The sequence below is a fragment of the Brachybacterium aquaticum genome, assembly GCF_014204755.1.
GTDB lineage: Bacteria > Actinomycetota > Actinomycetes > Actinomycetales > Dermabacteraceae > Brachybacterium > Brachybacterium aquaticum.
The window spans coordinates 2,332,429-2,445,369 of record NZ_JACHLZ010000001.1 but is presented as its reverse complement, the minus strand read 5'-3'; the positions used below and the strand labels follow the sequence as shown (position 1 = coordinate 2,445,369).

Annotated in this window: 97 protein-coding genes and 2 tRNA genes (2 of these 99 cut by a window edge); 47 read left to right on the top strand and 52 right to left on the bottom strand. The window is 72.7% G+C overall.

Translation table 11 applies throughout. From position 1 onward, the window contains the following. A protein-coding gene (gene ehuA / locus HNR70_RS10945) for an ectoine/hydroxyectoine ABC transporter ATP-binding protein EhuA (protein ID WP_184325693.1) crosses the window boundary here: on the top strand, positions 1-406 show its 3' portion. It extends 395 nt beyond the left edge of the window; 406 of the gene's 801 nt are visible here — the last part of the coding sequence; the start codon falls outside the window, past its left edge; its stop codon occupies positions 404-406. A gap of 145 nt (positions 407-551) precedes the next feature. Next, positions 552-3,383 carry a phosphoenolpyruvate carboxylase gene (gene ppc, locus HNR70_RS10940; RefSeq protein WP_184325692.1) on the top strand — a complete coding sequence of 944 codons (2,832 nt, stop codon included), beginning with the start codon at positions 552-554 and terminating at the stop codon, positions 3,381-3,383. A gap of 112 nt (positions 3,384-3,495) precedes the next feature. Here the strand turns inward: ppc and HNR70_RS10935 are convergent, their stop codons facing one another. The 4 genes from HNR70_RS10935 to HNR70_RS10920 all read right to left on the bottom strand — a co-directional run bounded on the left by HNR70_RS10935 (position 3,496) and on the right by HNR70_RS10920 (position 6,830). Further along, positions 3,496-4,515 (bottom strand): aldo/keto reductase, encoded by a 1,020-nt coding sequence (locus tag HNR70_RS10935; RefSeq protein ID WP_184325691.1) that lies wholly within the window; start codon positions 4,513-4,515, stop codon positions 3,496-3,498. 151 nt (positions 4,516-4,666) lie between these two features. Then, on the bottom strand, positions 4,667-5,239 hold the full coding sequence (locus HNR70_RS10930; RefSeq protein WP_184325690.1) for a GNAT family N-acetyltransferase: 573 nt from the start codon (positions 5,237-5,239) through the stop codon (positions 4,667-4,669). After that, complete coding sequence (locus HNR70_RS10925; protein WP_184325689.1) at positions 5,236-6,339, bottom strand: App1 family protein phosphatidate phosphatase; 1,104 nt, start codon at positions 6,337-6,339, stop codon at positions 5,236-5,238. The genes HNR70_RS10930 and HNR70_RS10925 overlap by 4 nt, the downstream gene beginning before the upstream one ends. A 5-nt stretch (positions 6,340-6,344) precedes the next feature. Further along, positions 6,345-6,830, bottom strand: coding sequence for a GNAT family N-acetyltransferase (locus HNR70_RS10920; RefSeq protein ID WP_184325688.1), 486 nt, complete (start codon positions 6,828-6,830; stop codon positions 6,345-6,347). Between the two features lie 186 nt (positions 6,831-7,016). Here HNR70_RS10920 and HNR70_RS10915 point away from each other — a divergent pair, with 186 nt between their 5' ends. Continuing rightward, on the top strand, positions 7,017-7,532 hold the full coding sequence (locus tag HNR70_RS10915; protein ID WP_184325687.1) for an arsenate reductase/protein-tyrosine-phosphatase family protein: 516 nt from the start codon (positions 7,017-7,019) through the stop codon (positions 7,530-7,532). A gap of 10 nt (positions 7,533-7,542) precedes the next feature. Here HNR70_RS10915 and HNR70_RS10910 read toward each other — a convergent pair whose 3' ends face one another. From HNR70_RS10910 to HNR70_RS10885, 6 genes are all read right to left on the bottom strand, one after another. Beyond that, positions 7,543-8,976: a hypothetical protein gene (locus HNR70_RS10910; RefSeq protein ID WP_184325686.1), complete on the bottom strand. Its 1,434-nt coding sequence runs from the start codon at positions 8,974-8,976 to the stop codon at positions 7,543-7,545. 434 nt (positions 8,977-9,410) lie between these two features. Then, positions 9,411-11,048 carry a phosphoglucomutase (alpha-D-glucose-1,6-bisphosphate-dependent) gene (gene pgm, locus HNR70_RS10905; RefSeq protein ID WP_184325685.1) on the bottom strand — a complete coding sequence of 546 codons (1,638 nt, stop codon included), beginning with the start codon at positions 11,046-11,048 and terminating at the stop codon, positions 9,411-9,413. A 166-nt stretch (positions 11,049-11,214) separates the two neighbouring features. Continuing rightward, positions 11,215-12,084: a hypothetical protein gene (locus tag HNR70_RS10900; RefSeq protein ID WP_184325684.1), complete on the bottom strand. Its 870-nt coding sequence runs from the start codon at positions 12,082-12,084 to the stop codon at positions 11,215-11,217. A gap of 57 nt (positions 12,085-12,141) precedes the next feature. Further along, positions 12,142-13,164 (bottom strand): inorganic phosphate transporter, encoded by a 1,023-nt coding sequence (locus tag HNR70_RS10895; RefSeq protein ID WP_184325683.1) that lies wholly within the window; start codon positions 13,162-13,164, stop codon positions 12,142-12,144. Next, the gene (locus HNR70_RS10890; protein WP_184325682.1) at positions 13,165-13,803 is read right to left on the bottom strand and encodes a DUF47 domain-containing protein; all 639 of its coding nucleotides are present in this window, start codon (positions 13,801-13,803) and stop codon (positions 13,165-13,167) included. It abuts the gene before it with no gap. A gap of 296 nt (positions 13,804-14,099) precedes the next feature. Further along, positions 14,100-14,726 (bottom strand): hypothetical protein, encoded by a 627-nt coding sequence (locus tag HNR70_RS10885; protein WP_184325681.1) that lies wholly within the window; start codon positions 14,724-14,726, stop codon positions 14,100-14,102. A 23-nt stretch (positions 14,727-14,749) separates the two neighbouring features. Here HNR70_RS10885 and HNR70_RS10880 point away from each other — a divergent pair, with 23 nt between their 5' ends. Together HNR70_RS10880 and HNR70_RS10875 are read left to right on the top strand one after the other, a co-directional pair. Further along, positions 14,750-15,475: a PH domain-containing protein gene (locus HNR70_RS10880; RefSeq protein WP_184325680.1), complete on the top strand. Its 726-nt coding sequence runs from the start codon at positions 14,750-14,752 to the stop codon at positions 15,473-15,475. A gap of 102 nt (positions 15,476-15,577) precedes the next feature. Continuing rightward, entirely contained in the window at positions 15,578-16,186 is a 609-nt protein-coding gene (locus tag HNR70_RS10875) for a DUF4126 domain-containing protein (RefSeq protein WP_246375201.1), read from the top strand. Between the two features lie 43 nt (positions 16,187-16,229). On the opposite strand, the gene HNR70_RS10870 is transcribed toward HNR70_RS10875, so the two are convergent. Continuing rightward, a complete protein-coding gene (locus HNR70_RS10870) occupies positions 16,230-16,928 on the bottom strand; it encodes a hypothetical protein (RefSeq protein ID WP_184325679.1) in 699 nt (232 codons plus the stop codon). 154 nt (positions 16,929-17,082) lie between these two features. On the opposite strand from HNR70_RS10870, the gene HNR70_RS10865 reads away from it, so the two are divergent. From HNR70_RS10865 to HNR70_RS10855, 3 genes are all read left to right on the top strand, one after another. Next, positions 17,083-18,111 carry a LacI family DNA-binding transcriptional regulator gene (locus HNR70_RS10865; RefSeq protein ID WP_184325678.1) on the top strand — a complete coding sequence of 343 codons (1,029 nt, stop codon included), beginning with the start codon at positions 17,083-17,085 and terminating at the stop codon, positions 18,109-18,111. Beyond that, positions 18,108-19,289: an ROK family protein gene (locus tag HNR70_RS10860; protein ID WP_184325677.1), complete on the top strand. Its 1,182-nt coding sequence runs from the start codon at positions 18,108-18,110 to the stop codon at positions 19,287-19,289. The genes HNR70_RS10865 and HNR70_RS10860 overlap by 4 nt, the downstream gene beginning before the upstream one ends. 105 nt (positions 19,290-19,394) lie before the next feature. Then, the gene (locus tag HNR70_RS10855; RefSeq protein WP_184325676.1) at positions 19,395-20,606 is read left to right on the top strand and encodes a pyridoxal phosphate-dependent aminotransferase; all 1,212 of its coding nucleotides are present in this window, start codon (positions 19,395-19,397) and stop codon (positions 20,604-20,606) included. Between the two features lie 206 nt (positions 20,607-20,812). Here the strand turns inward: HNR70_RS10855 and HNR70_RS10850 are convergent, their stop codons facing one another. From HNR70_RS10850 to HNR70_RS10830, 5 genes are all read right to left on the bottom strand, one after another. Continuing rightward, complete coding sequence (locus HNR70_RS10850; RefSeq protein WP_184325675.1) at positions 20,813-22,279, bottom strand: FAD-dependent oxidoreductase; 1,467 nt, start codon at positions 22,277-22,279, stop codon at positions 20,813-20,815. A gap of 252 nt (positions 22,280-22,531) precedes the next feature. Then, positions 22,532-23,449 (bottom strand): formate transporter FocA, encoded by a 918-nt coding sequence (locus tag HNR70_RS10845; RefSeq protein WP_184325674.1) that lies wholly within the window; start codon positions 23,447-23,449, stop codon positions 22,532-22,534. Positions 23,450-23,645: 196 nt separating this feature from the next. Then, complete coding sequence (locus HNR70_RS10840; protein WP_184325673.1) at positions 23,646-24,665, bottom strand: transglutaminase family protein; 1,020 nt, start codon at positions 24,663-24,665, stop codon at positions 23,646-23,648. A gap of 10 nt (positions 24,666-24,675) precedes the next feature. Beyond that, positions 24,676-26,946, bottom strand: a complete 2,271-nt coding sequence (locus HNR70_RS10835; protein WP_184325672.1) for a circularly permuted type 2 ATP-grasp protein — start codon at positions 26,944-26,946, stop codon at positions 24,676-24,678. A gap of 46 nt (positions 26,947-26,992) precedes the next feature. Then, the gene (locus tag HNR70_RS10830) at positions 26,993-27,670 is read right to left on the bottom strand and encodes an AIM24 family protein (RefSeq protein ID WP_184325671.1); all 678 of its coding nucleotides are present in this window, start codon (positions 27,668-27,670) and stop codon (positions 26,993-26,995) included. Between the two features lie 205 nt (positions 27,671-27,875). Between HNR70_RS10830 and HNR70_RS10825 the strand changes: the two genes are divergently transcribed. From HNR70_RS10825 to HNR70_RS10815, 3 genes are all read left to right on the top strand, one after another. Further along, a complete protein-coding gene (locus tag HNR70_RS10825; RefSeq protein WP_184325670.1) occupies positions 27,876-30,212 on the top strand; it encodes a serine/threonine-protein kinase in 2,337 nt (778 codons plus the stop codon). Positions 30,213-30,333: 121 nt separating this feature from the next. After that, the gene (locus tag HNR70_RS10820) at positions 30,334-31,149 is read left to right on the top strand and encodes a DsbA family protein (RefSeq protein ID WP_184325669.1); all 816 of its coding nucleotides are present in this window, start codon (positions 30,334-30,336) and stop codon (positions 31,147-31,149) included. Between the two features lie 75 nt (positions 31,150-31,224). Next, positions 31,225-31,296: transfer RNA gene (locus HNR70_RS10815), tRNA-Thr, on the top strand. Positions 31,297-31,375: 79 nt separating this feature from the next. On the opposite strand, the gene HNR70_RS10810 is transcribed toward HNR70_RS10815, so the two are convergent. The 3 genes from HNR70_RS10810 to treS form a co-directional block, all read right to left on the bottom strand. Then, positions 31,376-32,881, bottom strand: coding sequence for a variant leucine-rich repeat-containing protein (locus HNR70_RS10810; protein WP_184325668.1), 1,506 nt, complete (start codon positions 32,879-32,881; stop codon positions 31,376-31,378). Between the two features lie 335 nt (positions 32,882-33,216). Beyond that, on the bottom strand, positions 33,217-34,827 hold the full coding sequence (locus HNR70_RS10805; RefSeq protein WP_184325667.1) for an MFS transporter: 1,611 nt from the start codon (positions 34,825-34,827) through the stop codon (positions 33,217-33,219). 33 nt (positions 34,828-34,860) lie between these two features. Beyond that, positions 34,861-36,645 (bottom strand): maltose alpha-D-glucosyltransferase, encoded by a 1,785-nt coding sequence (treS, locus tag HNR70_RS10800; protein WP_184325666.1) that lies wholly within the window; start codon positions 36,643-36,645, stop codon positions 34,861-34,863. 184 nt (positions 36,646-36,829) lie between these two features. Here treS and HNR70_RS10795 point away from each other — a divergent pair, with 184 nt between their 5' ends. Next, positions 36,830-37,510: a hypothetical protein gene (locus HNR70_RS10795; RefSeq protein ID WP_184325665.1), complete on the top strand. Its 681-nt coding sequence runs from the start codon at positions 36,830-36,832 to the stop codon at positions 37,508-37,510. Further along, positions 37,503-38,159 (top strand): hypothetical protein, encoded by a 657-nt coding sequence (locus HNR70_RS10790; RefSeq protein ID WP_184325664.1) that lies wholly within the window; start codon positions 37,503-37,505, stop codon positions 38,157-38,159. The genes HNR70_RS10795 and HNR70_RS10790 overlap by 8 nt, the downstream gene beginning before the upstream one ends. A gap of 31 nt (positions 38,160-38,190) precedes the next feature. Here HNR70_RS10790 and HNR70_RS10785 read toward each other — a convergent pair whose 3' ends face one another. Then, a complete protein-coding gene (locus tag HNR70_RS10785; protein ID WP_184325663.1) occupies positions 38,191-38,868 on the bottom strand; it encodes a uracil-DNA glycosylase in 678 nt (225 codons plus the stop codon). A 200-nt stretch (positions 38,869-39,068) separates the two neighbouring features. On the opposite strand from HNR70_RS10785, the gene HNR70_RS10780 reads away from it, so the two are divergent. The 7 genes from HNR70_RS10780 to HNR70_RS16235 all read left to right on the top strand — a co-directional run bounded on the left by HNR70_RS10780 (position 39,069) and on the right by HNR70_RS16235 (position 44,678). Continuing rightward, positions 39,069-39,350 carry a DUF3263 domain-containing protein gene (locus HNR70_RS10780; protein ID WP_184325662.1) on the top strand — a complete coding sequence of 94 codons (282 nt, stop codon included), beginning with the start codon at positions 39,069-39,071 and terminating at the stop codon, positions 39,348-39,350. A 62-nt stretch (positions 39,351-39,412) separates the two neighbouring features. Then, positions 39,413-40,009: a LytR C-terminal domain-containing protein gene (locus HNR70_RS10775; protein ID WP_184325661.1), complete on the top strand. Its 597-nt coding sequence runs from the start codon at positions 39,413-39,415 to the stop codon at positions 40,007-40,009. 348 nt (positions 40,010-40,357) lie between these two features. Next, a complete protein-coding gene (gene groL / locus HNR70_RS10770) occupies positions 40,358-41,995 on the top strand; it encodes a chaperonin GroEL (RefSeq protein ID WP_184325660.1) in 1,638 nt (545 codons plus the stop codon). A 252-nt stretch (positions 41,996-42,247) separates the two neighbouring features. Next, positions 42,248-42,901, top strand: coding sequence for a type 2 periplasmic-binding domain-containing protein (locus HNR70_RS10765; RefSeq protein ID WP_184325659.1), 654 nt, complete (start codon positions 42,248-42,250; stop codon positions 42,899-42,901). After that, the gene (locus tag HNR70_RS10760) at positions 42,898-43,431 is read left to right on the top strand and encodes a TRAP transporter small permease (RefSeq protein WP_184325658.1); all 534 of its coding nucleotides are present in this window, start codon (positions 42,898-42,900) and stop codon (positions 43,429-43,431) included. Before HNR70_RS10765 ends, HNR70_RS10760 begins: the two co-directional genes overlap by 4 nt. A gap of 3 nt (positions 43,432-43,434) precedes the next feature. Further along, positions 43,435-43,833: a TRAP transporter large permease subunit gene (locus HNR70_RS16240; protein WP_281383216.1), complete on the top strand. Its 399-nt coding sequence runs from the start codon at positions 43,435-43,437 to the stop codon at positions 43,831-43,833. A gap of 62 nt (positions 43,834-43,895) precedes the next feature. Next, positions 43,896-44,678, top strand: a complete 783-nt coding sequence (locus tag HNR70_RS16235; RefSeq protein ID WP_281383215.1) for a TRAP transporter large permease subunit — start codon at positions 43,896-43,898, stop codon at positions 44,676-44,678. 113 nt (positions 44,679-44,791) lie between these two features. Here HNR70_RS16235 and HNR70_RS10750 read toward each other — a convergent pair whose 3' ends face one another. The 3 genes from HNR70_RS10750 to HNR70_RS10740 form a co-directional block, all read right to left on the bottom strand. After that, positions 44,792-45,616, bottom strand: coding sequence for a CPBP family intramembrane glutamic endopeptidase (locus tag HNR70_RS10750; RefSeq protein WP_184325657.1), 825 nt, complete (start codon positions 45,614-45,616; stop codon positions 44,792-44,794). A 39-nt stretch (positions 45,617-45,655) separates the two neighbouring features. Next, the gene (locus HNR70_RS10745) at positions 45,656-46,231 is read right to left on the bottom strand and encodes a hypothetical protein (RefSeq protein ID WP_184325656.1); all 576 of its coding nucleotides are present in this window, start codon (positions 46,229-46,231) and stop codon (positions 45,656-45,658) included. A gap of 108 nt (positions 46,232-46,339) precedes the next feature. Next, positions 46,340-47,344: an LLM class flavin-dependent oxidoreductase gene (locus HNR70_RS10740; protein ID WP_184325655.1), complete on the bottom strand. Its 1,005-nt coding sequence runs from the start codon at positions 47,342-47,344 to the stop codon at positions 46,340-46,342. A gap of 107 nt (positions 47,345-47,451) precedes the next feature. Here HNR70_RS10740 and HNR70_RS10735 point away from each other — a divergent pair, with 107 nt between their 5' ends. Further along, the gene (locus HNR70_RS10735) at positions 47,452-48,420 is read left to right on the top strand and encodes an MsnO8 family LLM class oxidoreductase (RefSeq protein ID WP_184325654.1); all 969 of its coding nucleotides are present in this window, start codon (positions 47,452-47,454) and stop codon (positions 48,418-48,420) included. A 19-nt stretch (positions 48,421-48,439) separates the two neighbouring features. Here the strand turns inward: HNR70_RS10735 and HNR70_RS10730 are convergent, their stop codons facing one another. From HNR70_RS10730 to HNR70_RS10685, 10 genes are all read right to left on the bottom strand, one after another. Continuing rightward, the gene (locus HNR70_RS10730) at positions 48,440-48,910 is read right to left on the bottom strand and encodes a hypothetical protein (RefSeq protein ID WP_246375200.1); all 471 of its coding nucleotides are present in this window, start codon (positions 48,908-48,910) and stop codon (positions 48,440-48,442) included. A gap of 263 nt (positions 48,911-49,173) precedes the next feature. Then, positions 49,174-49,728 carry a GNAT family N-acetyltransferase gene (locus HNR70_RS10725; RefSeq protein ID WP_312857639.1) on the bottom strand — a complete coding sequence of 185 codons (555 nt, stop codon included), beginning with the start codon at positions 49,726-49,728 and terminating at the stop codon, positions 49,174-49,176. Then, complete coding sequence (locus HNR70_RS10720) at positions 49,725-51,437, bottom strand: dipeptide ABC transporter ATP-binding protein (protein WP_184325653.1); 1,713 nt, start codon at positions 51,435-51,437, stop codon at positions 49,725-49,727. The genes HNR70_RS10725 and HNR70_RS10720 overlap by 4 nt, the downstream gene beginning before the upstream one ends. Then, positions 51,434-52,297, bottom strand: coding sequence for an ABC transporter permease (locus HNR70_RS10715; protein ID WP_184325652.1), 864 nt, complete (start codon positions 52,295-52,297; stop codon positions 51,434-51,436). The genes HNR70_RS10720 and HNR70_RS10715 overlap by 4 nt, the downstream gene beginning before the upstream one ends. Further along, a complete protein-coding gene (locus HNR70_RS10710) occupies positions 52,297-53,328 on the bottom strand; it encodes an ABC transporter permease (protein ID WP_184325651.1) in 1,032 nt (343 codons plus the stop codon). The genes HNR70_RS10715 and HNR70_RS10710 overlap by 1 nt, the downstream gene beginning before the upstream one ends. Then, positions 53,325-54,983, bottom strand: coding sequence for an ABC transporter substrate-binding protein (locus tag HNR70_RS10705; RefSeq protein ID WP_184325650.1), 1,659 nt, complete (start codon positions 54,981-54,983; stop codon positions 53,325-53,327). The genes HNR70_RS10710 and HNR70_RS10705 overlap by 4 nt, the downstream gene beginning before the upstream one ends. Continuing rightward, positions 54,980-56,305, bottom strand: coding sequence for an aminotransferase-like domain-containing protein (locus HNR70_RS10700; protein ID WP_184325649.1), 1,326 nt, complete (start codon positions 56,303-56,305; stop codon positions 54,980-54,982). Before HNR70_RS10700 ends, HNR70_RS10705 begins: the two co-directional genes overlap by 4 nt. Then, on the bottom strand, positions 56,305-57,705 hold the full coding sequence (locus HNR70_RS10695; protein WP_184325648.1) for an FAD-binding oxidoreductase: 1,401 nt from the start codon (positions 57,703-57,705) through the stop codon (positions 56,305-56,307). Before HNR70_RS10695 ends, HNR70_RS10700 begins: the two co-directional genes overlap by 1 nt. Positions 57,706-57,907: 202 nt before the next feature. Continuing rightward, positions 57,908-58,921 carry a cation diffusion facilitator family transporter gene (locus HNR70_RS10690; RefSeq protein WP_221421124.1) on the bottom strand — a complete coding sequence of 338 codons (1,014 nt, stop codon included), beginning with the start codon at positions 58,919-58,921 and terminating at the stop codon, positions 57,908-57,910. After that, positions 58,921-59,265: an ArsR/SmtB family transcription factor gene (locus tag HNR70_RS10685; RefSeq protein WP_184325647.1), complete on the bottom strand. Its 345-nt coding sequence runs from the start codon at positions 59,263-59,265 to the stop codon at positions 58,921-58,923. Before HNR70_RS10685 ends, HNR70_RS10690 begins: the two co-directional genes overlap by 1 nt. A gap of 125 nt (positions 59,266-59,390) precedes the next feature. Here HNR70_RS10685 and HNR70_RS10680 point away from each other — a divergent pair, with 125 nt between their 5' ends. Beyond that, positions 59,391-60,944 (top strand): long-chain-fatty-acid--CoA ligase, encoded by a 1,554-nt coding sequence (locus HNR70_RS10680; RefSeq protein ID WP_184325646.1) that lies wholly within the window; start codon positions 59,391-59,393, stop codon positions 60,942-60,944. 81 nt (positions 60,945-61,025) lie between these two features. Here HNR70_RS10680 and HNR70_RS10675 read toward each other — a convergent pair whose 3' ends face one another. Both HNR70_RS10675 and HNR70_RS10670 read right to left on the bottom strand, forming a co-directional pair. After that, positions 61,026-61,487, bottom strand: a complete 462-nt coding sequence (locus HNR70_RS10675) for a rhodanese-like domain-containing protein (protein ID WP_184325645.1) — start codon at positions 61,485-61,487, stop codon at positions 61,026-61,028. Further along, positions 61,487-63,046 (bottom strand): DEAD/DEAH box helicase, encoded by a 1,560-nt coding sequence (locus tag HNR70_RS10670; protein ID WP_184325644.1) that lies wholly within the window; start codon positions 63,044-63,046, stop codon positions 61,487-61,489. The genes HNR70_RS10675 and HNR70_RS10670 overlap by 1 nt, the downstream gene beginning before the upstream one ends. Positions 63,047-63,491: 445 nt before the next feature. Here HNR70_RS10670 and HNR70_RS10665 point away from each other — a divergent pair, with 445 nt between their 5' ends. From HNR70_RS10665 to HNR70_RS10645, 5 genes are all read left to right on the top strand, one after another. Next, entirely contained in the window at positions 63,492-65,447 is a 1,956-nt protein-coding gene (locus HNR70_RS10665) for a glycoside hydrolase family 2 protein (protein WP_184325643.1), read from the top strand. 67 nt (positions 65,448-65,514) lie between these two features. Beyond that, positions 65,515-66,495: a GNAT family N-acetyltransferase gene (locus HNR70_RS10660; RefSeq protein WP_184325642.1), complete on the top strand. Its 981-nt coding sequence runs from the start codon at positions 65,515-65,517 to the stop codon at positions 66,493-66,495. Between the two features lie 114 nt (positions 66,496-66,609). Then, the gene (locus HNR70_RS10655; protein ID WP_184325641.1) at positions 66,610-66,990 is read left to right on the top strand and encodes a GntR family transcriptional regulator; all 381 of its coding nucleotides are present in this window, start codon (positions 66,610-66,612) and stop codon (positions 66,988-66,990) included. After that, complete coding sequence (locus HNR70_RS10650) at positions 66,987-67,883, top strand: ATP-binding cassette domain-containing protein (RefSeq protein ID WP_184325640.1); 897 nt, start codon at positions 66,987-66,989, stop codon at positions 67,881-67,883. Before HNR70_RS10655 ends, HNR70_RS10650 begins: the two co-directional genes overlap by 4 nt. Continuing rightward, positions 67,880-68,539: a hypothetical protein gene (locus HNR70_RS10645; protein ID WP_184325639.1), complete on the top strand. Its 660-nt coding sequence runs from the start codon at positions 67,880-67,882 to the stop codon at positions 68,537-68,539. Before HNR70_RS10650 ends, HNR70_RS10645 begins: the two co-directional genes overlap by 4 nt. Positions 68,540-68,551: 12 nt before the next feature. On the opposite strand, the gene HNR70_RS10640 is transcribed toward HNR70_RS10645, so the two are convergent. Further along, entirely contained in the window at positions 68,552-68,968 is a 417-nt protein-coding gene (locus HNR70_RS10640; protein WP_184325638.1) for a DUF1345 domain-containing protein, read from the bottom strand. A 37-nt stretch (positions 68,969-69,005) separates the two neighbouring features. On the opposite strand from HNR70_RS10640, the gene HNR70_RS10635 reads away from it, so the two are divergent. From HNR70_RS10635 to HNR70_RS10625, 3 genes are read left to right on the top strand one after another with little or no spacing between them, the layout of a single operon-like run. After that, positions 69,006-70,016 carry a ribonuclease HI family protein gene (locus tag HNR70_RS10635; protein ID WP_184325637.1) on the top strand — a complete coding sequence of 337 codons (1,011 nt, stop codon included), beginning with the start codon at positions 69,006-69,008 and terminating at the stop codon, positions 70,014-70,016. After that, positions 70,016-71,272 (top strand): DUF418 domain-containing protein, encoded by a 1,257-nt coding sequence (locus HNR70_RS10630; RefSeq protein WP_184325636.1) that lies wholly within the window; start codon positions 70,016-70,018, stop codon positions 71,270-71,272. The genes HNR70_RS10635 and HNR70_RS10630 overlap by 1 nt, the downstream gene beginning before the upstream one ends. Further along, the gene (locus HNR70_RS10625) at positions 71,269-71,814 is read left to right on the top strand and encodes a DUF4031 domain-containing protein (RefSeq protein ID WP_184325635.1); all 546 of its coding nucleotides are present in this window, start codon (positions 71,269-71,271) and stop codon (positions 71,812-71,814) included. Before HNR70_RS10630 ends, HNR70_RS10625 begins: the two co-directional genes overlap by 4 nt. Before the next feature lie 105 nt (positions 71,815-71,919). On the opposite strand, the gene HNR70_RS10620 is transcribed toward HNR70_RS10625, so the two are convergent. From HNR70_RS10620 to HNR70_RS10600, 5 genes are all read right to left on the bottom strand, one after another. Beyond that, the gene (locus HNR70_RS10620) at positions 71,920-74,049 is read right to left on the bottom strand and encodes a PhoX family protein (protein ID WP_184325634.1); all 2,130 of its coding nucleotides are present in this window, start codon (positions 74,047-74,049) and stop codon (positions 71,920-71,922) included. A gap of 195 nt (positions 74,050-74,244) precedes the next feature. Continuing rightward, positions 74,245-75,825 carry a sensor histidine kinase gene (locus HNR70_RS10615; protein ID WP_184325633.1) on the bottom strand — a complete coding sequence of 527 codons (1,581 nt, stop codon included), beginning with the start codon at positions 75,823-75,825 and terminating at the stop codon, positions 74,245-74,247. Positions 75,826-75,869: 44 nt separating this feature from the next. Then, positions 75,870-76,595 carry a response regulator transcription factor gene (locus HNR70_RS10610; RefSeq protein ID WP_184325632.1) on the bottom strand — a complete coding sequence of 242 codons (726 nt, stop codon included), beginning with the start codon at positions 76,593-76,595 and terminating at the stop codon, positions 75,870-75,872. 54 nt (positions 76,596-76,649) lie between these two features. Then, positions 76,650-77,150 carry a LapA family protein gene (locus tag HNR70_RS10605; protein WP_184325631.1) on the bottom strand — a complete coding sequence of 167 codons (501 nt, stop codon included), beginning with the start codon at positions 77,148-77,150 and terminating at the stop codon, positions 76,650-76,652. 184 nt (positions 77,151-77,334) lie between these two features. After that, complete coding sequence (locus HNR70_RS10600; RefSeq protein WP_184325630.1) at positions 77,335-78,990, bottom strand: DNA repair helicase XPB; 1,656 nt, start codon at positions 78,988-78,990, stop codon at positions 77,335-77,337. 235 nt (positions 78,991-79,225) lie between these two features. Here HNR70_RS10600 and gnd point away from each other — a divergent pair, with 235 nt between their 5' ends. Further along, entirely contained in the window at positions 79,226-80,686 is a 1,461-nt protein-coding gene (gnd, locus tag HNR70_RS10595) for an NADP-dependent phosphogluconate dehydrogenase (RefSeq protein WP_184325629.1), read from the top strand. Between the two features lie 135 nt (positions 80,687-80,821). On the opposite strand, the gene HNR70_RS15920 is transcribed toward gnd, so the two are convergent. Next, positions 80,822-81,199 carry a hypothetical protein gene (locus HNR70_RS15920; protein WP_246375199.1) on the bottom strand — a complete coding sequence of 126 codons (378 nt, stop codon included), beginning with the start codon at positions 81,197-81,199 and terminating at the stop codon, positions 80,822-80,824. Positions 81,200-81,438: 239 nt separating this feature from the next. After that, on the bottom strand, positions 81,439-83,598 hold the full coding sequence (locus tag HNR70_RS10585) for a helicase-associated domain-containing protein (RefSeq protein WP_184325628.1): 2,160 nt from the start codon (positions 83,596-83,598) through the stop codon (positions 81,439-81,441). Positions 83,599-83,645: 47 nt separating this feature from the next. Here HNR70_RS10585 and HNR70_RS10580 point away from each other — a divergent pair. Together HNR70_RS10580 and HNR70_RS10575 are read left to right on the top strand one after the other, a co-directional pair. Further along, positions 83,646-83,719, top strand: a tRNA-Leu gene (locus HNR70_RS10580). A gap of 81 nt (positions 83,720-83,800) precedes the next feature. Beyond that, entirely contained in the window at positions 83,801-84,532 is a 732-nt protein-coding gene (locus HNR70_RS10575; RefSeq protein ID WP_184325627.1) for a YggS family pyridoxal phosphate-dependent enzyme, read from the top strand. A gap of 54 nt (positions 84,533-84,586) precedes the next feature. On the opposite strand, the gene HNR70_RS10570 is transcribed toward HNR70_RS10575, so the two are convergent. Next, positions 84,587-85,687 carry an ROK family transcriptional regulator gene (locus tag HNR70_RS10570; RefSeq protein ID WP_184325626.1) on the bottom strand — a complete coding sequence of 367 codons (1,101 nt, stop codon included), beginning with the start codon at positions 85,685-85,687 and terminating at the stop codon, positions 84,587-84,589. 188 nt (positions 85,688-85,875) lie between these two features. Between HNR70_RS10570 and HNR70_RS10565 the strand changes: the two genes are divergently transcribed. The 7 genes from HNR70_RS10565 (at position 85,876) to cls (ending at position 93,837) form a co-directional block, all read left to right on the top strand. Further along, positions 85,876-87,186, top strand: a complete 1,311-nt coding sequence (locus HNR70_RS10565) for an MFS transporter (protein ID WP_184325625.1) — start codon at positions 85,876-85,878, stop codon at positions 87,184-87,186. Positions 87,187-87,464: 278 nt separating this feature from the next. After that, on the top strand, positions 87,465-88,598 hold the full coding sequence (locus HNR70_RS10560; protein WP_184325624.1) for a trans-sulfuration enzyme family protein: 1,134 nt from the start codon (positions 87,465-87,467) through the stop codon (positions 88,596-88,598). 108 nt (positions 88,599-88,706) lie between these two features. Then, entirely contained in the window at positions 88,707-89,552 is an 846-nt protein-coding gene (locus HNR70_RS10555; RefSeq protein ID WP_184325623.1) for a transporter substrate-binding domain-containing protein, read from the top strand. A gap of 6 nt (positions 89,553-89,558) precedes the next feature. Continuing rightward, positions 89,559-90,224 carry an amino acid ABC transporter permease gene (locus HNR70_RS10550; RefSeq protein WP_184325622.1) on the top strand — a complete coding sequence of 222 codons (666 nt, stop codon included), beginning with the start codon at positions 89,559-89,561 and terminating at the stop codon, positions 90,222-90,224. Beyond that, positions 90,211-90,993: an amino acid ABC transporter ATP-binding protein gene (locus HNR70_RS10545; RefSeq protein WP_184325621.1), complete on the top strand. Its 783-nt coding sequence runs from the start codon at positions 90,211-90,213 to the stop codon at positions 90,991-90,993. The genes HNR70_RS10550 and HNR70_RS10545 overlap by 14 nt, the downstream gene beginning before the upstream one ends. Before the next feature lie 238 nt (positions 90,994-91,231). Continuing rightward, positions 91,232-92,131 (top strand): Bax inhibitor-1/YccA family protein, encoded by a 900-nt coding sequence (locus HNR70_RS10540; RefSeq protein WP_184325620.1) that lies wholly within the window; start codon positions 91,232-91,234, stop codon positions 92,129-92,131. A 221-nt stretch (positions 92,132-92,352) separates the two neighbouring features. Continuing rightward, on the top strand, positions 92,353-93,837 hold the full coding sequence (gene cls / locus HNR70_RS10535; RefSeq protein ID WP_184325619.1) for a cardiolipin synthase: 1,485 nt from the start codon (positions 92,353-92,355) through the stop codon (positions 93,835-93,837). A gap of 6 nt (positions 93,838-93,843) precedes the next feature. Here the strand turns inward: cls and HNR70_RS10530 are convergent, their stop codons facing one another. Next, the gene (locus tag HNR70_RS10530) at positions 93,844-94,659 is read right to left on the bottom strand and encodes a hypothetical protein (RefSeq protein ID WP_184325618.1); all 816 of its coding nucleotides are present in this window, start codon (positions 94,657-94,659) and stop codon (positions 93,844-93,846) included. 63 nt (positions 94,660-94,722) lie between these two features. Continuing rightward, positions 94,723-95,661 (bottom strand): hypothetical protein, encoded by a 939-nt coding sequence (locus HNR70_RS10525; protein ID WP_184325617.1) that lies wholly within the window; start codon positions 95,659-95,661, stop codon positions 94,723-94,725. Between the two features lie 189 nt (positions 95,662-95,850). Between HNR70_RS10525 and thiD the strand changes: the two genes are divergently transcribed. Beyond that, positions 95,851-96,726, top strand: a complete 876-nt coding sequence (gene thiD / locus HNR70_RS10520) for a bifunctional hydroxymethylpyrimidine kinase/phosphomethylpyrimidine kinase (RefSeq protein WP_184325616.1) — start codon at positions 95,851-95,853, stop codon at positions 96,724-96,726. Between the two features lie 217 nt (positions 96,727-96,943). Here the strand turns inward: thiD and HNR70_RS10515 are convergent, their stop codons facing one another. Then, complete coding sequence (locus HNR70_RS10515; RefSeq protein ID WP_184325615.1) at positions 96,944-98,161, bottom strand: glycoside hydrolase family 3 N-terminal domain-containing protein; 1,218 nt, start codon at positions 98,159-98,161, stop codon at positions 96,944-96,946. Between the two features lie 77 nt (positions 98,162-98,238). Between HNR70_RS10515 and HNR70_RS10510 the strand changes: the two genes are divergently transcribed. The 4 genes from HNR70_RS10510 (at position 98,239) to HNR70_RS10495 (ending at position 103,577) form a co-directional block, all read left to right on the top strand. Continuing rightward, positions 98,239-98,826, top strand: coding sequence for a hypothetical protein (locus tag HNR70_RS10510; RefSeq protein ID WP_184325614.1), 588 nt, complete (start codon positions 98,239-98,241; stop codon positions 98,824-98,826). Then, the gene (locus HNR70_RS10505) at positions 98,823-101,159 is read left to right on the top strand and encodes a prolyl oligopeptidase family serine peptidase (RefSeq protein WP_184325613.1); all 2,337 of its coding nucleotides are present in this window, start codon (positions 98,823-98,825) and stop codon (positions 101,157-101,159) included. Before HNR70_RS10510 ends, HNR70_RS10505 begins: the two co-directional genes overlap by 4 nt. Beyond that, positions 101,156-102,589, top strand: a complete 1,434-nt coding sequence (locus HNR70_RS10500) for an alpha/beta fold hydrolase (protein WP_184325612.1) — start codon at positions 101,156-101,158, stop codon at positions 102,587-102,589. The genes HNR70_RS10505 and HNR70_RS10500 overlap by 4 nt, the downstream gene beginning before the upstream one ends. Positions 102,590-102,671: 82 nt before the next feature. Beyond that, on the top strand, positions 102,672-103,577 hold the full coding sequence (locus tag HNR70_RS10495) for a hypothetical protein (RefSeq protein ID WP_184325611.1): 906 nt from the start codon (positions 102,672-102,674) through the stop codon (positions 103,575-103,577). Positions 103,578-103,633: 56 nt separating this feature from the next. Here the strand turns inward: HNR70_RS10495 and HNR70_RS10490 are convergent, their stop codons facing one another. Both HNR70_RS10490 and HNR70_RS10485 read right to left on the bottom strand, forming a co-directional pair. Further along, positions 103,634-105,100 (bottom strand): DUF2079 domain-containing protein, encoded by a 1,467-nt coding sequence (locus tag HNR70_RS10490; RefSeq protein WP_312857638.1) that lies wholly within the window; start codon positions 105,098-105,100, stop codon positions 103,634-103,636. 28 nt (positions 105,101-105,128) lie between these two features. Beyond that, a complete protein-coding gene (locus tag HNR70_RS10485; RefSeq protein ID WP_184325610.1) occupies positions 105,129-106,718 on the bottom strand; it encodes an aspartate-alanine antiporter-like transporter in 1,590 nt (529 codons plus the stop codon). Between the two features lie 189 nt (positions 106,719-106,907). On the opposite strand from HNR70_RS10485, the gene HNR70_RS10480 reads away from it, so the two are divergent. Both HNR70_RS10480 and HNR70_RS16230 read left to right on the top strand, forming a co-directional pair. Further along, positions 106,908-107,741 (top strand): hypothetical protein, encoded by an 834-nt coding sequence (locus HNR70_RS10480; RefSeq protein ID WP_184325609.1) that lies wholly within the window; start codon positions 106,908-106,910, stop codon positions 107,739-107,741. A gap of 233 nt (positions 107,742-107,974) precedes the next feature. Then, positions 107,975-110,659: a S8 family serine peptidase gene (locus HNR70_RS16230; protein ID WP_221421123.1), complete on the top strand. Its 2,685-nt coding sequence runs from the start codon at positions 107,975-107,977 to the stop codon at positions 110,657-110,659. Positions 110,660-110,869: 210 nt separating this feature from the next. Here the strand turns inward: HNR70_RS16230 and msrA are convergent, their stop codons facing one another. The 3 genes in view from msrA to HNR70_RS10460 are tightly spaced (at most 53 nt apart) and all read right to left on the bottom strand, a layout consistent with a single transcriptional unit that may run on beyond the window. Then, positions 110,870-111,565 (bottom strand): peptide-methionine (S)-S-oxide reductase MsrA, encoded by a 696-nt coding sequence (gene msrA, locus HNR70_RS10470; protein ID WP_184325607.1) that lies wholly within the window; start codon positions 111,563-111,565, stop codon positions 110,870-110,872. 53 nt (positions 111,566-111,618) lie between these two features. After that, positions 111,619-112,188: a hypothetical protein gene (locus HNR70_RS10465; protein ID WP_184325606.1), complete on the bottom strand. Its 570-nt coding sequence runs from the start codon at positions 112,186-112,188 to the stop codon at positions 111,619-111,621. After that, positions 112,188-112,941 carry the 3' portion of a DUF58 domain-containing protein gene (locus HNR70_RS10460; RefSeq protein ID WP_184325605.1) on the bottom strand. The gene runs 626 nt beyond the window's last position, so only the last 754 of its 1,380 coding nucleotides appear in the window; the start codon falls outside the window, past its right edge; it ends in the stop codon at positions 112,188-112,190. Before HNR70_RS10460 ends, HNR70_RS10465 begins: the two co-directional genes overlap by 1 nt.

Genomic DNA, 112,941 nt, shown 5'->3' with positions numbered 1-112,941 from the left:
GCTCGGCAAGGACGAGGCGGCCGAGCGGGCCGAGGCGCTGCTGGAGAAGGTGGGCATGGCGTGGAAGAAGGACGCCCGCCCGTCCCAGCTCTCCGGCGGCCAGCAGCAGCGCGTGGCGATCGCCCGCGCGCTCGCGATGGACCCGGAGGTGCTGCTGCTGGACGAGGTCACCTCCGCGCTGGATCCGGAGCTGGTGGGGGAGGTGCTCGGCGTGCTCAAGGACATCGCCGCCGAGACCGACATCTCCATGCTCATCGTCACCCACGAGATGCAGTTCGCCCGCGACGTCTCCGATCGCGTGATGATGTTCGACCAGGGCTCTGTGGTGGAGCAGGGGGTGCCGGACAAGATCTTCAGCGCACCGGAGCATCAGCGCACCCAGGACTTCCTGCGCGCCGTGCTCTGAGCTGTCCACGACAGTCCGCGGACTGTCGACCCGAGGGCGCCGACGCCCACCCGCTGTAGTCTGTGCCCGTTCGTTCCGCGCCGTGGCGGTCGCCCCTGCATGTCGGCGGCGGCCGCACCGCGGCGTGCCGACCCCAGGAGGCCCAGTGCCAGATTCCGACGCCCTCGTCGTCCCGACCCTGACGAGCGAGTTCCCCGTCGTGGGCGACGACCCCCACATCGATGCCCCGCTGCGGGCGACCGTCCGCCGGCTGTCGACGCTGCTCGGTCGCACCCTCGCCGACCAGCACGGCCAGGAGCTGCTCGACCTCGTCGAGCAGGTGCGCACCACCACCAAGGAGGCCAAGTCCCAGGACTCCGAGGCCAGCGCCCAGGACGTGCAGTCCTTCCTCGCCGCCCTGCCGCTCGAGCAGGCGACCGCGCTGACCCGCGCCTTCACCCAGTACTTCCTGCTCGCGAACGCCGCCGAGCAGGTCTACCGCGTGCGCGCCCTGGATGAGCGCTCCTCCGAGGACTCCTGGGTGCCGCGCACCGTCCGGGCCGTCGCCGAGGAGCTCGGCCCCGAGGGGCTGCAGAAGGCGGTGGACTCGCTGGACGTGCGCCTGGTCTTCACCGCCCACCCCACCGAGGCCTCGCGCCGCGCCGTGCTGACCAAGCTGCGCCGCATCTCCGACATCCTCGCCGAGGAGACGGAGGAGGGCACGGCCGAGCGCCGCCGCCAGGACCGCGACCTCGCCGAGCTCATCGAGACGCTGTGGCAGACCGACGAGCTGCGTCGCTCGCGCCCCACCCCGCAGGACGAGGCTCGCAACGCCCTGTACTACCTGCGCCAGATCTTCCGCCAGACCATGCCGGGGATGCTCGACGACCTGCGCGACGAGCTGCGCGCCCACGGCGCCGACCTCCGCGAGGGCCAGGTCCCGCTGCGCTTCGGCTCGTGGATCGGCGGCGACCGCGACGGCAACCCGTACGTGACCGCCGAGGTCACCCGGGACGTGCTGAAGCTGCAGGCCGAGACCGCGATCGACGTGGCCCTCGAGGCCGTCTCCGAGCTGATCCTGGAGCTGTCCGTCTCCAGCGAGCTCACCGGCGACGACGAGGAGCTGCGTGCCAGCCTCGCCGACGACCTCGAGCATGACCCCCGCGACCTCGACCCGGTCCAGCAGGAGCTGTACCACGAGGAGCCCTACCGCCTGAAGCTCGGTGCCATGCGCGCCAAGCTCCACGCCACCCGCGAGCGGATCCGCACCGGCGCCCCCCACGAGCACGGCCGCGACTACGCCTCCGGCGAGGAGGTCCAGGAGGACTTCCACCTCCTGCGCGAGACGCTGCGCCGCCATGGCGGCGTCCGCGCGGCCGACGGGGCGCTCGCCATCGCCCAGCAGGTCCTGTCCGCCTCCGGGCTGAACCTCGCCACCCTCGACGTCCGCGAGCACTCCGAGAAGCACCACGAGGTGCTGGCGCGGCTGTTCGACCGCGTGGGCGAGCTGGACCGCCCCTACGGCGAGCTCAGCCGCGAGGAGCGCACCACGGTGCTGGGCCGGGAGCTCGGCAGCCGTCGGCCCCTGGTCGGCTCGGCGATCACCGAGGATCCCTCGATCCTCGACGACGCCACCCGCGTCACCTACAACGTGTTCCGCGAGATCCGCGACGCGCACCGCCTGTACGGCACCTCCGTCATCGAGAGCTACATCATCTCGATGACCCACGGGGCCGACGACGTGCTCGCCGCCGCGCTGCTTGCCCGCGAGGCGGGGCTGCTCAGCCTCACCGGCGGCGAGGAGAAGCGGGCCGACATCGGCTTCGTGCCGCTGCTGGAGGAGGTCTCGGAGCTGCGCCACGCCGGCGAGATCCTCGACCAGCTGCTCAGCGACCCCTCCTACCGCGAGATCGTGCGCCTGCGCGGCGACCGCCAGGAGGTCATGCTCGGCTACTCCGACGGCAACAAGGACGCCGGCGTGATCACGAGCCAGTGGGAGATCCACCAGGCCCAGCGCGCGCTGCGCGACGTGGCGGCCCGCCACGGCGTGACCCTGCGCCTGTTCCACGGCCGCGGCGGCTCCGTCGGCCGCGGCGGCGGCCCCACCTACGACGCGATCCTCGCCCAGCCCTACGGCGTCCTCGAGGGCGAGATCAAGTTCACCGAGCAGGGCGAGGTCATCTCCGACAAGTACATGCTCCCCTCGCTCGCGCGGGAGAACCTGGACCTGTCGCTGGCCGCGGTGCTCGAGGGCTCGGCCCTGCACACCGCCCCGCGCACCCCGGAGAAGACCCTGGAGCGATTCGGCGAGGTCATGCAGTCGGTCTCCGACGCGGCGTTCACCCGCTACCGCACACTGGTGGACGACGAGAACCTGCCGGAGTACTTCGTCTCCTCCACCCCGGTGGAGCAGCTGGGCAACCTGAACATCGGCTCGCGCCCCTCCAAGCGCACCACCTCGGACAAGGGCCTGGACGGCCTGCGCGCCATCCCGTGGGTGTTCGGCTGGACCCAGTCCCGCCAGATCGTGCCGGGCTGGTTCGGCGCCGGCTCCGGGCTGAAGGCCGCCCGCGAGGCGGGCCTCGAGCCCGACCTCCACGAGATGTACCGCTGCTGGCACTTCTTCCGCACCGTGATCAGCAACGTCGAGATGACGCTGGCGAAGACGGACATGCAGATCGCGGCGCACTACGTGCACTCGCTGGTGCCCGAGCACCTGTGGTACCTCTTCGACCGCATCCGCGAGGAGTATGAGCTGTCGGTCGCCGAGATCGAGCGGCTCACCGGGGTGCTGGACCTGCTGGACAACCAGCCGATCCTCAAGCGCACCCTCGCCGTGCGCGACCGCTACCTCGATCCGATCTCCTACATGCAGGTGGCGATGCTGCAGCGCGCCCGCGCCGCTGCGGAGGCGGGCGAGGAGCTCTCCCCGGAGCTGCAGCGCGCCCTGCTGACCACCATCAACGGCGTCGCCGCGGGCTTGAAGAACACCGGCTGATCCCCGCCCGCACCGACGAGTGCGCCCTCACGGTCGATGCGACTGGTCGCATCGACCGGGAGGGCGCACTTCCGGTTCCGGCGGCTCCCGGGACAGCAGCTCCCGGGACGGCTCAGCGCTTCGCGGTGCCGTCGATCGCGAACTCGTCGATGCGGCGCAGCTCCTCGTCGGTGAACGAGAGCTTCTTCAGAGTGTCCACGTTCTGCTCGAGCTGGTGCACCGAGGAGGCGCCCACCAGGGCGGTGCTGACCTGCGGGTGGCGCAGCGCCCAGGCGAGGGCGAGCTGGGCGAGGCTCTGGCCGCGCTCATGGGCGATGTCGTTCAGCCCCCGCACGCGCGCCTGGTAGTCGCGGTCCTTCACCTGGCGCTCGGTGAGGGTCCTCGAGTCGCCGCCGGCGCGGGAGCTCTGCGGCACCCCGGACATGTACCGGTTTGTGAGCAGGCCCTGCTGCAGCGGGGAGAAGGCCGCCAGGCCCACGCCGAGCTCGTCGACGACGTCCAGCAGCCCGTCCTCGATGTGTCGGTTGAACATCGAGTAGGAGGGCTGGTGGATCAGCAGCGGCGTGCCGAGGTCGGCGAGGATCCGCGCGGCCTGACGGGTGCGCTCGGGGGAGTAGTTCGAGATGCCGACGTACAGCGCCTTGCCGCTGCGCACCGCCTGGGCGAGGGCGCCCATGGTCTCCTCGAGCGGGGTCTCGGAGTCCTCGCGGTGGTGGTAGAAGATGTCCACATGGTCCAGGCCGAGGCGGGTCAGGGACTGGTCCAGCGAGTTCAGCAGGTACTTGCGGGAGCCGCCGTCCCCGAACGGGCCGTCCCACATCCGGTACCCGGCCTTGGTGGAGATGACCAGCTCGTCGCGGTGAAGCCGGAAGTCCTGCTCGAGGATCCGGCCCACGTGGGTCTCGGCCGAGCCGGGCGGGGGGCCGTAGTTGTTGGCCAGGTCGAAGTGGAAGATGCCGAGGTCGAAGGCGCGGCGCACGATGGCGCGCAGGGTGTGCGGGTCGCGGTTCTCGCCGAAGTTCTGCCAGAAGCCCAGGGAGATCGGGGGCAGCTGGACTCCGGACCGTCCGACGCGGCGGTAGGGGGTGCGGTCGTAGCGGGAGGGGGAGGGGGACCAGGCGTCGATGCTCATGCCCCGAGCGTATCGGGGATCACGCGCGCGGGGGCGGGACCATCGCAGGTCGGCGGGTCTTTTCGTCGGCCGACGGGCCCTGCGGGCCTGGCCCGCGGGCGACCCCCGGCCGACCCACGTCCGGCCCCCGTAGAACCCTGTCCGACGTGTCTCAGACGAGCGGCAGCGGGCGCTCCATGACGTCCATCCCGAGCCCGGGGACCTTCAGCAGCGAGGGATCCACCGGGAAGGGGTTCGTGCGACCGGTGCGCACGAAGCCGCGCCGCTCGTACCAGGCGTGCAGCTCCGGGCGCGACTGGAGCACCTGGATCATGAGCACGTCCACGCCGCGCGCGGCGAGCTGCTCCGCCTGCGCCTCGAGCAGGCGGCGGCCGAGGCCGGCGCCTTGCAGCGAGGGGTCCACGGCGAACAGCCCGAGCTCGGCGACCACGCGGCCGTCCGCCTCCGGCGCCGCACGGCGGGTGTAGCAGCAGCCGCGCACCGCGCCCGCTTCGTCGGCCGCGACCAGGAGCACGACCGCGGGGTCGGCGAGCATGGCGCTCACCCCGTCGTCATCGGTGCGGTGGCCGTCCACGAGGTCCGCCTCGGTCGTCCATCCGCCCTCGCCGCGGTAGGCGGCCTGGGTCACCTCGACGATCGCCGGGACGTCCTCCTCGCGGGCCTCGCGCAGGGTGAGGGCAGGGGTGGGGGCGGGAGCTCGATGGGTCGAGTGCTCCGCGGTCACGGCAGCATCCCCTCGCGCTGCAGCGCGGCGAGCAGGCCGTGACCGTCCGGGGCGCTGAGGGTGGGCGGCCCGTCGGGCCCGGAGCGGGAGCTCTCCAGCGGGCGGCGCGAGCCGTGGGCGAGGACCTGCTCGGACTCGGTGAGCTGCCGGATCAGCACCGCCTCGACGTTGTCGGGGTGGCGCTGGGCGAAGGCCGCGTACAGGGACGGGTCGTGCTGGCCGTCGTCGCCCACCAGGATCCAGCGCAGGTCGGGGTAGGCGGCGGCCAGCCGGTCCAGGGAGCGGGTCTTGTGCTCGGGCCCGGAGCGGAAGAAGCCGGTGTTTGTGGGGCCCCAGTCGGTCAGCAGCAGCGGACCGTCGGGGTAGCCGTTGCGGTAAAGGAACCGCTTGAGCACCGGGAACACGTTCCACGCGCCGGTGGACAGGTACACCACCGGCATCTGCGGGTGCTCGCGCATGAGGCGCTGGTAGAGCATCGGCATGCCGGGGACGACCTGCCGGGAGGACTGGTGGATGACGAACGCGTTCCAGAAGGCGAGCAGCGGGCGCGGCAGCCAGGTGACCATGACGGTGTCGTCGATGTCGCTGACCAGGCCGATCCGCTCCTCGGGCGGCACGACCGTGATGTCGGCCGTGACCTCGTTGCCCGGCTTCGTCCACAGCACCGCCTGATGGCGGCCGGCCGGGAGCGACACCTGGAGCGTGGCGTCGACGATGCCGGAGCGGTCTGCGCGCACCGTGAACTGCTCGCCGCCGAGCAGGATGTGCACGGTCCGGTTCGGGGCGACCTGCCCGGCGAAGTTGCGCCAGCCGCGCACCGCCATCGTCCGCATGTCGTGGACGGGCTGGTCGTGGAAGTCCGCCGGGGTGCGCGGGGAGGCATACAGGACCTTCGCGAGGACCCGCACGCCGCGCCCCGAGCCGTAGCCGTGGAAGGGCTGCAGGCGCAGATCCCAGTTCAGGCCGCGCAGCACACCGCCGACGACCGCGTTCTTCACGTCCTCCACGCGGGCCGCCAGGTGCGGCCGATCCGAGTCCGTGCGCGCCCCGGGGGAGCGCAGCGCGGACAGGGCGGAGGAGAGGGGCGAGGGGATGCCCACGGGCCTCAGAGGCCGCGGGCCATCTTCAGCCAGGCACCGTCGGGGTCGTCCTCGACGACCTCCCAGCGGTCCCCCGTGTCCACGAAGCCCAGGCTCTCGTAGAGCGCGCGGGCGCCGGTGTTCTTGGGCCCGACGTACAGGGTGATGGTGTCCGCCCCGTCCTCGCGGGACCAGTCGAAGACCGCCTCGGCGAGCTTCGCGGCGATGCCGCTGTGGCGGGAGGTGGGGGTGACCCACATGGCCTGGAGCTCGCGCTCGTTGGCAGGGGAGTCGTCCTCGTGGCGCACCGCGACCACGGCGACGGGCTGGCCCTTCTCGACCGCCAGGAACCAGGCGGCATCGCTCACGCGCTGCTGCCACACCGAGTCCTCGTACGTGGACTCCTTCTCCCAGCTCTGCCCGAAGGCCGAGGGATCCGTGCTGAGGGACCGCAGTCGGATCTCGCGAACGAGCGGCCAGTCGTCCTCGTGAGCGCGGATGATGTCGGCCATGGGTGTCCTCCTGAGCCGTCGTGGCGTGGTGGGCGGGCTGTGGCGCCCAGACGTTCGTGGTGGCGTGGTCGTGCGTGCAGTGTCGTACGTGCATTCAGGCCCGCGAGACGCAGGCGCTCCCCCCGACAGTGTACGTTCCACCGCCGACCGGTGCCCACAGCGTCCCGACGTTGACACAATAGGGGGATGTCGCCTCTACGTCTGCTGACAGTGTGCACCGGCAACGTGTGCCGCTCCCCGGCCGCTGCCGTGATCCTGCGCCGCGCCATCGAGCTGGAGGGCCTGAGCGCGCAGGTCGAGGTCGGGTCGGCCGGCACCACCTGGGAGGTGGAGGGGATGCCGATGGACGAGCGCATCGAGCTCTCCCTCGAGCGGGCCGGGTACCCGCGGCCCTTCGAGCACACCGCGCGCACCATCCACCTCACCGAGCTGATGACGTGGGACCTCGTGCTGGCGATGACGCCGGAGCACGCGCAGATCATCCGCCGGATGGCCGATCAGGTGCCACGGGAGCAGGGCGTGCCCGAGATCGAGATGTGGCGGCGGTTCGAGCCGGGCGTGGAGGCGCTGCCCGAGATCGAGCTGGCGGTGGAGGATCCCTGGTACGAGGGGCAGGCCGCCTTCGACCGGACCGTGCATCAGATGGAGCAGGCCGTGCCCGGGATCATCGCGCACGTGCGCGAGGTGCTCGCGGCGCGCTGACCCGCTCGGCTCAGCGCTTGCCTTCGGTGGTGCGGTGGGAGTGCCAGGTCGCGCCGACGAAGCCGGCGGTGGTGAGGAAGCCGATCCCCAGCGCCGCGATGAGCACCTGGCGCATCTGGGAGAAGGCGGAGCCGGACTCGTCGGTGATCGCGGTGAACAGCCGCACGATCGGACCGCCCTCCTCCTCGGTGGAGGCGGCCGCCTGCGGGCTGCCGCTGCCCGACGCGCTCGGCTCGTCGGTCTCGATGCCCGCGATCTCGGTCCCCTCGGAGGAGTCCTCCTCCGTGGTGGGCTGGGCGTCCTCGGTCGGCTCGGTCGTCTCCGCCGGGTCGGTGGGGGTCGCCGGCTCCTCGGCGGCCGAGGGGGCGGGCGGCTCGACGGGTGCCGAGGTCGGGTCCGTCGGGGCAGGGGCTGCGGTCGCCTCGGCAGGCTCCGGCTCCGTCTCGAGATCGGCCGACGGGGTCGCGGGCGTTGACGGGGCGGGAGCGGCCTGCTCCTCGGGCGTGGTCGACGGCGAGGCGGTCGGGGCCGCGGACGGGGTGGAGGTGCCGGGCGTGGCCGTGCCGGTGGGCGTCTGAGTCGGCGTCGACGGGGAGGTGGTGGTCCCTTCCCCGCCCGGGGCGGGGGTGCCCGGTGACGGGGCGCTCTCGCCGTCCGTCTCCTCCTCGTCGCAGCCGCACGGGCAGGCGCTGTCCGTGGTGTCCCCGGTGGGGGTGGAGGCCTCGGTGCTGCTGCGCGGGCTCGTGGGGGCCGGGGCGCTGTAGGTCAGGAGGCGGGGGACCAGCTCGTCGTCGGCGGTGTCCTGGCCGGCGGTGGTCGCATCGGTGGCGTTGTCCTCGACGTCCGTGCCGCAGGTGCCGCCCTCGCCCTCGGCGGGCTCGGTGGCGGGGTCCGTGGTGATGCCCTTGGTGGGGGTCTCGCTGGTCGGGACCTCGCTTGTGGGGGCTTCCGAGGTCGGAGCCTCGCTCGTGGGCTCCTCTGTCGGCTCCTCGGTACCGGGCTCTTCTGTGCCGGGCTTCTCGGTGCCGGGCTCTTCTGTGCCGGGCTCCTCGCTCTCGGTGGGGGGCGTGGACTCCGTGTCCTCCACAGGGTCCCCGGCCGGTTCCTCCGTCGGCGTGCTCGACTCGGGCGGGTCCTCGGGGGGCTCCTCGACGGGATCGGTGCTCGCCTCGGGATCGCTCGTGGCGGGATCGCTCGCTGCGGGGAGGTCGGTGCCGTCGGCCTCGGAGCTGCCCGACTCGTCGCCCTCAGTACTCTCGTCGCCCGCGGCGCTCTCGGCGCCGGAGGTCTCTGCGGGGGTGGTCTCCGCGGGCTCGGTGACTGCGGTGGTCGACTGCGCGTCCTGGGTGCTCGTGCCGTCCGCGAGGGCGGGGGCGACGGCGAAGGGGAGGGCCGAGAGGCTGAAGGCGGCGGAGGCCGCACAGACTCGCGTACGCAGTCGCATCGGCATAGCCCCCTTCCTGTCTCTTCCTCATATTCCGCACATGGCAACGGCGGGCGGCATCGTCTCCGGTGGGTCCGACGAAGCACACTACCCTACCGAGTCTTTACTTCGGCTCCCCATGGTTGCCCGGCCCGTGACGGCGCGCAAGGGGTGTGTGCACGGCGCCACGGGGACGTGACCGACCTCCCCTTGGGGTCGCCTTGACCATTGCTTTACTCGCGAATGTCGGGAGGATGTCAGGGGGTGCGGACGAAACGGCAGGTCGGAGCGTGAAAGTTACCGACCGGTCGACGCCGGGATAAGCGCTCTCCGAACGCTCCGAGCGGTGGTGCGAGGAGTTCGCACCACCGCTCGGATCGTTCCGGGAAAGTTACTTCCGGTGAATCATCGGGCCCCGCGCAGGGCCTGGTTCGGGGCCTCGCCCAGGGAGTGGCTCAGGCGCCCAGCACCCCGTCGACCAGCTCCTTGGCGGACTGCAGCACCTGGTCCAGGTGCTCCTCGCCCTTGAAGGACTCGGCGTAGATCTTGTAGATGTCCTCGGTGCCGGAGGGGCGGGCCGCGAACCAGGCGTTCTGGGTGGAGACCTTCACGCCGCCGATCGCCCCGCCCGCGGGCGCCTCGGTGATCGCCGAGACGATCTCCTCGCCCGCCAGCTCGGTCGCCGTGACCTGCGAGGGGTTCAGCGCCTTGAGCGTCGCCTTCTGCTCGCGGTTCGCGGGCGCGTCGATGCGGGAGTACGCACTGGCGCCGAACTGCTCCACGAGCTCGCCGTGCAGCGTCGAGGGGGAGCGGCCGGTGACCGCGAGGATCTCCGAGGCCAGCAGCGCGAGGATGATGCCGTCCTTGTCGGTGGTCCACACCGAGCCGTCCTGACGCAGGAAGGACGCACCGGCGCTCTCCTCGCCGCCGAAGCCGACGGAGGAGTCGATCAGGCCCGGGACGAACCACTTGAAGCCCACCGGCACCTCGTACAGCTCCCGGCCGAGCGAGGCGACGACCCGGTCGATCAGGCTCGAGGACACGACCGTCTTGCCCACCTTCGCGCCGGCCGGCCAGCCCGGGCGGTGCGCGAAGAGGTACTGGATGGCGGTGGCGAGGTAGTGGTTGGGGTTCATCAGCCCGCCGTCGGGGGTGACGATCCCGTGGCGGTCCGAGTCCGCGTCGTTGCCGGTGGCGATGTCGTACTGGTCGCGCTTCTCGAGCAGCGAGGCCATCGCCCACGGGCTCGAGCAGTCCATGCGGATCTTGCCGTCGCGGTCCAGGGTCATGAAGGACCACTGCGGGTCCACCTCGGGGTTCACGACGGTGAGGTCGAGGTCGTGCATCTCGCCGATCTCGGCCCAGTAGTCCACCGCGGCGCCGCCCAGCGGGTCCGCGCCGATGCGCACGCCGGCGCGGCGGATCGCCTCGATGTCGACGACGCTGGGGAGGTCCTTCACGTAGGTGTGGAGGTAGTCGTAGCGGTCGGCGTCCTGCAGGGCCTTCTGGCGGCCGTGGCGGCGCACGCCGTTCAGGCCCGCGCGCAGCAGCTCGTTGGCGCGCTCGGCGATCCAGCCGGTCGCGTCGGTGTCCGCGGGGCCGCCGTGGGGCGGGTTGTACTTGAAGCCGCCGTCGCGGGGCGGGTTGTGGCTGGGGGTGACCACGATCCCGTCGGCCCGGCTGGGGTCGTTCGCGGCCTTGCCGCGGTTGTGGACGAGGATCGCGTGGGACACCGCCGGGGTGGGGGTGTAGCCGTCCAGCGAGTCGACCTGCACGGCCACGTCATTGCCGGCCAGCACCTCGAGCGCGGTGTCGAAGGCGGGGCGGGAGAGGGCGTGGGTGTCGCGGCCGATGAACAGGGGACCGCGGATGCCCTGGGCGGCGCGGTACTCCACGATCGCCTGCGTGGTCGCGGCGATGTGGTCCTCGTTGAACGCGGTGTCCAGCGAGGAGCCGCGGTGCCCGGAGGTGCCGAAGGAGACCGCCTGGTCGGGGTCGTTCGCGTCCGGGTGGAGATCGTAGTAAGCGTCGAGGAGCGCGTCGACGTCGACGAGATCCTCCGGCTGTGCCTTCTGGCCTGCGCGAGGGTGCATGATCACCGCTCCATCCTCGAGTTAGGGTGTCATCGCCACTCTAGGACAGCGCACCGGGCGAGGAGGAGGAACGGACCGAATGTGAGACGGTGCCCGGAACGGGCCCTGGACCGCACGCCGGGACGGCCCCCGAGAGAGAGGACCGTGCCGGCGCAGGGGCGAGGGATCAGGCGCGGCGCGAGCGCACCAGCAGCACGATCCCCACGATCGTGAGGACCAGGCCCGTCAGGCCCGCGACCAGGCCGATGATCGGACCGATCACCAGCGGCGCCATCATCCCCAGCAGGCTGTACGGGCCGAGGTAGGCCGGGGCGTCGGTGCCGGTGCAGCTGATGGTGACCTGCGTGTCCTGGAGCGACGCCACGCCGAGGAGCTGCGTGTACTCCTCGCCGTTGCCGAAGGTGGTGGTCGTCGGCGTGCTGGGCACGGTCGTGATCGCGCCGGGGTCGGCACCCTCGGCGGTGCACTGGGCGGAGCCGGTGTCCGCCTCCGGGACGTAGACGATCACCATCTCGTTGGCCGGCAGCTCCATCGTCACCGAGGTGCCGTCCATCGGCGTCGGCCCGGAGGTCGCATCGCCCACCAGCGAGCTCACCGACCACACGATCCCGATGATCGTCGCCGCGGGCGCCACGATCAGCAGCAGCACCAGGCCGATGACGAGCGGCAGGACGCCGCGCCGGCGGCGCGTCCCGGTCGATCCGGGGCCGCTCGCGGGCAGGGGGCCGGTCTGCGGGTAGCCCGCGCCGGCCGGCGCGGGATGGGAGCCGAAGGGCTGGGCGTCGTGGGGCTGGGAGCCGTATCCCTGCGTGCCGTAGTTCGGGGAGCCGTAACCCTGGTTCGGGGAGCCGTAGCCCTGCGTGCCGTAGCTCTGACCGCCGTAGCCCTGCGGCTCGCCGTAGGCGGGGGAGGGCTGGCCGTACGTCGGCCGGCCGTTCGCGGCGCCGTCCGTGCCCGGGGCGGGGGAGGTCGGTCCCGGCAGCCCGAAGCGCGGCCGCTGGCGCGGGGCGGGCGTGGTGGACTCACCGTCGGACATCAGGGCTCCTTCGCGGATCGGGTGCGGCCAGGATAGTGGTCGCTCCTGCGCGCGGGCTCAGGCTCCGACCGCCTCCAGCAGCACGCCGAGGATCGCGGCGCCGAGGACCGCGCTCGAGATCGGGGTGGCCAGCCAGGTGAGCAGGACGTCCCGGGCCACCTTCCAGCGCACGGTCCGCGGACCGCGGGCGACGCCCGCGCCGACCACGCTGGAGGCGAGCGCCTGGCTGGTGGACACCGGGGTCTCGAGCCCGAACAGGGCCAGGCTCATCGTCACCGCCGCGGAGGTCTCCGCGGCCAGGCCCTGGGTTGCGGTGAGGTCGGTGAGGCGCCGACCGATGGTGCGGATGATGCGATGGCCGCCCATCAGGGTGCCGGCAGCGACCGCGATCGCGATCGGGAGCATCAGCGCGAGCGAGGCCTCCCCGCTGAACGGCAGCCCCGACGCCCCGACCGCGATGACGACCACGGCCAGCGGCAGCAGGGAGTCGTTCAGCCCGTGCCCGGTCGCGACCGCGCCGGCGGAGAGGGTCTGCGCGAAGCGGAGATGCCCGGGACGCACCCGCTCCGTGCGGGTCAGGCGCCGGATCAGCACCATCAGCACGAAGGCGAAGGACGCCGAGAGGATCGGGCCGACCACCGAGATCGCCAGCAGCAGACCCAGCCGCTCCCAGGCGGCGGTGGAGCCCACCACGAGCGAGACGCCGAGCGTCGCGCCGAAGAAGGCGTGCCAGGTCGAGGCCGGCATGCCCACCCACCAGGTGGACAGGTCCCACAGGAAGGTCGCGAGCATCAGCGACAGCAGTGCGAGCCCCAGGGCGTCGGGGCGGTCGGTGAGCTGGGAGACCACCGGTCCGAGGCCCAGCATCGTGACCGCCCAGGAGGTGGTCACGGCGATCACCGCCATGCCCAGCATCGCCCCGAGCAGGTTCAGCACCGCCGCCATCCCCAGCGCCGTGGACTCCTTCAGGGAACGGGTGGTGATCGTGGTGGAGACGGCGTTGGAGGCGTCGTGGAAGCCGTTCATGTAGGCCATCGCCAGCGCCATGACGACGATGAGGGCGAACAGCAGCGGGGTCACTCAGGCGTCCTTGACCCGCAGCAGATCCGTGATCCGCGCGCTGCGCTCCTGCAGGGTGATGGTCTCGCGGACGGACTCGGACACGTCGTGCAGCGGCAGCATCTCCTGCGCCGCGCCGCCCTTCTTGTACAGCTCGCCGAGGGCCTGGCGCACCAGGCGGTCACCTTGGCGCTTGAGCTTGCGGACCTGCGCGTAGTAGTCCCCGAGGTCCTGGGTGTCCGAGAGCTTCCAGGTCGCCGCGACCGTCAGCTCGGAGGCGCGCTCGATGCCCTTGGCGGCGTCCAGCAGCGGGGTGGGCAGGGTGCCGATCCGGGAGACGACCAGCAGCTCGGCGGTGTGCTCCATCGCGTCGACCGCGTCGGCGAGGGTGAGCGCGAAGTCGTACAGCAGCTCCGCCTCGTAGGGCGTGATCAGCGACTGGACCAGGCGCTGGGCGATGCGGCGGCACAGCTCCTCGGCGACCGTGGACTGCTCGTGCAGCTTCGGGGCGATGCGGGTGCGCTCGCGGTAGGTGTGGCCCAGCAGCTTCGAGTGGGTGTCCGCGGCCTGAACCTGCAGCTCGGCGAGCTCGGCGAACAGGTCGTACATCGGTCGCTCGGTCCGCTGGGGGAACAGGCGGCTCAGGAACTTCTGCACCATCTCGCGCGCCTCCTCGCGCCCGTCGGCGCCTGACCGTCGTGGACCGGGTGCGCCGGTCGCGACCTGCTTCGTGATGCTCCAGCCGTGAAGTTCATGCGCCGGACCGGGATGCGCCTGTCGGCGCGAAGGCCGCTCGAAGCGGCAGATGTTGGAGCCCGGGGCAACCGCGGCCCGACGCGGGATACATCGTAGAACACCGCCGGACCGGCCGCGCAACCGCAGCTCCCGGCATCTCACAGGGGATATGGCGAAGCCCACGGGCCCCCGGAGGGGGCGCCGAGGGAGCGTGCAGCGGGTCAGTCCAGCTGTCCGGCCTCCGCATGCCGCCCGGCGGCGGTGAGGTCCTCGCCCATGCTCAGCAGGCGCTCCGCCTGGCGGGTGCGCTCGGGGCCGTTGTGCTCGTCGGCCAGATGCGCGGTGCCGTGGGCGACGATCGTGGCGACCGCCCCGGCACGGCGCAGCGCCATGCCCAGATCTCCGGTGAAGGCGCCGCGCAGGATGTCGTCCATCGTGCGCTGCACCTGCGCCACCTCCGGGGGCTCGGCGAACCCGGCGAGATAGCGCAGCCCCGGCACGGTGCGCGAGCCCGCTCGGTAGCGTCGGGCGACCTCGTCGCCGCTGCGCTGGGTCCAGGTGTGCAGCACGTACAGCCGCCACAGGGCGCCCGGCAGCGAGGTCGCGGGCGCCCCGGACCACATCGCGGCCAGGTCGGTCAGCCCGTCCTCCGCGGCAAGCGACACCACCCGCTCCACGACCTCGGGGTCCGAGCTGTGGAACACCCCGTCCAACAGGGCCCGGGCCGAGTCGTGCGCGAGGTCGCTCGAGGTCGCGGGGTCCGGCGCGCCGGGGATCGCCTCGGCCACGGAGGAGTACAGCGAGGCGGGGCGGCGGAAGCGTGGTGCGGAGGAGTCGTGCGGGGCCATGGAGGGAACCCTACGCTTGCTCCATGACCATCCCCCGACGGCTGGATCCCGAGACCGCCGAGCGCGCCGCCCTGCCCGACTACTCCCGCAGCAGCGCGACGGTGGAGCGGATGATCTCGGCGCTCGAGGCGCCGGGCGGTCCAGGCGCCCGACATGCGTCGGGTTGGGCCGGGGTGCGCGGGGATGCGGCTCGCGGGGGTGCGGCCGACGGGGGCTCGGCCGACGGGGGCTCCGTGCGAGCCCTCTTCCCGGCCCATGCCACTCGGGACACGGCCGTGCGCTCGGCGGTCGCCGCCTGCCTGCTCGGCACGGCGCTGGTCGCGGTGCTGCTCGTCGTGCTGCTCGGGGCCTCGCCGGCCGACGGCCGCTCCCCGGGGGCGGGGCTGCTCGTGGTGATGCTCGCTCTCGGCACTCTCGCGCTGCTGCTCGGCGCGCTGGGGCTGCGCTTCGCCCTCGCCGCGCTCGGCACCGCTCGCACCCGGGTCGAGATCTCCGAGCGCGGGCTGCGAGTGGTCGGCGCGCTCGGCCGACGGGACGTGGCCTGGGACGACGTCGTCGCGATCGAGTCCCGCGTCGTGCATCCGGTGCACTGGCTCACCGCGGCGCTGCGCCTCCGTGACGGCTCGCGCGTGGTGATGCCGGCCTTCGATCGGGCTGTGTGGACCTACACTCGCCCCACCGGGCAGGACGTGCGGGCGCTGCGCATCGAGCTGCACCGGCACCAGAAGGCGTCGCGCCGCCCCGTCTGAGACGGGGCGCGAGGACATAGTCGACGGAACACTGCCGACGGAGCACGGTCGACGGAGCACTGCACTCCGCACGCGCGGGTGAGCACGAGGAGACGGGGAGCGATGGAAGCACTGCTGATGACCCTGGGGTCCGGCTGGGTCAGCGGGATCCGGCCCTACTTCATGATCTTCCTGCTGGGACTCGGCGGGCGGATCTTCGAGCTCGGGCAGGTCCCGGCCGTGCTGCAGCGCACCGACGTGCTGGTCATCACCGGGATCCTGCTCCTGGTGGACCTCGCGGCGGACAAGATCGCTTTCCTCGACTCCTTCTGGGACCAGCTGCACACGATCGTGCGCCCTATCGCCGGCGGCGCCATCGGGTTCCTGCTGGGCGGGGAGACGGACACGACCAATGCCATCGTCATGGCGGTGCTCGGTGCCGCAGCGGCCTTCGGCTCCCACGCCGCGAAGTCCACCACCCGCGCCGCTGTGAACGTGTCCCCGGAGCCGGTCTCCAACGTGCTCGTCTCGACCGGCGAGGACGTCGCCGCGGTGGTGATGGGCGTGCTCGTGCTCGTTCTGCCCGTGGCCGCCGCGATCCTGGCGCTGATCCTGCTCGCCCTCGGGATCTGGGCCATCATCAGGATCCACCGCGCTTACCGGGATCTGAGGGCGCGGCTGCAGGAGGCGAGGGCGCGCCGGGCCCAGGGGGAGCCGGGCCGACCCGTCTGAGCCGGCGGAAGCCCCCGTCGACCGGGCCGGGGACGAGCGCCTCTCAGACGCCCGGCGCGGCGCTGAGCCCGTCCTCCCACAGGGCCCGCACCGTGCCCGGGACCTGCGCGGCGGTGATGTCGGAGACCCCGAGGACCCCGTCGGCGTCGAGCGGGAGGTGACCGAGGCGCCAGGACCCGTCGGCCTCGACGTGGAACATCATGGGCACCTGCTCCTGCGGGGCGGCGATGTCCGTGCGGCGCAGGGAGACGGTGCGCTCGTTGCCGCCGTCGAGGAAGGCCAGCACGATGTCGGAGACCGAGGCGGGCACGTGCGCAGAGTCGGGCAGCGCCGAGACCACGAACGAGTCCAGCTCGTCCTGGGTGAGCATGAGGATCGCGTCCTCCGCCTTGATCACGAAGGCCATCCGCATCGCATCGCCCTCGGTCAGGGCGATGCCGAGCCAGCGGTCCGCCGCGGTGAGCGCGGTCGCGACGACCTGGCCCTCCTCGCCCAGCAGCCACTGCCCGTCCCCGGAGCGCTCCACCTTCCCGCGGGCGCGCAGGCCCGAGGTGACGGCGGCGGTGACGAACTCCTGCGCCTCCGCCGGGGCCCTGCGCAGACCCACCTGCTCACGGGTCAGGCGCGCGTTCTCGGTGTCCCGCAGCGAGAGCATGAAGTCGATCTCGTAGGCGGTGTAGATCGTGACGGGCGCGTCCGCGTCGGAACGGTCGGCGGCGTGGTCGGCGGTGCTCTCGCTCATCGGTCCCCCTGGGCGTCGTGGACCCCGGCGCCGGGCGGGCAGCCGGGAAGGATGTCGCGACCATCCTGGCAGACGGCACCGGCAGACGGCACTGGTGAGGCTCCACCGCCGCGCGTCCCTGCCCAGGAGCTGGTGGGCTGGGTATCCTCCGAACATGGCAGTGACGCTCAAGGACGTGGCGCAGCGCGCGGGTGTCTCCGTCCCGACCGCCTCCCGCGTCCTCTCCGGCAGCACCTACCCGGTGCTCGAGGAGCTGAAGGAGCGCGTCCGCGCCGCCGCGCTCGAGCTGGACTACGTGCCCAACGCCCAGGCGCAGGCGATGCTGCGCGGCAACTCCGGGGCGATCGGGGTGCTCGTCGGGAACATCGGCGACCCCTACGCCGCCGAGATCCTCCACGGCATCCACGAGCGCGCCTCCGCCGCGAACCTGCTGGTCACCATCTGCCACACCGACCGGGACCCCGAGCGGGAGCTCGGCTACTTCCGGATGCTGCAGTCCCACCGCGCGCACTCGGTGATCCTCGCCGGCTCCGGCCTCACCGACCCGGGGTACTGCTCCGCGATCAGCGCCCGGGTCGCCTCGTTCCGCGCCGCTGGCGGGCGGGTGGTCGGGATCGGCACGCCCGTCGTGGACATCGACCGGGTGCTCGTGGACAACCGCGAGGGCTCCCGCCTCATCGCCCGCCACCTCCTCGAGCTCGGGCATCGCGAGATCGGGGTGATCAGCGGTCCCGACACGCTGCTGGCCAGCCACGAGCGGGTGGAGGGCATGGCCGAGGAGTTCGCCGCCGCCGGTGCGCACGTCGAGGTCCATCACGGACCTGCCGAGCGCGACGAGGGTTACCGCGCCGCAGGCGCGCTGCTCGCCGCCCGGCCGGGCATCACCGCGCTGGTCGGCGTCTCCGACCAGATGGCCATCGGGGCCCTCGCCCGCCTGCGGGAGGAGGGACGCTCCGTGCCGGCCGACGTGTCCGTGGTCGGGTTCAACGACATCACCGTCGCCCGCGACGTCGCCCCGCCGCTGACCACCGTGCACCTGCCGATGCGCGAGATGGGACGGGCTGCGCTGGACCTCGCGCTGCGGCCGGATGCCGGGGAGGGGTCCACCGTGGAGCGGTGGCTGGGGATCCATCTGGAGGTGCGAGGGTCCACCGGGCCCGTCCGCACGGTGCACGGCGCATGAGCGGGGCGGAGGAGAGCGCTTTGGGGGAGAGCACCTCGGTGGGGAGCGCCGTCCCTGATCTCGGCGGCGCCACAGCCCGCGCCGTGTACCGCGATCTGCTGCGCTTCGGACCGCGCTCGCGCCGTGACCTCGGTGAACGGCTGGGCCTGTCCGCGCCCACCGTCACCCGTGCCACCCGCGAGCTGCTCGAGGCCGGGCATCTGCGGCCGCTCGACACGGTCTCCCCCGCCCGCGGCCGCCCCCAGCAGCCGCTGGACGTCGAGGTCGAGCACGGCCCGCGGTTCGTGGGCGCGAAGGTCACTGCCGACGCGGTCCACGCCGTGGTCACCACCGTGCATGGGGAACCGATCGAGGACCTCGTGGTGCCGCTCGAGGGCACCACGCCCGAGGCCGTCGCCGACGGCGTCGCGGCACCCGTGCGCGAGCTGCTGGGCCGTCACGAGCGCGTGGCCGGGGTCGGGGCGAGCATCGGCGGCGTCGTCGGCGAGCGTCGACGCGTGGACAGCTCCTGGATCCTCGGCTGGGAGGAGCCGGTGCCGCTGGCGGACCTGCTCGAGCAGCGGCTCGATCTCCCGGTCGCCGTCGACAACGACATCGCCGCGATGGTCCACGGCCTGAACTGGGGCGGGATCGGCCGCGCCCACCGCACCTTCGCCGTGCTCACCATCGGCGTGGGCGTTGCGATCGCGACCGTCGTCGAGGGCAGGCTGCTCGAGGGCCGCTCCCACCTCGCCGGGCTCACCGGCCGGCTACCCGTCGGCACCACGGCCGACGGCGAGCCGCTGCTGTTCTGGCAGGCCGCACGGACCGCGGCAGTCGTGGAGCGGGCCCGTGAGCACGGGGTGCTCGGCGCCGGGGAGGGCATCGACCGGCTCCGCGAGCTCGTGGTCCGGGACCGGGAACCGGGGGCGCTCGCCGAGGCGGAGGAGCTCGCCCGCCTCCTCGCACGCGCCGCCTCCGCCGTGGTCGCGGTCGTGGATCCTGAGGCGGTCGTGCTGGGCGGGGAGACCATGGACCTCGTGCGCGCCGCCGGCGGCGTCTTCGAGGACACCCTGCGCGCCGCCCTGCCCGCCGCCCAGCGCGACCTCGTTCTCCGCGAGCTGGGCGAGGACTTCGATCAATGGGCCCGCGGTGCCGCAGTGATCGCGATCCAGGAGTACGTGGGCGGGGAGTGGTGAGGGCGGGGTGCCGGGGTGCCGCCGCGCGTCCGGCGAGACCTGCGCGCACTCACCGTCGATGCGGGACTACCCTGGCCGCCTACCCGAGAAGGCCAGGAGCCCCGCATGATCCTCACCCAGTCCTCCAAGCTGCGCGACGTCTGCTACGAGATCCGAGGACCGGTCCCCGCAGAGGCAGCCCGCATGGAGGCCGAGGGGCACAAGGTCATCAAGCTCAACATCGGCAACCCCGCCCCCTTCGGGTTCGAGGCGCCGGACGAGATCCTCGTGGACATGATCCGGAACCTGCCCACCGCGCAGGGCTACTCCGACTCCAAGGGCATCCCGTCGGCCCGCCGTGCGGTCGCGCAGTATTACCAGACCCGCAACATGCCCGGCATCGGGCTGGACGACGTGTACCTCGGCAACGGGGTCTCCGAGCTGATCCAGATGGTGTGCCAGGCCCTCGTGGACGACGGCGACGAGGTGCTCGTGCCGCAGCCCGACTACCCGCTGTGGACCGCGTCCGTGTCCCTCGCGGGCGGCCGCGCCGTGCACTACCGCTGCGACGAGGAGCAGAACTGGTGGCCCGACGTCACCGACATCGCGGACAAGGTCACCCCGCGCACGAAGGCGATCGTCATCATCAACCCCAACAACCCCACCGGCGCGGTCTACCCTGAGCACGTCCTGAAGGACATTGTCGCGGTGGCGCGCAAGCACGGGCTGCTGATCCTCGCCGACGAGATCTACGACAAGATCCTCTACGACGACGCGGTGCACACCCCGATCGCCTCGCTCGCCCCCGATCTTCTGTCCATCACCTTCAACGGCCTGTCCAAGGCCTACCGGGTGGCCGGCTTCCGCGCCGGGTGGATGGCGCTGTACGGGCCGAAGGACCATGCCGACAGCTTCATCGAGGGCCTGGACGTGCTCTCCAACATGCGCCTGTGCCCGAACGTCCCCGCCCAGCACGTGGTCGCCACCGCCCTCGGCGGGCACCAGTCCATCAACCAGCTGATCCTGCCCGGCGGACGCCTGCGCGAGCAGCGCGACGTCGCCTACGAGGGACTGTCCGCCATCGACGGCGTCAGCGTCGTCAAGGCTTCCGGTGCGCTGTACATGTTCCCGCGCCTGGATCCCGAGATGTACCCCATCCAGGATGACGAGCAGTTCGCCTATGACCTGCTGCGCTCGAAGAAGCTCCTGGTCACCCAGGGCACCGGCTTCAACCTCGACACCCCGGACCACTTCCGCCTGGTGACGCTGCCGTCCGTGGACCTGCTCGCCTACGCGGTGGACCGCATCGGCGACTACCTCACCTCCATCCGGCGCTGAGGCTCGAGCAGGGTGCCTGACGTGTCGCCAAAACGCAGCCAGGGTGCTTGACGCGTCGCTATCGCGCTTGGGTAGCGACAGTTCAGGCACCGTGGCCGGGGGAGTGGGGCTGGCGCGTCGCCAATCTGCAGCCACGGTGCCTGACGCGTCGCCACCACGCATGGGTAGCGACGCCTCAGGCACCGTGGCCGGGAGGAAGAACCCGCTCAGGCGTTGGCGGGGGAGTTCACGCCCTCGCGGGAGACGCGCACCATCTCCTCACGGTCCACGACCTTGATACGGGCACGGGGCTCGCCGTCGGCGTCCACCGCGGCGGCGCCGAGCGCCTTCTCGTGGGCGTCCAGGGCCATCCATCCGTCCCAGGTCGTGTACTGCACGCCGCGCTCGTCGAGGACGCGCAGGATCGCGTCGTCGTCGCGCTCGGGGGCGGAGGCCAGGGTGCCGGACTCGATGTCCTCGAGCAGGCAGGTGATGGTTTCGATCGCGTCGGACTTGGTCGCGCCGATCAGGCCCACGGGGCCGCGCTTGATCCAGCCGTTGGCGTAGACGCCGGGGATGACGGTGCCGTCGGCCTCGGTGACGCGCCCGGCGGTGTTGATGATGACGCCGCGGCGGGCGTCGTAGGGCACGCCCGGCAGCTCGGAGCCGTGGTAGCCCACGGCACGGTAGACGGCGCCGAGCTCGTAGTCGACCATCTCGCCGGTGCCCTCGAGGTTGCCCTCTGCATCCAGACGGGTGCGCTCGAAGCGCATGCCGGTGACGGTCCCGTCCTCGCCGAGGACCTCGACGGGGCGGTGCCAGAAGTGCATGTGCAGGCGGCGCTCGACGGGGTTGCCCTCGCGGTCGGTGGGCTCCTCGCCGGCGGCCTCGCGGCGCTGCTGCTCCTCGAGCCAGCCCACGAAGGTCTGCACGACCTGGTCGGTGCGTTTGTCGGCCTTGATGGTCTCCCATTCGGCCTCGGTGATCTGCTCGAGGTCGCGGGGGTCCATGACGACCTGCAGGCCCTTGGGGTGGGCGAGCTCGCGTGCCTCGAGGGGGGAGAACTTGGTCTGCGCGGGGCCGCGGCGGCCGAAGACGTGCACGTCGGTGGTGGAGGCGGCCTTCAGCCCCTCGTAGACGTTGGCGGGGATCTCGGTGCGTAGCAGCTCGTCGGCGCTCTTGGCGAGCACGCGGGCGACGTCCAGGGCGACGTTGCCGTTGCCGATCACGGCGACCTGCTCGGCGTCGAGGTCCCAGGTGCGGGGGTAGTCGGGGTTGCCGTCGTACCAGGCGACGAAGTCGGCGGCGCCGTGGGAGCCCTCGAGCTCGATGCCGGGCACGTCCAGGTCCGCGTCCTTGAGGGCGCCGGTGGCGAGGATGACCGCGTCGTAGTGGGTGCGCAGGTCCTCGATGGTGAGGTCGGTGCCGAACTCGACGTCGCCGAGGAAGCGGATGTCGCCGCGGCCCAGGATGCGGTGCAGGGCGGTGATGATGCCCTTGATGCGCGGGTGGTCGGGGGCCACGCCGTAGCGGATGAGCCCGAACGGCGCCGGGAACCGGTCGAACAGGTCGATGCTCACCTCGAGCTCGCCGCTCTTGACCGGCGCGGAGCGCAGCAGGGTCTCTGCGGCGTAGACGCCGGCGGGGCCGGAGCCGATCACTGCCAGGCGGAAGGGCTGCTGGGAGGAGGACATCTCACCTCGGTCTCGTGGCGCGGTGGCGCCGGGTCGCACGGATTTCCGCACCACTCTATACGCGGAATTCCCCGGCCCCCGGGACAGTGTGAGCGGGCCGACGCCGCAGGGTGCGGCGCGGCCCGCTCAGGGGGCGTGCTCGGGTGGCGGGGCCGGGGCGGGCCCGTCGGCCGACGGTTCGGCCGCAGTGCCGCCGGGCCCGTCCGACGGCGGCGATCAGCCCTTCGCTCAGCCCTTCGCTCAGCCCTTCGCTCAGCCCTTCGCGAGGTCTGCGTCGCCGCGGCGGTAGACCGACCAGAAGTAGGCGCCGACCAGCACCGCGCCGCCCACGATGTTGCCCAGCAGCACCGGGATCAGGTTGTCCCACAGCGCGGAGCCCACGGTGATCGAGGCGTAGTCCTCGACGCTCTTCCCGGCGGCGCGCATGGCCTCGCCCTGCCAGAAGGCGTCACCGGCGGTGTACTTGATCAGCAGGCCCATGGGGAGCATGAACATGTTGGCGACCGAGTGCTCGAAGCCGGTGGAGACGAACAGGGCCACGGGGCCGGCGACGGCGAGGATCTTGTCGGCGACGGTCTTGCCGGCCGTCGCGGCCCACACCGCCAGGCAGACCGCGAAGTTCGCGAGGATGCCGAGGAAGAAGGCCTGGTGCCAGTCGTAGGAGAGCTTTGCCTGAGTGGAGTTCAGGACCACCAGGCCCCAGGCGGAGCCGTTGGTGGCGTGGGTGCCCGCGAACAGGATCAGCAGCGCCACACCCAAGGCGCCGAGGAAGTTGCCGCCGGCGGAGATGCCCCAGTGCTTGAGCATCTGGCCGGTGGTGATGCGCTTGGACAGGCGCGGCACGAGGGTCATGGTGGTGCCGGTGAACAGGTCCGAGCCGCTGATGACCACGAGGCCGAGGCCCACGGAGAAGACCGCGCCGCCGAGCAGCTTCGCGATGCCGATCGGCCAGTCGCCCATGCCCTGCTGCGAGGTCACCATGAACACGAAGCCCAGGGCGATGAACGCGCCGCCGGAGAGGGTCTGGAGGAACATCCGTCCCAGCGGGGCGGTGGCCTTCGCGTACATGCCGTCCTCGAGCGTCTGGGCCAGCTGCTTGGGTGCGAGGGCGACGGTGGAGGGCGGGGTCGCGGCGGCGGCCGTCTTCGGATCGGGGGAGGAGGCGTTCATCGCTGATCCTGTTCTGCGTGCGGGGGGGGGCGCGGGCGGCGGCGCCGGCACAGGAGCGCGCTGCGCGTGCCGACGTTTCCGACCGGTAGTCGGGGCTCAGGCTACGCTCGCCCGCACCGGATCAATGAGGATTCCGTCCCGTCGGTCGGCCCGCACGGGCCTACCGACCGGCCCGCCCGACCCCGTCGGCCGATCCTCAGGCGGGGGACTCGCCGAGCGGCGGCTCGGGCGCTTCGGGGACCACGCCGACGGCGACCTTCAGGGTGCTGGTCGCGCCGGGCGGACCGACCACGATGCCCTTCAGCGGCGGCACGTCCGCGTAGTCCCGTCCCCAGGCGGTGGTGACGAAGCGCTGGTCCACGAAGGTGCGGTTGGTGGGGTCGATGTCGACCCAGCCCGTGCCGGGCACGAGCACGCTGAGCCACGCGTGGGACGCGGCGGAGCCGATCATCTCGCCGGCCGGCTCGGTGCCGAGCGCACCCCCGGCCGACGGGGCCGTGCGCAGGTAGCCCGAGACGTACCGCGCGGCCAGACCCGCAGCGCGCGCCGCCGCCACGCCCACGTGGGAGAAGTCCTGGCAGACGCCGTGCCGGGCGGCGAGGACCTCGTCGAGGGTCGAGGTGACGGTGGTGGCGCCGGAGTCGTAGGTGAAGTCGTGGTGGATCAGCGCCGTGAGGTCCGCGAGGCACTCGCCGATCGCGCGGCCGGGCGTGAACACCTCCGCGGAGATCTCCCGCGCCGCGGTGCCCTCGGGGATCCGCGGGGAGGGGTGGACGAAGTCCAGGCTCGATCCCGGCATCAGCGGGCCCCAGTGCTCGGGGGTGCACAGCTCCCACGGGCGGGACATCGGCTCGAGCGGGTAGCGGCGCTCGGCCACCGAGACCCGGGCGTGCGAGTGCACCTCCAGCTGGTCGTGCGCGGTGTCGACCAGCAGGTAGGTCGAGGAGTTCCCGTAGAAGTCGGTGTGCGCGGTCAGGCGCGCGGGCGCCGGATCGACGACGACCTCGTGAGAGAGGACCCGCTGGTGCGGAGTGGCGCGCGGTTCGACGTGCGCGCGGCCGTAGTTGCGCGAGACGGGCTTCGCGTAGCGGTACGAGGTGAGGTGGTGGACCCGGTAGTGGACCGGCTCCACGGCGGGCACGTCCTCGCTGCGCAGCGGGATCAGGGGGCGGCGCCGGTCGGCCGACGGGGCGGGCGCGGGGGACGGCTCGGGCATCGGAGGCTGCTCAGACATCGTCCACCCCCCAGCGGCTGGTCGCCTCGGAGGGGCGGAAGTAGCGGTTCTCGAGCGCGGTGGCGAGCTCGCGCAGGGACTCCATGGCGGCGTCGGCCTCCTGAAGCAGCGGGGTGGGCACGCCGGCCCCGGGCCCGGGGAGGGCGGTGGCGCCCTCGAGCGGGCGCAGCAGCGCCTGCGGCTCCCAGGAGGCGATGCGGCTACGCAGCTCGGACAGCGGGGCGCGCAGCTCGGGGGACGGGGTCAGCTCGGGCAGGCGGTCCAGCGCCTGGCCGAGACGGTCCAGCTGGAAGGCGATCGAGCGCGGCAGGGTGGCGTCGCTGAGCAGCAGCTCGACCAGCAGCTCCGACTGCATCCCGGCGAGGAAGGTGCGCCGGTAGGCGGCGCTGGACTCGGTGATCTGCGCGACCGCGCCGCCGATCCGCACCTCGGCGGCGCCGGTGCGGCGGTGGCCGAGGGTGGCGCGCAGCAGGGCGATCAGGCTCATGGTCCGCTCGATCTTGCGGCCGATCTCCGTGAGATCCCAGCCCAGGTCGCGGGGCATCGCATCGGCCACCGCGCCGGACAGGGTCAGGCAGCCGTCGATCAGCTCGGTCAGCCCCTGCTCGAGCGGGTGGTGGTCGGTCGAGGCGAGGGTGACCACGCGGGTGCGCATCCTCGTGATGATCGGCCAGACGTCGTCGGAGATCAGCTCGCGCAGCGTGCGGGTGGTGTGGGCGAGCGCGGCGTAGGACTGCGCGAGGGAGCCGGGGCGGCTCAGGTCCGTCAGCAGCGAGAGGATCTCGGTGCCCACCGACTCGGGGTCCTGCAGGTCCATGTCGTGGAAGCCGGGATAGGTGGTGGTCACCTCGGTCACCGTGCGCAGAAGCACGGTGCGGGCAGTGCGGGCGCTGCGGCCCCGCTCGGAGCCCAGGTCGTTGGAGGTGTCCAGGATCGTGCGCAGCAGGCGCGCGGTGGAGTCGACCCGCTCGAGATAGCGACCGAACCAGAACAGGTCCGAGCCGACCGACCTCGTCATCGCCGGGAACGAGGAGACGACCGCGCGGGAGGGATCCGGCAGGTCCGCGGCCCGCGGTGGCACCGGCTCCTCGTCGGGCACGGCGGCGCTCTCGGCGACGGTCACCCACACGTCCTTGAGCGTCTCGGGGTGCTCGTCGGCGGTGCGGGCGATGCCGCCGGGCAGCACCTCGTAACCGTCCTCGGTGGCCATGACCAGCAGGGTCAGGCGCGCCGGCCGCTCCACGAGCTCGTCGCCGCCGGCGGGGTCGGTGCAGAGCCAGCCGGCGGGCTCCGCGCCGCCCGCGGGGCGCAGCAGCAGGTCCTCGTGGAGCATCTGCCGGCACAGGTCCGGCAGCGCCTCGCGCAGCTGCGCATTCTCCAGCAGGCCCGCCCCCAGCGGGTTCAGAAGCTCGACGTCCCCGCAGCGGGCCGCCTCCACAAGTCCCGTCACCCCGCCGAGCGGGGTGGGGCCGAGGTCCAGCGGGTCCAGCAGCTGCGAGGGGATCAGGCGCAGCACCGCGTCGACGGAGTCGCCCGGATCGGAGGCCAGGCCCGACAGGCGCAGGGTCAGGGTGCCCGAGCCGGTGCGCAGGTCGCCGACGGAGATCATCGGGGCGCCCAGCAGGTTCGCCAGCCAGCTGTGGTCGAAGGCGGTCAGCGGCTCCGCGGAGTCGTCGGCGAGCACCACGGTGCGCCCGGGCCGGCCGTCGGCGCGGGTGCGGTGGTGCAGGGACGTGCGCAGCATGTCGAAGTAGGGGTGCAGTCGGCGCACCGGGGTGGAGCGGTACAGCGTCGGCGCGGAGCGGGAGAGCACCCGCCGCAGCTCGAGCGCGATCCCCGCGCCGCGGGGCACGTCGGTGGTGTCCTCGTGGACCACCCAGGCGCCGTCGGCCGTGCGGGAGACGGTCGTGGTGACCGCGAAGAGGTGGTGGGCGCCGCGGGCCGGCATCCCCACCGCGGGGCGCAGGTAGGCGGGGTCGCTCAGCAGGGCGCCGACGGGGGCGATGTCACCGGCGAGCACGGTGCGCGGACCGTACAGGTCCTTGTACAGGGCGTCCAGCAAGCGCACGCGCTGGAGCAGTCCGGCGGACAGCTCCGACCAGGACTCGGCGTCCAGCACGACGGGGACGGGGTCGATGACGGGCGCGGCGGTGGAGACGTCGGCCGCGAACATGGCGGCGGCCGACGTCGCCGCCCGCCGTCGGCCCGAGGGGCCGAGGGCGGTGAGCTCCTCGACCAGGGCCGGCGGGGGTGAGATGGTCACCGGGCCATGGTAGACGCGACCGGACGGACCGGTGCTGGACGAGCGCTCAGGCGGACGCGGCGACGACCGGGCCCTCGGAGGGCTGGACGACCACGAAGCCGGGGCCGTGGAAGCCCAGCTGGAAGGACTCCCCGGAGCCGCGACCGATGAGCGAGCCCATCTTGAAGTCGTTCTTGATCTGCGGCTGCAGGTTCGCCGACCAGCACACCGCCGCCTGCGGGTCCACGAAGGTGGGCTGCTGGGAGCAGTCCAGCAGCAGCGGCGGGCCGTCGCTCGTGACCGCGACCATGCCGTGGCCCTGCAGGAACAGGTTGAACAGTCCTCCGGCCATGATCCCCGCCCCGCCGACCGAGCGGATGTCCCACTGGATGGAGCTGTCGAAGGCGAGCATGTTGCGCGTGTTCAGGGTCAGCGCATCGCCCTCGAGCTGGAGCAGGAAGATCTCGTTGTTGCTGCGGGCGAAGAAGATCTCGCCCTGCCCGCGGGTGCGCATCATGTTCCCGCCCTCGCCGGTGGCCATCTTCTTCAGCAGCTTCATGCCGCCGCCGGAGCCCTGGTAGGCGAAGTCCATCTGGCCTTGGTAGGCGACCATCGCCCCGGCCGACGAGATGATCTCCGGCGACTGCGGACCCAGCGCGCAGCGCAGCATCTTGGAGGACTGCAGCGCCCACCTCTCGTTGGTCTGGCGCTCATGGTTGGCGGCGTCGAACAGGGTGGAGCGCATGGCGCCTCTTTCCTCGTGGTGCCCTCGTGGCATGCGGGCCGGGACGGAGCCCCGGGGCGGCGCCCACCGCGCCGCGCTCGGATCGTCTCACGCCGGAGCCCGGTGCGGGGAGGGGGTTTCCCACCCGGAGGGAGCTGGAGGGGAGCCTGTGCGGGAGCCGTGAAGGCAGCGCGGCTCCCGGGCGGGGCCTCGTAGCATGGCGGACATGTCCGAGTCCCGCACGCCCCGACGCTCGCCGGTCACCACCGACCCGCGCCTGCGCGCGCTCGCCGAGGAGTCCGGCTACCAGATCCTGGGCCGGATCGGCGCGGGCGGGATGGGGATCGTCTACCGGGCGCAGGACGCCGACGGGAACGACGTGGCCATCAAGCTGCTGCGCCACGAGATCGCCGACGACCCCCGCGCCCGCGAGCGGCTCTCGCGCGAGGTGACCGCCCAGCGGATGGTCCGCAACGACTCGATCGTGCGGATCCTGGATGCGGAGCTCGACTCGCCCGACGCCTTCGTGGTCACCGAGTTCATCCCCGGCCCCACCCTCGAGGACGCGGTGTGCGACCACGGCGGGCTGCACCCCGAGGCGGTGCGGGAGATCGGCCTGGCGATGGGGGAGTCCCTGCGCGACATCCACGCCGCCGGGGTGATCCACCGCGACCTCAAACCCAGCAACGTCCTGCTGCGCGGCGCGCGGGACGCGGACCTCGTGGGCTTCGACCCCGACGGGGACCGGCTGGACCCCGTGATCATCGACTTCGGCATCGCGATCGCCGCGGAGGAGTCGCGCCTGACCTCGACCGGGCTCGTGATGGGCACCGCCGCCTATCTCGACCCCGAGGTGGTCAGCACGAACCGCGCCGGCGTGGAGGGCGACTGGTGGTCCTGGGCGGCGCTGCTCTCCTTCGCCGCGACCGGCCGCGAGCCCTTCGGCTCGGGGCGCGCGGACCTGGTGTTCCTGCGCGCCGAGCGCGGGGAGCTGGACGTCGAGGGGCTGCCCACCGAGCTCGCCGACTGGCTGCGCTCCGCGCTGCGCGCCGACCCGGCCGAGCGCCCCGAGCCCGAGGAGATGCTGGTCCGACTCGCAGAGCTGGACCTCACCCGCTACGACGATCCCGGAGTCACCGAGGCGCTGGGCGCGGACGGCCGCACGGCGGACCTCGCCGGTGGGGCCGGGGTCGCGGGTGGGGCCGGGGTCGCGAGCGGGGCCGGGCTCGCGGGTGTGACGGCTGCCGGCTCGGCCGACGAGGCCGACGAGGCGTGGGTTGACGAGGCGTGGGCCGACGATGTGCGGGCCGACGAGGCGCGTGCCGCACACGCCGCGGGTGATGCGGGGCCCGTGCCCGAGGGGGCGACCGAGATGCTCCCCGTGATCGACGACGGCGAGGAGCCCACCGAGATGCTGCCCCGCATCTCCACCCCGGACGTGCCCGTCACCGAGGTGATCCCGGTGGTGCAGAACCCCACGCGGGCGATGCCGGCCGTGCCGCCCCCGCACGGCCCTGTCGGCCGACGGGACACCCCCCAGGAGCCGCCGACGGAGCAGCTGCCCCCGCAGCGCCCGGTATACGGGCAGCCCGCCGCCTCCCACCACGGCACTGCACAGAACGGAGGGGTGCAGCACGGCGAGTCACAGTTCCCGGCCGCGCCGCAGCGCAGCAGCCGCTTCCCGACCCGGCAGATCCCCGTGCAGCAGGCCCCCGTGCAGCAGGGCCCCGTCCAGCGGGCCCAGCCCGCGCCCCGCCCGGCGGCGCAGCCGGCCTGGCCGCGGGCGCAGGCCCCGCAGTCGCCGGTGCAGCATGCCCCCGTCCAGCAGGCGCCCGTCCAGCAGGCGCCCGTCCAGCACACCCCCCAGCAGTGGCCGGGGCAGGGCATCGCACCGCAGCAGATGCCGGGACAGCACCCCGGTCAGCACCCCGGCCAGATGATCGCGCCCGGAGTGTGGGGCGCGCCGCCACCGCCCCGTCGGCCGCTGCTGGTGTGGCTCGGGCACGTGCTGATCGTGGCGCTCGCGGCGCTCGCCCCGTACGTGGCGCTCGCGATGATGCTGCTGCTCGGCGCGGTGGCCCGCGCCTGGGAGCGCACGCACCGTGCCGTCTCCGCGCAGCGGATGCGCGGTGCGACCGGCTCCGGGCCCACCGCGGCCGCCGCGCTCGCCAGCCCCTTCCGCTTCCTGCTCGGCCTCCTCGAGATCGCGCTGCAGGCCGTGCTGCCCCTCGTGCTCGGACTGCTGGTGGGGGTCGCCCTCGACGCCGGCTGGACGCTGCTCCAGGGCACACCTCCGCCCGACGGGGTCGCGTTCGCGGTCGCGATGGCCATCACCCTGCTGATCACCTGGGTGGGGCTCGGCAGCCGGACCACCCGCAACGGCGCGCATCGGATGATGGATGCCGCCGCCCCGGACATGATGTGGGGCGCGATCGTGCTGGTGCTGCTCCTGCTGCTGCTCGGCGCGATCGTCTTCGCCCTCGTGGCCCGGGAGGGGATGGTCGACTACTTCCCGTTCCCGGACGGCCCGCGGCTGGCCGACATCGCCGTGTGGAGGCGCTGAGCCCGATCGCGGACTTCACGCGTGAGGTGCGCCATGCGCCCCGGGCCCGCTCAGGTCGGGACCGATAAACTCCCCTCGACCCCATCATCGACAGCTGCCCCTCGCGGGGCGAGGAGATCCCATGGCCGCGTCCGGTCCCTCCATGTCGGCGCAGGAGCGCCGCGAAGCCCAGCGCGAGGCCCTGCGCAAGCAGCGGCAGGCGGAGCTCAAGCGTCAGCGCACCGTCCGCACCGTCGTCATCGCCGCGGTCACCGTGGTCGCGCTCGTGCTCGTCGCCGGCGCGGGCGTGTTCATCTACCGCTCGCTGCAGCCCGCCGGCCCCGTGGCCACCCCGGCCGGTGTCGCCGAGGACCAGCCCTACCTTGTGCTCGGCGCCCCCGAGGACTCCGGGAAGCCCGTGGTGGAGCTCCACCTCGACTTCATGTGCCCCTACTGCGGCCAGTTCGAGCAGATCAACGGTGCCGACCTCGAGACCATGGTCAACGACCAGGAGGCCACGATCCACCTCGTGCCGCGCCGCTTCCTGGACACCCAGTCCACCTCCGGCGACTACTCCTCCCGCGCCGCCAACGCCCTGGTGTGCGTGTACGAGGACAACCCCGAGAACGTCCTCCCCTTCCAGCAGCTGATGTTCGCCAACCAGCCCGCCGAGGGCACCGCGGGTCTCACCGACGACGAGATCTGGGGCTACGCCCAGGAGGCCGGCGCCTCGGACTCCGTGCAGTCCTGCATGAGCGCGAAGACCTACCAGCCGTGGGTGCGCCAGGTCGCGGACCCGTACGGCGAGGAGAACGGCGGCGGCACCCCGTACATCGAGATCGACGGCACCCAGTTCGAGCAGTGGAGCACCGAGGGGGCGCTGCGCGAGGCCGTGCTCGCCGCGGGCGGGTCCGCCGCCTCCGACGCGGGCGGCGCCTCGGGCAGCGGCCAGGGCTGATCGCCTGAGCGGGCCCGCTCGGGCCTCAGCCTCTACACTCATGGGGACCGGTCGCCTCGGCGGCCGGTCCCTCCCGCTGGAGTGGCGCAACGGTAGCGCACCTGTCTTGTAAACAGGTGGTTGCGAGTTCGAATCTCGTCTCCAGCTCGATAGGGAACAGGCCGCCATGGATGCCCATGGCGGCCTGTTCGTCGTTCGGGAGCCTCGAGGCCCGACGGAGCGTGGGTCAGAACGTCTCGTATCCCGAGCGGTTCACGCTGAAGCCCTTGCCGGTCATGACGTTCCAGCAGGTCATACCCTCGGAGCTGCTGGTGCAGGCGCTGTCGCCCACGGTGGTGCTGCTGCCGTAGGAGAGGGTCTGCGCCTCGCCGCTGAGGAACGAGGAGCCGCAGGCCATGGCCGCATCGCCGTCCGCGACCTGGATCGAGAAGGGGCCGCTGTCGCAGTCCTGGAGGTCGCCGGCGAAGCTGCGCTCCACGACCGAGCAGCCCACCCCGTCCTCGCCCAGCACGCAGCTGATGTTCCCGGTGGGGGAGACGACCTGCGCGAGGTCCTGAGCGTCCTCCGGGGCGGGGGAGACGGGGTCCTGGGACGGGGTCTCCTCCTCGGTGGTGGCCTCCTCGGAGGTGGGGCCCTCGGTGGTGGTGGCCTCGGCAGCGGTGGTGGTGCTGTCGCGCTCGTACTCCTCCTCGCCCGAGGTGAACAGCGCACGCCCGGCCAGAGCGATCACGAGCAGCAGCACGAGCCCCAGCACGAGGCAGCCGCCGGCGGCGAGCAGCAGCTTCTTCGTGCTGGAGGAGGAGTCGCCCTCCTGCACCGGCTGCTGGGGTGCGGTGGTGGAGGGCGCGCCGGCGCCCGCGGCACCTGCGCCCGCGGACCCCACCCGCTGGGGCGCGGTGACGGGGGCTCCCGTGCTCGCGGTGGCGGTGCCGGCCGCAGGGCCGCCCGCGGCTCCGACCCGCTGAGGCGCGGTGACGGGGGTGCCCGCACTGGCGGCGGAGGCGCCGAGCGGGACGACCCCGCTCTGCGGGGACACCCGGACGACGGGGGACCCGGCCCGGTGCTCGTCCGGGACCGCGGGGGAGGTCCCGGACCCCAGGGGCGCGGCCGGCGGGGGCGTCGTGGCCGAGGGCCGGGCGATGGTCGGGGAGTCGTCCGGCCTGCTCGGCGCGGCCCCTGCGCCGGCCGCTGCGGCGGTGGCTGCGGCGGAGCCGCCCCACAGCAGGTCGTCGGGGTAGTCGCCCCAGACCGTGGGGCTGTCGGGGTCCGCGTCGGCCGACGGGTCAGGGCGGCCAGCCGGCTCCCCAGCCGATCCGGCGTTGTCATCGTCGACGACCACGGCGTGTGCCTGCGTCGGTTCGCCCTCCTCCGGGTCCTCGTCGACCACGGCCGGCTGGGCCTGCGTGGGCTCGCCCTCGTCGGCCTCCGAGGGATCCTCGTCGAACACCACGGCGTGGGCCTGGGTGGGCTCGCCCTCGTCGGCCTCCTCGCTCGCACCGGCATCGCCTGTCCCGCGGGTCACCTCGGGCTCCGCGGTGCCGGTGCTCTGCTCGTAGGCCTTCTTCGCCCAGGGGTTCGTCGCGAGGATCCACTGCCGGGCGACGTCCGGGGTCGATGGGTTCAGCGCGAGCAGCCGGTGCAGCTGAGGGTGCTTCTCGGTGAGCTCGAGGAGCCGCTCCGGGCTCGTGCCCGGGTCCTCCGCCTCCTGCGCCGTCGAACGGTGCTCTGCCACCGTGCTCTCCCTTCCTCGCGGGTCCGCCCGGCCCTTCCACACGGGACGCGGGGTCGTGGCACGCACCGGGACGCGCGATGCCGAGGCACGAGAATGACACACGCCCCTTGGAGTCCCCATGCCCTGCGTCACAGAGGACAGGCGGCGCGGGGCCCTGGACGCCTCGGCCGACGGCCCCCGTCGGCCGCCCGCACCCCCGATCGACCTGCGCGAACGGCCACCGCCCGCGTGCGCAGGAGGCAGGGGGAGCCGCCGCGGGCGGATCCCCCTGCCTCCGTGACGCATCAGACGCCCGTGCGCATCAGACGACTGTGCGCCTCGGGGGCCGGCGCCCCTCAGGCATCCACGAGCTCGGCGCGCGCCTCGAGATGGCGCGAGAGCGCCAGGCGGGTGATCGCCGAGCGGTTCACGATCTCGACCATCCGGCCGTCCTCGCCCGCCACCACCGGCACCTTCTTCAGGTGCTGGTCGGAGAGCAGTGCGACCGCCTCGGCGATCGACGCGTCGGCATCGACCGTGACCACCTCGCGGGCGGCCAGGCGCATCACCGGCAGCGACACGAGGTCGCGCAGCGCCTCGTCGAGGTCCTCGGACTCCCCGGTCGCGAACGACCAGATGTTCGTGGAGCTCGGGTGCTCGGCGGCGAGATAGCGCATGACGTCGCCGTCGGAGAGGAAGCCGGAGGTCGCGGCGGCGTCCTGCTCCGCCCCGCTCTCGAGGCCGAGCGCGGTCACCGCGCCGTAGACGCCCACGCCGAGCGAGGTGCCCAGGCAGCCGGCGATCTGGAAGCTGGTCGAGACGATAGTGGCGCCGTGGGGGCTCTCCTCACGGCCGAGGTGCGACAGACCGAAGGTCTGCGAGGGGCCGATGACGAGCGAGGTCGCGAGCACCGCGGGGATGTACAGCGCGCCGAGCAGCAGCACCGACTCGTTCCCGGCGGCGACGCCCACCACCAGCGTGAACACGGCCATGATCGTGAAGCCGGCCGGGATCATCACCCGCCCGCCGTGGCGCTCGAACAGGCGACCCGCGATCGGGCCGAGCACGACGGTGAGCAGGATGCCGGGGACGAGGGTGAGGGAGGCGCCCATCGGGGTCTGCCCCTTTGCGGACTGCAGGAACAGCGGGATGACCACGTTCATCGCGAACACGAACAGCAGCCCCAGCATGGTCATGCAGACGCCCAGCACGAACGGCGCCGAGCGGAAGGGGCGCAGGTCCAGCAGGGAATGGGCGGCCCGGCGCTGGCGCAGGACGAAGCCGGCCAGGGCGAGCACCCCCGCGAGCGCGCTGAGGGCGGGGACCAGGCCGCTGCCGCTGAAAGCGGTGGATATGCCGTAGAGCAGACCCACCAGACCGACCGCGACCAGCACGAAGGACGGCACGTCGAGCACGGGACGGCCGAGCTCGGCGACCGTGCGCAGCAGCAGCGCCCCGGCGAGGAGCACCGCGAGCGCGAGCCCGCCGAACACCCACATCAGGGTGGTCCACGGCGCGACGGACAGCAGCGCGCCGGAGACGACGATCGCCATCGAGGGGCCGAGGGTGGTCATCGCGGCCATGATCCCCATCGCCAGGCCCAGCTTCTCCCGCGGGGCGACGGCGAGGGTGATGTTCATGCCGATCGGGGTGAGCAGTCCCGTGCCGACCGCCTGGAGCAGACGCCCCAGCAGCAGCACCGTGAAGGTCGGGGCGAGCGCCCCGACCACGGAGCCGGCCACCATCAGCGCGACCACCGCGACGAACAGCGGCCGCGTCGGGATGCGGTGGTAGAGGACACCCGCGACCGGCACGAACACGGCCGCGACCAGCAGATACCCGGTGGTCAGCCACTGCACCGAGGCGACGTCCACCCTGAAGGTCCCCATGATCGGGGTGAGGGCGACGTTCAGGAACGTCTCGTCGAAGGTGGCGAGGAACGCGGCCGCGGCGGCGACGGCGATCATCCCGATCGCGGCGCGCGGGGGTGTGTGCGGCGCTCAGTCGTCGTCGGACGAGATGACCGGAAAGGCGGTCGTGACCGTCATCGGCTCGCCGTCGGGGTGCAGAGGGCGCACCTTCAACCAGTAGTAGCCGTGCGCGCCGAGGGTCAGGGTCAGCGATCCGTCCTCGCCGATCGCCGGGAACTCGTGCCCGCCGAACAGGTCCCGCACCGTGCGCCGGGCGAGGCCGCCGAGCTCCAGGGACGCGGTGACCGGCTGGCCGGACAGGTTGAACACGCACAGCAGCGTCTCCGCGTGCTGCTCCGCCTCCTCGCCGTGCTCGGAGCCGTCGTAGGTGCGGGTGAAGGCCAGCACCCGGTCCGAGTCCGCCGGGACGTTGCGGTAGACGCCCAGCCCGAAGGCGTCGTGCTCCTTGCGCACCGCCAGCATCCAGCGCACGAAGTGCAGCAGGGAGCTGGAGTGCGCCATGTGCGCCTCCACGTTGGTGGTCGTGTAGTGGTAGACGAGCGACTGGATCACCGGCAGGTACAGCTTGCCGGGGTCGGTGATCTCGCTGAACCCGGCGTTGCGGTCCGGGGTCCACTGCATCGGGGTGCGCACCGCGTCGCGGTCCTCGAGCCAGATGTTGTCGCCCATCGCGATCTCGTCCCCGTAGTAGAGGAACGGCGACCCCGGCAGGGACAGCAGCAGCGCGTGGATCAGCTCCAGCTCGGAGCGGGAGTTGTCCAGCAGCGGCGCCAGGCGCCGACGGATGCCCACGTTCGCGCGCATCCGCGAGTCCGGCGCGTACCAGCCCAGCATCGCCGAGCGGTCCTCGCCGCTGACCATCTCCAGGGTCAGCTCGTCGTGGTTGCGCAGGAAGGTGCCCCACTGGGCGCCGGCGGGGATCTCCGGGGTGTCCTCGAGGATGTCGATGATCTGGCGGGCGCTGCCCTCGCGCAGGGCGTAGAACAGCCGCGGCATCACCGGGAAGTGGAAGCACATGTGGCACTCGGGCCGCTCCTCGGAGCCGAAGTACTCCACCACGTCCTCGGGCCACTGGTTCGCCTCGGCGATGATCACGCGGCCGGGCCAGTGCGCGTCCACGTACTGGCGCAGGTCGGCGAGGAACTCGTGGGTGGCCGGGAGGTTCTCCCCGTCGGTCCCCTCCTCCTCGTAGAGGTACGGGATCGCGTCGGCGCGGAAGCCGTCGATCCCCTTGTCCAGCCAGAACTTCACCACGTCGAACATGGCCTTCCGCACGGCCGGGTTCTCGAAGTTCAGGTCGGGCTGGTGGGAGAAGAAGCGGTGCCAGAAGAACTGGCGGCGCACCGGGTCGAAGGTCCAGTTCGACTCCTCGGTGTCCACGAAGATGATGCGCGCCTCCTGGTACTTCTCGTCCGTGTCGGACCAGACGTAGAAGTCGCCGTAGGGGCCGTCGGGGTCCGAGCGGGACTCGAGGAACCAGGGGTGCTTGTCGCTGGTGTGGTTCATCGGCAGGTCGATGATCACGCGGATCCCGCGCCGGTGCGCCTCGGAGACCAGACGCTCGAAGTCGGTGATCGAGCCGAACTCGGGCAGCACCGCCTCGTAGTCGGAGATGTCGTAGCCTCCGTCGCGCAGCGGGGAGGCGAAGAAGGGCGGCAGCCACAGGCAGTCGATGCCGAGCCACTGCAGGTAGTCCAGACGATCGATGAGTCCGGAGAAGTCGCCGGTGCCGTCACCGTTGCCGTCGGCGAAGGCGCGCACCAGCACCTCGTAGAACACGGCCTTGCGATACCAGTGGGGGTCGTAGTCCACTCCCGGGCCCTGCGGCGTGAACTGGGCGGCGTTAAGGGGCATCGGTTCCTCCAGGCGTCGTGCGGGGTCGCGTCGTTCGCGGTCGTCCGGCGAAGCACCACACTAGTGGGCGCGCCGCCGACGGTGGGCCCGCGCGGCCGACGGGCTCCGTACGATGGCGCGTGACCCGGCCGCGCCGCGGCCGGGTGCGGGGGCACGACGGGGCGACCAACGGGAGGGGGAGGCGATGGGACAGCCGATGCAGGGCGGAGTGCAGGGGCAGAGCGGGCCGCAGGTGCAGGGCACCAGGCGGCCGGGCCCGCTGCTGTGGTTCCTCGGCGCCTGCCTGCTCACCCTGGTGGTGCTCGTGGTCCTCGGCGTCGGCGGCGGTGCGATGTACGTGATCGGCAGCCGCTCCGGGGCCGTGGCTTCCGACGAGCCCGCGGATCCGACGACTCCGCCGCCCGTCACGTTCTCCCACGAGGCCTTCTCCTTCTCCTATCCGGCGGAGTGGGCGGATCTCACCGAGCGCGCGAACGAGTCCGGCGCAGGCGTGGTCGCACAGATCGCGAGCGCGGACGTGGACCCCACCGACCTCGACGAGAACGCCGCGGACAGCATCACCGTCTACCTCTTCGCCTCCGAGTTCCATGCCGTGATGACCTGCCGCACCCAGGCGATCTGGACGGGCTTCGGATGGGACGAGAGCGGGGACCCGGAGGAGCTCGAGCCGGTCGAGCTCGGAGGGCGGGAGCTTCCCGCCCACCGCACGCTCGGCACCCACGAGGGGCAGGACGTGGTGGGGGAGATGTACTGCGCAGACGTCGGCGACGAGGTGGTGCAGATCGTGGTCGAGAGCCATGGCGGCACCGAGCTGTCACCGCGGATGCGCGAGGTCCTGGACAGCTGGAGGTGGGCGGATGCCTGAGAACATGCCTGTGAACATGCCCGGGAGCCCGTCTCCCTCAGGGACCTCGCGCACGCCGTGGATGCTCCTCGGCGCTTGCTGTGTGCTCCTGCTCCTGCTCTCCGTGCTGGCGGGCGTGATCGGGGTGGTGCTGTGGCGGGACCGTGCCGGCGGCGGCGCGGCGCCGGGGCCGACGACGCCCGCGGTCGAGCTCGCGACGCATTCCAACGAGGTGTTCTCGCTCGAGCATCCCGTGGGGTGGATCGTCGACGCCCCCGGTTCCGTGCCTTCGGCCTCCGGGCAGTACGTGACCGTCCGCGACGAGGAGCCGGCCGACGAGCTCTCGTCGGCGCCACGCGAGCTCGCGGTGTTCCAGGGCTCCCTCCCGGGCGTGCATGCGCTGGTGACGTGCGAGATGGAGTCGGACCGGATGGGCTTCGGCTTCGACGAGCAGAGCGATCCCGCCGAGCTGCCCTCCCGCACCGTCGACGGGATCGAGCTGGTGGGCTGGGAGATCACCGGCACCGCCGACGGTCAGGACGCGGTCGAGCAGCTCTACTGCGGCGACGTCGGCGACGACGTGCTGATGTTCCACCTGCGCACCGTCGGCACCACGGCCATGGATCCCGAGGTCGAGGCGATCCTGGACAGCGTCGACGTCGCCGACTGACCAGTGGGATCCGGCGCGCTGGTGAGTGCGGTCATGCGGGGATCCTCCAGTCGATCGGGGTCGCGCCCTGCTGCTCCAGCAGGGCGTTGGTGCGGGAGAAGGGGCGGGAGCCGAAGAAGCCGCGCGAGGCGGACAGCGGGCTCGGATGGGGGCTCGCCACGTGGGGCACCTCGCCGAGCAGCGGGATCAGCGACTGCGCATCGCGCCCCCACAGGATCGCGACCAAGGGGCCGCCCCGTGCGACCAGGGCGCGGATCGCCTGCTCGGTGACCTCCTCCCAGCCGCGACGGCGGTGCGAGGCGGCCCCGCCCGGGGTCACGGTGAGCACCCGGTTCAGCAGCAGCACCCCCTGTTCCTGCCAGGCGCCCAGATCGCCGTGCGGCGCCGGGGCGATCCCCAGGTCCGTCTCCAGCTCGCGGTAGATGTTCGCGAGCGAGCGGGGCAGCGGTCGCACGTCACGCTCGACCGCGAAGCTCAGCCCGATGGGATGGCCGGGCGTGGGGTAGGGGTCCTGGCCCACGATCAGCACCCGCACCTCGGACATCGGCCGGGTGAAGGCTCGCAGCACCCGGTCCCCGGGGGGTAGGTACCCGCGGCCGGAGGCCACCTCCTCGCGCAGGAAGTCACCGAGGGCATGGATGCACGACTCGACAGGGGCGAGGGCTTCGGCCCAGTCGCCGGCGATGGTCTCGTTGAGCGCAGCGGGCATGCGGCCAGTCAATCATCTCGACAGGTCGCGGCCGCCCCGGTTCCGGAGAGCCCGGCACCGGGCCGCGCGCTGAGCGGTGCCTCACCTCGCGGTGCCCGACGGCGAGCCTGGGGGGCGGCGGCGCAGCCTCCGCGTACCCTCGCTCCATGCCCTCCGCCCCCGCTTCGCGTCCTCGTGGCGCCGCCGACGCACCGGAAACGATGTCCGATGCGTCACTGCCGGGACCGCAGGGCGGCCTCAGCGATCGCGACCGGCGGATCCTCGCGCTCGAGAGCCGCGCCTTCCGCTACGTCGGCGCCAAGGAGCGGGCGATCCGCGAGGAGATCGGCATGTCCAAGGTCGCCTATTACGTGCGGCTGAACGCCCTGCTCGACGAGCCCGCGGCCCTGCGCGCCGCCCCCGCCGTCGTCAACCGCCTGCGCGGCCGGCGCACCTCCGAGGACGGCGACACCGCCGCCGGCGACGACCACCGCGTGGCCTGAGACGCTCCGCCACCAGGCGTGTGCTCCGTGCCCGTGAGTCCCGGAGCTGGTCTAATGGGTCCGTGGCTGATTCCCAGTATCCCTACCCGCCGGACCGATTCGACGACGAGGCGGACGCCGTCACCTTCCACGGCGCCCATCGCGCCGAGCTGCCCTTCTGGCGGGAGAACCTGCTGTACATCATCATCATCGGCGCTGCCGCGGTGATGCTCGTGGTGCTCCTGTTCGTGATCGGCGGCGTCGGAGGCGACGGCGACGAGCGCGCCGAGGACCCGACCGTCGCGGCCGAGAGCGAGCAGAGCGAGTCCGCCGCCGCGGAGGAGTCCAGCGCTGCCGAGGAGCCCGCCGCGGAGCCGGACCTGTCCGTCCCCGTCCAGGTGGTCAACGCCGGCGGCATCAACGGCCTGGCCGGCACCTGGCAGTCCACCCTCGAGGAGCAGGGCTGGGAGGACGTCAGCATCGCCACCGCGCAGAACGCCCAGCAGGAGCCGGTCGTCTTCTACCGCGACGAGGCCAACGCCGACACCGCGCAGGCCCTCGCCGACCAGGTCGGTGCCGGGGACGCGGTCCAGAGCGACGAGTACGAGGCGCCCATCACCTTCGTCGCCGTCGCCGAGCCCGGTGACGGCGACCAGGAAGAGGGCGACGGGGAGGGCTGATCCTCCCGGCCGACGGCGCCACCCCGTCGGCCGCCCGCAGCATCCGGCGCGCCGCCCCTCGATCACGAGGGGCGGCGCGCTGCTCTTCCGCCCCGCGCTGTTCCGGTCCCGGCCCGGCCGTCCGCTCCCAGCGGACGGTTAGCACTCTCAGGGGCAGAGTGCTTATGATGATCTGGCACTCGGTGCTCGGGAGTGACAGCCTCCGCGCTCGCAGCCTCCGCGCACCGGGACCTGAACATTCCGGCCCCGTGAGGGCGTCGGCGCCGTGGGACATGAACACGGAGTCGGCACCCGTCCGTCGCGGGCACTGGGCCGGGTGGACATCACAGACACGGGAGAGATTCCACAATGGCCAAGCTCATCTCTTACGACGAGGAGGCCCGGCGCGGCCTCGAGCGGGGTATGAACCAGCTCGCCGACGCCGTCAAGGTCACCCTCGGCCCCAAGGGTCGCAACGTCGTGCTCGAGAAGTCCTGGGGCGCCCCCACCATCACCAACGACGGCGTGTCGATCGCCAAGGAGATCGAACTCGACGATCCCTACGAGAAGATCGGCGCCGAGCTGGTGAAGGAGGTCGCCAAGAAGACCGACGACATCGCGGGCGACGGCACCACCACCGCCACCGTCCTCGCCCAGGCCCTGGTCAAGGAGGGCCTGCGCAACGTCGCCGCCGGCGCCAACCCGATCGCGCTCAAGCGCGGCATCGACAAGGCCGTCGCCTCCGTCTCCGAGACCCTGCTCGCGCAGGCCAAGGAGATCGAGACCAAGGAGCAGATCGCCTCCACCGCCGCCATCTCCGCGGCCGACCCGGCCATCGGCGAGCTCATCGCCGAGGCCCTCGACAAGGTCGGCAAGGAGGGCGTGATCACGGTCGAGGAGTCCAACACCATGGGCCTCGAACTGGAGCTCACCGAGGGCATGCGGTTCGACAAGGGCTACATCTCGCCCTACTTCGTCACCGACGCCGATCGCCAGGAGACCGTCCTCGAGGATCCCTACATCCTCCTGATCTCCTCCAAGATCTCGTCCGTCAAGGACCTGCTGCCGCTGCTGGAGAAGGTCATCCAGTCCGGCAAGCCGCTCGCGATCATCGCCGAGGACGTCGAGGGCGAGGCCCTCGCGGTGCTCGTGGTCAACAAGCTGCGCGGCTCCTTCAAGTCCGTGGCCGTCAAGGCCCCCGGCTTCGGCGACCGCCGCAAGGCGATGCTCGAGGACATGGCCATCCTCACCGGCGGCCAGGTCATCTCCGAGGAGGTCGGCCTCAAGCTGGAGACCGCCGGTCTCGAGCTGCTCGGCCAGGCCCGCAAGGTCGTCGTGACCAAGGACGAGACCACCATCGTCGAGGGCGCCGGCGACGGCGACCGCATCGCCGGTCGCGTCTCCCAGATCCGCACCGAGATCTCCAACTCCGACTCGGACTACGACCGCGAGAAGCTCCAGGAGCGCCTCGCGAAGCTGGCCGGCGGCGTGGCCGTCATCAAGGCCGGCGCCGCCACCGAGGTGGAGCTCAAGGAGCGCAAGCACCGCATCGAGGACGCGGTGCGCAACGCGAAGGCCGCCGTGGACGAGGGTGTCGTCGCCGGTGGCGGCGTGGCCCTGCTCCAGGCCGGCGCGGACACCTTCGGCAAGCTCGAGCTCGAGGGCGACGAGGCCACCGGTGCCGCCATCGTCAAGGTGGCCATCGAGGCCCCGCTCAAGCAGATCGCGGTCAACGCCGGTCTCGAGGGCGGCGTCGTTGCGGAGAAGGTCAAGAACCTCCCCGTCGGCCAGGGTCTGAACGCCGCGACCGGCGAGTACGAGGACCTGGTCGCCGCCGGGATCATCGACCCGGTCAAGGTCACCCGCTCCGCGCTGCAGAACGCCGCGTCCATCGCCGGCCTGTTCCTCACCACCGAGGCCGTTGTGGCCGACAAGCCGGAGCCGGTCAAGGCTCCCGCCGGTGGCGACGACATGGGCGGCATGGGGGGCATGGGCGGCATGATGTGATCCAGCCTCACGGCTGATCACCTGCCGCTCCACCCGAGCGCTCGACGGGCCCCGATCCTCTGCGGAGGGTCGGGGCCCCGTCATGTCCGGGGGGCGGGGAGGGGCGAGGCAGACGAGCAGACGCCTCTGCGGGAGAAGTCAGGAAACCTTCGGCGACGGCAGGTGCCGGATCGTCGGACACGACAGGATGGCGGCGCACCGCCGAGGACGTCGAGATGCGCCGCTCCTCGGCGTCCCCGAGGAGGAGGACCCATGAGGTCGACGACGACCGCACGCCCACCAGGGCCACGACCAGGACGCAGAGCGCTGCTCACCGGCATCCCCGTGCTCGGCGCGGGAGCGCTCGCGATGGCGGGCTGCGCGCCCACCGACGCCGGTGCCGCCACGGATGTCGAGAACATCCTCACCGTCTCCCTGAACCAGACCGAGACCCACCCCAGCTATCTGGCGCTGACCTATTGCGGCGAGCGGCTCGCCGAGGCGACCGAGGGCCGCTGTGGCGCCCGCATCTACGCCAACGAAGCGCTCGGCGCGCAGCAGGAGGTCGTCCAGCTCGTCTCCGACGGCAGCGTCGCCATGGCGGTCATCTCCGCCCCGCAGGTGGAGAACCTCTCCATGGCCTTCCGACCACTGAACCTTCCCGGCGCGTTCGTGGACATCGCGCACCAGACCGCCGTGCTCGGCGACGAGTCGATCGTGGGTGAGCTGTTCTCCTCCCTCGAGGACGAGCGGCGCCTGCGCGTGCTCGGCGGCTTCACCCAGGGCTCCCGCCACGTCTACACCGACCGCGAGGCCTTCGGGCCGGCGATCGAGGAGGTGGGGCGGTCGTTCCTGGCCACCCCGGAGGACGAGGACCTGTACGAGCGCGTGCGCGCGCTCGCCGAGGACATGGGGGCGGAGCGATGAGCGAGCCGCGCAGGAAGCTCGTCACGGGACTGACCTGGATCAGCATCGTGCTGTTCGTGGTGCTGGTGGTCGTGGTGATGTGGCAGGTGTTCACCCGGCAGGTGCTGCAGGCCCCGAGCGCCTGGACCACCACCTTCTCCCAGTACCTGTTCATCTGGCTGGTGCTCTTCGCCGTCGCGATGGTGTTCGGGGAGCGCGGCCACGTGGCGGTGGACTTCTTCGCCCGCCTGATGCCGCGTCCCGCCCAGCGCATCACCAACATCCGCGCGCAGGTCTCGGTGCTGGCTTTCGCGCTGCTGGGCCTGACCTGGGGCGGCCTCCGCGGCATGGCGATCTCCTGGGACCAGGCGATCCCCGGCCTGCCCGTCACCGTGGGGCAGATGTACCTCGCCCTGCCGATCGCGGGTGTGCTCATGGCCCTGTTCGCCCTCGAGGACCTGGTGCGCGCCGCGCGCGGCGAGGACATGCTCGCCGGCGACGACGCCCAGACCGAGGCCGCCATCGACGCGGCCGAGCAGAAGGGGGCCTGAGCCATGGATCCCGCAACCCTCGCCGCGATCATCCTGATCGCCGGAGTCGTCGTCCTCATCGGCATCGGTGCACCGATCGCGATCGCCATCGGCCTGCCCTCGATCCTCGCGCTTGCCGCGGTGGTCGGCACCGAGCAGGCCGTGTTCGTCGCCTCCCAGCGCATGTTCACCGGCGCCAGCTCCTTCACGCTGCTGGCGATCCCGTTCTTCGTCCTCGCCGGATCGCTCATGAACACCGGCGGCATCGCCGAACGGCTCATCGACGCCGCGAAGGTGCTCGTGGGCCGGATGCCCGGCTCCCTCGCGCAGACCAACGTGGTCGGCAACGCCCTGTTCAGCTCCGTCTCCGGGGCGGCCATGCCTCCGCCGCCGCGATGGGCTCCGCCCTCGGTCCGCGCATGAAGCGCGAGGGCTAGGACCCGGCGCTGTCCGCCGCGGTCAACGCGTCCTCCGCCCCGGCGGGCATGATGATCCCGCCCTCGAACACCCTCATCGTGTACTCGCTGGTCTCCTCGACCTCCGTGGCCACGCTGTTCATGGCCGGCTACGGGCCGGGGCTGGTGTGGGTGCTGGCCTGCATCGTGGTGGTGGCGATCATCTCCCGGCGCCGCCCGGAGATGCGCGCCGGCGGCGAGAGGATCCTGCTGGGGCTCGCCCTGAAGACCCTCGCCAAGGCGCTGCCGGCGATCTTCATGATCGTCGTCGTCATCGGCGGTCTGCTGGTCGGCTTCTTCACCGCCACCGCATCGGCGGTCATCGCGGTCGCGTACTCGCTGATCCTGGGCCTGATCTACCGACAGCTCACCCTGAAGAACCTGCCGTCGGTGATCGCGGGCTCGGCCCGCACCACCGCCGTGGTGATGCTGCTGGCGCTCGCGGACTCGAAGACCGTCATCCTGCTGCTGATGATGCTGATCCTGCTGATCGTGGGCGCCTTCATGGATCCCACCCCGGCGATCCTCATCTTCACGCCGATCTTCCTGCCGATCGCGCTGGAACTCGGGGTGGATCCGATCCACTTCGGCATGATGATCACCTTCAACCTGTCGCTGGGCACGATCACCCCACCGGTGGGGAACATCCTGTTCATCAGCGCGAAGGTGGGCGGCGTCCGGGTCGAACCCGTGATCCGGCAGATGCTGCCGTTCTTCGCGGCGCTGCTCATCGGCCTGGTGCTGGTCGTGTTCATCCCGCAGATCTCGATGTTCCTGCCGAACATCCTGGGGATGACCGGCGCCGCCGGCTGACCCGAACCCTCCTCGGCGCCGCCGGCGCTTCGGGAAGCTGCCCGTCGGGTGCTTCCCGAAGCGCCGGCGGCGCTGTGCTGTGCGCGGGCGGAGTGCGGGCCGGCGCAGCGACCTCACACCAGGAAGATCGGGATCATGCCGGGGTTGTGAGCGTGGACGATCGCGAGGAACACGACCACGTCGAACAGCAGGTGCACGATCAGCACGTACAGCAGAGAGCCGGTGCGGGAGAAGAGCCAACCCTGCAGGAGCGCGAAGGGGAAGGTCAGCAGCGGACCCCACGCCTGGTAGCCGAGCTCCCACAGGAACGACACGAAGATCGTCGCCTGGAGCAGGTTCGCGATCCGCACCGGGAAGTGGCGGCGCAGCAGCGCGAAGCAGGTGCAGATGAAGAACAGCTCGTCCCAGGTGCCCACGAAGTTCACGCCCACGAAGAAGCGCGCGAGCTCCCCGCCGTCGGAGATCTGCGGCCAGTTGCGGTACACGCCCGAGGTGATGAAGTAGAAGGGCAGGATCAGCCAGCCCAGGAACGGCACGGCGACCATGTACGCCCGCTCCGCCCGCGACCAGGGCTCCCCGGTGCGCAGCGGGAAGCGGATCGCGCGCCGACGCAGCACCAGCCGGTCCAGCAGCAGCGGCACCGTCACGGCGGCGATCAGCACGGTGCCGATGGTGAGGAAGCGGTCCCATTCGACCGACGCGACCACCGACGTGGTCGAGACGATCGTGATCCCGATGCCGATGAGGGCCAGGTCCTTGGCCAGTTCGCGGGAGAGCGCGAGCGCACCGAGCAGGCTGAGCACGAGCAGCGCATGCCCCCAGCCGCCCAGCTGCAGGCCGAACAGCAGCAGCGCGGAGGCGGACACCCCGGCGGCGGGCAGCAGCGCGAGCCGCGGCGTGGCGGGCGGGGCCTCGGCGTCAAGGTCCGGGGACGTCATGGGGACAGCATGACAGGCCGAGAACCGCCGCGGCCGCCCTCACATGTCGGCGAGGGAGGTGACCAGGCGGCCGTCGTCCGTGCAGAGGGCGGCGAGCTCGATGAGGTCACCGGCCTCGCTGACATTCGCGTGGCCCTTCCCGGTGAGTGCCGGGGTCACGTCCACCCAGCCGCTCCCGCAGTCCGCGAAGTCCGTTTCGAGAGTGGGGACGAGCAGACCTCGCACCTCGTCCTCGGTAACCGGCTCCGGGCCGTCGGGACCGGTGACGAGCTGCTCGCTGACCTCGGGGCCGATCTCGATCACGGCCTGCCACCAGTAGTCGTCCGGTCCGGGAAGCGGTGCTCGACCGTGCGGGTCGGTGAACCGGCCCTCGGTCATCGTCACCGAGTCGGGGTCGCCGAGCGCGGGGAAGTGTTCACGCACCTGGTCCTCCGACTGGGAGAGCAGGTCGCGCGGGTAGTAGCGCTCGCTCTGCGCGTCGTGCGCCCAGTCCTCGTCCGCGGAGCGGTCGCCGCCGAGCAGGCCGCAGCCCGCGAGCACGGTCGCGGTCAGCGCTCCGCCTGCCAGTGTGCGCAGCACTGTGCTCCGGCCGTGTCCCGAGTTGGTGATCCTCATGGTGGTCCCCCTTCTCCCCGCCGCCAGTTCTACCAGTCGGCGGGGAGGGGCGGAGGAGCCGACCCAGAACCCTCCGGCCCAGAACTCTCCGGCTCAGAACTTTCCGGCTCAGAGCCCCCAGGCCTCGGCGAGCAGCTCGAGGCCCTTCAGGCGGTCTGCCGGGTCGTAGTAGTAGGCGGTGAGGATGAGCTCGTCGGCCTTCGTCGCGGCGACGATCTCCTCGAGCTGGGCGACGACGGTGGCGGGGGAGCCGACGGCCTTGATCGACAGGGTCTGGTCGACCTGCGAGAGCAGGTGCGGGGCGGCGACGTCCTCGATGTCCTTGGGCGGCTGGATCTTCTGGCGCTGCCCGGTGACCACGCCGAGGAACATCTGCTGCAGCGTCGTGTACTGGCGCTGCGCCTCCTCGTCGGTCTCCGCGATCACGAGGTTCGCGCCCACCATGGTGTGGGGGGCCTCGATCTGGGCGGAGTCGGCCGACGGGTCGAAGTGGGCGCGGTAGGTCTCCAGCGCCTGCAGGTACTGGAACGGTGCGAAGTGCGAGGCGACGGCGAAGGGTAGGCCCAGCTGCGCGGCCAGGCGCGCGCCGTTGGCAGTGGAGCCGAGGATCCACATCGGCACGTCCGTGCCGCGGGCGACGTCCGCGTGGATCGGCAGGCCGCCGGTGTACTCCTCGCGGGACCAGTCGCGCATCTGCTCGACGGCGGTGATGAACGCCGACGGCTCCGCGGAGGTGCGGGCCAGCAGCTGCGCGGTGAGCTGGTCGGTGCCCGGCGCCCGGCCGAGGCCCAGGTCGATGCGGTCGCCGTGGAACTGCACGAGGGTGCCGAACTGCTCGATCACGGACAGCGGCGAGTGGTTCGGCAGCATGATCCCGCCGGAGCCGACGCGGATCCGCTCGGTCATCGAGGCGGCGCGATCGATCAGCAGCGAGGTCGCCGAGGAGGCGAGGGAGTTGGTGTTGTGGTGCTCGGCGAACCAGTAGCGCTCGTAGCCCAGCCGGTCTGCGGCCTGTGCGCCCTCCATGGAGGCGGCGATCGCCTCACGGGTGCTCTGGCCTTCGGAGATGGAGACGAGATCGAGGATCGACAGGGGCACATGAGGCGCATTCATACTGTTCAGGCTATCCACGCGCGCCCGGACGCGGGCGGGGCGGCGGTGAGAGGTTCTCGACCCCGGATCCGGGAAGATTTCGGGCCCGGCCGACGTTGCCCGCAGGCATGAGGTACTCCCTGCTCGACCGCTCCCGCACGCGCGCGGACCATTCCGAGCAGGCCGCCCTCGGCCACAGCCTCGAGCGGGCGGTCCTCGCGGAGCAGCTCGGGTACCACCGCTTCTGGGTGGCCGAGCACCACACCGTGCCGGGCATCGCGTCGGGCTCCCCGGCCGTGCTGCTGGCCGCGATCGGGCAGCGCACCTCCCGCATCCGGCTCGGCTCCGGCGGGGTCATGCTCCCCAACCACCGTCCCCTCGTCGTCGCCGAGCAGTTCCTCATGCTCGAGGCGCTGACGCCCGGGAGGGTGGATCTCGGGCTCGGCCGCTCCCTCGGCTTCACCGCCCCGGTGCGGGAGGCCCTCGGCCGCACCGAGGCGACCCACGAGCAGTTCGCGGCCGAGGTCGCCGAGGTGCGGGAATACCTCGAGGGCACGGCGGCGCTCACCTCCCGGCCCGTCGCCGCGACCCCGCCGCCCCTGCACCTGCTCGCCACCGGCGCGGGCCTCGCAACCGCCGCCTCGCTCGGGCTCGGGGTGGTGCTCGGCGGGCCGGCGCTGCTCGGCGACCGGATCGGCGAGCGACTCGCCGAGTACCGTCGCGCGTTCCGGCCCCACCACGGCAGCACCCCGCGCGTCATGCTCGCGCTGGACCTGCTGGTCGCCGACACCGACGCCGAGGCCCGCGAGCTCGCGCTGCCCGAGGTATGGGCGATGGTCCGCTCCCGCGAGACGGGCGCGTTCCCACCGCTGGAGAGTGCGGAGGCCATCCATGCTCGCGTCCTCTCCGCGCGCGAGCGCGCGCGGATCGAGCGGGGGCTCGCGGCGAGCTGGGCCGGCTCCGAGGCCACGCTGCGGGAGCGCGTCGGCCGCCTCGTCGAGACGACGGGGGCCGACGAGATCCTCGCCTCCGGCTCGACCACCGACCGCGACGCACTCGCCGAGTCCGATCGCCGGGTGGCTGCGCTGCTCGGGTGAGCCGCGCGAGCCCGTCGGCTCACCCCACCCGCACCCCGAGGCTCAGCGCGATGTTGCCGAGGACCAGGAGCACCAGGACTACGAGGGCGAGGAACGGAACCCGCGGCAGGCGCAGCGGTTCGAGCTCCACGTCCTGCACGGCGCGGGCGAAGATGTGCGCCATCGGCGCGAACACGAGCACCGCGGTGCCGGCGGCGACGATCGCGATCCGGCTGCCGGGCGGGACGTCCGCGGGGCTCACCGCGAGGTACAGCAGGCTGAGACCCATGGGGACGCCCATACCGAACAGCCACATGTACAGCGTCATCGCCTGACGGTGGGGGTTGCTGTCCCCGGTGTGACGGGCCATCTGGGTGGCGAAAGCGCGGGCGTTGGCGAACATGCCCGCCACCCCGATCAGCAGCGCGAGGACCTGCCCGGCGACCGGGATCTCCAGCAGCTGCGCCGCGAGGCCGGTGATCAGGTGCGCCAGCTCGTGCACGGACACCATCAGGATGCTCGCGATCAGCGCGAGGGTGACTTTGACCAGTAGGAACGAACGGGCGCTCGAGGGTGGGACGTCGCCCGGCAGGGCATCGGGGCTGCGGCCGGGGCGTACAGTGCGCGCAGCGACGGGATCGGTGATGCGGTCGGCGGCGGTGGGGTGGACGACAGGCGGTCGTCGGTGGACATACCGGGCATACTGCCACCGCGGTCGGACTCTGCACAGGCCCCGGCGGGTCCGTTCAGCCGTCCCGGCTCACTGCTCCCGGGTCAGAGCTCCTTCCAGAAGCAGACGCTGATCCCGTCGGTCGGATCGTAGGGGGCGTAGACGTCGGTGTGCTGCCAGCGGGTCCGCTCGTAGAGCGCGATCGCCTCGGGCTGGCGGTTGCCGGTCTGGAGGAACAGCTCGGCCGCGCCGCGATCGCGGGCCTCCTCCTCGAGGGCGGTGAGGACGCGGCTCGCGAGACCCGCCCGGCGATGGTCGGGGTCGATGAACAGGCGCTTGACCTCGAGACGATCCGGGAGGCGGCGCAGGGTCCCGGTCGCTGCGGGCTCCCCGTCCACGAGCGCGAGGACCACAGTCTCGACGTCGTCGGCCGACGGGGGAGCGGGCGGCGGAGCGGCGGCCCGCAGCGCGGCGTAGCGCGGGGCGATCTCCGCATCCATCGCCGCCCGCAGCGCGACCGCGCGCGGATCGTCCCAGCCGGTGCGCGCGAGAGTGAGGAGGCGACCGTCGCGCAGCGTCGTCGAGCCCGCGGTGGCGGTCTCGGACGTGGCGGTCCCGGTCGGGACGGTTTCGGTCGCGGCGGTGTCGGTGCTGGTCACGTGCCCACCCCCGCGGCGAGCTGCTCGCCCGCGGCAGCGGGCCCGTCGACCGTCCCCGACTCGCCCTCCCGGCCGCCCGACCCGACGGGGATCGAGGCGAGCAGGGCGCGGGTGTAGTCCTCGCGCGGGGCGGAGAGCACCTCGGCGACGGTCCCGGACTCGACCACCTCGCCGCGGCGCAGCACGGTGAGGGTGTCGGCGAACTGGCGCACCACGCCGAGGTCGTGGGAGATGAACAGGTAGGTCAGGCCCAGGTCCCGCTGCAGGCTGGTGAGGACCTCGAGGATCCCGGCCTGCACCGTGACGTCCAGGGCGCTGGTCGGCTCGTCCAGCACCAGCACGTCCGGGCGCAGGGCGAGGGCGCGGGCGATCGCGACGCGCTGGCGCTGCCCGCCGGAGAGGGCACCCGGGCGGCGGCCGCGCAGGGACTCGGGCAGACGCACTGCGTCCAGCGCCCAGGCCGCGGCGGCGGCGCGCTCGGCACGGTCGCCGACCTTGTACCGCTCGAGCGGCTCGCGCACGATCCGCTCCACGGTCCAGCGCGGGTCCAGGGACGTGAAGGGGTTCTGGTGGACGATCTGCAGGTGGCGGCGCAGCTCGCGCAGCCCTGCGCGGTCGGTGGGGTCGACGGTGCGGCCGCCGACGGTGAGGGTCCCGGCGTCCAGCGTCTCCAGGCCGAGCAGGGCCCGCGCGGCGGTGGACTTGCCGGAGCCGGACTCGCCGACCAGGGCGTGGGTTCGGCCGCGGGGGATCGCGAAGGACACCCCGTCCAGGGCGCGAACCTCGCGGTCCCGGGAGCGGAAGGTGCGGGTGATCGCGTCGGCCGCGACCTGGACCGTGCGGTCGAGGGGATGGCGGGCGTCGCGCTCGGCGCGCAGGGGTGCGAAGCGGTCCGGGTTCAGGCCCGGCACGTCGGCCTGCAGGGCGCGGGTGTACTCCGAGCGGGGCGCGGTGAACACCGACGCGGTGGGGCCGGCCTCCTGGAGGGTGCCGTCCTGGAGGACCACGACCTCGTCGGCGCGGGCGGCGGCGATCGCGAGGTCGTGGGTGATCAGCAGGATGCCGATGCCGAGCTCGCGGCGCAGGTCGTCCAGCAGGTCCAGGATCTGCTTCTGCACCGTGACGTCGAGGGCCGAGGTCGGCTCGTCGGCGACCAGCAGCCGCGGCCCGGGCAGGATCGCGAGGGCGATGAGCACGCGCTGCAGCTGCCCGCCGGAGAGCTGGTGGGGGTAGGAGTCCGCGATGCGCTGCGGCTCGGGCAGCCCCACCCGCTCGAGCGCGGCGAGCAGGAGGGCGTCGCGCTCGGCGCGGGTGCGGGCGCCGGGCACGAGCGCCGCCGCCTCCAGGGCCTGGGAGCCGATGGTGCGCACCGGGTTCAGGGACGAGCCCGGATCCTGCGGGACGAAGCCGAGCACACGGCCGCGCAGCGGCAGGAACTCGCGATCGCGCAGCCCGGTCACCTCCCGGCCCTCGACGGCGATGGAGCCGTCCACACGGGCGCGGCGGGCGCCGAGCAGGCGCAGCACCGCGCGGGCGATGGTGGACTTGCCGGAGCCGGACTCGCCGATCAGGGCCAGGGCCCGCCCGGCGCCGACGGCGAAGGACACGCCGTGGACCACCTCGGTGTCCCCGTAGGCGACGGTGAGGTCCTGGACCTGGAGCAGCGGGGCGGTGGGGTCCTGGGCGGTGGAGCTGCGGGGAGTGCTCATCGGGCGTTCCTTCCCTGGTCGAGCCAGCGGCTGAGCCGGCTCACGGACAGCACGACGACGGCGATGACGATGCCCGGGGCGATCACGAGCCACGGGGCGTGGATGAGGTGCTCACGGCCGTCGGAGACGAGCAGACCCCAGTCGGAGGCGGGCGGCGGATCGCCGTAGCCGAGGAAGGCGAGCCCGGCGATCACGAGGATCGCGATGCCGAACTGCAGCACGGCCAGCGACAGCACCGGGCGCAGGGCGTTGGGCAGCACGTGGCGGAAGAGCACGTAGGCGCTCGAGCCGCCGTTCACGCGGGCCGCCTCGATGAACACGCTGGTGCGCACGCGCAGCACCTCGGCGCGCATGAGCCGGGCGAACACCGCCACGGCGGAGACGCCGGTGGCGATCGCGGCGTTGCGGGTGTCGTAGCCGAGGGCGGTGACGACCACGACGGCCAGCAGGAACCCGGGGATCGCCAGCAGCACCTCGACCACGCGGCTCACCACCGCGTCGACGATCCCGCCGAGGTACCCGGCCAGCAGGCCCAGCAGACCGCCGAGCACCAGGCCGATCGCGACCGCGATCAGGGCGGAGGTCATCGAGGAGGCGGAGCCGTGGATGATGCGGGTGAGCAGGTCACGGCCAAGGTGGTCGGTGCCGAGCCAGTAGGCGGCGCCGGGGGCGATGAACTTGTCGTCCGGGATGCCGATGGCGGGGTCGTGCCCGGTCAGCAGCCCCGGGGCGAGCGACCAGGCGAGCACCACCAGCAGCACCGCGGCGGAGAGCAGCACGGACAGCGGCGGGCGGGTGCCGGTCGCGGCACGGGAGCGGGCGGCGGCGCGGACGCCGGGGGTGAGAACGGCGGCGCTCATCAGCGGGCCTCCTTCGCGGTGCGCAGGCGCGGGTCCAGCAGCGGGTAGAGCAGGTCGATCACGAGGTTCACCACCACGAACACGGCGGCGGAGAGCACCACGGCGATCAGCAGCACGGGCACGTCCTGGGCGGCCACGGCCTTCTGCACCACGGTGCCCACGCCGGTGCGGCCGAAGATCGTCTCGGTGATCAGGGAGCCGCCGAGCACCTCGCCGAGCACGAGGCCGATCACGGTCACGGTCGGCAGGAGGGAGGGGCGCAGCAGGTGGCGGACCACGACCTGCGCGGGCGGCAGGCCGCGGGCGAGCGCGACCTCGGCGTAGTCCTGGCCGGCGGCCTCGTCCAGCGCCGTGATGAACACCTGCGCGATCTGGGCGGAGACCGGGATCGCGAGGGTGAGCGCCGCGGCGAGGGTGGAGCCGGGGCTCTCGGAGTCCACCAGGCTGAACAGGCCCAGGTTCACCGCGAGCACCTGGATCAGCACGAGGCCGATGAGGAAGTTCGGGGTGGACAGGAACAGGGTCGGCACGGAGCGGACCAGCGAGTTCGCCCGCCCCTCGGGCAGGACCCGGGAGAGCAGGCCCAGCACCGCGGCGATCGCCACGGCGAGCACGAGGGCGGTGGAGGCCAGCGCCAGGGTGGAGGGGATCGCGGCGCCGAGCATCGCGGTGACCGGCTGCGAGGTCGCCAGCGACGTGCCCAGATCGCCCTGGAGGGCATGGACCAGCGAGACGACGAGCTGGACGAGCACCGGCTGGTCCAGGCCGTGGTAGGCCCGGATCTGCGCCTTCTCCTCCTCGGTGTACCCGGCCTGCGGGTTGTCGAGCTGGGCCGAGATCGGGTCGCCCGGGATCGCGGCGAGCACGAGGAAGACCAGCACGTAGGCGAGGAGGATGACGATCAGCGCCTGGCCGGTGCGGCGCGCGGCGAAGCCGGCGTAGCGCCGGGCCGTGCGCGCGGCGGCCGACGGGGCCGCGGGGGCGAGGGCCCCGGTCGGACCGTCCGGGGCGGTGGGGGAGAGGGTGCTCATGACGGCTCCTTGGTGGCGGCGTGGTATGAGGGGATCGCCACCGCGTTGAAGGTGATGCCCTTCAGGTCCGGGGACTGCACGTAGATGCGCTGCACGTTCTGCTCGAGCGGGATGAAGTAGGCCTGCTCGAGGACGTGGCGGGACAGCTCGTCCACCAGACCCGCCCGCTCCTCGCGGTCCGCGGCGCCGGCGACGGCGTCGCGCAGGCGCACCAGCTCGGGGTCGGAGGAGCCGACGGAGAACCAGTCCTCGCCCTCGTCGGTGATCACCCCGGCCACGGTGCCCACGTCCACGAAGCTGCGCGTCACCTCGCCGACGCCCTGGGAGAGGTCGTTGGTGACCCGCTCGGTCCAGGTGGGGATGTCGAGCTTCTGGGTGTGCACACGGATGCCGAGCCGGCGCAGGTGCTGGCTGATCAGCTCCGCCTCCGGGACGGAGCCGGTGAGGTACGGGGTGGGGTAGAGGGTGAAGCCGAGCTCGGTGCCGTCCTTCGTGCGGAAGCCGTCGGCGTTGCGCTCGGTCCAGCCGGCCTCGTCGAGCAGGCGGTCGGCGAGCTCGGGGTCGTACTCGAACAGCTCGGTGAGGTCGGTGGTCTCGGGCACTCCGGCCTGCAGCCAGCTGGTCGCCGGCTCCCACGCGTCGGTGAACACGGTGCGCAGGATCTCGGCGCGGTCGATGCCGCGGGTGAAGGCCTGCCGCACGCGCACGTCGTCGAAGGGCGCGACGTTCGTGCGCAGGCTGTAGCCGTGCACGAAGCCGAGGTAGCGGGGCACCTCGATGTGGAACCCGGCCTGCGTGAAGGAGTCCAGCACCTGCGGGTTCACGTTGTAGGCGATGTCGGTCTGGTGGGCGCGGGCGGCGGAGGCGCGCAGCGTGTCGTCCGGCAGCACCGTGTAGGTGATGGCGGCGAGCGTCGCGGGGCCGGACGCGCCGAGCGCCGGCGGTGCCCAGTCGTAGTCCTCGCGGCGCACCAGGCGCACGTGGTCCCCGGCCGCCCAGCTCTCCAGCACGAACGGCCCGGAGCCCACCTGGGTGGACAGGTCGGACTGCTCCTCGAGGCTGCCGGCCAGGGACGACGGCGCCATCAGCTGGCAGCCGTGGTAGCCGAGGGTGGGCAGGAAGGACAGGGTGGGGGCGGTGAAGGCGACGCGCACGGTCAGCGGATCCAGCGCCTCGGCGCCCTCGAAGGTGCCGCCGGGGAACAGGCCCACGCGGGGGAGGCCCTCGTCGGGGCGGCCGACGGCCCAGGCCTGCAGGTTCGCGATGACCGCGTCGGCGTCCAGCGGGGTGCCGTCGGAGAAGGTGACCCCGTCCTTCAGGTGCAGGACGTACTCGGTCGCGTCCTCGCTCTGCTCCCAGGACTCGGCGATCCACGGGGTGACCTTCCCCTTCGGGTCGGTGTGGACGAGCTTGTCGGTCAACTGCTGCCAGACGTTCGCCTCGTAGCTCGAGATCGCGGACTTCGCGGGGACCCAGCCGCCGTCGAGGTTCGAGATGAGGAAGGACAGCTCGAGGTCGTCGCCGGTCCCGTCGGCGCGGGCGACCTCGCGGACCCCGCCGACGAGCGGCAGGCCGACGGCGAGGCCCACGGCCCCGGCGCCGAGTCCCTGCAGGAGTCGACGACGGCTGGGGCGGGTGGCGGCGGTGGTGCTCATCGGCGGGCCTCCGGGTCGGTGAGGGCGGCGGCGAGGCGGGTGACGCCCTCGCGCAGGGCAGGCTCGTCGAGATGGCTGATGCCCACGCGCAGACGGCCGGCGTCCGTGGAAGTGAGCTCGGCGCCGGCGCCCTCGAGGGCGCCGGCCCCGTCGGCCGACGGGGATCCGGCGGCGCGGCGGGCCGGGGCGGTGTCCGCGGCGGTGGCGAGACGGAAGTAGCGGCCCGGCACGAAGTCCGTGCCGGTGCGCTCGCGGGCGATGCGGCGGGCGGCGGCGAGGTCGATGGCCTCGTCCACCTGCGCCCACAGGAAGATCCCGCCGGTGCGGTGGGCGATCTCGATCCCGCCGGGCAGGGCCTCGTCCAGCAGCCCCGCGACGAGGTCGAAGCGGGAGGCGTAGGCGGTGCGGGCGCGGTCGGCGATCCCGTCGAGGCCGCCGTGCAGGGGCGCATGCTCGCCCGCGCCGACGACCCGCTCCACGATCGCCTGGACGACGACCGAGGAGTGCTGGTCCTGGTTGGCGCGCAGGCGGGTGACGGGGCCGACGAGCCACGCGGGCAGCACCAGGTAGCCGAGCCGCAGCCCGGGGCCGAGGATCTTGGAGAACGTGCGCACCCGCACCACGAGGTCCGAGTCGGTGGTGAAGTCCGCGGGCGTCTCGACGCCCGGGAAGGCGAGGCCGGCGTAGGCGCTGTCGGAGACGATCACGAAGCCGTGCCGCTCGGCGAGGGAGACGAGCCGCTCCCGCTGCGCGGCCGGGACGATCAGGCCCGTGGGGTTGTGGAAGTCGGGGACCGTGTAGAGTAGCTTCGGGCGGGCCCCGGCCTCCAGGCGCTCCTCGAGCGCGTCGAGGTCCAGCCCCTCCTCGGTCAGGGACACCGGCAGCACGTCCACGTCGTGGTGCTGCAGGTCGCGGAAGATCAGCGGGTAGGTCGGGTCCTCGACCGCGATCAGGTCGCCGCGCTCCAGCAGCGCGTCGAACACGAGGGACAGGCCGTGGAAGGCGCCGTTGGTGACCAGCACACGGGAGGCGTCCACGCCCTCGCGCCGGGCGATCCACTCGCGCAGCGGGGTGATGCCGGGCGCGGCGCTGTACTGCAGGGCGTCGACGAGGGCGGCCGGATCGGTGGTGAGGTCACGGGCCGCCTCGCGCAGAGCGGCCAGCGGCAGCAGGTCCGCGCTCGGGGCGCCGCCCATGAGGGAGACCGCGCCGGGTACGGAGGTGCCACCGGGGCCGAAGCCGTGGGAGAGGTCCTCGCGAGCGGCGAGGGGCGAGAGCAGACCGGCGGCGAGGGCCGCGGGATCGAGGGCGGTCGTGGTCATCACAGGGCCTTCCCGGGGTTCAGCAGATGGTGGGGATCGAAGGCGTCCTTCAGGCGGAGCTGCAGGTCGCGGGAGGGGGAGGAGAGCTCGAGGTCGAGCCAGCCGCGCTTGGCGGTGCCGATCCCGTGCTCGCCGGAGATGGTGCCGCCGAGGTCCAGGGCCGCACGGACCAGGTCGTCGGCGGCGTCGTGGATCGCCTGGGGCAGCTGCCCGGGCACGTCGTCCTCCCGGGCGGGCAGGGCCAGCAGCGGATGGAGGTTGCCGTCCCCGGCGTGGGAGACGGCGGAGGTCTCCACGCCGTGGCGCTCGCCGATCTCGGTCAGGGCCGTGAAGATCTCGGCGAGGCGGGACTTGGGCACGGCGATGTCCTCGCCGAGGCGGTGCCCGCCGGCGCCGGAGCCGCGACCCGAGCGGCGCAGCTCCCACAGGTGCTCCGCCTCGGCCTCGTCCTCCACGATGCGGATCTCGCCGCCGGCGCCGGTGAGGGCGGCGGTGAGGTCCGCGGTCTGCTCGTCCAGGCCGTAGCCGTCCAGCTCGATGAGCAGGATCGTCGAGGTTCCGTCGGCGAGGGTCGAGCCGGTGTTCTCGTCGATGTCGGCGAGGGTCCCGCCGTCCAGCAGCTCGGTCGCGGCAGGGCGGACGGGGCTGAGCGAGATGGCGTTCACGCCCGCGGCCGCCTCGGCGGTCGTGGCGAAGCGGGCCAGGACCGTGCGGCGCGCGACGGGCAGCGGGCGGATCCGCACGGTCGCGGCGGTGACCACGGCGAGGGTGCCCTCGGAGCCGATGAGTAGCTGGGTGAGGTCCAGGCCCGTCACGCCCTTGAGCGAGCGGTGCCCGGTGCGCAGCAGGGTCCCGTCGACGAGCACGGCCTCGAGGGCGAGCACGGACTCACGGGTCACGCCGTACTTCGCGCAGTGCAGTCCGCCCGCGTTGGTGGCGATGTTGCCGCCGAGGCTGGAGAGGGTGGCGCTGGCGGGGTCGGGGGCGTAGAAGAAGCCGTGCGGGGCGAGCGCCGCGGAGAGGTCGGCGGTGATGACCCCGGCCTCGACCACGGCGACCTCGTCCAGCGGATCGATCTCGCGGATCGCCGTCAGCCGCTCCAGGCCCAGCACGATCGCGCCCGGGGTGGGGACCGCACCGCCGGAGAGCCCGGAGCCGGAGCCGCGCGGCACGACCGGGGTGCCGGTCTCGTGGGCCAGGCGCAGAGCCGCCTGCACGCCCGCGGTGTCGCGGGGGAGCACGAGCAGGAAGGCGGTGCCCTCGGGGGCGCGGACGGCGGCGTCGCCGGTGTAGCGCGGGTCGGGGGCGGTGATCACGGCGTCCTCGCCGAGCTGCGCGCGCAGGCGGGCGGCGAGGTCGTCGAGGTCCGAGGTCGAGCCGGTGGGCGCGATGGCGGTCACGGTGCTCCTGGGGAGAGTAGGGGCGGTGGTGCGCGCCCCATCGTGGGGTACGGACCCCCATAAGCACAAGCGATGATCGACATAAGAGTTCACCGTGTGCGACACAGGTGACGTGCGCCACTGGTCCTTGGCCCCGGCGGCAGTCGCGCGAGCGCCCCGCCGATCGAGGATCGGCGGGGCGCTCGGAGGATGGAAGGGGGCGTCAGACCTGCGGCGGAACCGTCGGGTCGTGGTCATCCCCGTGGATCGGGACGTGCGCCTCGGGGATGTCCTCGTAGCTGGCGGGGTCGGAGATCGGCTCGAGGTGGGTGAGCACGCGCAGCATCGGCATCGCCGCGGCCAGCTCGTCCTCGAGGCCCTCGATGTAGTCGTGGCCCTGCTTGACCGTCCACTCGTCCGGCACGAGCACGTGCACGTTCATGTACTTCTCCTGCCCGGCCTCGCGGGTCTGCAGGCCGTGGAAGGTGACGGTGCCGTCGGTGCGGCGGCGCAGGATCTCGGTGATCACCTCGTGCTCCTCGTCCGGCAGCGCCTTGTCCAGCAGGCCGGAGACGGACTCGGAGATCAGGCCGATGCCGGTGACGATGATGTTCACGCCGACGGCGAAGGCGACGATCGGGTCCAGGCGCTCCCAGCCGGTGAGGACCACGGCGGCGACGCCGATGAGCACGCCGGCGCTGGTGACCACGTCGGTCATGAGGTGCTTGCCGTCGGCCCGCAGGGTGATCGAGTTGTGCTTCTTGCCCGCGCGCAGCAGCACGAGCGCGACGCCGCCGTTGACGAGCGAGGCGATCACGCTGATCGCGAGGCCCCAGCCCACGTTCTCCAGCGGCTGCGGGTTCAGGAAGCGCTCCACGGCGGTCACGAGGATCACCGCGGCGGCCACGAAGATCATGACGCCCTCGACCGCGGCGGAGAAGTACTCCGCCTTCGCGCGGCCGTAGAGGAAGCGCTCGGTGGCCGGGCGGATCGCGACGCGCAGCGCGATGAGCGCGACCACTGCGGCGACGAGGTTCACCACCGACTCGGCGGCGTCGGAGAGCAGGCCCACCGAGCCGGTCATCACCCAGGCGCCGGCCTTGAGGGTGATGGTGACGATCGCCGCGGCGATCGAGAGCCAGGCGAACTTCGTGAGGTCCACCCGCTGCGGGGTCGAGCGGGAGGGGCTGGGCGGGGTGGGGGACTCGGGGGAGGTCGAGGAGTCTGCGGAGGTCATCAGCGGTCCTTGCGAGGCGGGTCGGGGGCGAGCGAGCCGTCCGGGGCGATGTGCGCGAAGATCTGCTCCACCAGCTCCACCACGTGCGGATCCTCCACCGTGTAGTAGCTGTGGCGGCCCTCGCGGGTCGCCGAGACGATCCCGGTCAGGCGCAGCTTGCGCAGGTGCTGGCTGGTGGTGGGCAGGCTCAGGCCCACCCGCTCCGCCAGCTCGCCCACGTCGTAGCGCCCCGTGCTCATCAGCTGGACGAGGTGCAGGCGGGCGGGGCTGGCGAGCATCGAGAAGGTGTCCGCCGCCGCCGCGAGCTGGGGCTCGGTGGGGAAGCGCTCGGGGGTCTCGCTCATGGCGTCGATCCTGCCCACGTTTTGTCATTCGCGCAACTGACGAAATGGGAATGTGGCACGACAGACGCGCGCGGTCGTACTGTGAGGCCCCCGTCACAACGACGTCGACGAAGGAGTCTCCTCGCATGTTCAACCTCTCCGTGGTGCTGGAGGACAGCGCCCGCACCGTCCCCGACACCCCGGCCGTCGTGCTCGGCGAGACCGTGCTGACCTATGCCCAGGTCGACGCCGCCGCCAACCGCGTCGCGCACCTGCTCGTCGAGCTCGGCGTGGAGCCCGGCGACCGCGTGGCCCTCAGCTGTCCCAACCTGCCCCAGTTCCCGATCGTCTACTTCGGGATCCTGAAGGCCGGCGCCGTGGTGGTGCCGCTGAACGTGCTGAACAAGCCCCGCGAGATCACCTACTACCTCGACGACACCGACGCCAAGGTCCTCTTCGCCTTCGAGGGCACCGAGGAGCTGCCCATCGGTCGTTTCGTCGTCGAGGGCGCGCAGGCCGCAGCCCGGCCGCCCCAGGTGGTCCTGATGACCGCGGACCCGTCGGCCGAGAGCCCCTACGAGGGCGTGCCCACCCTCGCCGGTGCGGTCGCCGACAAGCCCGCCGCCTTCCCCACCGTGCTGCGCGCCGAGAACGACACCGCCGTGGTGCTGTACACCTCCGGCACCACCGGGCGGCCCAAGGGCGCCGAGCTCAGCCACTCCAACCAGCTGATGAACGCCCTGACCTGCAACCGGCTGTTCGGCACGAAGCCGGGGGAGGACACCCACCTCGTCGCGCTGCCGCTGTTCCACACCTTCGGGGCGACGGTGAACATGAACGCCGGATTCTCGATGGGCGCCACGCTCGTGATGATCCCGCGCTTCGATCCGCAGCAGGCGCTCGACCTGCTGCTGCGCCACCGCGTGACCTTCTTCGCCGGCGTGCCCACCATGTGGTGGGCGCTGCTGCGCCTGCTCACCGGCGGTGCGAAGGCCGACGGGCTCGCCGAGCACCTGCGCCTCGGCGTCTCCGGCGGCGCCTCCCTGCCCGTCGAGATCCTGCGCGGGGTGAAGGAGGCGCTCGGCATCTCGATCATGGAGGGCTACGGCCTGTCCGAGACCTCCCCGGTCGCCTCCTTCTCCCTCGCCGACCGGCCGCGGCCCGGCTCGATCGGCCTGCCGATCTGGGGCGTGGAGATGGACCTCATCGACCCGGCCGACCCGGACTGGGCGCGGGTCACCGAGGAGGGCGCGATCGGCGAGATCATCGTGCGCGGCCACAACATCATGACCGGCTACCTGGGCCGCCCGGAGGACACCGCCGCCGTGATCCGCGACGGCTGGTTCCGCACCGGCGACCTCGGGCGGCGCGACGTGGAGGGGTTCTACTACGTCGTGGACCGCTCCAAGGACATGATCGTGCGCGGCGGCTTCAACGTGTACCCGCGCGAGGTCGAGGAGGCGCTGCTCAGCCACGAGCAGGTCTCCCTCGCCGCCGTGGTGGGCGTGCCCGACGAGCGGCTCGGCGAGGAGATCGTCGCGCACCTGATCCTCGCCGACGGCGCGACGATCACGGCCGACGAGCTGAAGGACTGGGCGAAGTCGCAGATGGCGGACTACAAGTACCCGCGCCGCATCGTCATCGCCGAGCAGCTGCCGATGACCTCGACCGGGAAGATCCTCAAGCGCGAGCTGCGCTGAGGGATCAGCGCTGAGCATGCGTCCGGCCCGGTGCCCTGGGGCACCGGGCCGGACGGCCGTTCGGGGGAGCTCCGCCGGAGCTCAGTCCACGTAGCGGGTGGGCTGCTCGGCGACGGGCAGGCCCGCCTCGGCGTACGCCCGGAAGCCGCCGACGAGATCGGTGGCGCGGTGGAAGCCGAGGTCGCGCAGGTCCCGGGCGGCGAGCGAGGAGTAGTAGCCCTCGTTGCACAGCACGACCACCAGGTCGTCGCGGTCCGGACCGCCCGCCATGCGGTGGGCGCTCGCGGGATCCAGGCGCCACTCGAGCACGAGCCGCTCGACGACGGTCGTGCCCGGCACGTGCCCCTCGGGGTCGCGGGTCACGGCCGAGCGGATGTCGATGACGTGCGCGCCGGCCTCGAGCAGACCGGGAAGGTCCGCGGGCTCCACGCGGTCCACGCCCTCGCGGGAGGCCGCGAGGATCTCGTCGATCCCGGGGGCGGCGGGGGCTTCGGCCCGGCGCCGTCCGTGGCCGGGCGCGGATGCGGCCCCGGCGGCGGTCATCAGCGGCGACCCGAGGAGAACGCCGCGAGACCACCACCGGAGCGATCGCCGCTGGAGGTCGAGTAGCGGGTGGGGGAGGACTCGCGCCGCGCGCCGCCCTGCCCGCCGGAGCGACCCTGCCCGCCCGAGCGGCGTCGGCCGCCGCCGGACTCCTGGCCCGCGCCCTGCTCCTGGCTGCGACCGCCGACCTGACCACGGCCGCGGCCGCCGTTCTGGCCGTTCTGACCGCCCTGGCCACGGCCGCCGCCCTGGCCGCCGCGACCGCCCTGGCCACGGCCTCCCTGACCGCGACCGCCCTGGCCGCCGCGGCCCCGGCCGCCGCTGCGACGCTCGCCGGTCAGGCGCGCCTCGTCGACGGGCGCCTCGGGCTGGCGCGGCTCGTGGGTCTCGACCCGCTCACCGGGGGCGAGCTCGGTGAGCACGGGGCTCGTGGAGACGACCTGCTGGTGGTAGGTGGGGGTGATGCCGGCCTTGCGCATGAGGTCGGAGACGTCGCGCTTCTGGTCCGGGGTCTGCACGGTGATCACGGTGCCGGACTCGCCGGCGCGCGCGGTGCGGCCCGAGCGGTGCAGGTACGCCTTGTGCTCCACCGGCGGATCGGCGTGGACCACGAGGGCCACCTCGTCCACGTGGATGCCGCGGGCGGCGATGTCGGTGCACACCATGGTGGTCGCGGTCCCCGAGCCGAAGGCCTCGAGGTTGCGGGTGCGGGCGTTCTGGGAGAGATTGCCGTGCAGGTCCACCGCGTCGACGCCGCGGGCGCTGAGCTTGCGGGCGAGGTTCTTCGCGCCGTACTTGGTGCGGGTGAACATGATGGTGCGGCCCGGGGCGGCCGCGAGGTCGCGCAGCACGTCGAAGCGGTGCGTGGGATCCACCTCGAGCACGTGGTGCTCCATGGTGCCCACGGGGCTCGTGGCCGGATCGGCGGAGTGGGTGACCGGGTCGTGGAGGAACTCCTTGACCAGCTTGTTCACGCCGGAGTCGAGGGTCGCGGAGAACAGCATGCGCTGGCCCTTGCGCGGGGTGGCCTCGAGGATGCGGCGCACCATGGGCAGGAAGCCCATGTCGGCCATGTGGTCGGCCTCGTCGATGACGGTGATCTCGATGGCGCCGAGGTCCGCGTGGCCCTGACCCATGAGGTCCAGCAGACGGCCCGGGCAGGCGATGAGCACGTCGAGGCCGCCGGCGAGGGCGTTCACCTGCGGGTTCTGGCCCACGCCGCCGAACACCACGGCGCTGCGCAGGTTCGCGGCCTTCTCGAGGGGCCGCAGCGACTCGTGGATCTGGGTGGCCAGCTCGCGGGTGGGGGCGAGGACCAGCGAGCGCGGCCGACGGCCCACGCGGCGGCGCGGCTCGGCGAGCAGGCGCGCGACCAGGGGGAGGAGGAAGGCGTAGGTCTTGCCCGAGCCGGTGCGGCCCCGGCCCAGCACGTCGCGGCCGGCCAGGGAGTCCGGCAGGGTCGCGGCCTGGATGGGGGTCGGCGCGGTGATGCCCTGCGGCGCGAGCGCGTCGACGAGGGCGGTGGGCACGCCGAGGCGTGCGAAATCAGAGGTGGTCACGAAGGGTGATCCGTTCTGTGCGATGCACCCCGCCCGAGGACGTCAGGGCAGGGCTGAACGCAGCAGCTCTCCTCGGCCGACGCTGTCTCCGCGGCGGAGCCTGCCGCGCTTCCTGCTCGACGGGGTCGAGGGGCGCGGGGCTGTCCGGGCGGGACCTGTGCCGCGGCGGGAGGACGGCACTTGTGTGCACAGTACGCGGCGCACCGCCACGGGGCGACGATGCGGCGCGGGGGTGTGAGATACCACCCGGTCACCGGCGTCCGCCCCGGGCGCTCGTCGCTGAGAGGACGAGTGCTGCCGCGAGGGGGTGCGCTGCGGTGGATCGAGCCATCCCGTCAGCCCCGGGCTCGGCCCGGACGTTCCGTTTGCAACGATGCATATCGGGTGTCGGTGCGATTGACTGGTGCGGACAGATCACCGCCGACCGCGCGCCAGGAGCCCTGCGATGACCCACCCGATCTCCGCGCTGCCCGAGAGCCTCACCGCGCTGTTCGCCCGCGCCGACGCACTCGCCGAGCTGCTCGACGCCCCCGCGTCGGCCGCGACCGACGTGCCCCGCCCCGAGCACCCGCGCCCCCAGCTGCACCGCCCCACCTGGCTGAGCCTGAACGGGACGTGGCAGTTCGAGATCGACCAGGGCGACTCCGGACGCGAGCGCGGCCTGCTGGAGCGCGAGCTCGCGGGCACCATCACCGTGCCCTTCGCCCCGGAGACCGAGGCCTCCGGGATCGGGAACCGCGACTTCCTCGAGGCCGTCTGGTACCGCCGCACCGTCACGATCCCCGCCGAGTGGGAGGGGCTGCGGCCGCTCCTGCGCTTCGAGGCCGTGGACTACGACGCGACCGTCTGGGCGAACGGCCAGGAGGTCGCCCGCCACCGCGGCGGCTTCACCCCCTTCTCCGCCGACCTCTCCACCGTCCCCGGCGTCGGCCCCGGCGCCGAGGTGGAGATCGTGGTGCGCGCCCGCGACCCGCACGATGTGCCCCAGGCCCGCGGCAAGCAGTCCACCTGGTTCCACGCCACCCATGCCAGCTACCACCGCACCACCGGCATCTGGCAGAGCGTGTGGCTCGAGGGCGTGCCTGCCGACGAGATCCGCGAGGTGCGGATCGTGCCCTCGCTCGCGGCTTCCTCCTTCGCCCTGACCGTGCCGCTCTCCCGTGCCACCCCCGGCGCCGTGCTCGAGGTGATCGCCTCCGCGCCGGGCGGCGAGGAGGTGGCGCGCGCCGAGGTGCGCGCCGACCTCGACCTCGCCCCGCAGCTGCAGCTGGTCATCCCCGCCGAGGCCGTGCGGGTGTGGGGGCCGGGCGCCCCGGAGCTGTACGCGCTCCAGGTGCGGCTGAAGGGCGCCGACGGGGAGGTGCTGGACGAGGTCCGCTCCTACGCGGGACTGCGCTCGACCACCCTGCGCGATCACGAGTACCGCATCAACGGGAAGAAGGTCTTCCAGCGCCTCGTCCTCGACCAGGGCTACTGGGAGGAGTCGTTCATGACCTCCCCGAGCGACGAGGCGATGACCACCGACATCCGCCTCGCGCTCGAGGCCGGGTTCACCGGTGCCCGCCTCCACCAGAAGGTGTTCGAGCAGCGCATGCTCTTCCGGGCCGACCTGCACGGCTACCTCGTGTGGGGGGAGTTCGGAGACTGGGGCGCGTCCGGGCACGGCCCGATGGGCGACAACCAGCAGCCCACCGCCTCCTTCGTCGCCCAGTGGGTCGAGGCCGTGCGCCGCGACCTCAGCCACCCGAGCATCATCGGCTGGTGCCCCCTGAACGAGACCCACCAGGTGCTCCGCGACCGGCTCACGCAGCTCGACGACGTCACCGCCGCCATGTACCACGCGACCAAGCTCGCCGACCCCAGCCGCCCCGTGCTCGACGCCTCCGGCTACTCCCACCGGGTGCGCGGCGCGGACGTCTACGACTCCCACTCCTACGAGCAGGATCCCGAGCGGTTCCGCACCGAGCAGGCGGGGCTCGCCGACGGCGCCCCGTTCGCGAACCGTCGCGAGCAGCCCGAGGACGAGATGCCCTTCGCCGACGGCACCTTCTCCGTGCCCTACGCCGGCCAGCCCTACTTCGTCTCCGAGTACGGCGGGATCTGGTGGAACGAGGAGGAGGCCCGGAAGGCCGCCGACGCGGAGCGCGCCGGGAACAACGCCGCCGAGTCCTGGGGCTACGGCCAGCGGATCGCGAGCGAGGAGGAGCTCTACGAGCGCTTCGAGGGACTGACCCGCGTGCTGCTCGAGGACCCGCTCATGTTCGGCTACTGCTACACCCAGATGACCGACGTGTTCCAGGAGAAGAACGGCGTGGTCGACTTCGCCCGCGGCCGCAAGCTCGACCTCGCCCGCCTGCGCGCGGTGCAGGAGCAGCAGGCCGCCTACGAGACGGAGGGCTGACGCGGGGCGGAACGACGGCGGAGAATCCGCTGGCCGCGGCAGGCCTCGGGGCGCGAGGATGGGGACCATGACCGACACCCCCACCCTGCGCTTCGAGGCGCTCACCGTCGAGGACGTCCCGGCGCTCACCTCCCTGCTCAACGCCATCGACGCCCACGAGCAGACGGGCGAGTCCGCCGAGGAGCCGAGCATCCGCGAGTGGCTGCAGTCCCCGCGGCTGTCCCTTCCCACCGACACCGTCGCCGCATGGGACGGGAACGGGCTCATCGGCTTCGGCCTCGTGACCGTTGCCGCGCATGCCGACCGCGACGGCCGCGCCCGCGTGAACCTCGCCGGCGGCGTCCACCCCGCGCACCGCGGCCGCGGACTCGGCACCACGATCCTCGCGCGCCTCGAGGAGCGCGGCACCGAGCTCGCCGCCGAGCGCCACCCCGGACTTCCCGCCGTGCTGCGCACGGGCGGCGGCCGCGACCCCGAGCCGGAGCTGCCCGTCGGCGGAGCGGACGTGCGGCCCGTGCTCGACCGTCGCGGCTACCACCGGGTGCGCTCCTGGTTCGAGATGGAATGCGAGCTGCCCGGCGAGGCCCTCGAAGTGCCCACCGTGGAAGGCGTCGAGATCACCGCTCCCACCGCGGAGCAGAGCGAGGCCGTGCGCCTCGCGCACGTCGCCGCCTTCGCCGACCACTGGGGCTCCGCCCCCATCGACGCCGAGACCTGGCAGCTGTGGACCACCTCCCACACCTCCCGGCCCCGGCACTCCACCATCGCCCTGGACGAGGACGGCACCGTCCTCGCCTACGCGGTCACCTCCGAGGACAAGCCCGGCACGCTGCACGTGGCGCTCGTGGGCACCCGCCCCGAGGCGCGGGGGAGGGGCCTGGCCCGCGCGGTGCTCGCCCGCACCCTCGCCTCCGGCGCCGAGGCCGGGTTCACGGACGCCGTCCTCGAGGTCGACGCCGAGTCCCTCACCGGCGCGACCCGGCTCTACGAGGCCGTCGGCTTCCGCCGCGCGCACGTGTACGCGACGTACGAGCGGGCGGTGGGCTGAGGTCCCGCTCGCTCCCGCTCCCTTGATTTCGACCGCATCTACTGTCCATAGTGTCTATGGACAGTAGATGCGGTCGTCGTCGGTGGCCGCCGGACCGGGGGAGGTGAGGCGACGATGCACATCCCGCTGGACCCCTCCGCTCCCGAGCCCATCTACGAGCAGATCCGCGCGCACCTGGCCGAGGCGATCCTCCGCGGTGACCTCAGGGCGGGGGAGGTCCTCCCGTCGCTCCGCGCCCTCGCACGGGATCTGCGCGTCAGCGTCATCACCACCACCCGCGCCTACAACGAGCTCGTCGCGGACGGCCTGGCGGACGCGGTCCAGGGCAGAGGCGTCTTCGTCCGCGCGCAGGAGCCTGGGGAGGTGCGCGCCCGGGCGCTGGAGCGCATCGACGACCTGCTGGGTGGGGCGGTCCGGACGGCCGGCACCGCGGGGATCCCTGCCGACGAGCTCCGGCGCCGCCTCACCCGCGTCCTCGAGGAGGAGGAACGATGAGCACGACGCCCGCTGTCCGGGTGGAGCATCTCGCTGTCCGGCTCCCCGACCCCCGCAGCCGTTTCCGACCATCGGCCGTCGCTCTCGTGGATGCGAGCCTCACCGCTCCGGTCGGCATGGTCACGGTCGTGGTCGGGACCAACGGGGCCGGGAAGACCACGCTGCTGCGCTCCCTCGTGGGCGCGGTGCGGCCGGAAGCCGGGACGATCGAGGTGCTCGGCCGGCACGTCGGGGGAGCCGATCAGCCCGTTCCCCCAGGTGTCTCGCTGGTTCCCGATGCTCCGATGTTCCCCGACGATTGGCACGCCGGGGACGTGATCAGGCTCCATCGCAGGCTCCGGGACGACATCGACGCCGAGGGCTTCCTGCGTCGGCTGCGCCGCGACGGCATCGGCCCCCGCGCGATGCTCGGCACCCTCTCCGCCGGGAAGCGCACCCTGTTCTCGGTCGACCATGCCCTCGCCTCCGCACCGCAGCTGATGCTCCTGGACGAGCCGTTCGCACGTCTCGACCCCCTCGCCCGTGCCGACCTCATCGACCGGCTCCGGGACCACCTGGCCGAGGACGAGACTCGCTCGATCCTCCTGTCGACGCACGATCTGGAGGACATGGCGCGCTTCGCGGATCATCTGGTTGTGCTGCACGAGGGGAGCTCGGTCCTCCAGGGAGCGCTCGACGAGCTCCTCGAGAGGCACGTCGTGGCGACGTTCCCCCACGCCGCGGAGGCGCCGATCGGGGCCAGGCCGCTCGGAGCGAGCGGCGCCGCGGAGGCGCTGCTGCCCGGAGAGGACGCCCTCGGGCTCCCCGCAGGGACGACGCTGCGGCCACCGGATCTCGCCGACCTCGTCCGCCTCGCGCTCACCGCAGCATCGATCGAAGGGGCCACCCGATGAACGCCGTCCGTGCCGCCCGGATCGACCTCGTCCTGCAGCGACCGGTGCTCCTCGGCGGAGGCGTGATCTCCCTGGTCGTGCTGCTGCTCGCCTCCGGAGGGATCACGACCCTCGCGGTGGTGCCGATCCTCCTCGCCGTCGGCGTCCCCGTCGCGCTGGCGGCGCGAGATCCGCTCGCCGAGGCGACGCTCCGCGGCGGCCTCGGCGTCAGCCGCGCCGCGCACGTGCGTGCGCGCACGGCGCTCGTGCTCGTCCTCCAGCTCCTGCTTCTGCTCGTGGCCGCCGCCGTCATCCCTCTGGGGGCGTGGGCCGACGGGGCCGACCTGCGCCCCGACACGTACTGGACGGACGTCGCGCTCTGGACGTCCGCCGTGCTGTGGTCGCACCTCTGGGTGGGGCGCGATGCGATGTCCCGACGCTCCACGACGACGCTCTGGGCGCAGTCGCTGGGCGCGTACGCGCTCGCCTACGTCGGAGGGTTCCTCGTTCTCGCCCTCGCGGGATGGTGCGCACGGCTCACCGTGTCCGGAGCCGGCGGCATCGAGGCGTACGCGCTGGCACAGACCGTCGGGGTGTCCCTCGGCGCCGCGGTGCTCCTGCTCGGCGCGCTCGCGACGCTCCGCCTGCGCAGCCGGGTCTGGGCGCGCACCGCCTGAGCGTCCCGCGCCTCACCCTCCCGGCGTGAAGAACCCCGCCACCAGGTTCACCGCGGCGGCGAGGAGGATCGTCGCGAACACGAACGAGATCACCGCGTGGCGCCACACGATCAGCCGGATCGACCGGTCCGAGACGTCGTTGTCGGTGACGCCGTAGGTCATCCCGATCGCGGAGGAGAAGTACAGGAAGTCCCCGAACGTCGGCCCCTCGTCGTCCTCGTCCTGGTGGAAGTCGATGCCCGACTCCTCGAGGTAATAGCGGTAGGCGTAGTGCAGGGCGTAGGTCTGCTCGGCCAGGGCCACCCCGGCCATCGCCCCGAGCGCCGGCTCCACGGTCAGCCACACCGCGAGCCCGCCCACCGCGCCGACCAGCGAGCTGATCAGCAGCCGGCCGCGCGGGGAATGCCGCAGCGATGCGCGCGCGGTCATGACGGAGGGGCCTCCTGGCTGTGGAACGATGGAAAGCATGACGATCACCGCTGCGGCCGACGGCTCCGCCCTCGGCAACCCCGGTCCCGCCGGCTGGGCCTGGTACATCGACGAAGGTACGTGGCGTGCGGGCGGCTGGCCCCACGGCACCAACAACATGGGCGAGCTCAAGGCCGTCCTGGACCTCCTCGAGGCCACCGCGGTGGACGCCGACCAGCACCTGCACGTGCTGTGCGACAGCCAGTACGTCATCAACTCCGTCACCAAGTGGATGCCCGGCTGGAAGCGCAAGGGGTGGCGCAAGAAGGACGGCAAGCCGGTGCTGAACGTCGAGCTCCTGAAGGACATCGACCGCGCGCTCGTGGGGCGCAGCGTCGAGTTCGAATGGGTCAAGGGCCACGCCGGCCACGCCATGAACGAGGCCGCGGACAAGCGTGCGAACGCCGCCGCGACCGCCTTCTCCAAGGGCCAGGACCCGCAGGTCGGGCCCGGCTACCGCGGCAGCGGCGCGGCCGACCGACAGGCCCGGGCCGGCGCGGCCCCGACGGCCGACGCGACCACCGGGGCCGGCGCCACCCCGTCGGCCCCCGCGCAGGAGCCCGACGACGACCTGTTCAGCCTCTTCGACACCGCGCCCGAGCAGTCCGCGCCCGTCAGCTGCTCGACCGCGCCGGAGGAGACGGTGCTGACGGCCGACGCGCCCGGCGCGAGCGTGCTAGAGCAGGTCACCACCCGCGAGCTGGCCCTGCTCGGCGACGCGCTGCGCGCCGATCCTCCCAGCGCCGCCGAGCTGCTCCACCCCGCCTTCACCGAGATCGGCGCCTCGGGCCGCTCCTACGACCGGGAGGAGATCCTCTCCCACCTCGCCCCGCTGCCGGGCGTGGAGGCCGTGGACCTCGTCGCCGAGGAGATCGCGGACGGCGTGGTGCTGCTGCGCTACACCACCGTCGGCCCCGACGGCACCGCCGCCCGCACCTCCCTGTGGCAGCGCGAGCGCGGCCGCTGGCTGCTGCGCCACCACCAGGGCACCCCGCTCGACCGGCCCTGATGCGCACCGCCCCGGGCACCGCCGGGCAGGCCTCCCGGGGCCCTGCCTCCGTCCCGCTCGCCGAGCGGGCAGGCGGCCCGGACCTCGCCCGCGGCCTGGCGCTCGCCGGGATCGCCCTGGCGAACACGGTCGGCTGGCTGCACGGCCACGAGTGGACGGTGCTGCTCAAGCAGCAGGACGCGACCGGGCTCGACAAGGTCGCCGACGTGCTGCTCGCCCTGCTCGTCGACAACCGCGGCTTCCCCCTGTTCGCGATGCTCTTCGGCTACGGGCTCGGCATCCTCCACCGCCGCTCCCTCGCCGCCGGCGAGAGCCCGGGGCGGTTCCTGCGCCGGATGCTGCGCCGTCACGCGGTGCTGCTCGTGATCGGTCTGCTCCACGGCATCCTGCTGTTCCAGGGCGACATCCTCGCCGCCTACGCCGTGATCGGGATGCTGTGCGCGGTGCTGATGACCCGCGGCCGCGCCCTGCTGCCGATCGCCGGGGCGCTGTGCCTGCCGGCCCTGGCGGTGTGGGGATGGGCGGATGCGACCATCGGCTTCGGCGGCGGCTCCGGCTACGCCGCCGCCTCCGCCCCCGACCACCTCACCGGCGTCGCCCTGCGCGCCCCCGGGGAGCTGCGCGGCGCCGCTCTCGCCGTGGTCCTCGACATCGGTCTGCTCGCCCCGATGGCGCTCGGCGCGCTCCTCGCGCGGCTGCGACTGTTCGAGGAGGTCGCCGAGAACCGCGACCTGCTCGTGCCGATGGCGCGCTGGGGGATCGTCTGCGGTCTGGCGGGCGCCGTGCCACTGGCGGCCGTGCTGCTCCTGGACCCCGCCCACGAGCACCTCGCCGACCCCACCGCCGTCGGGATCATGGGCGTGGTCCACCAGCTCACCGGGCTGCTCGGTGCCCTCGGCCTCGCCGCCGCCGCGGCGCTGCTCGCCGACCGCGTGCGCACTGCGGCCCACGGCGGCCCGGCGCTCCCGCGACTCGTCACTGCCGCAGTGCACGGGGTGGAGGCGCTCGGCGCCGTGTCCCTCAGCGCCTACCTCGCCCAGTCCGTGCTGTTCCTGGCCCTGTTCCCGCCGTACACCCTGGACCTCGGCGCGAGGCTCGGCAGCGCCGGCGCCTGCGCGATCGCACTGGCCGGGTGGCTCGTGATGATCCCGCTCGCCGCCGCGCTGCGCCGCGCAGGACGGCGCGGCCCCATGGAGCTCGTCCTGCGCACTCTGGCAGGATCGACCTCACCCCGACCCGCAGGAGGCGAGAGGTGACCGTCTACGCCGACACCCCCCGCTGGCCCCGCCACGGCACCGTGTGGGGCCACCTGATCTCCGACACCTCCCTCGAGGAACTGCACGAGACGGCCGCCCGCGCCGGCCTGCCCGGGCGCGCCTTCGACCTGGACCACTACGACTGGCCCGAATCCTCCCGCGCCGACCTCGCCGCGGCAGGGGTGCGGTTCGTCGGCGACGGGGAGCTGACCCGCCGCCTCATCGCCTCCGGCCTGCGTATCCGCCTCGCCGACCGCCCCGCCGCCCGCGCCCGGCGCACCGCCGCGCATGCGGCCGCGCTCGGCCTCGACCCCGTACCCCGGGACCTCGTGGTCGGGCTGCGCGGCCACGCGGACCCGCTGCCCGACCTGCCCGGCGCCTTCCGCCTCTCCCGCGAGACCCCCGGCGGGCGCACGCACGTCGAGGCGCACGACGAGGACGGCCGACGGGCCGCCGCCGCCCTGCTCGAGCGGCTCGACGCGCTCGCCCGCGCGCAGGGGCGCGAGGGCTTCGTCGGCCAGGCGATGGACGCGCCCGACTGACCGTCGGCCGCACGACCTCACGCATGCAGGAGCGGGCCCGTCGCCGTGGCGACGGACCCGCTCGCAGGTGCGCGGGGTCAGGACCCCGCGAGGATCAGGCAGCGATCACTTGTTCTTGCCTTTGCCCTTGCCGTTGTTGCCCGAGTTGCCGTTCCCGTTGTTCCCGTTCCCGTTGTTGCCCGAGTTGCCGTTGCCGGGCTTGCCGCCCCACACCTGCACGACGGTCGGACGGGGAGCGGCGACCTTGTCGCCGCGCAGCGGGCCGCCGGGGACGAAGTCGGGGAAGTAGGAGGTCGGCGCGCCCCACTTGCCGTTCTCACCGGGGTGCTGCACGGCCACGAACACGGAGTTGTCGCGGTCGTGGATGACCGGGCCGCAGGTCTCGGCGTCGCGGGGGACGGCGAGGAACTGCTGGACGCGGCCGCGCTCGGGGCCCTCGAGGGTCACCTTGTGCAGCGCGTCGCCGTACTGCAGGGTGCCGGGCTGGCCGTCGGTGGAGATCCACAGGGTGCCCTCGGAGTCGAAGGCCAGGTTGTCCGGGCAGGAGATCGGGGAGACCTGATCCGCCGGGAAGCCCGAGAAGTAGGCCGTGGTCGACGTCGCCGGGTCGCCCGCGAGCAGCAGGATGTTCCAGGTGAAGGTCTCGGAGGTGTGGTCGTTGCCGTCCTCGATCAGCTCGATGACGTGGCCGTCGCGGTTGCCCGGGACGGGGTTCGCCTCGTCGATCGCTCCGGCGGCGCGCTGGGAGTTGTTGGTCAGCGCGATGTAGACCTTTCCGGTGACCGGGTTGGTCTCCACGTCCTCCGGACGGTCCATCTTGGTGGCGCCCATGGTGTCCGCGGCGAGGCGGGTGTTCACCAGGACCTCCTCGACGGTGAAGCCGGGGACCAGCGACTCGTTGCCGTCGACCAGGGCGATCCACTCGCCGGTGCCGTCGAAGGCGCCGTCGGAGGGGACGGTGGCCTTGCCGTCGATCTCGGAGGCGGGGGAGTTGCCGTCGAAGCGCGCGACGTACAGCGTGCCCTGGGAGAGCAGCTGCATGTTGTTCTTCTTGTCGCCCTTGCGGTACTTCTTCGCGGAGACGAACTTGTACACGTAGTCGTTGCGCTGGTCGTCACCGGAGTAGACGACGGCGTGGCCGCTCTTGGCGATGTGCACGGTGCCGGCCTCGTGCTTGAAGCGGCCGAGCGCGGTGTGCTTCACCGGGGTGGAGGTGGGGTCCTCGGGGTCGATCTCGACGATCCAGCCGAAGCGGTTGGCCTCGTTCTCATAGCCGGCGTTGTTGAGGTTGAAGCGGTCGTGGTACCGCTCCCAGCCGCGCTGGGTCACGCCGGGGGAGATGCCCAGGCGCTCCTGCTCGGCGTTGCCGGCGGTGCCGACGAAGTACTGGTCGAAGTTCTCCTCGCCGGAGAGCACGGTGCCCCAGGGGGTGGTGCCGCCGGCGCAGTTGTTCAGGGTGCCCAGCACGAGCTTGCCGGTGGGGTCCTCGACGGTCTTCAGCAGATCCGAGCCGGCGGCGGGGCCGTCGACCGAGAAGGGGGTGAAGCCGGTGATGCGGCGGTTGCGGCGGCCGCCGCGCACGTAACGCCAGGGCTGGCCCTTGCCGTCGCGCTCGAGGTCGACGACGGACAGGCCGTGCGCGGCGATGCCCGCGTCGACGACGTCCTCGGGGTTCGAGGCGATGTACTCCGGGGAGAACATGATGTTCTCGTTGGTGTACTCGTGATTGTTGACCAGGTAGCCGGTGCGGTCGTTGCCGCCGTCGGAGATGACGTTGAGGTAGTCCGAGTTGTAGCCGAACTGCCCCTCCTGGGAGGCGCGGGTCTGGTGCTCGAGATCGAACTCGGAGGAGTCCGCGAACAGCGGGTCGCCCCAGCGGATGATCGGGGTCCACTCGTAGCCCTCGGGCACGGTGACGTCGTCGACGGTCTTCGGGACCGGGGCGATCGCGTCGAAGTTCAGCGTGCCGCCCCAGTTGGGGGTGTTGCCGTGATCGGCGCGCGCGGCCGGGGCGCCGGCGACGGCGGTGCCGCCCACCACGACGGCCGCGGCGACGCCGCCGAGGCCCAGCGCGGAGCGGCGGGAGATCGCGGCGTCGACGATGTCCTTGAAGGTCGGGTTCGAGGAGCAGTTGGGGTCCGGGTGGGCGCAGGCGTTGCCGCACTTGAGGGCGCAGGTGACCGCGGAGCGGTTGCCCTTGGTGTGGCCGACCATCGGCAGGTGACGAGTGAACATCGAGGAGTCCTCCGGGAGTGGTGGGAACGTCCGCGCCGCGTGTGCGATGCGCGGGACGCCCTCACTCTGGCCCTCCCGGGGTGACTCACGGATGCGTGCCGGTGACGCCTGGGTAAACAGTGGATGTGCAGATCACAACGGATTTTCGACACGTGGATGTAGCAGAAATGGGGTCGGTGGGCCCCGGTCGGCAGGTCAGGCGCCGGGCTGCTCGTCGTGCGCGGGGGAGCCGTTCCCGGTGAGGGCGCGGGTCTGGTCCGGCGCGACCTGCTGGGCCGGCTCGAGGTCCGCGCCCTGCAGCTCGACCCAGAAGGTCGCGCCGCCGCCCGGGGTCTCCGCGACGCCGATCGCACCGCGGTGCTGCTGGACGATGGACGCCGCGATGGACAGGCCGAGCCCCGCTCCGCCGCCCTGGGAGGCCGAGCGGGCGCGGGAGGAGTCGGTGCGGTAGAAGCGCTCGAAGACCTTCTCGCGCTGGTCGTCGTCGATGCCCTCGCCGTGGTCGCGCACCTCGATGCGCACCCGGTCCTCGTCCCAGCGCCCCACGGCGAGCTCGACGGGGGAGCCCTTGGGGGTGTGGCGGTTGGCGTTGCCGACGAGGTTGAGGATCACCTGGCGCAGTGACGCCTCGTCGCCGAGCACGCCGAAGGGGACGTGGGGCTGCAGGGACAGCGGGGTGCCCTGGAGGGAGACGACCATGACCTGCCGGTCGGGGTCCAGGGCGCGCAGGTCCTGGGCGGCGTCGAAGAGGGCGTCGGTGAGGTCCAGCGGCTCCAGCGCGAGGTCCGGCTTCTCGTCCAGGCGGGCCAGGCGCAGCAGGTTCTCCACCAGTGAGCCCATGCGGCGGGCCTCGTCCTCGATGCGGCGCATCGCGGAGGCGACGTCGTCGTCCGTGCGCAGGGCGCCCATCCGGTACAGCTCGCCGAAGCCGCGGATCGCCGCCAGCGGCGTGCGCAGCTCATGGGAGGCGTCACCCACGAAGCGGCGCATCTTCGCCTCGGAGGCGGTGGCGCGCTCCTCGGAGGCGGACTGCGCGGCGAAGGCCTGTTCGATCCGCACCAGCATCTCGTTCAGCGACAGCGCCAGGTCGTGCACCTCGAGGCTCGTGTCGGTCACCGGCACGCGACGGGAGAGGTCACCGCCCGCGATCTGGGAGGCGGTGGCCTCCACGTCCCGCAGCGGCTCCAGGGCGCGATGGGTGACGTAGCCGCCGAGCCCCATCCCCACCAGCACCACCAAGGTACCCACCAGCACGATGATCAGCGCCATCTCGTGCATGGTGCGGTCCACGCCCGTCAGCGGCAGGGCGACGTAGACGCTGCCCTTCTCCGGACCGGTGTTGAGCATGGCGATCACGCGCCAGCGGTTCTCCGAGGAGTCCATCACCGTGAACGGGCGCCCGCCCCGCTGCAGGATCTGCACGTCGGTCAGGTGCGGGAACTCGACGGTCACCGACCCTGGGCCGTAGTGGAACATCTCCCGCTCGATCGTGTTGCCCTGGTCGTCGCGGATCTCCACTGCGTACTCGACCGGGGTGTACGCCCCCGCTGCGGTGGAGTCGTCGTTCCCGGCCAGCTCCCGCTCGGCCAGCGCCAGCATCTCCCCGATCGAGGACTGGAGGTTGGTGTCGACCGACTGGATCAGGGTGCGGTTCAGCAGGAACAGCGAGAGGCTGCCGGTGACGACGATGCCGAGCACCAGCAGCAGCGAGATCAGCGAGACGATCCGTGTCCACAGGGACATGGGGCGCTGCGTGCGCAGGCTCGGCAGGGCCACGGGTCAGAGTCCTCGCTTCCGGATGAGTGCCGGCCGTCGCCGGATCAGGCGCCCTCGGCGGCGCGCAGCACGTAGCCGATGCCGCGCTTGGTGTGGATCATCGGCTCGCCCACCACGTCGATCTTGCGGCGCAGGTAGGAGATGTACGACTCGACGATGCCGACCTCGCCGGACCAGTCGTAGTCCCACACGTGGTCGAGGATCTGGGTCTTGGAGACCACGCGACCCGCGTTCAGCATCAGGTAGCGCAGCAGCTTGAACTCGGTGGGGGACAGCTCGATGTTCACGTCCCCGCGGTACACCTCGTGCGAGTCCTCGTCCAGGCGCAGGTCGCCGACCACGAGGGCGCTGTCCACGGTGGTCTCCGAGCCGCCGTGGGTGCGGCGCAGCACGGCGCGGATGCGGGCCACGACCTCCTCGAGGCTGAAGGGCTTGGTGACGTAGTCGTCGCCTCCCACGGTGAGGCCGTTGACCTTGTCCTGGGTGGCGTCCTTCGCGGTGAGGAACAGGATCGGGTACTGCTCGCCGCGGTCGCGCAGGCGGCGGGTCACCGTGAAGCCGTCCATGTCGGGCAGCATCACGTCGAGCACCACGAGGTCGGGCTGGTGCTCGGTGGCCTCGCGGATCGCCTCGTTGCCGGTGGAGGCGGTGAACACCTCGAAGCCGGCGAAGCGCAGGGAGGTGGCGAGCAGGTCGCGGATGTTGGGTTCGTCGTCGACGACGAGGAGGCGTGCCTCGAAGTCGGTGTCGTGGTCCTCGGTCGCAGTCATGGGGACACCGTCCTCCCTGAACGTGGGAGTCCGCTGGACGTCACCTGGACGCGATCAGCGGGTGGCGCGGTGGATCTTCTCCTGCTGCTTGCGCAGCTTGCGGATGGTCCAGCTCATCTGGAACATGCGCACCGAGCCGACCAGGGCCATGATCAGGGCGCCTGCGATCGCGGCGAGCAGCATCGCCACGCCGAGCGGCAGGTCGAACTGGGCGCTGAAGTAGTCGAAGCGCGCGGTCTGGTTGTTCTGGATCACGAAGATCAGCAGCAGCACCAGCACGATCGCGCCGAGGATCAGGCCGATCCACACCCCGGCGGTCTTCCCGCCGCCACCGGCAGGGGCCTCGGGGGTGGGCTCCGCCGGCGCGGGGCGCTCGGTGGCGGGGCGCCCTGTGGGGGCGTCGGCCGGGCGGGCCGGCTCGGCCGACGGGGACTCCGCGCGGGGCGCGTCGGCGCGGGAGGCGTCGGAGTAGGGGGCCTCGGTGCGGGGCACGGCGGGGTCGGGACGTCCGGCCTCACCGCCGACGGGGCGGGTGGGATCGTCGGGTGCGGTCATGTCGATCTCCTCGGGGACGGCCGACGGGGCGGCGGGGGAAGCGCCGACGAGCGGCGGGGATGTCGTGCGACGCCCACTCTAACGACGCGGATGCGCGGACGAGGCGCGCCGCGCCCCCGGGCGCACCAGGGCGGTGCGCCATCTCGCAGGAGCGGGACGCGCGGTGAGGACGGCGTTCCCCGGCTCAGCCGGCGTCGGCCGCCGATTCGAGCTCGTCGGCGTCCACGATCGAGTAGGCGTAACCCTGCTCGGCGAGGAAGCGCTGGCGATGCGCGGCGAAGTCCTGGTCCTGGGTGTCGCGCATGACCACGGTGTAGAAGTGCGCGGAGCGTCCGTCGGCCTTGGGGCGCAGCAGGCGGCCGAGCCGCTGGGCCTCCTCCTGCCGGGAGCCGAAGGCGCCGCTGACCTGGATGGCGACCGAGGCCTCCGGCAGGTCGATCGAGAAGTTCGCGACCTTCGAGACGACCAGGCGGTCGATAGTCCCGGCCCGGAAGTCGTCGAACAGCTGCTGGCGCTTCTTCACCGGGGTCTGCCCGGTGATGAGGTCCGCGCCGAGGTGCTCGGCGATCTCCTCGAGCTGGTCCAGGTACTGGCCGATCACCAGGAGCGGCTCGCCCGCGTGGCGCGCCGCGATCCGCTCGACCACCTCGATCTTCGCGCCGTGCGCGGCGCCGAGCCGGGCCCGGTCGCTCGCCTCGGCCATCGCGTACGCCATCCGGTCCGAGGAGGGCATGGTCACCCTCACCTCGGTGCACACCGCCGGGGCGATGTAGCCCTGGGCCTCGATGTCCTTCCACGGGGCGTCGTAGCGCTTGGGGCCGATGAGGGAGAACACCTCGCCCTCGCGACCGTCCTCGCGCACGAGCGTCGCAGTCAGGCCCAGGCGCCGCCTGGCCTGCAGGTCCGCGGTCATGCGGAACACGGGCGCGGGCAGCAGGTGCACCTCGTCGTAGACGATCAGGCCCCAGTCGCGGGCGCTCATGAGCTCCAGGTGCGGGTGCACGCCCTTCCGCTTCATGGTGAGGACCTGGTAGGTCGCGATCGTCACGGGGCGCACCTCCTTGGAGGAGCCGGAGTACTCTCCGATCTCGCCCTCGGTGAGGGTGGTGCGGCGCAGCAGCTCGTCGCGCCACTGCCGGGCCGAGACGGTGCTGGTGACCAGGATGAGGGTGGTCCGCTGCATGGCGGCCATGGCGCCGGCGCCCACGAGCGTCTTGCCCGCCCCGCAGGGCAGAACCACCACGCCGCTGCCGCCGTGGCGGAAGCCGTCCACGGCCTCGGCCTGGTAGGGGCGCAGGGAGCAGCCGTCCTCCGCGAGCGCGATCGGGTGCGCCTCGCCGTCGACGTAGCCGGCAAGATCCTCGGCGGGCCAGCCGAGCTTCAGCAGCGCCTGCTTCAGCGCGCCCCGCTCGGAGGGGTGGACCTTCACGGTCTCCTCGTCGATCCGCTCGCCGAGCATGCCCTGGATGCGCTTGGCACGGGAGACCTCCTCGAGCACCGCCCGGTCCAGGGCGTGCAGCACCAGGCCGTGCTGCGGATCGGAGAGGAGCTGGAGGCGGCCGTAGCGGTCCATCGTGTCCGCCACGTCGATCAGCAGCGCGTGGGGTACCGGGTAGCGGGAGTGGTCCACGAGCGCGGCGACCACGGTCTCCGCGTCGTAGCCGGCGGCGCGTGCGTTCCACAGGCCGAGGTCGGTGATGCGGTAGGTGTGCACGTGCTCCGGGGCGCGCTCCAGCTCGGCGAAGGCGGCGATCGCGATCCGGGCGGCCTGCGCGGAGGGATGGTCGACCTCGAGCAGCAGGGACTTGTCGCTCTGGACGATGAGGGGGCCGTCGGTCATCCCTCCAGGCTACGCCGGGGCCCACCGCCAGGACAGGGCGGGGCGGGTGAGCCTCGGCTCAGGCGCGGACCGGGAACGGGCGCCCTGCCCGCGGCAAACCCCGGCACTGGTCGCACACCGCGGCGCGCAGGTCCCTAAGATGGGTGCCGATGGACCGGGACGGCACGTGCGCCCCCTCCCCGGCGGCCGCTGTGCCCCGGCCCGACTCGACTGTTTTCCGACCTGAGGAGATCCCATGGCAAGCTTCGCTCCGTCCCCCGCCGATGTCGCGGACATCGGCGTCACCGGTATGGCGGTGATGGGCTCCAACCTGGCCCGCAACTTCGCCCGCAACGGCTTCAAGGTCGCCATCCACAACCGCTCCGTCGCGAAGACCGAGAAGGTCATCGCCGAGCACGGCGGCGACGGCGAGTTCTACCCCTCCGAGTCCATGGCCGACTTCGTCGCCTCGCTGCAGAAGCCGCGCGTCGCCATCATCATGGTCAAGGCCGGCAAGCCGACCGACGCCGTGATCGACGAGCTCGCCGAGCTCATGGAGGAGGGCGACATCATCGTCGACGCGGGCAACGCCCTGTTCGCCGACACCCGTCGCCGCGAGGCCGCCCTGCGCGAGAAGGGCCTGCACTTCGTGGGCTCCGGCGTCTCCGGCGGTGAGGAGGGCGCCCTGAACGGCCCCTCGATCATGCCCGGTGGCACCAAGGAGTCCTACGACCGCCTCGGCCCGATGTTCGAGAAGATCTCCGCGCACGTGGACGGCGTCCCCTGCTGCACCCACGTCGGCGCCGACGGTGCGGGCCACTTCGTGAAGATGGTCCACAACGGCATCGAGTACGCCGACATGCAGGTCATCTCCGAGGCCTACGACCTCATGTCCAAGGCCCTCGGCATGGACGCCCCCGCCATCGGCGACGTCTTCGGCGAGTGGAACAAGGGCGACCTGGAGTCCTTCCTCATCGAGATCACCGCCGAGGTGCTCCACCACACCGACGTCACCACCGGCAAGCCGTTCGTGGACGTCATCCTCGACCGCGCCGCCCAGAAGGGCACCGGCGCCTGGACCGTGCAGACGGCCCTGGACCTCGGCGTCCCGGTCACCGGCATCGCCGAGGCCACCTTCGCCCGCTCCACCTCCGGCTCGACCCCGCAGCGCGAGGCCGCCCGCGAGGTGCTGCCGGCCGAGGCGCAGACCCTCGAGATCGCCGACAAGGACCAGTTCATCGACGACCTGCAGAAGGCGCTCTACGCCGCGAAGCTGGTCTCCTACTCCCAGGGCTTCGACGAGATCGCCGCCGGCGCCAAGGAGTACGGCTGGGACATCGACCTCGGTGCGATGGCGCGCATCTGGCGCGGCGGCTGCATCATCCGCGCCCGCTTCCTCAACCGCATCACCGAGGCCTACGAGCGCAACGCCTCGCTGCCGCTGCTGCTGGCCGACGAGTACTTCACCACCGAGATCGCCAAGTGCATCCCGGCGTGGCGCCGCATCGTGGCCTTCGCGGCCGCCTCGGGCTACCCGGTGCCGGTGTTCTCCTCGACCCTGTCCTACTACGACGCGGTCCGCTCCGAGCGCCTCCCCGCCGCCCTGGTCCAGGCCCAGCGCGACTACTTCGGCGCGCACACCTACCAGCGCGTCGACGCCGAGGGCACCTTCCACGTGGAGTGGTCCGAGGACCGTCGCGAGACCAAGCAGGACTGATCGACGTACTGCTGATCAGCTGAGCTGACGTGATCCGGGGCCCGGCCCCGGGGAACGAGGAAGGCCCGGACCGTGAGGTCCGGGCCTTCCTGTCGTCCTGGCCCCGCAGTGCCGGCGGGAGCGTGCTCCCTGGGCTCAGTACGTCGTGGTCGAGGAGCCCACGACGGCGATCATGAAGATGACGTAGACGATGATGAGGATGATCGAGATCGCCCACATGATCGCGAACGCGATCCAGGACCACTTGGTGAACTTCTTCGCGGTCGCGGGCTCCTGGTCGGCCTTGAGGTAGCCGAGCAGGCCCAGGATGCCGGGCAGGAGGCCACCGCAGAGGAAGCCGACGATCGTGGCGATCAGAGCGTTCTTCTTGATCTTCTCGACGTCGAAGCCGCCGCCGACCGGGGTGAAGCCGCCCTGGCCGGGCGCACCGTAACCGGGGTTGGGCGAGTTGAAGCCCTGGTTCTGCGAGTTGTTCGGATCCTGCGCGTCGAATCCCGAGTTGGGAGAGGTCATGGGATTCCCCTTCTTCCTGATGATCTTCCCCGGGATGTCGGCCCCGGGCCCCAGGTCGGGCGACGCGATCGTCCCGGCCCTGGCATCGGGAATCGTAACCCGCAGAGAGGGGGATCACGCGATGGGGAGGACTCCCCATGCCGTGCGCCGCGAATCCTGCGCGTGCCCCGCCCTGGCGGGCGCGCGATTCAGCCCAGGGTCACACTCAGCCCAGGGTCACACTCAGCCCAGGGTCACACTCAGCCCAGGGTCACCCGGTGCACGAGGACGGTGAACTCCTCCTGGCTGCCGGACTCCCGCGCGCGCAGACGGCCGCCCTCGAGCGAGAGCGGGCGGGCCTGCTTCACCACGACCCCGCCCTGGCCGTCCACGACCCCCAGCGGGATCTCGTCCCCGCGGGCGATCGCATCCAGGAGCCGGTCGGTGACCGACAGGTCGGTGGCGCCCTCCTCCGCCGCGCGGATCCTCGCCACCGCCTCCTGGGCGGGCAGGCGCAGCTCGGGACCCTCGACCGTGACCAGGTCGGGGTCCACGGGCCCGCCGCGCAGCGAGTGCGCGAGCTCTGCCGCCACCGGCTTCCCGTCGGGGCCGACGGCGTGCGGGGCCAGCCCGGCCTGGCGGGCGATCTGCAGCGCGAATCCCGGATCGGACAGCGTGACCGCGACCGTCGGGGCGAGTCGGTGCAGGCCGAGCGCCGTCGCCTCCGGTGCGACCTGCAGCAGGTCCAGCACCTCTGCCTCCGCGGTCAGCACCGTCGCGGCGCGGGAGACCTGCACCCGTCCGTGCCGGCGCTGTTCGTCGCGCAGCAGGTACTCCAGACCCTGGGGGACGGGGGAGCGGGAGACCTCGCCGAGCAGGGTGAGCAGCGCCTCCGCGTCGCGGCCGTCACCGAGCGCGCGCCGCACGGTCGCGGCGCTGAAGCGCAGGGTGAGCGCCCCGCCGCGGGAGACGACCTCGGTCCAGTCCAGCAGCGGCAGCAGCCGCTCCGCTGGGCGGCCCGGGATCACGGCGGTGAGGTCCGCGTCCAGCAGCACCTCGTCCACCGGCGGCGGCGCCGCATCCTCGAGCACCGCGGCCAGGCGCGCATCGGCGAGGGTGACGTCCTCGTCCAGCGCCGGTACGAGCTCCTGGCCGAGCACCGTGAGACACCCGCCGTCCAGCACCCCGAGCGCCTTCCCTTCCACGAGCAGCGCCGAGGTCTCCTCGCGCAGCACCTCGGGCGGGACGAGCGGGAACGCCCAGGCCAGCGCGGCGACGAGGGAGTCCTCGGTCGCGTCGATGCCGGGGGTGGTCAGCAGCAGGCGCAGCAGGCTCCCGCGGCGGGTGCGCACCCCGTCGCGGCGGGTGAGGTCCGACATCAGCGAGCGTCCGGTCCCGGAGGAGTCCGGGGTGCCCACCACTGCGGCGAGATGGTGGCCGCGCGCCCAGGCGAGCACCAGCTCGGCCCAGCGGCGCGGGGCGGGCAGCTGACGGTGGGCGTCCCAGTCCCTCGTGGGACGCCATTCCTGGCCGTCGTGTCCGATCAGCCCGGCCTGCCAGGCGGACTGCAGCACGGTCGCATGGTCCAGCAGCGGGGCGCCCGCCCTCTCGGCCAGGCGCCGCAGGTCCCGCTGGGGCAGCCCGCCGCGGCGCAGCACCCCGGGCGGGTCCTCGTCGAAGCCGCGCACTGTGCCCAGCAGCCGCAGCGCCTCGAAGGCCCGCTCGACGGCCTGGGCGGTGCGGGAGCCGGGGATCCGCTCGGTGACCTCGGGCCCTTCGGGGCCCGGACGCAGGGCGGTGTGGGTGCGGCGCACCCGCCCGCCGCGCAGGGCGAGATGGACCGGGCGCGGGATGTGCAGGGAGTCCCCGTCGGCCGTGACGATCCCGGCGCGGCGCAGCGCGGCCGCGAGCTTGCCCGAGCCGGTGACGGCGCTGGGGCCCCAGGCGAGGGCCTCGAGCGCCGGGCCGAGCGTCTCCCGGGCGGCCTCCACGCGGCGCGCGGCCTCTTCGGGGGACGGGTCGTCGGGGGAGACGGGCGCGAGGCCGGCGGGGGCGCGCATCCCGTCGCGCAGGGGGCGCAGCAGGTGCAGCTCGTCCTCGCCCCACACCACCGCCAGGGTGATCAGCCGTTCGAGCGCCGGGGCGATCGTGGCCGGATCGGAGGAGACGGCGTGGGCGAGGGCGGAGGGGGAGGCGCCGTCCTCGAGCACGGCGAGCGCCTCGACCAGATGAAGCTCCGGCAGGGTGAGCGAGTCCAGGGCGCGGCGGGCGGAGGTGGCGCCGCCGGCGCGGGCGGCCAGCGGACCGAGCCCGCGGGGCAGCGGGGAGGCGAGGTCCGGCCGGGCGAGGAGCAGGGCCTCCAGGCGCTCGTCGCCGAATCGTCGCAGGGAGTCCGCGAGGGACCGGATCGCAGCGGTCATGATGCGTTCCAGCATAAGGTGAGCGACCGGGACGGATCCCCGCTCCCGCCCCCATAGCCCAATCGGCAGAGGCGGCCGACTTAAAATCGGCACAGTCCGGGTTCGAGTCCCGGTGGGGGCACGCGGCCCTTCAGCGCTCGGTCAGCGCTCGGACGGCGCATGGCGGGCGCACCACCGCCGGGTCCGGGCCACAATGGATGCCATGACCTCCTCCGCAGCCGACCCCCAGCTCGCCGCCCGCCTCGACGAGGTGCTCGGACGGATCGACGACGCCGCCACCGGCGCAGGCCGGGACCCGCAGGAGATCACGCTGCTGCTGGCGACCAAGACCCGCACCCCTGCTCAGATCTCCCAGGTGATCGAGTTGCTGAGTGAGCGCGGCCGCCGGATCGCGGTGGGGGAGAACCGCGCCCAGGAGATCGCCAAGCACGCCGACCCCCTGCTCGCGGAGAACGGGGTGCCCCGCCACTTCATCGGCCGCCTCCAGACCAATAAGGCCCGGGACGTCGTCGCCTTCGCCGAACTGATCCACAGCGTGGACCGCGACGACATCGCCGATGCCCTCGCACGCCGGGCCGAGCTCGCGGAGCTGCGCCGCGACGTGCTCATCCAGGTCAACACCTCCGGCGAGGAGTCCAAGGGCGGCTACGCCCCGTCGGCCGACGAGATCGCCCCGGTGGTCGAGCGCCTGCGCGGCGGCGCGTGGCTGCGGCCCGTGGGCCTCATGACGATCGGCGCGAACACCAGCGACGAGACCGCGGTGCGCGCCTCGCTGCGCTCCCTGCGGGAGCTGCGCGACGAGGTGCGCGAGCGGCTCGGCGCCGAGGAGCTCACCGAGCTGTCCATGGGGATGAGCGGCGACCTGGAGATCGCGGTCCAGGAGGGCGCGACCATCGTCCGCGTGGGCTCGGCGATCTTCGGCCCGCGCGAGTAGCGGTCCCGCGCGAGCAGAGATGCCGCGCGAGCAGTGGGGGAGGAGCGGACTCCCTCAGCCGCGGTCGTCCGCGCCGAAGAGGAGCTGCGGCAGCCCGTTCTTGTGCTCGAGCACCTCGCAGGCCGCACCGACCGCGATCAGGTCCGTGCCGCGGGTGGAGAGCATGACCTCCACGTGCACCCAGGGCTCGTCCCGCAGCCCCTCGGTCAGCGCGTCCCGGATCGCGTCCATGCTCCGGGCGTGCTGCTCGTAGACCGTGCGCCCGCCGAGGACCACCCGGTCCACGTCCACCAGCCGCACCAGGTTCACCACCACCTCGGCGAGGATCTGCGCGCCCAGCTCCTCGTCGCCGCGCTCGAGCGCGGCGCGGTACTCGACCTGCGCGCAGCCCCGCCGCCCGCACGGGCACTGCTCCCCGCCGAGCCGCACCACCGTGTGGCCGACCTCCCCGGCATGGGAGTGGGCGCCGCGCACGATCCGGTCCTCAATGCACAGGGCCGCGCCGAGCCCGTCCTCGACGAGCACGAGCGCGGCATTGCGCAGCAGGCCCGGCTGGGACCAGGCCTCGCCCACGAGCGCCGCCCGGGAGTCGTGGTCCAGCAGCACCGGCAGGTCGAGCTCCGCGGCGAGGAGGCGGCGGATCGGGGCGCCCCGCCACGGGTCCGGGTCCGAGGTGCCGCGGTAGACGCCCTCCTCGCCGTCGACGGGACCGGGCATCCCCACGCCCACGCCGAGCAGGGTGCCGGGGCCGACGTCGACGAGCGAGCGGGTCTGCGCGGCGAGGGTCGCGATGAGGTCGGGCACGGGCTGCAGGCCGCCGGTCTCGATCTCGCGCCGCTCGAGGATCTCGCCGGTGAGGTCGACCACCACCGAGTGCAGGCGCGAGCGGGTCAGGTGCAGGCCGATCGCGCGGCGCGAGCCGGGCACGATCCGGTAGAGGGTCGTGGGCTTGCCGGGACCGGCGCCGACGGTCCCCGCCTCCTCCACGAGGCCGCGCTCCATGAGCCGGCCGAGGATCTTCGAGATCGCCTGCGGGGTGACCTGCAATTCCTGGGCCAGGGCAGCGCGCGAGACCGGGTCGCCGCGGCGGGCGACGGCGAGGACGGCGGCGTCGTGCGCGCCGGCCACGCGATCGAGCGGGGTGGTCGGTCTCACCGGCTCATCCTTGCACGGGAGGACCCCCGTTCCCGTCGTGACCGCGCACGACGGGGGAGGGCCGGCGCACTGTGACGGGTCCGATCCGACGGACCCCCTTGACGTATCGCAACAGCGTTTGCTTATTCTGTTCACCGAGGCGAAGGAGCCCGTCCGCCACCCCCGCTCCCGAAGGTCGAGGTCCTCACATGGCCACCACCGACACGGTCCGCCCGTCGTCCTCAGAACTCACGCCCACCCGGCGCCGTCTCGCACTGCTCGCGATCGCCCTTGGCGGTTTCGGCATCGGCGGCTCCGAGTTCGTCTCCATGGGCCTGCTCCCCGGCATCGCCGAGGGCCTGCTGCCCCAGCTGATGGCCTCGGACCCCGAGACCGGCATCGCCCGCGCGGGCCTCGCGATCACCGCCTACGCCCTCGGCGTCGTCGTCGGCGCCCCCACCCTCGCGCTGCTCTCCGTGCGCTGGAGCCGCAGCACCATGATCATGGCGCTCGCCATCGCGCTCGCCGCCGGCACCCTGCTCTCGGGCATGATGCCCACCTTCGAGCTCACCGTCCTCGCGCGCTTCGTCGCCGGCATCCCCCACGGCGCCTACTTCGGCGTCGCCTCGCTGCTGGCCGCCCACCTCATGGGCCCCGGCTCCCAGGGCAAGGGCACCGCGCTCGCCCTGTCGGGCCTGACGGTGGCGAACCTGATCGGCGTCCCGATCCTCACCGCCATCGGCCAGATGGCCGGCTGGCGCACCGTCTACCTGCTGCTGACCGGCGTGTTCGTCGCGACCTTCGTCGCGCTGTACCTCACCGTGCCCCAGCAGGAGAAGGTCGTCGGCCGCCGCATGGTCGACGAGCTCGTGGCGCTGAAGCGCCTCCAGCTCTGGATCGTGATCGGCATCGCCGCGATCGGCTTCTCCGGCGCCTTCGCCGTGTTCAGCTACGTCGCCGACATCACCACCACCGTCACCGGCGCCTCCGCGAGCGCCGTGCCGTGGGTGCTCGCCGCCGCCGGGCTCGGCATGACCATCGGCAACGTGGTGGGCGGCGTGACCACCGACCGCTCCCTCAAGGGCACCCTGCTGATCGGCTTCCCGCTCTACATCACCGCCCTCGTGGTGCTCTTCGCCGTCGCCCACACCTCGCTCGCCGCGCTGATGATCGCCTTCTTCGCGGTGAACCTGGTCAACTCCTCGCTGAGCCCGGCCATGCAGACCTGGATGATCCGCATCGCCCACCGCTCCGAGCTGCTCGGCGCCTCGATGAACCAGGCCGCCTTCAACGTCGCCAATGCGCTCGGCGCCGCCGTCGGCGGTGCGGTGATCGCCGCGGGCTTCGGCTTCCGCGCCCCGATGGTCGTCGCGATCGTGCTGGCGAGCACCGGCTTCGTCATGGTCGTCGCCACCCTCGTGGCACTGAAGGTCCGCTCGCGCCGCACCCTCCAGGTCCTCGCCGAGCACGAGGAGACCATCACCGGCTCCATCCCGGTGGTGACCCCCGCCGGCGTCTGAGCCGAACTCGCCCGGGTGCTCGCCCGGACCCTTCGCAGGAGCCCGCGGCCACTCGGTCGCGGGCTCCTCGCGTCGGTGCGTGCGACGGTGGGTGGGGCGGTGTGTGCGGCGGTGCGTGTGATGTGCGGCCGACGGGGCCCGACGGCCCGTGACCCTACCTCGGCTTGGGGCTATCATCGGTCTCGCTTATCCGTCACAGTCGTTCATCGGGCCAGGTGGCCGGGGCGTCCACGTCCTACAGTGACCGCATCCGACCACCCGAGGACCGAGGAGCTCCAGTGCACATCCAGACCGCCGCCGTGCAGACCCTGCGGGACTTCGAGCACGGAGCCGTGGTCCCGCCGGTGCACCTGGCGTCCACCTTCGAGCTCGACCCCGCCACCGAGGACGGCGCCTTCGCCTACCAGCGAGGCTCCAACCCCACCCGCGCCCAGCTCGAGACCGTGCTCGCGGCACTCGACGACGCCGCCCACGGCTTCGCCTTCGCCTCCGGCATGGCCGCGACCGCCGCCGCCCTGTCCACCCTCGAGGTGGGCGACGAGGTGATCCTCTCCGCCAGCGTCTACGGCGGCACCTACCGCCTCGTGGACCTCGTGCTGCCCGGGCGCGGGATCACCGGCCGCTTCGTGGACGACCTCGACGCCCTCACCGACGAGGACTTCACCCCCGCCACCAAGGCGGTCTTCATCGAGACCCCCGCGAACCCGACCCTGCGCATCACCGACCTGCGCCGCATCGCCGAGCTCGCGCACCGCCACGGCGCCCTGGTCATCGTCGACAACACCTTCATGACCCCCGTGCTGCAGAAGCCGCTCGCGCTCGGCGCCGACGTGGTCGTGCAGTCCGCGACCAAGTACCTCGCCGGTCACTCCGACCTGCTCGCCGGCACCGTCACCACCAACGACGACCGCCTCGCCGACGCCTACCGCCTCGCCCAGAAGGCGCAGGGCGGGGTGCTTCCGCCGCAGGACTCCTTCCGCCTCATCCAGTCCATCAAGACCCTCCCGCTGCGCCTCGAGCGCCAGCAGGCCAGCGCCGAGCGGATCGTCGAGCACCTCGCCGACCACGACCGCATCGCCCAGCTGTGGTACCCGGGCCTGCACAGCGAGGAGGAGGCGCGCGTCCACGCCTCCCAGGCCTCCGGCCGCGGTGCCGTGCTGAGCTTCGAGCTCGCCGGAGGCCTGGACCGCGTGGCCTTCCTCAAGGCCCTGCGCTTCCCCGCTTACGCTGTCAGCCTCGGCGGCGTAGAGTCCCTGATCTGCCGCCCGGCCACCATGACCCATGAGGCCATGACCCCCGAGGCCCGCGCGAACGCCGGCATCAGCGACGAGATGCTGCGCCTCAGCGTCGGCATCGAGCACGTCGACGACCTGATCGCCGATCTCGACCAGGCCCTCGCCGCCGCCGGCTGATCCCGCCGGCGGGCACCGTCGGCCGAACCCGACGCCCGCCCCAGGCTCCCCCCGCCGACCACCCCGTCGGCCGCCCCCATCCCCACCCACCCGGAACGAGGACATCCCATGAGCACCAGCTCCCGCCCCACCCGACGACTCGCCCTCGCCCTCGGCGGCACCTCCGTGCTCGCCGTCCTCGCCGCCTGCTCCAGCGGCGGCGGCAGCGGCTCCGGCGCCTCCGACGGCGGCAGCGCCGGCGGCGAGGACGTCCTGGCCCGCATCCAGGAGTCCGGCACCGTGCGCATCGGCCTGGAGGGCACCTACCGCCCCTACGCCTACCACGACGAGACCGGCGCGCTGGTCGGCTTCGAGAAGGAGATCGCCGACCTCGTGGCCGAGGGCCTCGGCGCGGAGCCGGAGTACATCGAGACCGAGTGGGACTCCCTCATCGCCGGCCTCGACGTGGACCGCTACGACCTCGTGATCAACAACGTCGGCATCACCCCCGAGCGCCAGGAGGTGTACGCCTTCTCCGAGCCGTACGCCCGCTCCATCGGCCGCATCGCCGTGCCCGCCGACTCCGAGATCCAGACCGTCGATCAGATCGAGGGTGCCCGCGCCGCCCAGTCCGCGACCAGCAACTGGGCCGCGCAGATGGAGGAGCTCGGCGCCGAGATCGTGCCCGTCCAGGGCTTCGCCGAGGCCATCGAGCTGGTCCTCCAGGGCCGTGCCGACGCGACCGCCAACGACTTCATCTCCTTCCAGACCTACCAGGAGGAGCACCCCGACGCGCAGTTCCGCCTGCTGGACGCCGAGCTGCCCGTCGACGTCGAGGTCGGCGTGATCATGCAGCAGGGCCAGCAGCCGCTGCTCGACGAGGTGAACTCCATCCTCGACGGGCTCAAGGAGGACGGCCGCCTGACCGCCATCTACGAGGAGTGGGTGGGTCAGGACATCACCCCGGGGAGCTGAGCCGGCGTGCCCCGCTTCCTCGAGCTCTGGATCGAGTCCCTGCCGCGGCTGCTGGCCGCGCTGGTCGAGATCACGATCCCGCTGTCGCTCATCTCCTTCGCGATCGCGCTGGTGATCGCCGTGGCGGTGGCGCTGGTGCGGCTGTACGCCCCCGCCCCGCTGAAGGCGATCGCCTGGGCGTACGTCCAGGTGTTCCGCGGCACCCCGATGGTGGTGCAGCTGTTCATCGTGTACTTCGGCCTGCCCGGCATCGGGATCGAGCTGGCCGCGTTCCCGGCGGCGGTGATCACGCTCGCCCTGAACACCGGCGCCTACGCCTCCGAGGCGGTGCGCGCCTCGATCCTGTCGATCCCGCGCGGCCAGTTCGAGGCGGCGCGCTCGCTGAACCTGTCCCGCAGCGCGACCTTCCGCAAGGTCGTCGCGCCGCAGGCGCTGCGGATCGTGCTGCCGCCGCTGGCCAACGACTTCATCGACCTGGTCAAGGGCACCAGCCTCGTCTTCGCCATCACCCTGATCGACCTGTTCCAGGTGGGGCGCCAGATCGCCGCAGCCACCTACGAGCCGCTGATCATGTACACGCTGGTGGCGCTGATCTACCTGGCGCTCGTGTCGCTGCTGAGCCTCTGCCAGAACCAGCTCGAGAGGAAGGTGTCCGCCCATGTCCGCACCTGAGACCCCGGCACCCGAGGACGGGACCGGCTCGTCCCTGCGCGTGCGCGGCCTGCGCAAGACCTTCGGCGACCTGGTGGCGCTGGACGACGTCTCCCTGGACGTCGAGCGCGGCACCACCACCGTGCTGCTGGGCCCCTCGGGCTCCGGCAAGTCCACGCTGCTGCGCTGCCTGAACCTGCTCGAGCAGCCCGACGCCGGCACCATCGACCTCGGCGACGGGCCGATCGAGGTGGGCGGGAAGCTGCCGGCCCGCACCGTCCGCGCGATCCGCTCGCGCTCGACCATGGTGTTCCAGCAGTTCAACCTCTTCCCGCACCTCACGGCGCTCGGGAACGTCACCCTCGCCCCGATGGAGAACCGCGGCCTGGACCGCGCCGCCGCCGAGGCGCGGGGACGGGAGCTGCTGGGCAAGGTGGGGCTCGCCGAGAAGTCCGACGCCTACCCCGATCGCCTCTCCGGCGGGCAGCAGCAGCGCGTCGCGATCGCCCGGGCGCTCGCGATGGACCCCGACTTCCTGCTCTTCGACGAGCCGACCTCGGCGCTGGACCCCGAGCTCGCCGCCGAGGTGGTCGCGGTCCTCGCTGACCTCGCCTCCGAGCACCGCACCCTCGTGGTCGTCACGCACTCCCTCGCCTTCGCGCAGCGGGTCGCGGACCGGGTGGTGTTCCTCGAGGACGGGAAGATCCTCCAGGACGGCACGCCCGAGGAGTTCTTCTCCAGCACCGACGAGCGCCTGCGCCGCTTCCGCGAGGTCATCAGCTCCGTCTGAGCGGTCGGGCAGAGCAGGAGCAGGCGCGCAGAGCGGTCGGGGAGGGGCCGGCCGACGGGTGAGGTCGGGGGTCGGCCGACGGAAGCGGGCACGCCCGCAGGATCTCGATCCGCTCACGGCGCAACCCGTGCCCAGGTGGGATTCGGCTTTCCCCGTTAGGCTGGACGGGTCGGTCCGTCGGGCCGCCCGCGCGGGTGCCCGGCGTCGACCCCCTTTTCGTTCCCAGGTGAGGAGTCACATGGCACGCCACAACATCGTGTTCGGCCGTGACCAGGCAGTGCAGGGCGGTTCATCGTACAACGCCCCGCGCTTCGGCCAGGCCGCGCAGACCGGACCCGCCCAGAACACCCAGTGGTCCTCGGGCTTCGACCAGACGCAGCAGTCGCCCGAGAACCTCGAGGCGATGTATGCCCGTCCCGCCGCGACCGGGTACGACACCGGCCGCATGACCATCAAGGACGCGCTCAACGCGATCACCGCGACCCTCGGCATCATCGTGGTCGTCGGCTTCGTCATCGCGATGATGCCGTTCGCGCTCAGCCTCGTCGCCGGCCCGTCCGGTGCGCAGCTGGGCCTGGTCGTCGCCGGTGGTGCGACCCTCATCGGCGTCATCGGCGGGCTCGTGATGTCGCTGGTCAACATCTTCAAGAAGCAGCCGTCCCCGGCCGCGGTCATCGGCTACGCCGTCTTCGAGGGCCTGTTCCTCGGCGGCCTGTCCGGGTCGATGGAGTACATCTACCCCGGCATCGCGCTGCAGGCCGTGGTGGGCACCCTTGCCGTCGCCGGCACCGTGCTGGTCTTCTTCCGCATGGGGGTCCTGCGCACCTCCCCACGCCTGAACAAGATCTTCTTCGTCGCGCTGATCGCCTACATGATCTTCGGCCTGGTGAACATCGGCTACCTGCTCATGACGGGCACCAGCCTGCGCGAGGGCATGATCGGCCTGATCATCGGCGGCCTCGCCGTGGTCATGGCCTCCTACTCGCTGGTGATGGACTTCGAGGACGTCCAGCACGCGGCCGAGGCCGGGGTCCCGCAGAAGTACGCCTGGCGCCTCGCCTTCGGCCTCGCCGTGACCATGGTGTGGCTGTACGTCGAGATCCTGCGCATCCTCTCCATCCTGCGCGGCAACGACTGACGCGCTGGCGGAACCGATGCGCTGTAGGACCTGATGCGCTGACGCAGGAGGCAGGGGAGCGCGAGGCATCCCCCGCACCTCCCACCGCGACTCCGTATGCTGAGCGGCGGGCCCCTCCGGGGGCCCGCCGCTCCGCGCATCCGGGCCCAGCAGTCCGGACCCACCGCCAGTCGGGCTGCTCGCCGCACCCGGCCGACCCCGCCCAGGAGGCTTCCCCGATCATGGCGCTGTGGCAGTGGGTGCTGGACAACTGGGTCCTGGTGGGCACCTACCTGTACGCGGCCGTCGACGTGGTGCTTCGCCTGGTCAGCTTGATCCTGGTGCCGCGCAACCGCCGCCCCGGCTCCGCGCTGGCATGGCTGCTGGCCATCATGGCCCTGCCCATCGTCGGCTTCCCCCTGTACCTGATCCTCGGCAAGGCGCAGCTGCCGCGCCGGCGCCGGATCAAGCAGCGGGACGTCACCGCCCTCATGCACGAGCGGGCCGTGGACATCCCCGACAGCGCGCTCGACGAGGACGTGCCCAGCTGGCTGCAGTCCGCGGTGCGGCTGAACCGGGAGCTGGGCGCGTTCCCGCTGACGGGCAACAACTCCGCGGACCTCGAGATCGACTACGACACCTCGATCGCGCGCATAGCCGCGGACATCCGCACGGCCCGCAGCGAGGTCCACGTCCTCTTCTACACGATGGCCCTCGACGAGATCACCGAGGACTTCTTCGCCGCCCTCACCGAGGTCGCGGACCGCGGGGTCAAGGTCCGCGTGCTCTACGACCACTGGGGCTCGATGAGCCACGGCAAGTGGTACCGGGCGATGACGCGCCTGCTGGACGCGCACCGCATCGAGCACTACCCGATGATGCCGATCAAGCCCTTCCGCGACGGCGCCTTCCAGCGCCCGGACCTGCGCAACCACCGCAAGCTGCTGATCATCGACGGTCAGGTGGGCTGGATGGGCAGCCAGAACATGATCGCCGCCCACTACGACAAGCCCTCGAACATCCGCCGCGGCCTGCACTGGCAGGAGACGATGGTGCGCCTGCGCGGCCCGGTCGTCTCCGAGCTGAACCTGCTGTTCGCCACCGACTGGTACTACGAGTCCGACGAGCAGCTGGACGAGAAGACGCTCGTGACCGCGCCGCAGGACACCTCCGGCAGCTACGAGTGCCAGGTCGTGCCCAGCGGTCCGGGCTTCGTCCTCGAGAACAACCTGCTGCTGTTCAACCAGCTGTTCTACAACGCCACCCGCAGCATCCGCGCCGTCAGCCCCTACTTCGTGCCCGACGAGTCGATGCTCTCGGCACTCATCACCGCCGCCCGGCGCGGTGTCGAGGTGGAGCTGTTCGTCTCCGAGATCGGCGACCAGTTCCTCGTCTTCCACGCCCAGCGCTCCTACTACTCCGCGCTGCTCGAGGCCGGGGTGCGGATCTGGCTCTACCGGGCCCCGACGATCCTGCACGCCAAGCACGTCACCATCGACGACTCCGTGACGGTGATCGGCTCGTCCAACATGGACATCCGCTCGTTCATCCTGGACATGGAGAGCTCGCTGATGGTGGGCGGCACGGACTTCATGGAGAAGATGGAGGAGGTCGAGGACGTCTACCGCTCCCGCAGCCGCGAGCTCACCCTCGAGGAGTGGGAGCAGCGCCCCCGGATCATGCAGGCGATCGACAACCTCTGCCGCCTCGCGTCCTCGGTGGTCTGAGTGGACTCAGCCGATCCCGGTGAGGGACTCGTAGCCCTCGCCGGCCGCCTCCTCATGGGCGGTGATCCCGACGGCCGTGTCCTGGACGAAGGCGCTGGGGCCCTGCGGGGTGTCCAGCACGACCACCGCCACATCGGTCGCGGTCGTGCCCGGCACGTCGATCTTCGCGAAGTTCACCGTGGCCGTGGTGCGGTACCCGGACAGCCCCGCAATGGTGACGGGCTGGGTCACCTGGTCGTCCAGCGAGCGCCCCTGGGTGTCGCCCCACACGCTCGCCGAGAAGTAGCAGGTGAGGATCCGCTGCGAGGCGACCTCGGCGCCCGGGTACTCGATCCCCGGCTGCCACTCGACCGCGCCGACGGTCATGGTCGAGGCCCAGCCGTCACTGCCGGGCACGATCGCCTGCGCGCTCTGGATGTCGTTCATGTACGACAGCCCCGAGGGGCTCAGGCGCCCGTCGAAGGCGGGCGGCGGGATGAACTGCAGACCGCCCCCGCGCAGCTTGCCCGAGGGGTTCGAGGACGTCCGTTCCGCCGAGTCGGGACGCCAGCACCGCTCCTCCTCGACGTTCGTCGGCGAGGCGGAGGACGAGTCCGTGTCGGTGACCGACTCGGTCGCGGTGCCCGACTCGGTGGGGGAGGAGGTCTGGTCGCCGGCACCGCTGTCGCCCCCGGAGCGCAGAACCAGGTATCCCACGGTCCCGCCGACGATCAGGAGGAACACCACGGCGAACGCGATGCCTCCGACCAGCAGCGCGTTGCCGCGGCCGCCTCCGCCGGGGGAGGAGGGCTGGGGGGAGGTGTACTGCGGTCCGGTGTGCACGGCTGCTCCTGGGAACGGGGACTGGGGACCCTCAAGGGGTCCTGGAGGAGGGAGGAGGGAGGGTCATTCGACGACCTCGAGGCTCGCGATGATCTCCTCGAGGTTCGCGGCGTGCTCGGGGACGTCGGCGGCGACGTCCCCGACGAGGGCGCTGGGGCCGTTCGGGGTCTCCACGACGATCGCGGTGACGCTCGAGGCCTTCGAGGACTCCAGCAGGTCGGGGTCCTCGAAGTGGTAGGTGGCCTGCACGATCCATGCCGCCTCGCCGTCCACCGTCATCACCTCGGAGCGGTAGTCGGTCACCTGCGGGTTCTCACCGAAGAAGGAGAGCACTCCGGTGGTGGTGGCGTAGCACTGGAAGAGCGCGACGGCCGCGTTCTCGAGGCCGGGGTAGCCGCCCTCGTCCTCCGGGAAATCGACCCGGCCGAGGTTCACGACGCTGTACCAGCCGGCCTCGACGTGCCGCCCCTCGGCGTCCAGCTCGGTGAGGTACGGGAGTCGGCCGGGGGCCCATCCGTCGTCCCAGCCGTCGGGCTGCGTGTACTGCAGCCCGCCACCGCGCACCGTCCCGGGCGCGGCCGACGGGGCGGAGCCGCCGTCGGACGGGATCGTGCACTCCGTGGTCGGTGCCTGCGTGAAGATCGGCGGGGGCGGCGCGATGTCCGGGTCCTTGGGATCCGGCACGTACTCGGAGTGGCCTTCCGCGCTGCGCGGACCGGTGTCGAAGGCGGTGGGATCCGGGTCGGCCAGTGCCGAGCGGAACACGGTCTGGGAGAGGATCAGGGCGAGGACGGCGAGGATGACGACCGTGCCTGCGATCACGGCGATCATGGTGTTCCGGGTGCGATGGCGCGCTTGCTCGCTCGGCTCGCCGAGCAGCTCCGGGCCGGAGGTGGCCGCGTAGTCGGGCAGTCCCGCGCGGTCGCCGGCGGCGGAGAAGTCGGGCAGGGAGGACGGCGAGTCGTCCGGCGCTCCGGCAGAGCGCTGCGGCTCCTGACTCATCGCACCTCCCCCTGCGCGTCCCGTCCGCGGGGCGCCCCCTCGGCTCCCGTCGGGGGCGATTCTCCCATGGCACATGCCGTTCCCCGGGTATCAGGATAGGGAAGCCAGGAGCGGTTGGTACTCTCCGCTCACGGAGCAGGCCGGGAGCACCGGCAGGCCAGAGCCCACCCGCCGTGAGATGGAGACCGCATGCGCCCGCCCCTCGTCCTGACCATCGCCGGCTCGGAGTCCGACGGCGCCGCCGGCGTCCAGGCGGACCTGAAGACCTTCACGGCGCTGGGCTCCTACGGCGCCTCGGCGGTCACCATGGTCACCTCCGTCTCGCCCCGCGGTGTGCGCTCGGTGCATCCGCTGCCGCGCGAGGTGGTGCGCTCCCAGATCGACGCGGTCGCCGAGGACCTGCTGCTGGACGCCACCAAGATCGGCTCCCTCGGCAGCGCCGCGGTGGTCGAGGAGGTCGCCGCGGCTGTGCGTGCGCATCGCGACCGCTTCGGCGTGATCGTGCTGGACCCGGTGATGGTCAGCGCCGACGGTACCGCGCTGATCTCCGCCGAGGGCGCCGCCGCCGTCGGGACCTCGCTGCTGCCGCTGGCGGACGTGCTCAGCCTGAACATGGCCGAGGCCGCGCAGCTGCTGGGCCGGCCGCTCGCCACCTCCATCGACGAGATGCGCGACCAGGCCCTGGCGCTGCAGGCCACGGGCCCGGACACCGTGCTGATCACCGGCGGGCGCCTCCCCGGCGAGGACGTCGTGGACCTGCTCGTCCATCCCGGCGGCACCGACCTCCTGCGCGCCGAGCGCATCACCGGGAGGCGCGTCCGCGGAGCGGGCACCACCCTGTCCGCGGCGATCACGGCCCAGGTGGCGCGCATCGCCGAGTTCGACCGGGTCGGGGAGCTCGACGAGATCGGGGAGGCCGGGACGGCCGACGACTTGGTCACCATCGTCGCCTCGGCCCGCGAGTTCGTCGCCAGCGCCACCGAGAACGCCCAGGACTGGCGACTGACCCGCGGCGGCGACGGCTACGGACCGGTGAACCACCTCATCACGCTGGACAAGGACTGAGCGACGAACTGGCGAGGGACGAGCCGGGAGGAGCGCAGTCGATCGTGCGGAGCCTGAGCGACGAACTGGCGAGGGACGAGCCGGGAGGAGCGCAGTCGATCGGGCGGAGCCTGAGCGACGAACTGGCGAGGGACGAGCCGGGAGGAGCGCAGTCGATCGGGCAAGGACTGAGCGGGCGGAGCCTGAGCGACAGGCGGAGCCTGACCCGCGGCCCCGCTCATCCCTCCAGCAGCCCCAGCTGCTCCTTCAGCGCGAGCATCCGCCCGGCGGACTCCCGCACCCGCTGCTCCTGCTCGGGGGATGCGGCCGCCCACTCCTCGATCGCGTCGACGAGCTGTGCGATGAGGGAGGGGTCGGCGGTGAGGACCGCGTCGCCGCCGGCGGCCAGCAGGCGGGTGGCGCGCTCGGCGACCGGGACGTCCTGCACGGCCTTCGCGGCGCCGATGTCGTCGGTGACCACGAGCCCCTCGAAGCCGAGCGACCCGCGCAGCAGGTCCTGCACCGCGGCGGCGGAGAACATCGCGGGCACCTCCGGCTCGATCCGCGGGTAGATCGCAGAGGACATCATCACCAGCTGCGCGCCGGCTTCGATCCCGGCGCGGAAGGCGCCGAGGAAGGGGTCGTCGGGGCCGGTGATGTCGTCCTCGATCCCCTCGGCGGAGAAGTCGGTGTTCTGCTCCACGCGCCCCAGGCCCGGGAAGTGCTTCAGCGTCGCGCCGATGCCCTGCTCGCCGAGCGCCTCCACGGCGGCGGCGACGCAGTCGCCGACGGCCTCGGGGTCGGTGCCGAAGCCGCGGTCGAGCGTACCCACGGGCTCATTGGCATTGCCGAGGTCGGGGTCGACGACGTCGGCGACGGGGGAGAGTGCGACCTGGATGCCGCGCGCGGCGAGGTCCTCGCCGATGCTCGTGTAGGCGGCGGCGACGGCCTCGAGCCCCTCGGCGCCGAGCTCCTCCGCCGAGGCGGTGCGGCGCGCGGCGTCCCCGCGGAGCATCCGCACCTGCCCGCCCTCCTGGTCCACGGCCACCAGCGGCGGCAGGTCGGGGCGGGACATCGCGGCGGCGTCGGCGACCGTGCGGTCCACCTCCTCCGCGCTCTCCCACACCTGCAGCAGGAAGATCCCTCCTGCGTGGTCCTCGGTGATCACCTCGGGCGGGATCTCGGAGCCGGCCTGGATGCCCACCAGCACCAGCTGTCCGGCGATCTCGCGCGGGGTGAGGTCCTCGAGCAGCATCTCTGCCGCGGTGGGCGGCGGGGTGGTCTCCGGGGTGGTGGTGGCCTCGCCCGTCGGCGTGCCCGCGCCGCTGCTGGCGCCGCCGTCGCTCGACCCGCCGTCCGAGGCGGACGGACCGTCCGGTCCGTCTCCCGTCCCGTCGGCGGAGCAGGCGGCCAGGGCGGCCGCGGGGGCGAGGGCGAGCAGGTGACGTCGTCGCATGCCGCCAGTGTTCCACGCACGCGCCCCCGAGTGCCGAGCGAGACCTGGGCCACGCCGGGACCGTTAGGGTTGCCCCCATGACCCACGCGATCTCCCCGTCGGAGCATCCCCACGCCGCCCGGATCGAGAAGGGCACCGGCACCGCCCTGGCCGGGTGGACCTCCCGGCTGGACGAGGCCGGGGCCCCCGATCTCGACCACACCGCGATCGCACGGATGCTCTCCGAGCGCTGGGACGTGGAGGGCTGGTGGGCGCAGGGCGTCACCGTCGCCTACGAGCAGATCATCGGCCGGCGCGTGGTGGGCCAGAGCTGCGAGGGGGACTTCTCCGCCTCGGCCTCCCGCACCCTGTCGGGCGACCCCGACGCCGTGCGCGACAGCTGGGACGCGTTCATGACCCCCGCGCGCCGCGAGGAGATCGGGCTCGAGGAGCCGACCCTCACCGACACCGCGAAGTGGCGCTACTGGCGCGCCGCGACGACCGACGGCACCCGCCTCTCGGTGAACATCACCGCCAAGGACGAGGGCCGCAGCACCCTCGGGATCGAGCACAAGGGCATCGAGACGGCCGACGGCCGCGACGCCTGGAAGGCCGCGTGGAAGCGCGTCCTCGCCGACTACACCGACCACCTCGCGCAGCAGGCGCAGAAGGACGACGCCCGATGACCAGCACCCCCGCGACCAGCATTTCCGGCCCGCAGCTGCCTGCCCCCGACGGCAGCACTGATCCCCACCTGTGGCTCGAGGAGGTCACCGGCGAGGAGCAGCTGGACTGGGTCCGCGCGCGCAACGCCCGCGCCGAGGCCGAGCTCGACGCCGTCACCGATCCCGCGGGCGCCGACGCCGCGGGCACCGATGCCCCGCTCGCCGAGACCCTGCAGCGCGAGATCCGCGAGATCCTCGACGCCAAGGACCGCATCCCCGGCGTCACCAAGCGCGGCGAGTTCCTCTACAACTTCTGGACCGACGCCGAGCACGAGCGCGGGCTGTGGCGCCGCACCACCCTCGCCTCCTACCGCACCGACGAGCCCGAGTGGGAGATCCTGCTGGACGTCGACGCGCTGAACGAGGCCGAGGGCGAGGACTGGGTGTGGCACGGCGCGCGCCTGCTGCGCCCGGCCGGCGCGGCCGACGGGGAGCCGTACCGCCACGCCCTGATCGACCTCTCCCACGGCGGCTCGGACGCGGACGTCACCCGCGAGTTCGACCTCGAGACCCTCTCCTTCGTCCCCGCGGAGGACGGAGGCTTCGTGCGCCCCGAGGCGAAGGGCTCGCTCGGCTGGATCGACCGCGACACCGTGTGGGTCTCCACCGACTTCGGCGAGGGCACCATGACCAGCTCCGGCTACGCCCGCCAGGCGCGGATCTGGCACCGCGGCACGCCGATGTCCGAGGCGCAGCTGGTCCACGAGGTCGCCGAGTCGGACATGGCCGTGTTCGCCGCCCACGACTCCACCCCCGGCTGGGAGCGGGACTGGGTCATCGAGGCCCACGCCTTCTACGACAACACGATCCATGTGGTCGACCGCTCCGAGGACCCGCCGCTCCTCACCGCCGTGGACGTGCCGCGCGACCTCGAGGCCAACGCCCACCGGGACCTGGGTATCTTCAGCCCCCGCAGCGACTGGGAGGTGGGGGAGTCGACCTACCCGGCGGGCTCCCTCGTGGTCGGCGACTTCGCCCGCTTCCTGGACGGCGAGCCGGACCTCCACATGCTCTTCGAGCCCACGGCGAGCACGTCGCTCGCGGGCATGACCATCACCCGCACGGCCGTGGTGCTCACGATCCTCGAGGACGTCGTGCACCGCCTCGAGGTGCACACCCGCGACGAGCAGGGCCAGTGGGTCAGCCGAGAGCTGTACCCCGAGCTCACCGGCTCGATCGGCGTCGCCGCGGTGGACGCCGAGGAGAGCGACGAGGTGTGGGTGACCGTCACCGGCTTCATCGAGCCGACCACCCTCCTTCTCGGGGACCTCTCCGAGGTCGCGGCCGGCGGCGAGGCCGGGGACCTCGAGGTGGTCAAGGCCGCCCCCGCGCGCTTCGATGCCGAGGGGCTCGAGGTCACCCAGCACTTCGCGACCAGCGACGACGGCACCCGCATCCCCTACTTCGAGATATCCCAGACGGAGCCGGTGGGGGAGAGCGCGGGTGAGGGGGCGGGGGAGAGGTCCGGCGAGCACGATCGTGCGGCCGACGGGCCCGCCGCGCCCCGCCCCACCCTGCTCTACGGCTACGGCGGCTTCGAGATCTCGCTGACCCCGTCCTATCTCGGCGCGATCGGGAAGGCCTGGCTCGAGCGGGGCGGCACCTACGTGCTCGCCAACATCCGCGGCGGCGGCGAGTACGGCCCGGCCTGGCATCAGGCGGCGCTGAAGGAGAACCGCCACCGCGCCTACGAGGACTTCTCCTCGGTCGCGAAGGACCTCGTCGAGCGCGGGGTCACCGACCGCGCGCACCTCGCCGTGCGCGGCGGCTCCAACGGCGGGCTCCTCACCGGCAACATGCTCACCCAGTACCCGGAGCTGTTCGGCGCGGTGATCATCCAGGTGCCGCTGCTGGACATGAAGCGCTACAGCCACCTCCTGGCGGGCGCCTCGTGGATGGCCGAGTACGGCGACCCCGACGGCGAGGACTGGGAGTTCGTGCGCACCTTCAGCCCGTACCACCTGCTCGCCGAGGAGACGGCGCAGGACTACCCGCCCACCTTCGTGCTCACCTCCACCCGCGACGACCGCGTCCACCCCGGCCACGCCCGCAAGTTCACCGCGGCCCTGGAGTCCCTCGGCGCTGACGTGCGCTACTGGGAGAACATCGAGGGCGGCCACGGCGGCGCCGCCACCAACGAGCAGGCCGCCCGCATGAACGCACTGCTGTACACGTTCCTGTGGGACACCATCGGCTCGTCGGCCGTCGAGGATGGGGCCGATGGGGCCGACGGGGCCGACGGGGCCGACGAGGGTCGGGCCGACGGGGCGGACGCGGGGGAGGGCGAGGCATGAGCCCGGCCGGACGGCTCGCGCCCTGGGCGCGTCCGGCGGAGATCATCGAGCGCGCCACCCAGGACGAGCTGCTGCAGATCCGCAACGACCTGATGACGGTGTACCGTGAGGTCTCCGCCGACGGCCCCGAGCTGTTCCCGCTGCGCTACGCCCGGGCCACGCCCCGCCGACCCCGCCGCGCGAAGGTGCCCAGGGGCGCCGTGCCGGTCCCGGCGGCGAAGCCCGAGGTGCCGGTGCTGATCCTGCCCGACGGGCCCGCCCGCGCCTCCGTGCTGCCCTACGACGTGCTGCGCCGCAGCCTCGCCGCGCGCGGCGTGGACGTGCTCATGATGGAGCACCGCGGGGTGGGCTTCTCGCGCCTGGACACGACCGGGAGGGACCTCCCCGCCCGCGCCATGACCCTGCGCGAGGTCATCGGCGACGTGCTCGCGGTGCTAGACCATGCAGGCGCCGAGCGGGCGGCGCTCGTGGGCACCGGCTACGGCGCCTACATCGCCCAGGCCGTCGCCGTGCTGCACCCCGAGCGGGTGCACTCCCTCGTGCTGGACTCGCCGCTTAGCTCCTCGGTCGACGAGCAGATCGCACAGCGCCGACTGCGGGAGCTGTACTGGGACGGTACGGAGCCGACCACCTCCTCGACTGCGAAGGTGCTGCGCCGCCTCGCCGAGGAGGGCCGGGTGGACGTCTCCCGCGCGGGGCCCGTGGTCCTCGCCGTCCACGAGCACGGCGGCCCCGACGCGGTCCGCGACCTCGTGGACCTGCTGGCCGTCGGCCGCGGCGACCTCACCTGGACCAGCGTGCGCCAGGTCCTGAACCAGGGCTGGCTCCAGTCCACCCCCTTCGTGATCGAGCACGACCTGGTGGCGCGGATCCTGCACACCGAGCTCGGGTCCGGCAGCCACGCCGATGGCGGACCGCTCGACCCGCTGATCCTCACCGGGGAGGAGGCGCGCGCCGTGCCGCCCTTCGCCGGGGAGCAGCTGGACCTGCACGCCCTCGCCCCCGCGATCACCGCACCGACCCTCGTCGTCTCCGGCACGCACGACCTCGTCTCCCCGCCCGAGATCTCCCGGGACCTCGCCGCCCGCATCCCCGGCGCCACGCTGCTGGAGATCCCCAGGGCCGGGCACTCGATGCTCGACACCCGCAGCCGGATCCTCCAGATCGCCGCCCGGTGGAGCGCCTGCGACATGGCCCAGCACCTGCCCGCGCACGCCGACCGGCTCGCGGCGCTGCCCGCCTCGGCCACCGACCTCGCCCTCTCCCGCGGCCTGCAGCTCGCCCTCGCGGCCGAGCGCTGGTCGCCCTGGCGGCTGCGCCTGGAGAGCGCCCGCGCGGACCGCGAGCGCGCGACTCTCGAGCGCGCCCAGGTGGACCCCCGCTCCCACCGCGGCCGACGCAACGGCTCCGGCCGCGAGGACCCGGTGTGATGCGCGTCGGACGCTCGGGCGCAGGGGCCCGCGGGGACGTACGCTCCTCCTGACGACACCACGCTCCGACCAGGGGGATCCGATGCAGGAAGAGCGGTCGCTGCGGCGCGCCACGGGGATCCGCAGCAGCCGTCCGCTGCGCTCCTCGCAGCACCTCCTGCGGGGCCTGGCCGTGGCCAGCGTGATCGGCGTCGCCGGCGTGACCGGTCTCGGGGCCGCCGGCATCGGTCCGCTCTCCGCGCTCTCCGGCGCGACCTCGGCCGACGAGGCCCCCGCGCCCGCGGCGGCGAAGACCGAGACCCCTGCTGCCTCCGACGGAGGTGGCGCGCCCGTTCCCGCCGTCACCCCCTCCGCGACCCCGTCGGCCGAGGAGTCGCCCTCGGCGACCCCGACGCCCACGCCGACGGAGGCCCCGGCGACCGAGGAGGCCGCACCCACCGAGGAGACCACGCCGACCGAGGATGCCTCGGAGAGCACCGCGCCGGTCGCGGAGGAGACCTCCGAGCCCGCGACGAGCCCGAGCGGGGACCGCAGCGGCGCGGAAGGCTCCGGCAGCTCCTCGGGGACCGGCGGGAACGGAAGCTCCAGCGGGTCGAGCGGTTCCGGGTCCTCAAGCGGTGGCCGCGGCGGCTCCGGCTCGTCCGGCGGCTCGAGCAGCGGCGGTTCCGGCAGTGGGGGTTCCGGCAGCGGTAGTTCGAGCAGCGGCGGGTCCGGGAGCGGTGGTTCGAGCAGTGGCGGTTCGAACAGCGGTGGCTCCGGCAGCGATGGATCGAGCAGCGGTGGATCCGGGAGCGGCGGCTCGGGCAGCGGCGGCGACGGATCGTCGACGCCCGCCCCGTCGGACCCCGGCCCGAGCTCGCCGGCGCCGAGCGCACCCGCGGAGCCGGGCGACTCCGGGGAGCCGTCCACCACGCCGGGCGAGCCCGGCCCGTCGGACCCCGCGCCGGGGGAGCCGACCGCTCCCGATGCCTCGGGCCAGGACGGCTGAGCGCAGCGACAGCTGCGGAGGGGCACGGTTGCTGCTCTGCGCGCCCGGGGCTCGCGCTACGGCCGGCAGGCGACCGTGAACCCGCCCTCGTCGTACACCGTCTCGTAGGTCGCGGCCCAGCGCTCCTCGGCCCAGACCGCAGGATCCGCCGGCGGCATGCCGTTCCAGGAGAAGGCGTACCAGTCCGAGAGGATGCAGTCGGGCACCCGCTGGTTCGGGCCGTGCAGCCACTGCACGTCGTGGTCGGGGACCGCCTGGGCGAGCAGGGTGATGTCCGCGGCGAGGACCGCGCCGTCCGGCACCGCCTCGAGGGCGCCCTCTGCGGGCTCGGCCCGCCAGGTCAGCTCCCAGCTCGAGGGCCGTACCACGTCCAGCAGCGGCAGCTGCGGGCCGAGCAGCAGCGTCACCGCGGCGGACAGCGCCACCGCCGCGCGGCGCACCGTCCGGCCCGGGCGCGGCGCGTCCGTGCGCAGCAGCGAGGTCGCCAGGCCCGTGCGACGGTCACCGAGCGCGTCGAGCATCGCTGCCAGCGCGATCGGCATGAGCACCGCGTTGTAGTGCCAGTACCAGTCCCAGTAGAACTCGACCGTGCCGGTGAAGCGCCAGGCGAGGGTCGGCAGCATCAGCCAGATCAGCGGGGAGCGGGCGCCGATCACGCCCGCGAGCACGATCAGCATGAGCACGGTCAGCCACTTCACCGGCGGCCACACCACGTCCAGCGGGGAGCCGAGGTTGTCGGTGTAGTCGTACTGCCCGGCGGTGTTCAGCGCCGGCAGGATCACGAAGGTCGCCACCACGAACCAGGCCGCGCCCCAGGCGGCCAGTGCGGCGCCGACCGGGCGGTACTCCCGCCCGCGCAGCGCGATCACCAGGCCCAGCACCGCGACCGTCAGCCCCAGGTCCTCCTTGACCAGCACCAGCGGCGCCGCCCACAGCGCCGCGGCGAGCACCCGGTCCCGCAGCAGGGCGGTGAGGGCGAGGGCCAGCAGCGGCACGGCCAGCGCGATCTCATGGAACTGCACGGCCGCCGCGGACTGCAGCCCGAAGGAGAACACGTACGCGGCGCCCGCGACGCTGCCGAGCCCGGGGCCGAGCCGGTCGATCGCCAGTCGCGTCAGCGGGATCGCGGAGAGCCCGAACAGCGCCGCCTGCGTCCACAGCAGCGCCTCGGGGTCGGGCCACACCCACCACACCGGGGCGATCAGCGCCAGCAGCGGGTGGAAGTGGTCGCCGAGGAGGTTCACCTCGTCGCCCTTGATCGACACGATCGGGGCGCGCAGCTCGCCGTAGGCGCGCAGCAGCTGGGTGAAGATGCCCAGGTCCCAGGAGGCGGCCACGAGGTTGCGCAGCTGGAGGTGGCCGAGCAGCCCGTAGGCGGCGGTGGCGAGCAGGGCGAGGGTGGGCGGGACCCAGCGGCGGGCGCGCACGGTGCGGCGCGTGTCAGCTGCGGCAGCCGCGTCGGCCGCGCCCTTCTCGGGGTCGGGGCGCGCCGGCGTCACAGGGGTGTCGGCCTGGGGATCCACCCGACGAGGGTAACCGGCGCTCTCGCCCTCAGACCGCGACGATCACCTGCACCACGATGATCTTCACGACGATCCCCATCGCGTACAGCGCGGAGTAGCCGGACTCGGTGCGCTCGTCGTCCACGAGCGAGTCGACGTGGCTGAGCAGCACCGGCTGACCCACGAAGCCCGCCATCGCCCCGGCGGTGCGCGGGGCGGACAGCCCCAGCACCCTCCCGAGCGCCCAGAACGCCGCGAGTCCCAGCAGCAGCACGACGGCGGCGGTGAGGGCGACCGCGAGACCGGTGAGGGTGAAGGCCTGGGAGGCGAAGGCCTGACCGCTGGAGAGGCCCACGGCGGCGAGGAAGAGCACCAGGCCCAGCTGGCGGATGGTGAGGTTCGCGGCCGCCGGGATGGTCCACACCAGCGGTCCGGTGCGCTCTAGCCGTCCCAGCACCAGGCCCACGAGCAGCGGCCCGGCGGCGCTGCCCAGGGCGAGCGCCGCCCCGCCCGGCAGCGGAAGGGTCAACAGCCCCAGGCCCACGCCGATCGCGACGCCGAGGCCCGCGCTGCCGAAGTCGACCTCGGTGACGCGCTTCTCCGAGTCGCCGAGCAGGCGCCGGGCGTCCTTGAGCCGCTCCCGGGGCAGGACCACCCGCACCCGGTCGCCGAGCCGGAGGGTCATGTCCGGCATCGCCAGCAGGTCGCGGTCGCCGCGGCGGATGCGGGTGATGATCCCGCCGAGCCGGGCGGGGACGCGCAGCTCGGCGACGGTGCGTCCGGCGATGCGGGGGTCGGAGACCACGTAGCGGCGGTGGTCGACGACGGAGCGCTCGTCGGCCAGGTGACGCGCAGAGCGGTGGCCGAGGGCCTCGGCGGCGGTGCGCACCGCGTCCGGGATCCCCACCAGCACCATGAGGTCCCCGCGCTCGAGGTCGTCGTCCGGCTGTGCGACGCGCATCGCGCCGTCGCGCAGCAGGTAGGACATGCGCACCTGGCCGTCGGAGCGGCCCGGGGTCACGGCGATGCCGGGGATGTCCTTGATCCGCATCGGATGCTCCACGTGGACGGTGATGTCCAGCAGTCCGCCGGCCGAGAGCGGCTCGGGGTCCTTGGTGCCGGGCAGAGGGCGCCGCGCCACGACGGTCAGCACCATCATCGCCACCAGCACGCCGACGGGATAGGCGATCGCATAGCCGACGGCCGGCGCGGTCGCGCCGTCCAGGGCGGAGGTCGCTGCGGCCAGTGCCGGGGTGGTGGTGAGCATGCCCGCGAAGAGGCCCCCGACGATCCCGGGATCCAGGCCCAGCACCTTCCCGGCGGTGAGCGTCAGCGCCCCGACGAGCACCAGGAGCACCGAGGCGCCGGCCAGCAGCGGGGTCTGGGTGCGCAGGTCGCGGAAGAAGGAGCCGCCCGCCGCGAGACCGATCGTGAACACGAACAGGGCCAGGCCCACGGACTGCACGAGCCCCAGCCCCTCGCCGAGGCGCGGGTCCAGCGCCCCGATCGCGAGACCGACGAACAGGGCGCCGGCCGCGCCGAAGCGCACCGGTCCGAGCCTCACCGAGCCCAGCAGTGAGCCCAGCGAGACCACCAGGAACACGGTCAGCAGGGGCGAGGACGCGAGCACGTCGAGCATGGTCGAAGGCTAGTGCCGGGGCCCGCGCGCAGGAAGGACCCCCGGCCCTCGCGCAGGCTCGGAGCGGATCCCGCGGGGGCCCCGTCGGCCGCCCCGTGGGCCGACCCTGTGGGTCGCCCCTGTAGGACCCCCAGGACCCTCGCGGCCGGGACCCAGCGGCCCCGTCGGTCGGGGACCTAGACTTCCGCCATGACCTCGCTGTCCGCCCCGCGGCTGCGCCGGGCCGCCGCCGCGGCGGCCGCGGCTGGAGCCGCCGGCGCGCTGACCCTCGTGGAGCACCGCCGCCTGGGCCCCTGGGCGCACGGCGCCTACCGGATCGGGGTCGCGGCGTTCACCGGGGCGCTCGCCGCCGGCACCTCCCACCCCGAGTCCGCGCTGCTGGACCCGGCCCGCGAGGGGATCGTCACCGGCGGCGTGACCCTGGGACTGATGGACGTGCTCGAGCGGGTGGACGGCGCGGTGGTCGACGGGCTGCAGAAGCTCGGCGTGCCCCACCCCCGGCCCGTCCTCGCGGTGCTCGGCGCCGCGGGCGCCGCCGCCATGGTCGCGCTGCCGAGCCTCGCCGAACTCGCCCCGCACGGCCGCTCGGTCGAGGAGATGTTCGACCAGCCGGACTCCTCGGAGCTGCCCGGGGAGGTCGCGGCGCTCATCGAGGCCCTCCTCGCCGATCCGCCGGAGGGCCCCGCCCCCGCGGGCGCCGAGGCGCTGCGCGCGCAGCTTCCCCGCACCCGGGTGCTGGACCCGGGCTACGCGGGAGCGGACGTGACCCTCCACGTCGAGGAGCCCGAGCGCCTGGCCGTGCCGCGCCAGCAGACCTGGCCCGTGACCGGGCACTTCCGCCGCGGCGCGATCGGCTACGCCCTCATGCTGCACATCCACGAGGGCCGGCTCTCGATGCTCTCCGTGATGGTCCCGGGCGACGAGCCCCGCCTCGAGCACGCCCTGGAGATGCTGGCGCTGCCCGGCTTCGTGCTCCCCGGGCCCGAGGAGATCACGCTCGCGCGGGAGACCGAGACGCCCTGAGGCGCCGGCGGTCCCGAGGCGCCGGCAGTCCTGACGCGGAAGCGGTCCGGAGACGCACCCTCGAGGAGTACCGCTCGGCAGATTACGCATCGGTAACGGCAGAGACCGTTTTCCCGGGAACGGCGGCGGTGGGTTGGATCACATGATGAAATGCCGGAGGCGATGCACCCCGGTCCCCCGGAAGCGCAATGACGCGCGCACCGCGCACTCCCCCTCCCTGAAGGACGATGACCATGCCCCTGCACAGATCAGATCTGCCCCGACCCCGCGGAGCGCTCGCCGCGACCGCCGGTGCCGCGCTCGTCGCGGGCCTGCTCGCGACCCCTCCCGCACTCGCCGACGGTGCGGGGCCGGAGCTCCTCGGCACCGCCTCCGACCTGGGCGTGGACGTCACCCCGCCGCAGGAGGTCATCGACGCCGGGCAGACCCCGATCTCCGGCCGCTGGCTCGTCGAGGTCGAGGGCGACCCGACGCTGCGCGGCGGCTCCGCCACCTCCGCCGAGAACTCCCAGAAGAAGGTGCGCGAGCGCGCCGCGGCCGCGTCGATCCCGCTCGAGGTGCAGGAGACCTTCACCTCGGGCTGGAACGGCATGTCGGTCGCGATGGACGACGCCGACGTCGAGAAGCTCCGCGCCGTCTCCGGCGTCCGCGCCGTCTACCCCGTGCTCGAGGTCCCTGCACCCGCTCCCGTCGACGCGACCCCGCAGGACGTCAACGCCAACGACATGACCGGCGTCAGCCAGGTCCAGCAGGTCGACGGCCTGAACGGCCAGGGCGTCACCGTCGCCGTGATCGACTCCGGCATCGACTACAACAACCCCGACCTCGGCGGCTCCGGCGTCAACGACGAGACCGCGGACTTCCCGGGCACCCGGGTCGTGGGCGGCTACGACCTCGTCGGCGACGACTACGACGCCAGCAAGGGCCTGGCCCCCGTGCCCGACCAGTACCCCGACGACTGCGGCGGCCACGGCACCCACGTCGCGGGCATCATCGGCGCCCACGGCGAGGTGATCGGCGTCGCCCCGAAGGTCGACCTGCTCTCCTACCGCGTCTTCGGCTGCAACGGCTCCAGCGACACCGAGATCATCCTCGAGGCCATGGAGCGGGCGATGGAGGACGGCGCGGACGTGGTCAACATGTCCCTCGGCGCCTCGTTCATGACCTGGCAGGACTACCCGACCTCGCAGATGAGCGACCTCCTGTCGGCGAACGGCGTCACCATGGTGATCTCCGCCGGCAACGAGGGCGAGTCGGGCACCTTCTCCAGCGGCTCCCCGGGCGTGTCCGCCTCCGCGATCACCGTCGCCTCCGTGGACAACGCCGTCCGGCAGTCGCCCTACGGCACCGCCGCCGGCGCTCCGCGCGCCTACAGCGCGGCCAGCGGCGCCCCGCAGCCGCCCACCTCCGGCGAGCTCGCGCTCGTCTCCGCCGGTGCCCCGGACACCGACGCGGCCCGCGCCTGCGACCCGTCGGCCGTCACCCCCGCCACCGGCCCCGGCCAGGCGCTGCTGATCGAGCGCGGCGTGTGCTCCTTCCGCGAGAAGGCGCTCGCCGGCGAGCAGGCCGGCTACGACGCCGTCATCCTGTACGACAACCAGCCCGGCGCGGTGAACCCCACCGTCGAGGGCGATCCGGCCCTGACCATCCCGGTCGTCATGCTCACCCAGGCCGACGGCCTCGCCCTGCAGGAGGCGCTCGCCGCCGGCGCCGTGACCTGGACCTGGGAGTCCGACACCACGAGCCTGGAGAACGAGACCGGGGGTCTGGTCTCGGACTTCTCCTCCTACGGCCTGACCGCCGAGCTGCAGCTCAAGCCCGACATCGCCGCCCCCGGCGGCTCCATCTGGTCCACCCTCCCGCTCGAGGAAGGCGGCCACGGCTCGATGTCCGGCACCTCCATGGCGGCCCCGCACGTGGCCGGCGCCGCGGCGCTGCTGCTGCAGGCCCGTCCGGAGCTGTCCCCGCAGGACGTCAAGACCGCGATGATGAACTCGGCCGATCCGCTGACCTGGTCGCTCATCACTGACATGGGCTACCTCGAGCCGGTCCACCGCCAGGGCGCGGGCCTGCTGAACATGGTCGGCGCTGTCCACGCCACCACCCGCGTGGAGCAGCCGTCCATCTCGCTCGGCGAGGGCGAGGCCGGACCGAAGTCCGTCACCCTCACCGTCACCAACGACTCCGACGTCGAGAAGACCTACGACGTCGGCGTCCAGGACGGCATCGCCACCGGCGCCCCGACCTCGGACCCGGCCTTCTACGACGCCCCGGCGACCTTCGAGTCCTCGGCGACGACGGTCACCGTCCCCGCCAACGGCTCCGCGGACATCACCGTCACGATCGGCGAGGACTTCGGCGAGGACGGCATCATCTACGGCGGCTGGGTCACCCTGACCGGCGCCGACGACGACCTCGTGGTCCCCTTCGCCGGGCTGTCCGGCGACTACCAGGCCCTCGCCGCCTTCGACGACATGGGCATGGACCTGCCCACCCTCGGCGCCAGCACCGGCGACGGGTACATCGGGTTCGTCCGTGAGGACGGCCACACCTACACCATGAAGAACGGCGACGTGCCCTACCTCGTCTACGGCTTCGCCTACCCGGTCGAGCGGGTGGAGATCACCGCCTACGAGGTCGGCAACAAGGGCAAGCTCAAGAACGTGAACCCCTCCGTGGGTACGATCGTGGCGGAGGACCACCTGGGCCGCTCGCCGGAGCCGGAGATCTGGACCTGGGACGGCAGCTACGCGCTGAAGAACGACAAGTCCAAGTTCGTCAAGGACGGTGAGTACGTCCTGGAGATGAAGGTGCTGCGCGCCCTCGGCGATCCGAAGAACCCCGCGCACTGGGACACCTACACCTCGCCCACGTTCACCGTGAAGTACTCGGAGAAGCCGAAGCCCGGGTCCCACTGATCCCGAGCTGACCGCAGGTGCCTGACGGCAGGTGCCTGACCGCCGCAAGGGCGGCCGTTCCCGATAGGGGACGGCCGCCCTTCGCTGTGTCCGGGACGATCTGCAGAAAGGGGCCTCTCAGCGGACGGTGCGATGAATATCGTCACGGCGTGCGCCCTGACACCCTTTCTGCAGGCGGCGCCGCGCCTCGGACAGGTGCCGCAGACAGGCTCAGCCCAGCGAGCAGGCCACCCCGTTGAAGCCGTGGTTGCAGTAGCCGCCGGGGTTCTTGGCGAGGTACTGCTGGTGCTCGGGCTCGGCGGTGTAGTACTCACCGTTGCCGGCCTCGGCCAGCGGTGACAGCTCCGTCGTGATCGCACCGCGGCCGGCCGCGTCCAGCGCCTGCTGGTAGCTCTCGGCGGAGGCGCGGACGATCTCGCCCTGCGCCTCGGTGGTCCAGTACACGGCGCTGCGGTACTCGGTGCCCACGTCGTTGCCCTGCCGGTTGGCGGTGGTGGGGTCGTGCTGCTGCCAGAACTCAGTGAGCAGGGCGCGCAGGGTCTCCTCGCCGCCGGTGTAGATCACGCGCACCGCCTCGGCGTGGCCGGTGCGGGCAGAGAAGACCTCCTCGTACGTGGGGTGCGGGGTGTATCCGCCCGCGTACCCCGCGGAGGTGGTGTGCACGCCGGGGATCTCCCAGGCGATCCGTTCGATGCCCCAGAAGCAGCCGCCGGCGAGGATCAGCTCCTCGGAGCCTGCGGGCCAGGGGCGGGGGTCGGTCGGGGCGTCGGGGCCGAGCATGTCGGTGCCGAGCACGAGGTGCTCCCGCGCGAGGGGATAGGGGTAGCCGGGCCGGCCCTCGAGGGCGTCCTCCGGCGCGACCATGTCCTTCTTGTGCGCGTACAGGAGGTCCATCATCTGCCACATGTCCGCCACGGTAGTCCTGCGCGGCGTGCGATGGCAGGGCGCCGCGAGGCTTCTCACGGCCGGCCGACGGGCCCGCCCGGGGTGCGGGGCAGCACCGCGATCAGCAACCCGATCGCCGCGAGGGTGCCGAGCACCATCGCCCAGGCGCCGAGCTGCACCCCGGCGAGCAGCAGCACGAGCCCGCCGAGCAGCACGGTGAGGGCGAGGACCGCGACCATACCGCGGCCGGCGAGGCGCCAGGCGGAGCCCTCGAAGCGGCCGTGCGGGGGCAGCGTCGCGGCGAGCGCCGAGGCGGAGTGGGCGAGCAGCAGCAGGAGCCCGGTCCCGGCGGCGCGCGGCACGGACGGGTCCCCGAGGGTCGCCAGCCCCACGAGCGTCGCGAGCGGTCCGATCAGGGCGAGGTCGCTGTCGGGGTGTCGCAGCTGGAGCAGCACGGCGAGGGCGACGCACAGGGTCACGAGCGCCGAGCCCAGGTGCCAGGAGGCGCCGGGGCCGAGGGTGAGCAGCAGTGCGGCGATGCTCGTCGTCGCGCCGGTCAGCCGCAGCAGCCACTGGGTGCCGCTGACGGTGCGCAGCACGAGCAGCCGCTCCGCGAGCGGGTCGACGAGATGGGCGAGGCGCATCAGGACCTCCTCCGTCGCGGGGCGGAGCGGGCGGCGCTGAGGGAGAGCAGCACCGGGGCGAGGGAGGAGGGGCCCTCCCACGCGGTGACCGGCACCCCGGCCTCGCGCAGCTCGCGCACGGTCCGCTGCCGCAGCTGGCGCCGCAGCGCCCACGCCTCGGGCCAGAACCGGTCCGGGGCGGAGCCCTCGTAGGCGACGGGACGGCCGCGCAGCACGGAGAGGTCCCCGATGCTGGGCGGGAGCGTGTCCACCACGAGCACGTCCGCGCCGTGGGCGACGAGCACCCCGATCTGCTCGAGGACGTCCTTGCCGAGCAGCGGCGTGCACACCACGGTGAGGGTGCCGGGGCGGACGGTGCGCAGGCGGCGCACGGGCCGGTGTGCGCCGTCGTCGCGGCCCGCGCGGGACAGGGCGGCGGTGAGCACCCGCAGCTGGCGGGGTCCGGAGCCGGCGGGGACCGGGCCGATGAGGTGGCCGAGGTCGAAGACCGCCACGCGGTCCCCGGCGGTGAGGTGGTGGCGGGCGATCGCGGTGGTGGCGCGGATCGTCATGTCCAGGCTCGTCGGCGCGTCCTCGCCCGCCCACGGGGCAGGGGCGACGTCGACGGTGGTGTCGGTGACGATGAGGACCTCGGTGTCCTGCTCGGTGAAGGTCGCGTTGGTGTGCAGCTCGCCGGTGCGGGAGGTGATGCGCCAGTTCAGACGGTGCAACCGGTCGCCGGGCCGGAACGGCCGCACCTCGGACAGGGCGGTG

Excerpts from the sequence above, each read along its gene's own strand:
- HNR70_RS10705 (WP_184325650.1), bottom strand. The coding sequence starts at position 54,983 with ATGAGCACCACCGCCGCCACCCGCCCCAGCCGTCGTCGACTCCTGCAG.
- HNR70_RS10610 (WP_184325632.1), bottom strand. The coding sequence starts at position 76,595 with ATGACTGCGACCGAGGACCACGACACCGACTTCGAGGCACGCCTCCTC.
- HNR70_RS10760 (WP_184325658.1), top strand. The coding sequence starts at position 42,898 with ATGAGCGAGCCGCGCAGGAAGCTCGTCACGGGACTGACCTGGATCAGC.
- pgm (WP_184325685.1), bottom strand. The coding sequence starts at position 11,048 with ATGCACCCTCGCGCAGGCCAGAAGGCACAGCCGGAGGATCTCGTCGAC.
- HNR70_RS10735 (WP_184325654.1), top strand. The coding sequence starts at position 47,452 with ATGAGGTACTCCCTGCTCGACCGCTCCCGCACGCGCGCGGACCATTCC.
- HNR70_RS10825 (WP_184325670.1), top strand. The coding sequence starts at position 27,876 with ATGTCCGAGTCCCGCACGCCCCGACGCTCGCCGGTCACCACCGACCCG.
- HNR70_RS10745 (WP_184325656.1), bottom strand. The coding sequence starts at position 46,231 with ATGAGGATCACCAACTCGGGACACGGCCGGAGCACAGTGCTGCGCACA.
- HNR70_RS10665 (WP_184325643.1), top strand. The coding sequence starts at position 63,492 with ATGACCCACCCGATCTCCGCGCTGCCCGAGAGCCTCACCGCGCTGTTC.
- HNR70_RS10645 (WP_184325639.1), top strand. The coding sequence starts at position 67,880 with ATGAACGCCGTCCGTGCCGCCCGGATCGACCTCGTCCTGCAGCGACCG.
- HNR70_RS10540 (WP_184325620.1), top strand. The coding sequence starts at position 91,232 with ATGGCACGCCACAACATCGTGTTCGGCCGTGACCAGGCAGTGCAGGGC.
- HNR70_RS10600 (WP_184325630.1), bottom strand. The coding sequence starts at position 78,990 with ATGACCGACGGCCCCCTCATCGTCCAGAGCGACAAGTCCCTGCTGCTC.
- groL (WP_184325660.1), top strand. The coding sequence starts at position 40,358 with ATGGCCAAGCTCATCTCTTACGACGAGGAGGCCCGGCGCGGCCTCGAG.
- HNR70_RS10730 (WP_246375200.1), bottom strand. The coding sequence starts at position 48,910 with ATGGTGTCCGTGCACGAGCTGGCGCACCTGATCACCGGCCTCGCGGCG.
- cls (WP_184325619.1), top strand. The coding sequence starts at position 92,353 with ATGGCGCTGTGGCAGTGGGTGCTGGACAACTGGGTCCTGGTGGGCACC.
- HNR70_RS10820 (WP_184325669.1), top strand. The coding sequence starts at position 30,334 with ATGGCCGCGTCCGGTCCCTCCATGTCGGCGCAGGAGCGCCGCGAAGCC.
- HNR70_RS10525 (WP_184325617.1), bottom strand. The coding sequence starts at position 95,661 with ATGAGTCAGGAGCCGCAGCGCTCTGCCGGAGCGCCGGACGACTCGCCG.
- HNR70_RS10465 (WP_184325606.1), bottom strand. The coding sequence starts at position 112,188 with ATGCGCCTCGCCCATCTCGTCGACCCGCTCGCGGAGCGGCTGCTCGTG.
- HNR70_RS10850 (WP_184325675.1), bottom strand. The coding sequence starts at position 22,279 with ATGTCCTCCTCCCAGCAGCCCTTCCGCCTGGCAGTGATCGGCTCCGGC.
- HNR70_RS10935 (WP_184325691.1), bottom strand. The coding sequence starts at position 4,515 with ATGAGCATCGACGCCTGGTCCCCCTCCCCCTCCCGCTACGACCGCACC.
- HNR70_RS10515 (WP_184325615.1), bottom strand. The coding sequence starts at position 98,161 with ATGCGACGACGTCACCTGCTCGCCCTCGCCCCCGCGGCCGCCCTGGCC.
- HNR70_RS10640 (WP_184325638.1), bottom strand. The coding sequence starts at position 68,968 with ATGACCGCGCGCGCATCGCTGCGGCATTCCCCGCGCGGCCGGCTGCTG.
- HNR70_RS10845 (WP_184325674.1), bottom strand. The coding sequence starts at position 23,449 with ATGAACGCCTCCTCCCCCGATCCGAAGACGGCCGCCGCCGCGACCCCG.
- HNR70_RS10635 (WP_184325637.1), top strand. The coding sequence starts at position 69,006 with ATGACGATCACCGCTGCGGCCGACGGCTCCGCCCTCGGCAACCCCGGT.
- HNR70_RS16235 (WP_281383215.1), top strand. The coding sequence starts at position 43,896 with ATGATGATCCCGCCCTCGAACACCCTCATCGTGTACTCGCTGGTCTCC.
- HNR70_RS10900 (WP_184325684.1), bottom strand. The coding sequence starts at position 12,084 with ATGTCCGACGGTGAGTCCACCACGCCCGCCCCGCGCCAGCGGCCGCGC.
- HNR70_RS10605 (WP_184325631.1), bottom strand. The coding sequence starts at position 77,150 with ATGACCGCACCCGACGATCCCACCCGCCCCGTCGGCGGTGAGGCCGGA.
- HNR70_RS10915 (WP_184325687.1), top strand. The coding sequence starts at position 7,017 with ATGTCGCCTCTACGTCTGCTGACAGTGTGCACCGGCAACGTGTGCCGC.
- HNR70_RS10870 (WP_184325679.1), bottom strand. The coding sequence starts at position 16,928 with ATGAGCGAGAGCACCGCCGACCACGCCGCCGACCGTTCCGACGCGGAC.
- HNR70_RS10855 (WP_184325676.1), top strand. The coding sequence starts at position 19,395 with ATGATCCTCACCCAGTCCTCCAAGCTGCGCGACGTCTGCTACGAGATC.
- HNR70_RS10750 (WP_184325657.1), bottom strand. The coding sequence starts at position 45,616 with ATGACGTCCCCGGACCTTGACGCCGAGGCCCCGCCCGCCACGCCGCGG.
- gnd (WP_184325629.1), top strand. The coding sequence starts at position 79,226 with ATGGCAAGCTTCGCTCCGTCCCCCGCCGATGTCGCGGACATCGGCGTC.
- HNR70_RS10880 (WP_184325680.1), top strand. The coding sequence starts at position 14,750 with ATGACCATCCCCCGACGGCTGGATCCCGAGACCGCCGAGCGCGCCGCC.
- HNR70_RS10790 (WP_184325664.1), top strand. The coding sequence starts at position 37,503 with ATGCCTGAGAACATGCCTGTGAACATGCCCGGGAGCCCGTCTCCCTCA.
- HNR70_RS10875 (WP_246375201.1), top strand. The coding sequence starts at position 15,578 with ATGGAAGCACTGCTGATGACCCTGGGGTCCGGCTGGGTCAGCGGGATC.
- HNR70_RS10830 (WP_184325671.1), bottom strand. The coding sequence starts at position 27,670 with ATGCGCTCCACCCTGTTCGACGCCGCCAACCATGAGCGCCAGACCAAC.
- HNR70_RS15920 (WP_246375199.1), bottom strand. The coding sequence starts at position 81,199 with ATGACCTCTCCCAACTCGGGATTCGACGCGCAGGATCCGAACAACTCG.
- HNR70_RS10495 (WP_184325611.1), top strand. The coding sequence starts at position 102,672 with ATGCAGGAAGAGCGGTCGCTGCGGCGCGCCACGGGGATCCGCAGCAGC.
- HNR70_RS10500 (WP_184325612.1), top strand. The coding sequence starts at position 101,156 with ATGAGCCCGGCCGGACGGCTCGCGCCCTGGGCGCGTCCGGCGGAGATC.
- HNR70_RS10785 (WP_184325663.1), bottom strand. The coding sequence starts at position 38,868 with ATGCCCGCTGCGCTCAACGAGACCATCGCCGGCGACTGGGCCGAAGCC.
- HNR70_RS10650 (WP_184325640.1), top strand. The coding sequence starts at position 66,987 with ATGAGCACGACGCCCGCTGTCCGGGTGGAGCATCTCGCTGTCCGGCTC.
- HNR70_RS10715 (WP_184325652.1), bottom strand. The coding sequence starts at position 52,297 with ATGAGCGCCGCCGTTCTCACCCCCGGCGTCCGCGCCGCCGCCCGCTCC.
- HNR70_RS10885 (WP_184325681.1), bottom strand. The coding sequence starts at position 14,726 with ATGGCCCCGCACGACTCCTCCGCACCACGCTTCCGCCGCCCCGCCTCG.
- HNR70_RS10865 (WP_184325678.1), top strand. The coding sequence starts at position 17,083 with ATGGCAGTGACGCTCAAGGACGTGGCGCAGCGCGCGGGTGTCTCCGTC.
- HNR70_RS10860 (WP_184325677.1), top strand. The coding sequence starts at position 18,108 with ATGAGCGGGGCGGAGGAGAGCGCTTTGGGGGAGAGCACCTCGGTGGGG.
- HNR70_RS10840 (WP_184325673.1), bottom strand. The coding sequence starts at position 24,665 with ATGCCCGAGCCGTCCCCCGCGCCCGCCCCGTCGGCCGACCGGCGCCGC.
- HNR70_RS10585 (WP_184325628.1), bottom strand. The coding sequence starts at position 83,598 with ATGACCGCTGCGATCCGGTCCCTCGCGGACTCCCTGCGACGATTCGGC.
- HNR70_RS10545 (WP_184325621.1), top strand. The coding sequence starts at position 90,211 with ATGTCCGCACCTGAGACCCCGGCACCCGAGGACGGGACCGGCTCGTCC.
- HNR70_RS10780 (WP_184325662.1), top strand. The coding sequence starts at position 39,069 with ATGTCCGATGCGTCACTGCCGGGACCGCAGGGCGGCCTCAGCGATCGC.
- HNR70_RS10690 (WP_221421124.1), bottom strand. The coding sequence starts at position 58,921 with ATGACCTCCGCAGACTCCTCGACCTCCCCCGAGTCCCCCACCCCGCCC.
- HNR70_RS10795 (WP_184325665.1), top strand. The coding sequence starts at position 36,830 with ATGGGACAGCCGATGCAGGGCGGAGTGCAGGGGCAGAGCGGGCCGCAG.
- HNR70_RS16230 (WP_221421123.1), top strand. The coding sequence starts at position 107,975 with ATGCCCCTGCACAGATCAGATCTGCCCCGACCCCGCGGAGCGCTCGCC.
- HNR70_RS10630 (WP_184325636.1), top strand. The coding sequence starts at position 70,016 with ATGCGCACCGCCCCGGGCACCGCCGGGCAGGCCTCCCGGGGCCCTGCC.
- HNR70_RS16240 (WP_281383216.1), top strand. The coding sequence starts at position 43,435 with ATGGATCCCGCAACCCTCGCCGCGATCATCCTGATCGCCGGAGTCGTC.
- HNR70_RS10740 (WP_184325655.1), bottom strand. The coding sequence starts at position 47,344 with ATGAATGCGCCTCATGTGCCCCTGTCGATCCTCGATCTCGTCTCCATC.
- HNR70_RS10575 (WP_184325627.1), top strand. The coding sequence starts at position 83,801 with ATGACCTCCTCCGCAGCCGACCCCCAGCTCGCCGCCCGCCTCGACGAG.
- HNR70_RS10565 (WP_184325625.1), top strand. The coding sequence starts at position 85,876 with ATGGCCACCACCGACACGGTCCGCCCGTCGTCCTCAGAACTCACGCCC.
- HNR70_RS10655 (WP_184325641.1), top strand. The coding sequence starts at position 66,610 with ATGCACATCCCGCTGGACCCCTCCGCTCCCGAGCCCATCTACGAGCAG.
- HNR70_RS10485 (WP_184325610.1), bottom strand. The coding sequence starts at position 106,718 with ATGCTCGACGTGCTCGCGTCCTCGCCCCTGCTGACCGTGTTCCTGGTG.
- HNR70_RS10680 (WP_184325646.1), top strand. The coding sequence starts at position 59,391 with ATGTTCAACCTCTCCGTGGTGCTGGAGGACAGCGCCCGCACCGTCCCC.
- HNR70_RS10685 (WP_184325647.1), bottom strand. The coding sequence starts at position 59,265 with ATGAGCGAGACCCCCGAGCGCTTCCCCACCGAGCCCCAGCTCGCGGCG.
- HNR70_RS10805 (WP_184325667.1), bottom strand. The coding sequence starts at position 34,827 with ATGATCGCCGTCGCCGCCGCGGCCGCGTTCCTCGCCACCTTCGACGAG.
- msrA (WP_184325607.1), bottom strand. The coding sequence starts at position 111,565 with ATGTGGCAGATGATGGACCTCCTGTACGCGCACAAGAAGGACATGGTC.
- HNR70_RS10555 (WP_184325623.1), top strand. The coding sequence starts at position 88,707 with ATGAGCACCAGCTCCCGCCCCACCCGACGACTCGCCCTCGCCCTCGGC.
- HNR70_RS10720 (WP_184325653.1), bottom strand. The coding sequence starts at position 51,437 with ATGAGCACTCCCCGCAGCTCCACCGCCCAGGACCCCACCGCCCCGCTG.
- HNR70_RS10480 (WP_184325609.1), top strand. The coding sequence starts at position 106,908 with ATGACCTCGCTGTCCGCCCCGCGGCTGCGCCGGGCCGCCGCCGCGGCG.
- treS (WP_184325666.1), bottom strand. The coding sequence starts at position 36,645 with ATGCCCCTTAACGCCGCCCAGTTCACGCCGCAGGGCCCGGGAGTGGAC.
- HNR70_RS10505 (WP_184325613.1), top strand. The coding sequence starts at position 98,823 with ATGACCAGCACCCCCGCGACCAGCATTTCCGGCCCGCAGCTGCCTGCC.
- HNR70_RS10710 (WP_184325651.1), bottom strand. The coding sequence starts at position 53,328 with ATGAGCACCCTCTCCCCCACCGCCCCGGACGGTCCGACCGGGGCCCTC.
- HNR70_RS10675 (WP_184325645.1), bottom strand. The coding sequence starts at position 61,487 with ATGACCGCCGCCGGGGCCGCATCCGCGCCCGGCCACGGACGGCGCCGG.
- HNR70_RS10890 (WP_184325682.1), bottom strand. The coding sequence starts at position 13,803 with ATGGTGCAGAAGTTCCTGAGCCGCCTGTTCCCCCAGCGGACCGAGCGA.
- thiD (WP_184325616.1), top strand. The coding sequence starts at position 95,851 with ATGCGCCCGCCCCTCGTCCTGACCATCGCCGGCTCGGAGTCCGACGGC.
- HNR70_RS10920 (WP_184325688.1), bottom strand. The coding sequence starts at position 6,830 with ATGGCCGACATCATCCGCGCTCACGAGGACGACTGGCCGCTCGTTCGC.
- HNR70_RS10910 (WP_184325686.1), bottom strand. The coding sequence starts at position 8,976 with ATGCGACTGCGTACGCGAGTCTGTGCGGCCTCCGCCGCCTTCAGCCTC.
- HNR70_RS10765 (WP_184325659.1), top strand. The coding sequence starts at position 42,248 with ATGAGGTCGACGACGACCGCACGCCCACCAGGGCCACGACCAGGACGC.
- HNR70_RS10620 (WP_184325634.1), bottom strand. The coding sequence starts at position 74,049 with ATGTTCACTCGTCACCTGCCGATGGTCGGCCACACCAAGGGCAACCGC.
- HNR70_RS10660 (WP_184325642.1), top strand. The coding sequence starts at position 65,515 with ATGACCGACACCCCCACCCTGCGCTTCGAGGCGCTCACCGTCGAGGAC.
- HNR70_RS10510 (WP_184325614.1), top strand. The coding sequence starts at position 98,239 with ATGACCCACGCGATCTCCCCGTCGGAGCATCCCCACGCCGCCCGGATC.
- HNR70_RS10700 (WP_184325649.1), bottom strand. The coding sequence starts at position 56,305 with ATGACCACGACCGCCCTCGATCCCGCGGCCCTCGCCGCCGGTCTGCTC.